Annotated in this window: 82 protein-coding genes, 4 tRNA genes and 3 pseudogenes; 49 read left to right on the top strand and 40 right to left on the bottom strand. The window is 69.6% G+C overall.

Annotation, left to right across the window (positions count from 1 at the left end):
• Positions 1 to 93: 93 nt before the first annotated feature.
• Both xerC and ACGFU7_RS23365 read left to right on the top strand, forming a co-directional pair.
• A pseudogene (gene xerC / locus ACGFU7_RS23370) lies at positions 94 to 897 on the top strand (tyrosine recombinase XerC); the annotation flags it as partial.
• A 454-nt stretch (positions 898 to 1,351) separates the two neighbouring features.
• Positions 1,352 to 1,903 carry a flavoprotein gene (locus ACGFU7_RS23365; protein WP_393697923.1) on the top strand — a complete coding sequence of 184 codons (552 nt, stop codon included), beginning with the start codon at positions 1,352 to 1,354 and terminating at the stop codon, positions 1,901 to 1,903.
• 118 nt (positions 1,904 to 2,021) lie between these two features.
• Here the strand turns inward: ACGFU7_RS23365 and ACGFU7_RS23360 are convergent, their stop codons facing one another.
• Positions 2,022 to 2,624 (bottom strand): hypothetical protein, encoded by a 603-nt coding sequence (locus ACGFU7_RS23360; RefSeq protein WP_393697922.1) that lies wholly within the window; start codon positions 2,622 to 2,624, stop codon positions 2,022 to 2,024.
• 284 nt (positions 2,625 to 2,908) lie between these two features.
• Here ACGFU7_RS23360 and ACGFU7_RS23355 point away from each other — a divergent pair, with 284 nt between their 5' ends.
• On the top strand, positions 2,909 to 4,351 hold the full coding sequence (locus ACGFU7_RS23355) for a hypothetical protein (RefSeq protein WP_393697921.1): 1,443 nt from the start codon (positions 2,909 to 2,911) through the stop codon (positions 4,349 to 4,351).
• Between the two features lie 483 nt (positions 4,352 to 4,834).
• The gene (locus tag ACGFU7_RS23350) at positions 4,835 to 5,626 is read left to right on the top strand and encodes an NUDIX domain-containing protein (RefSeq protein WP_393697920.1); all 792 of its coding nucleotides are present in this window, start codon (positions 4,835 to 4,837) and stop codon (positions 5,624 to 5,626) included.
• Here the strand turns inward: ACGFU7_RS23350 and ACGFU7_RS23345 are convergent.
• Positions 5,610 to 6,743 (bottom strand): XRE family transcriptional regulator, encoded by a 1,134-nt coding sequence (locus ACGFU7_RS23345; protein ID WP_393697933.1) that lies wholly within the window; start codon positions 6,741 to 6,743, stop codon positions 5,610 to 5,612. The genes ACGFU7_RS23350 and ACGFU7_RS23345 overlap by 17 nt on opposite strands.
• A 359-nt stretch (positions 6,744 to 7,102) precedes the next feature.
• On the opposite strand from ACGFU7_RS23345, the gene ACGFU7_RS23340 reads away from it, so the two are divergent.
• From ACGFU7_RS23340 to ACGFU7_RS23290, 11 genes are all read left to right on the top strand, one after another.
• A complete protein-coding gene (locus ACGFU7_RS23340; RefSeq protein ID WP_329541943.1) occupies positions 7,103 to 7,432 on the top strand; it encodes a hypothetical protein in 330 nt (109 codons plus the stop codon).
• Between the two features lie 5 nt (positions 7,433 to 7,437).
• Entirely contained in the window at positions 7,438 to 8,799 is a 1,362-nt protein-coding gene (locus ACGFU7_RS23335) for an FtsK/SpoIIIE domain-containing protein (RefSeq protein ID WP_393697919.1), read from the top strand.
• Positions 8,800 to 8,877: 78 nt separating this feature from the next.
• Positions 8,878 to 9,051 (top strand): hypothetical protein, encoded by a 174-nt coding sequence (locus ACGFU7_RS23330; protein WP_393697918.1) that lies wholly within the window; start codon positions 8,878 to 8,880, stop codon positions 9,049 to 9,051.
• Positions 9,052 to 9,130: 79 nt separating this feature from the next.
• Positions 9,131 to 9,793 carry a DUF2637 domain-containing protein gene (locus tag ACGFU7_RS23325; protein ID WP_393697917.1) on the top strand — a complete coding sequence of 221 codons (663 nt, stop codon included), beginning with the start codon at positions 9,131 to 9,133 and terminating at the stop codon, positions 9,791 to 9,793.
• A 14-nt stretch (positions 9,794 to 9,807) separates the two neighbouring features.
• Entirely contained in the window at positions 9,808 to 9,999 is a 192-nt protein-coding gene (locus tag ACGFU7_RS23320; RefSeq protein WP_393697916.1) for a mobile element transfer protein, read from the top strand.
• 18 nt (positions 10,000 to 10,017) lie between these two features.
• Positions 10,018 to 10,173, top strand: a complete 156-nt coding sequence (locus tag ACGFU7_RS23315) for a hypothetical protein (protein ID WP_393697915.1) — start codon at positions 10,018 to 10,020, stop codon at positions 10,171 to 10,173.
• Between the two features lie 22 nt (positions 10,174 to 10,195).
• A complete protein-coding gene (locus ACGFU7_RS23310) occupies positions 10,196 to 10,540 on the top strand; it encodes a SpdD-like protein (RefSeq protein ID WP_393697914.1) in 345 nt (114 codons plus the stop codon).
• 90 nt (positions 10,541 to 10,630) lie between these two features.
• On the top strand, positions 10,631 to 10,837 hold the full coding sequence (locus ACGFU7_RS23305) for a hypothetical protein (protein WP_393697913.1): 207 nt from the start codon (positions 10,631 to 10,633) through the stop codon (positions 10,835 to 10,837).
• 137 nt (positions 10,838 to 10,974) lie between these two features.
• Positions 10,975 to 12,258 (top strand): replication initiator, encoded by a 1,284-nt coding sequence (locus ACGFU7_RS23300; RefSeq protein ID WP_393697932.1) that lies wholly within the window; start codon positions 10,975 to 10,977, stop codon positions 12,256 to 12,258.
• The gene (locus ACGFU7_RS23295; RefSeq protein ID WP_393697912.1) at positions 12,255 to 12,467 is read left to right on the top strand and encodes an excisionase family DNA-binding protein; all 213 of its coding nucleotides are present in this window, start codon (positions 12,255 to 12,257) and stop codon (positions 12,465 to 12,467) included. The genes ACGFU7_RS23300 and ACGFU7_RS23295 overlap by 4 nt, the downstream gene beginning before the upstream one ends.
• Complete coding sequence (locus ACGFU7_RS23290) at positions 12,467 to 13,618, top strand: tyrosine-type recombinase/integrase (RefSeq protein WP_393697911.1); 1,152 nt, start codon at positions 12,467 to 12,469, stop codon at positions 13,616 to 13,618. Before ACGFU7_RS23295 ends, ACGFU7_RS23290 begins: the two co-directional genes overlap by 1 nt.
• 100 nt (positions 13,619 to 13,718) lie before the next feature.
• Here ACGFU7_RS23290 and ACGFU7_RS23285 read toward each other — a convergent pair.
• A tRNA-Val gene (locus tag ACGFU7_RS23285) sits at positions 13,719 to 13,793 on the bottom strand.
• A gap of 223 nt (positions 13,794 to 14,016) precedes the next feature.
• Here ACGFU7_RS23285 and ACGFU7_RS23280 point away from each other — a divergent pair.
• The 4 genes from ACGFU7_RS23280 (at position 14,017) to ACGFU7_RS23265 (ending at position 17,282) form a co-directional block, all read left to right on the top strand.
• The gene (locus tag ACGFU7_RS23280) at positions 14,017 to 14,781 is read left to right on the top strand and encodes a DUF4097 family beta strand repeat-containing protein (protein ID WP_393697910.1); all 765 of its coding nucleotides are present in this window, start codon (positions 14,017 to 14,019) and stop codon (positions 14,779 to 14,781) included.
• A 71-nt stretch (positions 14,782 to 14,852) separates the two neighbouring features.
• Positions 14,853 to 16,247, top strand: a complete 1,395-nt coding sequence (locus ACGFU7_RS23275) for a hypothetical protein (RefSeq protein ID WP_393697909.1) — start codon at positions 14,853 to 14,855, stop codon at positions 16,245 to 16,247.
• 126 nt (positions 16,248 to 16,373) lie between these two features.
• Complete coding sequence (locus ACGFU7_RS23270; protein ID WP_393697908.1) at positions 16,374 to 16,964, top strand: DUF4383 domain-containing protein; 591 nt, start codon at positions 16,374 to 16,376, stop codon at positions 16,962 to 16,964.
• A gap of 90 nt (positions 16,965 to 17,054) precedes the next feature.
• Positions 17,055 to 17,282, top strand: a complete 228-nt coding sequence (locus ACGFU7_RS23265; protein WP_114244342.1) for a zinc ribbon domain-containing protein — start codon at positions 17,055 to 17,057, stop codon at positions 17,280 to 17,282.
• Between the two features lie 32 nt (positions 17,283 to 17,314).
• On the opposite strand, the gene ACGFU7_RS23260 is transcribed toward ACGFU7_RS23265, so the two are convergent.
• From ACGFU7_RS23260 to ACGFU7_RS23245, 4 genes are read right to left on the bottom strand one after another with little or no spacing between them, the layout of a single operon-like run.
• Positions 17,315 to 17,974 (bottom strand): O-methyltransferase, encoded by a 660-nt coding sequence (locus ACGFU7_RS23260; RefSeq protein WP_393697907.1) that lies wholly within the window; start codon positions 17,972 to 17,974, stop codon positions 17,315 to 17,317.
• Positions 17,971 to 18,843 (bottom strand): HAD family hydrolase, encoded by an 873-nt coding sequence (locus ACGFU7_RS23255; protein WP_393697931.1) that lies wholly within the window; start codon positions 18,841 to 18,843, stop codon positions 17,971 to 17,973. The genes ACGFU7_RS23260 and ACGFU7_RS23255 overlap by 4 nt, the downstream gene beginning before the upstream one ends.
• Positions 18,844 to 18,854: 11 nt before the next feature.
• Entirely contained in the window at positions 18,855 to 21,401 is a 2,547-nt protein-coding gene (locus ACGFU7_RS23250; protein WP_393697906.1) for a phosphoribosyltransferase, read from the bottom strand.
• A gap of 46 nt (positions 21,402 to 21,447) precedes the next feature.
• Positions 21,448 to 22,611, bottom strand: coding sequence for an HpcH/HpaI aldolase/citrate lyase family protein (locus ACGFU7_RS23245; protein WP_393697905.1), 1,164 nt, complete (start codon positions 22,609 to 22,611; stop codon positions 21,448 to 21,450).
• A 220-nt stretch (positions 22,612 to 22,831) separates the two neighbouring features.
• Between ACGFU7_RS23245 and ACGFU7_RS23240 the strand changes: the two genes are divergently transcribed.
• Positions 22,832 to 23,698 (top strand): TerD family protein, encoded by an 867-nt coding sequence (locus ACGFU7_RS23240; RefSeq protein ID WP_393697904.1) that lies wholly within the window; start codon positions 22,832 to 22,834, stop codon positions 23,696 to 23,698.
• A 124-nt stretch (positions 23,699 to 23,822) separates the two neighbouring features.
• Here ACGFU7_RS23240 and ACGFU7_RS23235 read toward each other — a convergent pair whose 3' ends face one another.
• From ACGFU7_RS23235 to ACGFU7_RS23210, 6 genes are all read right to left on the bottom strand, one after another.
• Entirely contained in the window at positions 23,823 to 24,557 is a 735-nt protein-coding gene (locus ACGFU7_RS23235; RefSeq protein ID WP_393697903.1) for a Tellurium resistance, read from the bottom strand.
• A 141-nt stretch (positions 24,558 to 24,698) separates the two neighbouring features.
• Positions 24,699 to 25,844: a DUF475 domain-containing protein gene (locus tag ACGFU7_RS23230; protein ID WP_393697902.1), complete on the bottom strand. Its 1,146-nt coding sequence runs from the start codon at positions 25,842 to 25,844 to the stop codon at positions 24,699 to 24,701.
• Between the two features lie 71 nt (positions 25,845 to 25,915).
• A complete protein-coding gene (locus tag ACGFU7_RS23225; protein WP_093895496.1) occupies positions 25,916 to 26,491 on the bottom strand; it encodes a TerD family protein in 576 nt (191 codons plus the stop codon).
• A gap of 220 nt (positions 26,492 to 26,711) precedes the next feature.
• A complete protein-coding gene (locus tag ACGFU7_RS23220) occupies positions 26,712 to 27,287 on the bottom strand; it encodes a TerD family protein (RefSeq protein WP_203185949.1) in 576 nt (191 codons plus the stop codon).
• A gap of 147 nt (positions 27,288 to 27,434) precedes the next feature.
• Complete coding sequence (locus ACGFU7_RS23215; RefSeq protein ID WP_093895495.1) at positions 27,435 to 27,893, bottom strand: peroxiredoxin; 459 nt, start codon at positions 27,891 to 27,893, stop codon at positions 27,435 to 27,437.
• A 207-nt stretch (positions 27,894 to 28,100) separates the two neighbouring features.
• Positions 28,101 to 28,538 carry a DUF3052 domain-containing protein gene (locus ACGFU7_RS23210; protein WP_393697901.1) on the bottom strand — a complete coding sequence of 146 codons (438 nt, stop codon included), beginning with the start codon at positions 28,536 to 28,538 and terminating at the stop codon, positions 28,101 to 28,103.
• Positions 28,539 to 29,006: 468 nt separating this feature from the next.
• Between ACGFU7_RS23210 and aceE the strand changes: the two genes are divergently transcribed.
• Positions 29,007 to 31,748 (top strand): pyruvate dehydrogenase (acetyl-transferring), homodimeric type, encoded by a 2,742-nt coding sequence (gene aceE, locus ACGFU7_RS23205; RefSeq protein ID WP_393697900.1) that lies wholly within the window; start codon positions 29,007 to 29,009, stop codon positions 31,746 to 31,748.
• Positions 31,749 to 31,813: 65 nt separating this feature from the next.
• Here aceE and ACGFU7_RS23200 read toward each other — a convergent pair whose 3' ends face one another.
• Both ACGFU7_RS23200 and ACGFU7_RS23195 read right to left on the bottom strand, forming a co-directional pair.
• Entirely contained in the window at positions 31,814 to 32,191 is a 378-nt protein-coding gene (locus ACGFU7_RS23200; protein ID WP_393697899.1) for a peptidase inhibitor family I36 protein, read from the bottom strand.
• Positions 32,192 to 32,388: 197 nt separating this feature from the next.
• On the bottom strand, positions 32,389 to 33,999 hold the full coding sequence (locus ACGFU7_RS23195; protein WP_393697898.1) for an MFS transporter: 1,611 nt from the start codon (positions 33,997 to 33,999) through the stop codon (positions 32,389 to 32,391).
• A gap of 117 nt (positions 34,000 to 34,116) precedes the next feature.
• On the opposite strand from ACGFU7_RS23195, the gene ACGFU7_RS23190 reads away from it, so the two are divergent.
• From ACGFU7_RS23190 to ACGFU7_RS23170, 5 genes are all read left to right on the top strand, one after another.
• Positions 34,117 to 34,788 (top strand): TetR family transcriptional regulator, encoded by a 672-nt coding sequence (locus tag ACGFU7_RS23190; protein WP_393697897.1) that lies wholly within the window; start codon positions 34,117 to 34,119, stop codon positions 34,786 to 34,788.
• A 233-nt stretch (positions 34,789 to 35,021) separates the two neighbouring features.
• Positions 35,022 to 36,233, top strand: a complete 1,212-nt coding sequence (locus ACGFU7_RS23185) for an alpha/beta hydrolase (RefSeq protein WP_393697896.1) — start codon at positions 35,022 to 35,024, stop codon at positions 36,231 to 36,233.
• A gap of 85 nt (positions 36,234 to 36,318) precedes the next feature.
• On the top strand, positions 36,319 to 37,275 hold the full coding sequence (locus tag ACGFU7_RS23180; RefSeq protein WP_393697895.1) for a DUF4429 domain-containing protein: 957 nt from the start codon (positions 36,319 to 36,321) through the stop codon (positions 37,273 to 37,275).
• 118 nt (positions 37,276 to 37,393) lie between these two features.
• Positions 37,394 to 38,722 carry a sensor histidine kinase gene (locus tag ACGFU7_RS23175; RefSeq protein ID WP_393697894.1) on the top strand — a complete coding sequence of 443 codons (1,329 nt, stop codon included), beginning with the start codon at positions 37,394 to 37,396 and terminating at the stop codon, positions 38,720 to 38,722.
• Positions 38,719 to 39,402, top strand: coding sequence for a response regulator (locus tag ACGFU7_RS23170; RefSeq protein WP_393697893.1), 684 nt, complete (start codon positions 38,719 to 38,721; stop codon positions 39,400 to 39,402). The genes ACGFU7_RS23175 and ACGFU7_RS23170 overlap by 4 nt, the downstream gene beginning before the upstream one ends.
• A gap of 111 nt (positions 39,403 to 39,513) precedes the next feature.
• Here the strand turns inward: ACGFU7_RS23170 and ACGFU7_RS23165 are convergent, their stop codons facing one another.
• Both ACGFU7_RS23165 and ACGFU7_RS23160 read right to left on the bottom strand, forming a co-directional pair.
• Complete coding sequence (locus ACGFU7_RS23165; protein WP_393697892.1) at positions 39,514 to 40,002, bottom strand: hypothetical protein; 489 nt, start codon at positions 40,000 to 40,002, stop codon at positions 39,514 to 39,516.
• A 212-nt stretch (positions 40,003 to 40,214) separates the two neighbouring features.
• Positions 40,215 to 41,714 carry a helix-turn-helix domain-containing protein gene (locus tag ACGFU7_RS23160; RefSeq protein ID WP_393697891.1) on the bottom strand — a complete coding sequence of 500 codons (1,500 nt, stop codon included), beginning with the start codon at positions 41,712 to 41,714 and terminating at the stop codon, positions 40,215 to 40,217.
• Positions 41,715 to 41,959: 245 nt separating this feature from the next.
• Between ACGFU7_RS23160 and ACGFU7_RS23155 the strand changes: the two are divergent.
• Positions 41,960 to 42,449: pseudogene (locus ACGFU7_RS23155) on the top strand (hypothetical protein).
• A 60-nt stretch (positions 42,450 to 42,509) separates the two neighbouring features.
• Here ACGFU7_RS23155 and ACGFU7_RS23150 read toward each other — a convergent pair.
• Both ACGFU7_RS23150 and ACGFU7_RS23145 read right to left on the bottom strand, forming a co-directional pair.
• On the bottom strand, positions 42,510 to 43,523 hold the full coding sequence (locus ACGFU7_RS23150) for an aldo/keto reductase (RefSeq protein ID WP_393697890.1): 1,014 nt from the start codon (positions 43,521 to 43,523) through the stop codon (positions 42,510 to 42,512).
• A complete protein-coding gene (locus ACGFU7_RS23145) occupies positions 43,523 to 43,984 on the bottom strand; it encodes a MerR family transcriptional regulator (RefSeq protein WP_393697889.1) in 462 nt (153 codons plus the stop codon). The genes ACGFU7_RS23150 and ACGFU7_RS23145 overlap by 1 nt, the downstream gene beginning before the upstream one ends.
• Before the next feature lie 117 nt (positions 43,985 to 44,101).
• Between ACGFU7_RS23145 and ACGFU7_RS23140 the strand changes: the two genes are divergently transcribed.
• Complete coding sequence (locus ACGFU7_RS23140) at positions 44,102 to 44,917, top strand: serine hydrolase domain-containing protein (protein ID WP_393697888.1); 816 nt, start codon at positions 44,102 to 44,104, stop codon at positions 44,915 to 44,917.
• A gap of 22 nt (positions 44,918 to 44,939) precedes the next feature.
• Complete coding sequence (locus ACGFU7_RS23135) at positions 44,940 to 45,530, top strand: GNAT family N-acetyltransferase (RefSeq protein WP_393697887.1); 591 nt, start codon at positions 44,940 to 44,942, stop codon at positions 45,528 to 45,530.
• A 153-nt stretch (positions 45,531 to 45,683) separates the two neighbouring features.
• On the opposite strand, the gene ACGFU7_RS23130 is transcribed toward ACGFU7_RS23135, so the two are convergent.
• Together ACGFU7_RS23130 and ACGFU7_RS23125 are read right to left on the bottom strand one after the other, a co-directional pair.
• Positions 45,684 to 46,328 carry a dihydrofolate reductase family protein gene (locus tag ACGFU7_RS23130; protein WP_393697886.1) on the bottom strand — a complete coding sequence of 215 codons (645 nt, stop codon included), beginning with the start codon at positions 46,326 to 46,328 and terminating at the stop codon, positions 45,684 to 45,686.
• Positions 46,329 to 46,435: 107 nt separating this feature from the next.
• Positions 46,436 to 47,092 carry a pirin family protein gene (locus tag ACGFU7_RS23125; RefSeq protein ID WP_393697885.1) on the bottom strand — a complete coding sequence of 219 codons (657 nt, stop codon included), beginning with the start codon at positions 47,090 to 47,092 and terminating at the stop codon, positions 46,436 to 46,438.
• A 116-nt stretch (positions 47,093 to 47,208) separates the two neighbouring features.
• On the opposite strand from ACGFU7_RS23125, the gene ACGFU7_RS23120 reads away from it, so the two are divergent.
• The 5 genes from ACGFU7_RS23120 (at position 47,209) to fabF (ending at position 52,079) form a co-directional block, all read left to right on the top strand.
• Positions 47,209 to 48,408 carry a PucR family transcriptional regulator gene (locus ACGFU7_RS23120; RefSeq protein ID WP_393697884.1) on the top strand — a complete coding sequence of 400 codons (1,200 nt, stop codon included), beginning with the start codon at positions 47,209 to 47,211 and terminating at the stop codon, positions 48,406 to 48,408.
• A gap of 89 nt (positions 48,409 to 48,497) precedes the next feature.
• Complete coding sequence (locus ACGFU7_RS23115; protein ID WP_393697883.1) at positions 48,498 to 49,412, top strand: ACP S-malonyltransferase; 915 nt, start codon at positions 48,498 to 48,500, stop codon at positions 49,410 to 49,412.
• Positions 49,413 to 49,425: 13 nt separating this feature from the next.
• Positions 49,426 to 50,427 carry a ketoacyl-ACP synthase III gene (locus ACGFU7_RS23110; protein WP_393697882.1) on the top strand — a complete coding sequence of 334 codons (1,002 nt, stop codon included), beginning with the start codon at positions 49,426 to 49,428 and terminating at the stop codon, positions 50,425 to 50,427.
• Positions 50,428 to 50,490: 63 nt separating this feature from the next.
• Complete coding sequence (locus ACGFU7_RS23105; RefSeq protein ID WP_024490626.1) at positions 50,491 to 50,739, top strand: acyl carrier protein; 249 nt, start codon at positions 50,491 to 50,493, stop codon at positions 50,737 to 50,739.
• Positions 50,740 to 50,816: 77 nt separating this feature from the next.
• Complete coding sequence (fabF, locus tag ACGFU7_RS23100) at positions 50,817 to 52,079, top strand: beta-ketoacyl-ACP synthase II (protein ID WP_393697881.1); 1,263 nt, start codon at positions 50,817 to 50,819, stop codon at positions 52,077 to 52,079.
• Between the two features lie 168 nt (positions 52,080 to 52,247).
• Here fabF and ACGFU7_RS23095 read toward each other — a convergent pair whose 3' ends face one another.
• Positions 52,248 to 52,742 (bottom strand): DUF3145 domain-containing protein, encoded by a 495-nt coding sequence (locus ACGFU7_RS23095; RefSeq protein WP_114244370.1) that lies wholly within the window; start codon positions 52,740 to 52,742, stop codon positions 52,248 to 52,250.
• A 351-nt stretch (positions 52,743 to 53,093) separates the two neighbouring features.
• Between ACGFU7_RS23095 and ACGFU7_RS23090 the strand changes: the two genes are divergently transcribed.
• Both ACGFU7_RS23090 and ACGFU7_RS23085 read left to right on the top strand, forming a co-directional pair.
• Positions 53,094 to 54,011, top strand: coding sequence for an SGNH/GDSL hydrolase family protein (locus ACGFU7_RS23090; RefSeq protein WP_393697880.1), 918 nt, complete (start codon positions 53,094 to 53,096; stop codon positions 54,009 to 54,011).
• Between the two features lie 11 nt (positions 54,012 to 54,022).
• Entirely contained in the window at positions 54,023 to 55,021 is a 999-nt protein-coding gene (locus ACGFU7_RS23085; protein ID WP_393697879.1) for an aldose epimerase family protein, read from the top strand.
• Positions 55,022 to 55,137: 116 nt separating this feature from the next.
• On the opposite strand, the gene ACGFU7_RS23080 is transcribed toward ACGFU7_RS23085, so the two are convergent.
• Positions 55,138 to 57,609, bottom strand: a complete 2,472-nt coding sequence (locus tag ACGFU7_RS23080) for a beta-glucosidase (protein WP_393697878.1) — start codon at positions 57,607 to 57,609, stop codon at positions 55,138 to 55,140.
• Positions 57,610 to 57,762: 153 nt separating this feature from the next.
• On the opposite strand from ACGFU7_RS23080, the gene ACGFU7_RS23075 reads away from it, so the two are divergent.
• The gene (locus ACGFU7_RS23075; protein ID WP_393697877.1) at positions 57,763 to 58,359 is read left to right on the top strand and encodes a TetR/AcrR family transcriptional regulator; all 597 of its coding nucleotides are present in this window, start codon (positions 57,763 to 57,765) and stop codon (positions 58,357 to 58,359) included.
• A 119-nt stretch (positions 58,360 to 58,478) separates the two neighbouring features.
• Positions 58,479 to 60,437, top strand: a complete 1,959-nt coding sequence (locus tag ACGFU7_RS23070; RefSeq protein ID WP_393697876.1) for a flavin monoamine oxidase family protein — start codon at positions 58,479 to 58,481, stop codon at positions 60,435 to 60,437.
• A 21-nt stretch (positions 60,438 to 60,458) separates the two neighbouring features.
• Here ACGFU7_RS23070 and ACGFU7_RS23065 read toward each other — a convergent pair whose 3' ends face one another.
• The 4 genes from ACGFU7_RS23065 to ACGFU7_RS23050 all read right to left on the bottom strand — a co-directional run bounded on the left by ACGFU7_RS23065 (position 60,459) and on the right by ACGFU7_RS23050 (position 63,509).
• On the bottom strand, positions 60,459 to 61,070 hold the full coding sequence (locus tag ACGFU7_RS23065; RefSeq protein WP_393697875.1) for a LysE family transporter: 612 nt from the start codon (positions 61,068 to 61,070) through the stop codon (positions 60,459 to 60,461).
• Between the two features lie 15 nt (positions 61,071 to 61,085).
• Positions 61,086 to 61,865 (bottom strand): EI24 domain-containing protein, encoded by a 780-nt coding sequence (locus ACGFU7_RS23060; RefSeq protein ID WP_393697874.1) that lies wholly within the window; start codon positions 61,863 to 61,865, stop codon positions 61,086 to 61,088.
• Positions 61,866 to 61,971: 106 nt separating this feature from the next.
• Positions 61,972 to 62,400, bottom strand: coding sequence for an organic hydroperoxide resistance protein (locus ACGFU7_RS23055; RefSeq protein ID WP_393697873.1), 429 nt, complete (start codon positions 62,398 to 62,400; stop codon positions 61,972 to 61,974).
• An 89-nt stretch (positions 62,401 to 62,489) separates the two neighbouring features.
• The gene (locus ACGFU7_RS23050) at positions 62,490 to 63,509 is read right to left on the bottom strand and encodes an NADP-dependent oxidoreductase (RefSeq protein WP_393697872.1); all 1,020 of its coding nucleotides are present in this window, start codon (positions 63,507 to 63,509) and stop codon (positions 62,490 to 62,492) included.
• Positions 63,510 to 63,660: 151 nt separating this feature from the next.
• Between ACGFU7_RS23050 and ACGFU7_RS23045 the strand changes: the two genes are divergently transcribed.
• Entirely contained in the window at positions 63,661 to 64,104 is a 444-nt protein-coding gene (locus ACGFU7_RS23045) for a MarR family winged helix-turn-helix transcriptional regulator (RefSeq protein ID WP_393697871.1), read from the top strand.
• Positions 64,105 to 64,145: 41 nt separating this feature from the next.
• On the opposite strand, the gene ACGFU7_RS23040 is transcribed toward ACGFU7_RS23045, so the two are convergent.
• Entirely contained in the window at positions 64,146 to 64,916 is a 771-nt protein-coding gene (locus ACGFU7_RS23040; RefSeq protein ID WP_393697870.1) for a hypothetical protein, read from the bottom strand.
• A gap of 78 nt (positions 64,917 to 64,994) precedes the next feature.
• Between ACGFU7_RS23040 and ACGFU7_RS23035 the strand changes: the two genes are divergently transcribed.
• The 3 genes from ACGFU7_RS23035 to ACGFU7_RS23025 all read left to right on the top strand — a co-directional run bounded on the left by ACGFU7_RS23035 (position 64,995) and on the right by ACGFU7_RS23025 (position 68,391).
• Positions 64,995 to 65,561: a hypothetical protein gene (locus tag ACGFU7_RS23035; RefSeq protein WP_393697869.1), complete on the top strand. Its 567-nt coding sequence runs from the start codon at positions 64,995 to 64,997 to the stop codon at positions 65,559 to 65,561.
• A gap of 148 nt (positions 65,562 to 65,709) precedes the next feature.
• Positions 65,710 to 66,747 (top strand): rod shape-determining protein, encoded by a 1,038-nt coding sequence (locus tag ACGFU7_RS23030; RefSeq protein ID WP_393697868.1) that lies wholly within the window; start codon positions 65,710 to 65,712, stop codon positions 66,745 to 66,747.
• Positions 66,748 to 66,870: 123 nt separating this feature from the next.
• On the top strand, positions 66,871 to 68,391 hold the full coding sequence (locus ACGFU7_RS23025; protein WP_393697930.1) for a GAF domain-containing protein: 1,521 nt from the start codon (positions 66,871 to 66,873) through the stop codon (positions 68,389 to 68,391).
• Here ACGFU7_RS23025 and ACGFU7_RS23020 read toward each other — a convergent pair.
• Positions 68,369 to 68,800, bottom strand: a complete 432-nt coding sequence (locus ACGFU7_RS23020; protein ID WP_351788736.1) for an Lrp/AsnC family transcriptional regulator — start codon at positions 68,798 to 68,800, stop codon at positions 68,369 to 68,371. The two genes, ACGFU7_RS23025 and ACGFU7_RS23020, sit on opposite strands and share 23 nt — an antisense overlap.
• 220 nt (positions 68,801 to 69,020) lie before the next feature.
• On the opposite strand from ACGFU7_RS23020, the pseudogene ACGFU7_RS23015 reads away from it, so the two are divergent.
• The 3 genes and pseudogenes from ACGFU7_RS23015 to ACGFU7_RS23005 form a co-directional block, all read left to right on the top strand.
• Positions 69,021 to 69,418: pseudogene (locus tag ACGFU7_RS23015) on the top strand (MFS transporter); the annotation flags it as partial.
• 112 nt (positions 69,419 to 69,530) lie between these two features.
• A complete protein-coding gene (locus tag ACGFU7_RS23010) occupies positions 69,531 to 70,982 on the top strand; it encodes an acyl-CoA synthetase (RefSeq protein ID WP_393697867.1) in 1,452 nt (483 codons plus the stop codon).
• A complete protein-coding gene (locus ACGFU7_RS23005) occupies positions 70,975 to 72,336 on the top strand; it encodes a carboxyl transferase domain-containing protein (protein ID WP_393697866.1) in 1,362 nt (453 codons plus the stop codon). The genes ACGFU7_RS23010 and ACGFU7_RS23005 overlap by 8 nt, the downstream gene beginning before the upstream one ends.
• A gap of 4 nt (positions 72,337 to 72,340) precedes the next feature.
• Here the strand turns inward: ACGFU7_RS23005 and ACGFU7_RS23000 are convergent, their stop codons facing one another.
• The 6 genes from ACGFU7_RS23000 to ACGFU7_RS22975 all read right to left on the bottom strand — a co-directional run bounded on the left by ACGFU7_RS23000 (position 72,341) and on the right by ACGFU7_RS22975 (position 76,885).
• Positions 72,341 to 73,606, bottom strand: a complete 1,266-nt coding sequence (locus tag ACGFU7_RS23000) for an MFS transporter (protein WP_393697865.1) — start codon at positions 73,604 to 73,606, stop codon at positions 72,341 to 72,343.
• A gap of 111 nt (positions 73,607 to 73,717) precedes the next feature.
• Positions 73,718 to 75,604 (bottom strand): ABC transporter ATP-binding protein, encoded by a 1,887-nt coding sequence (locus ACGFU7_RS22995; protein WP_393697864.1) that lies wholly within the window; start codon positions 75,602 to 75,604, stop codon positions 73,718 to 73,720.
• A gap of 129 nt (positions 75,605 to 75,733) precedes the next feature.
• The gene (locus ACGFU7_RS22990; RefSeq protein ID WP_393697863.1) at positions 75,734 to 75,925 is read right to left on the bottom strand and encodes a hypothetical protein; all 192 of its coding nucleotides are present in this window, start codon (positions 75,923 to 75,925) and stop codon (positions 75,734 to 75,736) included.
• Positions 75,926 to 76,426: 501 nt separating this feature from the next.
• Positions 76,427 to 76,500: transfer RNA gene (locus ACGFU7_RS22985), tRNA-Ile, on the bottom strand.
• 234 nt (positions 76,501 to 76,734) lie between these two features.
• Positions 76,735 to 76,807, bottom strand: a tRNA-Asn gene (locus ACGFU7_RS22980).
• A gap of 5 nt (positions 76,808 to 76,812) precedes the next feature.
• Positions 76,813 to 76,885 (bottom strand) — tRNA-Asn (locus tag ACGFU7_RS22975).
• A 193-nt stretch (positions 76,886 to 77,078) separates the two neighbouring features.
• On the opposite strand from ACGFU7_RS22975, the gene ACGFU7_RS22970 reads away from it, so the two are divergent.
• The 4 genes from ACGFU7_RS22970 (at position 77,079) to ACGFU7_RS22955 (ending at position 82,726) form a co-directional block, all read left to right on the top strand.
• Positions 77,079 to 77,378: a YtxH domain-containing protein gene (locus ACGFU7_RS22970; protein ID WP_393697862.1), complete on the top strand. Its 300-nt coding sequence runs from the start codon at positions 77,079 to 77,081 to the stop codon at positions 77,376 to 77,378.
• 68 nt (positions 77,379 to 77,446) lie between these two features.
• Positions 77,447 to 78,892 (top strand): FGGY family carbohydrate kinase, encoded by a 1,446-nt coding sequence (locus tag ACGFU7_RS22965; protein WP_393697861.1) that lies wholly within the window; start codon positions 77,447 to 77,449, stop codon positions 78,890 to 78,892.
• Between the two features lie 169 nt (positions 78,893 to 79,061).
• Positions 79,062 to 80,795 (top strand): ABC transporter ATP-binding protein, encoded by a 1,734-nt coding sequence (locus ACGFU7_RS22960; protein ID WP_393697860.1) that lies wholly within the window; start codon positions 79,062 to 79,064, stop codon positions 80,793 to 80,795.
• Entirely contained in the window at positions 80,795 to 82,726 is a 1,932-nt protein-coding gene (locus tag ACGFU7_RS22955; protein ID WP_393697859.1) for an ABC transporter ATP-binding protein, read from the top strand. The genes ACGFU7_RS22960 and ACGFU7_RS22955 overlap by 1 nt, the downstream gene beginning before the upstream one ends.
• A 461-nt stretch (positions 82,727 to 83,187) precedes the next feature.
• Here the strand turns inward: ACGFU7_RS22955 and ACGFU7_RS22950 are convergent, their stop codons facing one another.
• From ACGFU7_RS22950 to ACGFU7_RS22930, 5 genes are all read right to left on the bottom strand, one after another.
• A complete protein-coding gene (locus ACGFU7_RS22950; protein ID WP_393697858.1) occupies positions 83,188 to 84,291 on the bottom strand; it encodes an RNA polymerase sigma factor in 1,104 nt (367 codons plus the stop codon).
• A 204-nt stretch (positions 84,292 to 84,495) separates the two neighbouring features.
• Entirely contained in the window at positions 84,496 to 86,400 is a 1,905-nt protein-coding gene (gene dnaG / locus ACGFU7_RS22945) for a DNA primase (protein ID WP_393697857.1), read from the bottom strand.
• Positions 86,401 to 86,593: 193 nt separating this feature from the next.
• Positions 86,594 to 87,853: an NAD(P)/FAD-dependent oxidoreductase gene (locus ACGFU7_RS22940; protein ID WP_393697856.1), complete on the bottom strand. Its 1,260-nt coding sequence runs from the start codon at positions 87,851 to 87,853 to the stop codon at positions 86,594 to 86,596.
• Positions 87,854 to 88,574: 721 nt separating this feature from the next.
• Positions 88,575 to 89,894: a deoxyguanosinetriphosphate triphosphohydrolase gene (locus tag ACGFU7_RS22935; RefSeq protein ID WP_393697929.1), complete on the bottom strand. Its 1,320-nt coding sequence runs from the start codon at positions 89,892 to 89,894 to the stop codon at positions 88,575 to 88,577.
• Between the two features lie 92 nt (positions 89,895 to 89,986).
• A complete protein-coding gene (locus tag ACGFU7_RS22930; protein WP_393697855.1) occupies positions 89,987 to 90,181 on the bottom strand; it encodes a hypothetical protein in 195 nt (64 codons plus the stop codon).
• Between the last annotated feature and the right edge of the window lie 164 nt (positions 90,182 to 90,345).

Below are 90,345 nucleotides of genomic sequence, written 5' to 3'. Positions count from 1 at the left end.
GCTCTCCCAGGCCCCTTACCGCACAACGGACATGACGCCACGTCACTCACGAGACCGGCGAACCGGACCAATCCCAATCACGCAATGCCCCTGGTTGCCGATGTGCGGCGCTTCCCCGTTCGCTTGGAGCAGCAGACCACCGCGGCGACCGCCAAGGAGTCACACCGCATCCTGCGTGCCGCCCTGACCGCCGCCTGCCGTGAGGAACTGGTCATGCGCAACGTGGCCACCCTCGTGGAGCCCCCGTCCGCCGCGCCTCGGGACCTCTCCCCCTGGTCGCTTGACGAGACGCTGTCTTTCCTCACGGCGGCCCGAAAGGACCCGCTGTACGCCGCCTTCGTCCTCGCCATCGCACTCGGCTTCCGTCGCGGTGAGATCGTCGGCCTGCGGTGGGAAAACGTCGACCTCGACAAGCGGGAGATCCGGGTCCGTACCCAGCGCCAGCGTGTCCGCGGTGAGGCATACGAGGACGATCCCAAGGGACGCCGTAGGAAGCAGACGCTTCCCCTGCCCGCACTCTGTGCCGCTCCGCTCCGCTGGGAACGGCTTCGGCAAGCTGCCATGCGCGAAGTTGCTGGTGATCAGTGGGAGGAGACCGGTTACGTCTTCACCACCTGCACCGGCCGGCCGATCGAACCGCGGAATCTGTACCGCTCGTTCACTCGCGTGGCCAAGACCGCCGGGCTCCGCGTGATCCGGCTGCACGACGCCCGGCACGGCTGCGCGACCCTGCTGACCGCTGCCGGTGTGGCCCCCCGCGTCGTCATGGAGATCCTTGAGCACAGCCAGATCGCCGTCACGATGAGCGTCTGCGCCCACGTCATTCAGGACGCCGCACAGCGCGAGGCGCTGAGCCACCTGGACCGCATGCTCAAGCGGCGACCCGACCGGCCGTGAGTGACCGCTCCCCGTTGATGTCAGAACTGAACGTCAAAGGCCCCCAACCATGATCGGTTGGGGGCCTTCCCACTGGTGGGCGCGGACGGTTTCGAACCGCCGACATCTGCTTTGTAAGCCTGGCGCCGATCTCCGATTGGTCGTTCCAGGTCAGCAGGCCTGTGGCGGTGCGGCCCCTGCCTACGGGCGCATGTCCCTTCACGGCCCTCGACTGACCGTGGCTGACCGCTCGTTCTGGCACGGTTCTGGCACGAGCTGGCCCTCTCGATGCGAACTATCGGCGGGGCGGTCGCTGAGGGCTGTGAGCCTGTCCACGCGGGGGCTGGGGACCGGCAGCGGTTGCTGATAGTCGCTGTGGTTTGCGGTACTTCTCTGCTGTACTGCTGGCCCTGGGGATAGACCAATACGGGGTGGTGGAACCGTGAGTGCAGGCAGCCGCGGAGTACTGGGCGTCGTGGGCACAGCAGCCGACGGGGTCGAGCAGCTACGCACCGGACTGGTGGAGCCAGCCATCGCCCTCGGCTGGCAGGTAGCCGTGACCCTGACGCCCACCGCCGGCCGATGGCTGAGGGCGAACGGCGAGCTGGAACGCCTGGAGGCACTGACCGGCCTGCCGGTGCGGGATACGCCTCGCCTGCCGACTGATCCTCGCCCACACCCTGTTGCCGACTGCTACGTCGTCGCACCCGCTAGCGCGAACTACGTGGCCAAGCTCGCGGCGGGCATCGCCGACAACCAAGCTCTGACGCAGGTAGGTGAGGCGCTCGGCACGATCGGCGTTCCGGTGGTGGTGTTCCCTCGGGTCAACGCAGCTCACGCAAGACATCCGGCATGGCAGGGGCACATCGAGGCACTGCTGAAGGCGGACGTGGACGTTGTCTACGGCCCTGACGTCTGGCCGTTGTATGAACCTCGCGAGGGACCAGAAGTTCGGGAGTTGCCCTGGCCCACAATCATGGAGTCCATCGGGCAAGCTGCGCCCCAGCCTGTCCGACATCCGCTTTAGGACCCGTACCGGCTCCACACTGCACGCACGCCCCCAATGCTCTCAACTTCACACTGCGGCTGGGAGTCGCCCGACGACTCTTCCACCTTGCTGCAAGAGAGAAGCGGTTTCACCCGACTCACCGCGTGGCTCTAGTCCCGCCCAGGCGCGACCGCCCCCCGAGCGTCTTCAGAAGGTCCTCCATATCCACCCGCGCAGCAGTATGAGCGACCTCATCCAGGGGGTTCTCCGCGAACGCATCCATGGTGCCCTCGAAGGTGAGGAGCTCCCTCGACTCCACCGAGCTCAACTGCTCCAGTGCCGACATCCACGTCTTGGAGTCCCGTGAAGAGTGGCCCTCCTGAAAAGGCGTCATCGCGAGTCGCTCGGCCAGCTGCACCGTCAACTCCCCATACGCAGAGACCAAGGCCGCTCGCACCCTCCGCTGCTGGGCCTGCGACAGCTTCCAAGCGGCCGTCACCATGTCACAGACAACGCGTGCCCGGTGAGTGACGGATAGAGGATCCCCCTGGTAGCTGCCTTGTGCCTTACTGCGTGCGTGATGATAGGCGTTGTAAGCCATCGTCTCCATCACCACCTGCCGTAGCTCCAGCAGTGCTGCCGCCCGCGCCTTGCCCACCTCCTGGCGATGGGCAACGCAGGGAGCAAGTGCCAGCACCACCACTGCGCCTCCCAAAGCGCCGGTAGCGATCTTGACCATGAGATCCAGTGCGGTATTCACGCCGGCAGTCTGCCGCACCATCATGCGGGAAGACCCCGTGCCGACAGCAGCGATTCGAGCACATCGTCTCGCTACGAGCTGGAGTGAACCGTGCTCGGTGAAGGCACGACTCGCCCATTGGTAGATCCGGCAGGCGAGGGGCTCTCGTCCCTTGGTCCGCCTGATTTGTTTACGGAGCGTCACAGCATGGGTATCCAGGCGCCGGGGCGGGCGTGCCGCCCACTTGAACTGGGGGGCCAGTGAGGGTTTCGGAGTACTACAACATCGGTCGCAGCCAAGGCACGTTGGACTTCGTTGACGTCGACACCGTCAACGACATTCGCGTGTACATCGACCCGAGCACAATTCGCCACTTGACAGATGACTGGGGGAAAGAATGCATAATCATGATTACCACCTTCTTCGATAGCGTTCTTGACGCAGTTAGGATGGGCGACAAAGAACGGACAACTTACCTACTGGGCAATCTTGGAGAGCCGAACGAAACCCACCTGGGGATCTCGCGTGGAAAAAGTGCAGGTCGCGGTTTCGGCAAGCAGATGAGCGTCGATTTCGCCGCCAAACTAGCTGCGAGCCAGGCAGCGCAAACAGGGCTCATCGAGGACCTCGAAGACACATCCTTCTTCCTCGACAGGGTCGATAAAGACATCGTCTCCGATATTACGACCAACATAATCCGCGGACCACTGATCTCCTACACGCAGCAAATGGCAGGCGTATTTGGAATTCCCCTTGAGGAAGGGATAGAAAGTGGGGCCGTCTGGAACCCGCGCCGACTTGAATGGGAGCAAGGGTACACAGAGTTGCCAGTGGCGGACGGAGAGAAACTACTCCTGGTGCCGAAAGTGATAGTGCGTCGCGATTTGCATCTTTCTCGCAGTGAGTATTATAGGAATCATCTGGCACCAACGCTTCAGTCGGAAGAGGCAGAGAACCCCGGAAGCAAGTTGGTTCGCGTACTAAAGGACGGCAGCCGAAAAGTATACAAAGGGGATATCGAGAAAGAGTACGGAAGCTCAAAGCCTGACGTGGTCAGGGAGACACTCAAGCGCCCCTCCGTCTACTCCAGCTATCGCGAAACCAAGAAGAGTGTCCCACCCACACCCATCTCACACACAGAACTAAGCGAAGTTGGGAACACACCACCGCCCGATTATGAAGCCCTGCTCGAAGCAGTGGTAAGCACGCCACCCGGCAAGGCGGAGGCAGGGAACTACCACTCTCGGGTCGAAGCCCTCCTGACAGCCCTGTTTTACCCCTCCCTCTCAATGCCCGAAATGGAGGAAGAGATCCACGAGGGGCGCAAGCGAATTGACATCTCCTACACAAATAATGCCGTGAGTGGATTCTTCCGGTTTCTGACTCGCCACAAAATTCCATCAAAGTACGTATTCATAGAATGCAAGAACTACGGAAAAGAGGTGACCAATCCAGAGCTCGATCAACTCTCCTCTCGATTCTCCCCCCTGCGAGGACAGTTTGGAATTTTGACCTGTAGGTCTTTTGATGACAAGGACAGATTCCTCAATCGCTGCCGCGACACAGCACTTGATCATCGCGGATTCGCAATCGCCCTAGATGACAGCGACCTTGCCCAGATAGTCTCGGATGTCATGAAGGCGATTAACTGGAAGCCTTCAGACCCTCCGCCTCGGGAACCGGAAATCCCTCCGCGCATTCACGACTACCCCCTGCTTCATAAGCGCCTAAAAGCGCTGGTCAGCTGAGCAAAAGGTCGGCGGAGCGGGTTTGGCCGGTGTCCTGCCCGGTTTGGGGTCGAGCATGATCAGGGGGCCGTACGCTGGCCGGCAACTCGGGCAGGCTGTGATCCTGCCCGGAATTTGAACGAGTGGCCCCCTGGTCTTGCTCGACGCGGGACCCGAACCGGGGAGGTGGCTAAAGCCGTGGAGCCGACCGCCCCAGCCACAGCGGGTTTCCCCACCCCCGTGCCGGCCGTTTCTCTCGGGCTGGTGTCGCGCTCGGTGCGCCGCCGCACGGCCGGGGGCAGCCGGGGCGGAGACAGAGGCAGCCCCCGGCCGGGGGCTGCGGCGCGCGCCGCGCTTGCGCGGCGCCTTGAACCCGTAGAGAAGGTTTCTACTCACTCCACGCCTGCCGGGGAGTTGGCGCGTGATCGTCACCTGTTGATGGTCAGTCCTGGCAGCTACGCTGGTGCGGGCCAGTTAGATGACAGCAGGGAGCGTGCTCAGGGGATGGGACCGAAGTCGGAGCGGGTCTACAACACGATTCGCCAGTGGATCGCCTCAGGGAAGCTGAAGCCCGGCGAGAAGCTGCCCTCTGAGCGAAGCTTGGAGAAGGACCTCGACATCGGCAGGACTCAGCTCCGCACGGTGCTGGCGAAACTCGTTGCCGAGAACGTCATCGAGTCCAACGCCCGCAGCTCCTACCGAGTGCCGTCGGCTGACGTAAGCATTGAGCGGCCCGCAGACCTGGAGCCGTGGCAGATCCATGGCGAGCGGACGGTCTACGACAACCGTTGGGTGAAACTGACGCTGGTCGACGTTGAGCCGCCGGGCGTTGCGCGCTTCGAGCATCACGTAGTGCGGCTCCATCACGTGGCGATCGCCGCTGTGGTCGACGACCAAGACCGCGTGCTCATGCTCTGGCGCTACCGCTTCGTGGCGGACAAGTGGGGCTGGGAGCTTCCCGGTGGCATCGTCGATCAGGGTGAAGACCCTCACGCGACCGCGCTTCGCGAGGTGGAAGAAGAGACGGGCTGGCGACCGACCGGCCTGGAACACGTGGTGACCTTTCAGCCCATGATCGGCATGGTCGACTCACCGCACGAGATCTACGTCGGCAAGGGGGCACAGCACGTAGGTGATCCCACCGACGTCGAGGAAGCCGGGCACGTCGCGTGGGTACCGCTCGCAGATATCCCGCGGCTGATGGCCAGGGATGAGCTGATGGGTTCAGGGACCTTGGTGGCCTTGCTGCATCTGCTGGCTTCTCGTGGCAAAGGCGCCCCTACAGCTTCTGCGTGAGCTGCTCGATGCGCCGACGGTGACGCACAGAGCCAGTCCGGTTGGCCAACAGGCGTGCTTGCTGTAGGTGCTCCTGGGCCTCCGCATGCTCCTCGCGCGCAAGGTGCGCTTGGGCGAGGTCACAGCGCAGACCTGAGGTAGCGCGGATGAACGTCGGGTCGGCCTGGCCAAGGGCCTCGTACAGGCTGCTGAGCGCGTCATCGTCTCCCAGCAGGGCCAGCGCGTTCCCGCGCCATCGAGCTAGGTGGCCACCATTCAAGAAGATGCTCAACATGTCTGAGTCGCGGGCCTCTTCGCCCCCGGGCAGGCAGGCAGCAGCTCGGTCGATTGCGCGTCGGCATTCATCGGCCAACCCGGCCTTGGCGCATAGCTCCGCCTCGGCTGCGTACAGCCACGCCCTCAGGCGCGGTGACATCTGCTGACCGCCCAAGCGCTGCGCCTCGCGGACAAGAGCGACGGCCATCTCAGGCCGCCCCGCGTCATTGAGTACGTATGCCTGCTCCGCCGTGGCGTGTGCGAGGTACATCGGTTCGCCAGCCTCCTGGGCTGCCCGCTTCCCTAACTCGTAGTTGCGCCAAGCCCTTTCGACCCCTCCAGCGTCGAGAGCTTGCCAGGCAGCAAGGGTGGCAGCTCCGGCCAAGGCCAGCGCGACGGGGCGCCGTGTCTCGGGGAGGACTGCAAAGGTGAGTGCATCCTCCAGGGTCGCAAGGTGGCCAGTCATCTGGTCGATGAGCGCTGCGGCACCCATCTGGCGATCCACGGTGCGGAGTAGCTCAGTCTGGTCCATGAACGTCTTCACCATGGTGAGGCTGACGCTGCGAGCGGAGTCGATCCGGTTGATCAGGTCGTCGTATCCATCAACCGCGGATGTCACCTCTACGGCAGCGTGCCGGCCGAATAGCTCCTCGTCCGTGACTCCCAGCACCGGACGCAGGATGCTCGCGTAGCGCTCGCTGATCGGGCGCTTGCCGTTCTCCCACTCCGAGACGTAGACCCGCAGGCTGGCAGTCGAGCCGACTTCAAGAGCATGCCTTCGCGCGTATAGCTCCAGCTCGTGGATGAGCCGCGCTTGCGACCACTTCCGCGCTCCTCGTGCTTCCTTCAGCCGATTGAGCACCTGCACCGCCGCCCCTGCGCCTGGTCCGCCAACCCTTCACAGCAGCATGCCTCACATCGGCGCAGGTAGGCAGGGGTTAACAGGGACGTTAACAAGATCGCGATGAACCTCTGTTGGCTACCGCCGAGTTGAGCAAGGCGCTTCTCTAGAAGAGTCACAGCAAGCCGAGTTGAGGAAACCGAACACCTCAAGCGCTTGACATCTGGTGCGCACCAGATGCAACCTGTTGGTGCGCACCAGATGGGAAAGCGAAGAGCCCCGCGGCTGCCGCCGTCAGGGCTCGAAGAACTCACATGCAGGAAGCGGCGCCCTACCGCCAAGCAAGTCGCCGCTTCCGCCCCTACAAGGGAGCTTCCATCATGTCATCGTTCAAGATTGATCTTTCGACCGCTGTTGTGTTCGTCGCAGTGGAGCCGAAGCTCAAGGTGATCAACAAGGAGACGGGTGAGATCGCGGTCGACCGCGAGACGAAGGCCAAGATGATGACGGTCGGCCTGACGATCGCGGATGAGGGTGAGGCGAACCTCTACACCGTCTCGATCCCGGAGACGGGCGTGCCCGCCGGTGTCATCCTCGGAATGCCGATCAAGGTCGTCGGTCTTAAGGCGCGTGACTGGGAGCGGGACAACCGGCACGGGATCGCGTTCCGTGCCGTCGCCCTGGTCACCCCGACGCCCGCCAAGGCCTGATCACCATGTCGGGAACCGTCCTGCTGATCGTGGGCGTGCTCCTGGTCGCCGCCGGGGTGGTTGTGCGGTGGCAGCGTCCGGCCTGGTACTGGATGAGCTTCGGTGTCGTGTTCGCAATGGTGCGAGTCTCGTTCCGGTTCGCGTCGGTCATGGATGCGTGCGGGCTGACGGTTCCGCCGTCCCGGCTGCGCCTCACGTGGGCCAGGATGACCAACCGCCCGGCCCCGGACTCCCGTCCGCCGCGGATTCTGCGGATGCGCCCGACCCGTACCGGGCTGGTCCTGCGGCTGAAGATGCGGCCCGGTCAGGATGCTTTCGACTTCATGGCGTCCACGGACCGGCTGCGGCACTCCTTCGCCATGCAGGGCACCAACGCCCGTGAGATCAAGTCCGGTGTCATTGAGTTACGGATGACCGGCTACGACGTCCTCAAGCGAGTCCGTATGCCGGCCGAATCGGCCCCGGGCGGTCTCCGGGTTCCGGTCGCCATGCGGGAGGACGGGGAGGTTCACTACCGCGACTACCAGGAGGTGCCGCACTCCCTGAATCTCGGGTCAACCAAGTCCGGGAAGTCCGTCTACCAACGCCAGCTGGTCAAGGAACTCGCACCGCTCCATGTCGCCCTGGTCGGCATCGACTGCAAGGAAGGAGTCGAACTCGCCCCACTCGCCCGCCGGTTCTCCGCCCTGGCCGACAACCCTGACGACGCGGCCGAACTCCTCGAAGCACTCGTGGCCCGGATGGCCGACACCTACCAAATCATCCGGAGCGAACAGCGCATCAGTGCAGACGTCCTGGACGGGGAGATCACCGCCGACATCTGGGGCCTCCCGGATCATCTGCGGCCGGTCCCGATCGTCCTTCTCGTCGACGAAGTCGCGGAACTTGCCCTGTTCTCGAACTCGGCGGAGAAGAAGCGGCGAGAGCGGATCATCACCGCCCTGGTCCGCCTGGTCCAGCTCGGCCGGGCCGCGGGGATCTACGTGGAGATCTGCGGGCAGCGCTTCGGCTCCGAACTCGGTGACGGCATCACCATGCTCCGTGCCCAGCTGACCGGCCGCGTCTCGCACCGGGTCAACGATGAAGCCTCCGCCAAGATGGCGTTCGGCGACATCTCCCCCGACGCGGTCTTGGCCACCACACAGATCCCGATCGAGCGCCCCGGCATGGCCGTGGCCGGTGACTCCTCCGGCGGCTGGGTCCGTATCCGCACCCCCTTCACGACGCTCCGCCAAGCCGTGAACGCCTGCAACAGCCACGCACACCGCACGCCGGTGCTCCGCGGATTCGCCGCCTTCCGGCCGGTCCTGCCGGATGTGTCCCTGGTCAAGACCCCGGCCCCGGCCAGCACCCCCGCCACGGCCTGACCACACCCCCGCCCCACGGTCGGCGCAACCGCCCATGCGCCAGGTCCCTACCCCCGCCATGCCTCAGGGAGGACAGCCATGCCCGCTACTAGGAAGCCCCGGGCCCCGCGGAAGAAGCCGTGTCCGGACTGCAAGAGGGCTGGCCAGGTCTCCGAGACCTTCCAGGTCGGCAGCCGCACCAAGCACGAGTCGGCCGACCGGCAGGAAGCGCTCTGCCTGACCTGCTTCGGCACCGGCCACGCCCCCGAGTAGCGCCCCGTAGCGGACGGGCGGCAGGACACAGATCCCCGCCCGTCCGTGGCCCCAACACCCCAGCGAAGGAGGTGAAGACATGACCCGCTCGATCCGCCCGGACGCCGTCCTCGTGCAAGCCGTGATCGCCGGTGCCCTGTCCTTCGCCCACCTGCACGACATCGCCGCAGCAGCCGGACAAGACGGCTGGAAGGCCTGGGCCTACCCCATCTCCGTCGACCTGCTGCTCGTCGCCGCCTGGCGCCGCCTACGCATCCTCCGCAGCACCGGGGAGCCGACCCGTGCGGCATGGACTTGGTTCGCCGTCGCACTGGCCGCTTCCCTCGGCGCGAACATCGCCACCGCCGGACTCCTCGACCTGACAGACGTACCCGCCTGGCTCCGCATCCTCGTCGCGGGATGGCCCGCCCTCGCGTTCCTGGGCGGCACCCTCCTCGTCCACACCCCAACCACCGAGGCAGACAGCCCCTCCGAACCGATGGCCGCGGTCGCTCCGGAATTCGTGCCGGCCGAATTCGCCGAATCTGAGCCGGTCCCGGATGCGGTCGAGGTTGCCGAGCCGATCCCCGCACTATCTGCCCCTGCCCCTGTGGATGTTCCGCCCGCGCTGGTGGACCACGCCCGCAAGCTCGCCGACGCCCACCGCTCCTCGACCGGCCACCCGATCGACTCGGCCACCCTGCGCGACCGCCTCGGACTGCCCGGCCCGATGGCTGACCAGCTCGCCACCCACCTCGCCTGACAAGGAGATCTCTGATGGCTGCTCGTGACTTCTTCCACTCCGTGATGCGGATCGGCCCGGTGCAGATCGGCACCCACCGCGACCGCCACGGCCGCACCAAGCACGCCGCCGTCTGCTCCAACGACAGCTGCGGCTGGTCCTCCGATTACTCCAGCCAGTCCGCCGCCCAGCTCGCCGCCCGCACCCACCGCTGCCGCACCCACTGACCGAAAGGACTGATCCCCGTGGACGTCCCTCTGTGGCTCGCCCTGATCGTCGTCGGCTGGCTCGGAATCAAGCTCTTCCGGCCCCCGGCCTGGCTCGTCGTCGTGATCCTCCTCGGCGGCTTCCTCCTCGCCGACAGCCTTCTCGCCCCCGTCATCGACACCGCCGTCAAGTAACCCGCCAGGAAGGAGAACAGCCATGATCCGCCCCCGTATCCCGGTCAACCCGCTCCCCACCGGCATCGTCACCCCTCTCACCACCACCGCCCACGCCGCCGCCATGGCCCCGGCCGAGCGGCACGCCGGTGCCTGCGGCTGCCAGCACACCGCCCCGGCACCCGTCGCCCCGGCCGCTGCTGCCCCTGCTGTTCGGCTGTCCCCGGCCGGTGTTCTCGCTGTCGTCGGCGGTGGCGCTGCTGTCGTCCTGGTCGTCGGCGCGGTCCTGGTCTCGCTGCTGCTCGCGGTCGCCGTCACCGGCGCTTCGGTCGCGGTCTGCGCGGTGGTCCTGCGCTCGCTGCTGAACAACCCGCCCCGCCACCGCTAGCGGGCTCTCCGGGTGGCCTCAACCGCCAAGTCTCCGCCGCCCGGAGAGCCCCACTCCTCACCGATCCAACAACCGGAAGGAAGCAACATCATGCCCCAGCACCGCCATGCCCCCGCCCGCATCTGCCCGGCCTGCGACGGCTTCGCCTCCGCCGCCGTCACCCTCGGCGGCCGCGACCGCAACGGCAACCGCCGCACCATCACCGCCCACTGCCGCACATGCCTCGGCACCGGCACCACCCCGCCCCTGCGCACCCTCCTCAACGCCGCGGCCACCGCCGCCTTCACCCACCGCTGACCCCGCCGCCGGGACACCGCCGCCCTCCTCAGGCCCGGTGTCCCGGCCTTCGCTTTCCGGAAGGAGGCATCACGTTGAGCACCACGACCGCACCGCCCCCGGTGGGCGAACTCGCCTTCCTCGCCAGCCTGGGCACCATGCCCGGCCTCATGGCCCAGCTCCGCGGCCTCGGCGGCTGCACCACCCCCATCCGCCTCGACGGCACCCGCACCGACATCCACCCCGCCACCGGCGAAGTCCTCGGGGAACTCCACTCCTCGGACCTGCCCGCCGGAAACCTCCTGGTCCGCTGCAACAACCGCCGCGCCACCCGCTGCCCGGCCTGCGCAGAGACCTACCGCCGCGACACCTACCAGCTCATCACCGCCGGACTCCGGGGCGGCAAAGGCACCCCCGAACAAGTCGCCACCCACCCCCGCGTCTTCGCCACCTTCACCGCCCCCAGCTTCGGCCCCGTCCACAACCAACCCACCCACGGCCGCTGCCGCTGCGGCACCCAGCACCCCGACACCGCACCCGAGCTCGGCACCCCGCTCAACCCGGCCACCTACGACTACGAAGCAGCCGTCCTCTGGAACGCGCACGCCTCAAAGATCTGGGCCCGCTTCTCCATCTACCTGCGCCGGGAAGTCGCCAAGCGCGCCGGACTCTCCCAACGCGCCTTCAAGGAGCACGCCCGCGTCTCCTTCGCCAAAGTCGCCGAGTACCAGCGCCGCGGGGCCATCCACTTCCACGCCGTGATCCGCCTCGACGGCCCCGAAGGCGGCGACACCCCTCCCCCGGCCTGGGCCACCCCAGACCTCCTCACCGACGCCATCCGCGCCGCATCCGGCGCCACGGACGTCCCCGGCCCTCTCCTCCACGGCCGTACCTACACCTTCGCCTTCGGCCGACAGCTCGACATCCGCCCCATCCGCTCCGCCGACTTCGACGGCAACACCGAACTGACCGAACGCGCCGTCGCCGCCTACATCGCCAAGTACGCCACCAAGGGAGCAGAGACCGCGACCGGCACCCTCGACCGCCCCATCAAGTTCCTCGCCGAACTCGCCCAGATGACCCTGACCGACCACGCCCGCCAGATGATCCGCACCGCCTGGACCCTCGGCGCACGCAAAGACCTCGCAGACCTCCGCCTACGTGCCTGGGCCCACATGCTCGGCTTCCGCGGCCACTTCTCCACCAAGACCCGCCGCTACTCCACCACCCTCGGCGCCCTCCGCACCGCCCGCGCCGAATGGCGACGCCTCCAAGCCGCCATCGCCCACGGTGACGAAACCCCCACGCCGGCCGATCCAGACAGTGACGACACCACGCTCGTCCTCGCCCACTGGAACTTCGCCGGAACCGGCCTCACCCGCGGCGAAGAATGGCTCGCCGCCTCCATCACACCCGACCCAGAAGGAGAGATTCCCGCATGACTGACCGACTGCTGACTGTGGAGGAGGCCGCCCAGCTCCTCGGCACAACGACCCGGTTCCCTCGCCGACTGATCGCCGAACGTCGGATCGTCTTCGTCAAGGTCGGGCGTCATGTGCGCATCCCTGAGCGTGCCTTGGCTGAATTCGTCGCCGCCAACACCGTGCAGCCGATCGTCGCGAGTCGTCGGCGCTTTGGGGCGGTGGCCTGATGGCGAACCAGAAGGGCAAGCGTCGTCGCTTCGGCTCGGTGCGCAAGCTGCCGTCCGGCCGCTTTCAGGCTCGGTATCCAGGCCCGGATGGCCTCCTGCGTTCGGCGCCAGAGACCTTCGCAACCCAGACCGACGCCGATCGCTGGCTGGTGCGGAAGGAGGCGGAGATCATTGAGGGGCGCTGGCAAGATCCGGACGAGAAGATCGTGTTCGGTGTCTACGCCGACGCCTGGTTCAAGGAGCGCGACTACGCCGCCACCACTCGGGAACGCAATGGCAGTGCCCTGCGCCTGCACGTCCTGCCCACCTTCGAACGCTCCGTGTTGAGTGAGATCACGACGCCGCAGATCCGGCGCTGGCGGGCCGTGCTCCTCGATGCTGGCGTGGGTGAGCCGACTGTGGCCAAGGCGTACCAGATCCTCAGGGCCATCATGAACACGGCCGTGGACGACGGAGTGATTCAGCGCAACCCGTGCCGCATCAAGGGCGCTGGCGCTGCGAAGACCGCCGAACGGCCGTTCCTCGAAGTCGCGGAAGTCTTCCAGCTCGCCGAGGTCGTGCCCGTCAGGTTCCGCGTCTTCATCCTCCTGGCTGCCTTCACCGGCCTGCGCTTCGGCGAGTTGGCAGCTCTCCAGCGACGCGACGTCGACCTTGAGCGGCGCACTGTCGCCGTACGCCGCGCGCTCGCCGAGACGCGGACAGACGGGCTGCTGATCAAGGCTCCCAAGAGTGCGGCCGGAGTCCGTACCGTCGCCTTCCCGACGTCCCTCGGGGCCGAGCTGGTCACGCATCTCGACAAGCACGCCGAGCCGAGCCGTACGGGTCTGGTCTTTACCGGAGCGCGAGGCGGACACCTTCGCCGGAACAACTTCCGTCGTATCTGGCTGAGGGCTGTCGAGGAAGCCGGGCTCGGAGACGTGCATTTTCACGACCTCCGGCACACGGGCAACACCCTCGCCGCGACCGGTGGTGCAACGACTCGTGAGCTGATGCAGAGGATGGGGCACTCGTCGGTTCGAGCCGCGCTGATCTATCAGCATCTGGTCAACGGACGCGACCATGCAATCGCCGCTCACGTCGACGAGCAGATCATGAAGGTCCGGCCGGCCGATCCTTCCGAGGAAGGCCCGGAGGAGGCATCTGGCACGTGAGTGGCACGACGCCACTCCCCCGCGCGAAATCGCGGTGAACGAACAAGGCCCAGGCTCTCGGCTTACCGCCGGTGACCTGGGCCTTTGCTGTATGTCCTGCTGGTGGGCGCGGACGGTTTCGAACCGCCGACATCTGCTTTGTAAGAGCAGCGCTCTACCCCTGAGCTACGCACCCGTGGATGAGGCAACAGCGTACATGGACTACGGCCCACGGTCACAAACGGTGCCGGGGCGGCAGTGGGCGGGGGCAGGGACCGCAGGGCGGCTGCGGTGCCGTCCGGGGGATATCCCCACCCCTCATACGGTAGCCGCCCGGATTCTGCCGGGAGGGGCGGCGTACCTACGGTGGGCGCACACGGTCGGGACCGCTCGCCGTACGAACTGGGGGAAAGATCATCGTGGCACTCCGTACCCGCACTCTCATCGCGTCCGGTGGGGCCCTGCTTCTCGGTCTTGCCCTCACCGGCTGCGGCAGTACGGATCCGGGCGACGCGCCCGCCGAGCACAAGTCGTTCGCGTTGAGCGGGAAGACGCTGACCATCTACTCCGGTCAGTCGTCTCTGGAGCTCGTACCGGCCGATGTGCGGAAGGTCGAGGTGACCCGTCGTGTCGACGGGTGGGTGGTTCTCGGGAACGGGCCCGATCCCCAGTGGAAGATGCAGGACGACACGCTCACGCTCCAGGTGAAGTGCAGGGCGGTGATCAGCGACTGTGCCTCGCAGCATCAGGTGAAGGTGCCGCGCGGGGTGGCGGTGGTCGTCAAGGGGGACAACGGAAAGGTCGTCGCGTCCGGCTTCGACACTCCCCTTACGCTCCACGCCGACAACGGCGCGGTGACCGTCCGGGACTCCAGTGGGCCGCTCAAGCTGGCGAGCGACAACGGTGGCATCGTCACCGAAGGGATCTCGGCCAAGTCCGTGTCGGCGCGGTCCGACAACGGCAGGATCCGGCTGGGGTTCGCCTCCGTGCCGGACCTCGTGGACACCGCGAGTGACAACGGAGGGATCACCATCGATCTGCCGGGCGGCTCCGTGAGGTATGCGGTGGACGCCAGCGCACACAACGGACGCGTCTCGGTGGACGCGCCGCGCAGCGACAACAGCAGCCACGTGGTGAAGGCCCGCAGCGACAACGGTCAAGTCACGGTCCGAAGCGTGAACTAACCGGCCCGTGTGTTCGTCCTTACCTGGTGGGAGAATGTACCGGGCAGGGCGAAACGGCACGGGAGAGGGATGTGACGGCGACACACGCGCGGCCGCAGGCGAGAGCGGGTGGGAGTTCCGCCGTCAAAGGTGTCAAGAGTGTCAGGGGTATCGGGGATGTCCTCGTGCTGATGTTGCTGCCTGTGCCGCTGCTCGCCGCCACGTTGCCTGCCGCGTTCGCCGGTGGCGGTACGAGGCGCTGGTTCGGCGGGCGCGGGGAGAGTCAGCGCGCCGATGCGCAGGCCGCGAAGGACGCCGCCGCTGCCGCCTTCTACGAGCTGGACACGGCCCAGCGCGATCTGCGGATCTCGATCGAGACGATCACCGCGGTGGACAGCTCGCCCGGTGCGCGCAAGGCCGTGGATGACTTCGCCGCTCTCGGGCGGCGGATCGACGAGGCCAGTCATACGTACATCACCGCGGTCGATGCGCACGATCTGGACCGGGACGATCTGGAGCCTGCGGTCGCGGCCCGGGCCAGGACCGAGCTGAACACGGCCAAGGACGAGCTGGTACGGGTCAAGGGCGAGCTGGACCGGTTCACGCAGGGCCTCGGGCCGTTGCTGGACAAGGCGGAGACGCAGCTCGCCCGGCTCGCGCCCGCCGTGGAGCGGGCCCGGCAGGCGCTCCTCGGTGCGAGCAATGCTCTCGATGCGGTGCGGGCGTCCGGACTGCGGGCGGACGATCTCGCCGCGCGGCTCGCGGCCCTCGCTCCCGAGCTGACCAAGCTCAACCAGGGCGCCGGCCGGCACGGCGTTCCGGAGACCCTGCAGCGTGCCGATCAGGTGCTGCGCGATGCCGAGGCGGTACGGGCCGAGGCGGCCCAGCTGCCCGAGCGGGCCGCCGAGATCGACCACCGGCTGGTGTCGCTGCGTACCCGTGCCCAGGCGTTGACGACCCGGGCGGGATCGGTGGAGCCGGTGCTGAGCGAGCTGCGGAGGAGGTTCTCGGCGGCGTGCTGGCAGGACCTTCAGCCGGTGCCGGAGCAGGCGGCGACCAACGTACGTCAGGCCGAGGAGAAGCTGAAGGAAGCCGCCAAGGCGCGTGACGAGCAGCGGTGGGCCGATGCGACCTCCCGGCTGAGTACGGTGCGCGCCCTGCTGAACACCACGGACGAGGCGGTGTCCGCGGCCGGCGACCGGCTGCACCGGCTCAACGATGTGGCCAAGGATCCGCAGCAGGAGATCCAGCGGACCCGGTTCGCGATCCGGGACGCCCAGCGCCTGGCCATGGCCGGGCGCAACACGCCAGAACCGCGCCACGCCCGTCCGCTGGACGATGCCGTGGCGCGGCTGGAGCGCGCCCTCGCCGGTCTGGAGGGGCGCCACCCCGACTACTGGCACTTTCTGACCGAGACCGAAGCAGTACGGCAGACGGCTGCGCGGGTGGTCTCCGAGATCCGTGAGGAGCGCGGGGCCGGCGGGTGATGGACCGGGGGTGCTGCGACGGCCCTTCTGCCTCCTGTACACGCCGGGTTCCGGCCCTCCGGGCCTTCTGATGTGCGGCAGCATCCCCGTGGGCGGATCCTGGTAGTACGCCCGAAGGAGGCCGACATGGCCACCCATGTACTGCACGCCACCGGACGACAGACCCGCCGCCGCCGAAAGGTCACCCAGCTCGACAAGCACCTGCCGGTCGACCACCGGCTCAGCCGCGTCTACCGGGTCGGGGCGGGGCTGATGGGGCTGGTGCTGCTCGCCTTCGGAATCCTGGGGCTGATCGACAAGATCGGCTTCTTCAACACGGGCGGTGCCACCGTTGCGGGCCTCAACACCAACGGCGCTCTCAGCGTCCTGTCCATCTGCGTCGGCCTGCTCTTGTTCATCGGGATGGTGATCGGCGGCAACTTCGCCTCGACGCTCAACATGATCCTGGGCATCGCCTTCATCCTCAGCGGATTCGTCAATCTCGCCCTGCTCGAAACCGACTACAACTTCCTCGCCTTCCGCCTCCAGAACGTGCTGTTCAGCTTTGTGGTCGGTCTGATGCTGATGGTGTTCGGGATGTACGGGCGGGTCAGCGGCGGCCTTCCGCACGACAATCCGTACTGGCGGGCCCGCCACCCCGAGGAGGCCGAGCGGGAGATGCGGATGGGCCGGAAGGCTACGACGACGACGCCGATGCCGGTCGTCCGCCGCCCCTAGCCGTCTGCGTACCTGCGTGCTCCCGTCTCCTTGCCGCCCGTGGCCCGTTGTGTCTGTCTCCCCTGGGCCGGTGCCGGATAGCCTGGGGCCATGCCTCGTTACGAGTACCGCTGCCGCTCCTGCGGAGACACGTTCGAACTCAGCCGCCCGATGGCTCAGTCCTCCGACCCGGCCTCCTGCCCCGCCGGGCACGCCGACACCGTGAAGCTTCTCTCCACCGTGGCCGTGGGCGGGTCGTCGGCCAAGTCCGCGCCCGCCGCCCCGTCGGCCGGCGGCGGGGGCGGTGGCGGCTGCTGCGGCGGGGGTTGCTGCGGCTGAGAGGGGACAACCGGAGTCGCGGCCCGCGGCTCCTACCGCTTGCGGGAGAGCGTCAGCCCGTCCGACACGGTGAGCAGCACGCTGTCCATCCGCGGGTCGGCGGTCACATGGTCATTGAATTCCTTGATCGCCGCCGCTCCGCCGGTCGCCTGCGGGTCGGTCACCCCGCCATGGAAGAGCACGTTGTCCGTGACGACGAGAGCGCCCTGTCGCATCCGGGGCACCAGCTCCTCCCAGTACGGGATGTAGTTGCCCTTGTCCGCGTCCAGGTAGGCGAGGTCGATGTGCGGCTCGGCCGGCATCGCCTGCAGGGTGTCGAGCGCGGGGGCGATCCGGAGCTCGATCCGGTCGGCGACGCCCGCCTTCTCCCACGCCTCCCGGCCGTAGGCGGTCCACTCCTCCGAGATGTCGCAGGCGATCAGCCGTCCTTCGGCGGGCAGCGCCTGTGCCATCGACAGGGCGGAGAAGCCGGTGAACGTCCCGACCTCCACGATGTGCCGGGCCCCGGTCAGCCGGACGAGGAAGGCGAGCAGCGGTCCCTGTTCCTCGGCGGACTGCATGCCGGCGTGCTTGGGCAGGCGTGCGTACGTGGTCTCGACGAGCTCGCGCTGCACCGCGTCGAGCGGTGGATTGTGCGCCAGCATGTACGCGTACAGCTCGTCCGTGATCTTGGTTTCGTTGCCCTTGGTCATCGCATGCTCCTCGTCGGTCCCACCGGGCCCGAGGCCCGGAGGAAGTGGCGCAGGATCTCCTCGCCCGCGGCCACACCGTATGCGTCCGTCACGTCGACGTGCGGGGCGCTCCAGCCGGTGTCGGCCAGTTCGCCATGGGCCGGGCGCCAGGCGTGGTCGGCGGCGAGGAGCAGGTCGGCGTCGAGGAGACTGTCACCGGCGGCGAGGGTGAGTGTGGCGCCGGTGCGCCGGGCGACCTCGTTCATGGCGGCGCTCTTGGTGAGCGGGCCCGGCACGGCGTAGATCTTGCGGCCCTGGAGGGAGACCGTCCAGCCGCGGGTCTGCGCCCACTCCCCCAGTTCCTTGACCCAGCCCTCGGGCAGCAGCGGGCGTTCGACGACGAGATAGGCGAAGAGGTCCTCGGCGACCCGTTCCTTGAGCAGCCAGGCGGGGTCGGCCGCGGCCAGGAGGTGGGCGCGGACCTCGGCGAGCGAGGCGCATTCGTCGGCGAGCCTGCGGGACACCTGCGTCTGCCAGTCGGGGTCGGATTCGCCGTCGACGAGAAGGTGTCCCCCGTTGGCGCAGATCGCGAACCGCGGCGCGGGACCGGGGAGATGGACGCGCCCGTACTGCTCGCGGGTGCGGGTGGTCGTCGGGACGAAGACCGTGGTCCGGGCGAGTTCGCCGAGCAGTGTCGCGGCCGTCTCGGTCAGGTAGGAGAGCGGCTTGTGGTCGTACACCTCTACACAGAGCAGCCGAGGGGCTTCGGCGTCCGGCATGGGGAGCTGGAGCGCCGCCGCCGAGTAGATCAGGGTGCGGTCGAGGTCGCTGGCGACCAGTGCCACGGGGGCGGTCGGGGCCGTCGCGGTGGTCGGAGCGGTGGCCGGGATGGTCGGGGTGGTCACTGCGACTCCACCGCCTTGCCGTCCGCGCCCGTCGCACCCCTGGTGTACTTCGGGTGGATCAACCCGACGCAGGTGTACGGAAGTTCGTCGACCTCCTCGACCGGTACGCCTCGCTGCTCGGCGAGCAGACGGATGTGTTCGAGGTCAGCGCCCGCGCCGCGGTTGGCGAGGATCTTCCACGGGACGCGGCGCAGCAGTACGCGGGTCGTCTCGCCGACGCCCGGCTTGACCAGGTTCACATCGTGGATGCCGTACTCCTCGCTGATGCGTTCCACCGCGGCCCAGCCTTCCCAGGTGGGCGCGCGGTCGGCCGCGAGCAGCTCCTTGACCTCGGCGTCCACCGCGTCGACGACCTCGTCGAAGCGGTCGGCGACGGTGTCGAGGAAGTGGCCGGACACATCGGCGTCCGCAAGCTCACGGTAGAACTTCGCGCCGTGGAAGTCGTCGGGGCCGACCAGATCGGAGCGCAGGACGGTCCGCGAAATCAGCCCGGACACGGTGGAGTTGAGGCAGGCGGACGGAATGAGGAAGTCCTCGCGGGTGCCGTAGGTGCGGACGCAGCCGCCCGGGTCGGCCAGGACCGCGATCTCGGGGTTGAAGCCGTCGAACTCGGCGAGCGCCGCGGACAGTTCACGGGTGATCGCCCCCTTGCCCGTCCAGCCGTCGACGAAGACGACATCTGCCGGATCGTGGTGGGCGGCCAGCCAGCGCAGGGCGTTGGCGTCGATGCCGCGGCCCCGCACGATGGAGACGGCGTAGTGCGGCAGATCGAGCCCGTGCCGGTGCCGGGCCCAGCGGCGCATGAGTACGCCTACGGGGGTGCCGGCCCTGGCGAGCGAGACCAGTACGGGGCGGGGGGCGCGTTCGGCGAGGACCGTCTCGGTGACGGTGCCGACGGCGCGGGCGACGCGGGCGGCCGACAGATCCAGCGCCGCCTTGAACAGGCTCTGGTACTGGGCGGACGGCTGGTACTCGACGGGGAGCGACTCGGCGTAGTGCGCGCCACCGCTCTGTATCGCCTCCTCCCGCTCCTCGGTGGGCGCCTCCAGTTCGGTGTCCGAGAGGTCCTGGAGCAGCCAGCCGACTTCGTCCGGCGCATAGGAGGAGAAGGCGGGGCCGCGAAGGGGCTCGGGCAGCATGGGGGGTTCCTGCCGTTCGGAGACGTACGAGGGGGGGCCCGACGGGGCGCGTGAGGCGGCGTACGACGGGACGTACGAGGGGACGACCGCGAGCAGGACGTGGTCGGTGTGCGCGGCGAGCTGCGCCAGCAGGCCTTCGGGGGCGTGGAGTTCGGGGGTGTCGGCGGTGGAGTCGACGATCACGACCACGGCGTCGAAGCCGGCGCCCGCGACGTTGTACGCATACCGGTCACCGGGCCCGTCGGCCGGGTTGTCGTGGGCCGGGAAGACCAGTCGGCTGCGTATCGCATAGCCGGGGTCGTCCACGGCGAGGACGGGGGAACGCGTGGTCGTCGAGTAGCGCACCTCGACGTCGGTGTGGTCCTCCAGGGCCGTGCCCAGGCGGAGGGGGGCGTACATCAGCTCCTCGAAGCCGAGGATCAGTACGCGGCGGGCGTCGCCGAGTGACGCGGCGATGCGGGCGGCCATGGCCGGGAGGGCCGGCTCGAGGGCGGCCCGGTGAGCGGGGGTGAAGCCGTGCCGTCCGCCGTCGGGCGCACCAGCAGGCCACTGGAGGTCCACCCGGGTGAAAGGCCGGCGCCCCGGCTCGACGGCCGCTTCCGCGGTGGCGGCCCCTTCATGCGCGGCGACCAGTGCCCGGCCCTTCTCCAGGACGCCCTCCGGGAGGGTGACCGTGCCCGAGCTCCTCGCCACCAGGTCGACGCGCGCGCCGATCTCCGCAGCGAACTCGGTCAGCCGTCCATGGTCGGCCGGCGACCGCATGTCCACCAGGGCGACGACGACGTACCGGCTCCGCGGGTACCGCTCGTGCAGCGCGCGGATGGTGTTGAGCACGGTGTTGCCCGTGGAGAATTCGTCGTCCACCAGCACCAGCGGCGCGTCGGCGTCCGCGTGTACGTCTGCGACCGTCGGGCCGCACTCGCCCACCAGCAGGTTCGGGTCCTCCGGGAGCAGCAGATGCGAGGTGGCGTGCGAGTGCGACTCCTCGAAGCCGCCCGCCCGCTCCACGCCCTCGACGGGGCGGCGCGTCGAGTGGAGGTACGGCGCCACGCCGAGCCCGTCGGCGACCGCATGGCCGAGACCGGTGGCCGTCTCCGCGTAACCGAGCACGACCGCCCGGCGCGCCTCGGCGTCACCCAGGAGTTCGTGCACCCGGCGGCCGAGCTCGAATCCGACGCCGTACACCACGGAAGGCTTCTGCGGCACATGCTTGCCGAGCACGTTCGACACGAGCAGATGGGCCCGCTTGGGGTTGCGGCGCAGGGCGAGGCCCAGCAGCTCCCTCAGCTCCCTGTCGCCGTCGGGCTTCCCGTCGCCGACGAGCTCGACGCCCAGTCGCTCCGCCACCCAGCTGCCCGACCACACCACGTTCGCCGTCTCTTTCCTTGCCGCGCGCTCGCTCATCGAGACACGCTCGTTCCACGAGGCAGGCTCGTCCCTCGGAGCCCGCTCATTCTGTGAGGCCCGCGGCCAGCAGCTCCACGAAGCCGACGTCTTCCTTCGCCACGCCGAAGACCTCGGCCCGCTGCAGGGTCCGCTCGGCCCAGGCGCGGTGCGGCTTCACTTCATTCATCTTGTTCGTGTACGCGGAGCGCATGACGCCACCGCCACCGCGCTCCGGCCGCAGGATGTCCTGTGCGTCGCAGAACTCCTCGTGGCTGACCACGGACAGTGCATGCACGGGCGCGACATGCGACGGGTGGATGCAGGTCTTGCCGAGCAGGCCGTTGGCCCGGTCCAGCTCGATCTCGCGCAGCAGGCCGTCCAGGTCGTGCTCGATCAGTGCCGTACGCAGTTCCTCGGCCCGGCCCTCCAGGAAGGGGCTGCGGCGCAGCTGTGGTTTGAACATGCGCTCCTGGAGCCGGAAGTACTCCCACACCGGGCCGGTGATCGTGAAGCCGGTGCCGTCCGCCCGGCCCAGCACATTGACCACGTCGGCTATGACGGCGCCGACGATCTGTACGTCGTACGCCGTCATGTCGGGCGCCCTGCGGAGCCCGTAGGCCGAGCAGAAGTCGGTGACGCCGAGCCGCAGCGCGAGCACCCGCTCGCGGTACTTGTTGACCGTGCGGGCGATTCCCTGAAGTGCTTCTCTGCGGGTCTCCAGATGCAGCAGCTCGGGCGATTCGAGAACGGGCATCGCGAACAGGCGCTGCCCACACGCCTTTTCGGCGTTGGCGAGCGCTTCCATGAAGGGCACGCCACGCTCTTCGGTGAACTTGGGAAGTACAAAACCGGACAACAATCGAACGGCCCGGCCGAGCCGGCTCACCAGGCCGACTATCTGGCCCGGTTCCCGGACCCGGATGAAGAGCAGAGGCAGCTCGGAGTCACGCGCGTCGAGGTCGGCGAACTGTCTGACCAGGTTCTCCTCGGCGCCCTCGACCTCGGAGTCATCGATCGAGTCCTCCAGGCACAGCACCATCGAGACGACACCGCGCCCGGCCTGCTTGATGACGTCGTCAGCAAGTCTCGGCCTGGTGGCAGGGCTGTACAGGGTCGCTCCCAGGGCGGCCGAAAGCATGCGGGCCGGCGAGTCCGCACCGAATTCGCGCGGCTCCTGGAAGAACAGACCCTCTCTCGCAGCGGGCGCAATATGCCCGAAATGACGCATGTGATTCCCCCGAACTGCCTGACCGGCCGGACAACGTATGGCCGGTAATAGTACGTACGGACGGGTGTCAACAGTTCCCTACGTGCATGAATTCCGGGTAACTCGTCCATTTCCCGACGGGTCCACGTACTGCGGACGACGTGGTTCCGACGCGCTGCCGAGACATCCGGTGCGACCCCCGCGTTGTCCGCGCAGGCAGCCAGCAGGCAGGATGACGGGCATGACGCACGCGATGGTGAAAGGCTCGAACGTCCCACTGGACACCATGGCCGTACGGGCCGTGCTGTGCTGGACCCCGGGTGCCGGGGTTCCGGATGTGGACGCCTCGGCACTGCTGCTCGGATCCGGTGGCCGCGTGCGCTCGGACGAGGACTTCGTCTTCTACAACCAGCCCCGCCACCCCTCCGGCCTGGTGCGACGGCTGCCGAAGCGCAGCGTCCCCGAGGGGCTGACGGACAGCATCGAGGCCGACCTCAACGCGCTCGACCCCTCGGTCGACCAGGTGGTCATCGCCGCATCCTCCGACGGAGCGGCATTCGCTCAGGTGCGCGATCTGCGCATCCTGCTGTACGACGCGGCATCGGCGGCCGGGGATCCGCTCGCCGTCTTCGATGTGCGGCCGGAGACCGGCGAGGAGACGGCGATCATCTGCGGCGAGCTCTACCGGCGCGGCGATGGCTGGAAATTCCGGGCCGTGGGACAGGGCTATCCGACCGGTCTGGTCGGTCTGGCGACCGCCTTCGGCATCTCGGTCGACGAGGCGGAGGCCGCGGCGGAGCCCGATCCGTCCCCCTCGCCGGTGACGGCGCCCGCTTTCCCGCCGCCCGCGCCCGCGTTTCCGCCCGCACCGGCCCCCGGCCCCGACTCGCAGGCCACGGTCCAGCACCAGCAGCCCGGCTACGGCTACCCGCAGCCCGCGGTGGCCCAGCCGGCTCCGCAGCCCGTTGCACAGCCCGCGTACGGGTATCCGCAGCCTGCCGCCGCCCAGCCCGCCTACGGCTATCCGCAGCCTGCCGCGGCCGCGGCGCCCGCCCCCGACCCGAATTTCGTGCTGCCACCGCAGGGGCCGCAGTTCGTACGGTCCTGACACGGCCATGAGACGGCCGTGGGACGGCCCTGAGCCGTTCGTGGGACGGCGGGCCCCGGGGACGGGGCCCCTTCGCCCCTCAGGTGGCCCTGAACCGCTCACGGTCCGAGCGCGGCCGCTCGGCTCAGGTCCGGGACTTGTAGCCCCGTCCCCACTGCATGCCCCAGCCGTACAGCCGGTCCAGCTCCGACTGAAATCCGTAGACGAACTTCACCTCGCGCCGCACGATCAGCTCGTCCTTGATGTTCTCCACCGTGAACACGGCGCAGGAGCGGGCCTGCGGGGCCCGCTCGTCGAGTTCGATCTCGATCCGCGGGCCGTTGCCCGGGTAGAGCGTCACCTTGGCGTGCGTACGGTCGAAGGCCGGCGTCTGGTCGTAGATGTAGACGAAGAACAGCAGCCGCTTGATCTGGTCGCGCTGGTCGAGATTGACGTAGACGGTCTCGCCCGACGGCGCCCCGAAGCGGTCGTCCCCGCTGAGCCGGATGTACGGCGGCCCGTTCAGGTCGCCGATGAGGTTGCCCAGCGGCTGGACGACGCCCTTGGTGCCGTCCTTCAGCTCGTACATGCAGCCCAGGTCCAGGTCGACGTTGACCACGCCCTGGGTGTGCGCCTGGACCACATCGGGTTTGAAGAGCTTCATGGGCCGCAGCAGCCGGCCGCTCTGCCGCGACCTGCCCTCGATGTCGGACGTACGCATCCGCCAGGAGAGGTTGACCCGCAGATTGCCGGTCAGCGCACCCTGTTTGGTCAGCGAGACCGTGGCGTGCCGCTTGGAGAGCACGATGGAGTTGGTCGACGCGTTGCCCGACTCGAACTGTGCCTCCCGCCTCGGCCACAGGCTGTCCCAGAACGCCATCCCCAACCCCCACACGTATCGGTAGTGCACCGGCCCCGCACACATCACTGCGGGGCGGCCGCCGGGCCGGGCCCGGGTGTTCCCGGAGAACCGTCGCCGTACGGACCGCCCCGCTGAGAGCGTTCCTCAATCCCTACCGGGTCACACCCCGGACGGGACTTCTGCCTTGGAACCCGCGTCGTCGCCCCCGCCTTCGGCCTCCAGCGCCTTGTTGCGCCGGACCGAGGACCAGAAGGACCAGGCGATCAGCACGACGCCGACGAGACCGGTGATGAGCTCGTTGATCTCGTGCTGGATGGTGACGAGGAGGATGACGGCCAGCGCGCCGATGGCGTAGTGGGCGCCGTGCTCCAGGTAGACGTAGTCGTCGAGGGTGCCCTGACGGACCAGGTAGACCGTGAGCGAACGGACGTACATGGCGCCGATACCGAGGCCGAGGGCCATCAGCACGATGTTGTTGGTGATGGCGAAGGCGCCGATGACACCGTCGAACGAGAAGGACGCGTCGAGCACTTCCAGGTAGAGGAACATGAAGAACGCGGCCTTGCCGGAGAGTACGACCGCGGAGACCTTCTTACCGCTCTTCCTGGCCTCCTCCTCGACCTCGTGCTCCCGCTCCTCCTCTTCCTCCAGCTTGTTCTCGAAGAAGCCGGAGAGACCGCCGACGATCAGGTACGTGATCAGACCCGCGACTCCGGCGAGCAGGACGGTCTCCGCCTTGTCCGCGTGGCCGCCGCCGTGCTGGTGCGCGTTCGTCGCGAAGGTCATGGCCGTGATCAGCAGCACGATCAGCGCGATGCAGGCCGACAGCATGTCGACCTTGCCGAGCTTGGCGAGCGGGCGCTCGATCCAGCGCAGCCACTGGATGTCGCGCTCCTCGAAAATGAAGTCGAGGAAGATCATCAGCAGGAACATGCCACCGAAGGCGGCAATCGCCGGGTGGGCGTCCGTGACCAGTTCCTGGTAACGATCGGGCTGGTTGAACGAAAGATCGACCGCTTCGATCGGGCCCAACTTGGCGGTGATGGCCACGATCACGACAGGGAACACCAGCCGCATACCGAAGACCGCGATGAGCACACCGACCGTGAGGAAGATCTTCTGCCAGAAGGCATTCATCTTCTTCAGGATTCCGGCGTTGACCACCGCATTGTCGAAGGACAGCGAGATCTCCAGGACGGAAAGAATCGCCACCACTCCGAAGGCTTCCCACCCCCCGTAGATCACAGCTGCGACCAGGCCGAGCGCGGTAATCGCGAACGACCAGCCGAAGGTTTTCAGAAGCACTGGCTACCCCATCGTGTATGTAACGGGTCTCCCCCGGGTGTGTACGGGGCTCCCCCGCGCCGTGCGCGGCTTTACGAAACGTTGACCCCGAAGTCTAGAGCGATGCCGCGCAGCCCCGACGCGTACCCCTGTCCCACTGCGCGGAACTTCCACTCGCCGTTGTACCGATAGAGCTCGCCGAAGATCATCGCGGTTTCCGTCGAGGCGTCCTCGCTGAGGTCGTAACGCGCGAGTTCCTGGCCGTCCGCCTGGTTCACCACGCGGATGAACGCGTTGCCGACCTGGCCGAAGGTCTGCCCTCGATTGTCCGCCTCATGGATCGAGACCGGGAAAATGATCTTGTCGCAGTGCGCCGGCACCTGGGTGAGGTTCACGATGACCGACTCGTCGTCGCCCTCGCCCTCACCCGTGAGGTTGTCGCCGGTGTGCTCCACGGAGCCGTCGGGGCTCGTGAGGTTGTTGTAGAACACGAACCATTCGTCGCCGAGCACCCGGCCCGACTGGCACAGCAGCGCGCTGGCGTCGAGGTCGAAGTCGGCGCCCGTGGTGGATCGTGCGTCCCAGCCGAGCCCGACCAGCACCTGGGTGAGGTTGGGTGCGGCCTTGGAGAGGGAGACATTGCCTCCCTTGGCGAGCGTGACGCCCATGGTGTGTCCTCCCCGAGTCGATGAACCGTCTGTTGAGCCGTTGAGCCTTGAGCTCTTGAACCGGCCGTTGAGCCGTTCAGCAGCCGGAGCTTGAGCCGTTGAACGGGCTGTCGAACCGGCTGTTGAGCGCGTCCGGCGCCGCACGGGGTGCGGCGCCGGACGGGGTACATGCCGGCGTGGCCCGGGCTGCGCCTCGACGGCTCGGCCCGGTCGCGCCTTCTCAGACGTTGACGCCGAAGTCCTGCGCGATGCCGCGCAGCCCCGAGGCATAGCCCTGACCGATGGCGCGGAACTTCCACTCCGCCCCGTTGCGGTACAGCTCGCCGAAGACCATGGCGGTCTCCGTCGAGGCGTCCTCGCTCAGGTCGTAGCGCGCCAGCTCGGTGTTGTCGGCCTGGTTGACCACGCGGATGTACGCGTTGCGCACCTGGCCGAAGCTCTGCTGGCGGCTCTCGGCCTCATAGATCGAGACCGGGAAGACGATCTTGTCGACATCGGCCGGAACGCCGGCCAGGTTCACCTTGATGACCTCGTCGTCGCCTTCGCCCTCACCGGTGAGGTTGTCACCGGTGTGCTCGACGGAGCCGTCGGGGCTCTTGAGGTTGTTGAAGAAGACGAAGTTGCCGTCGCTGCCGACCTTGCCCTCGGCGTTCGTCAGCAGGGCGCTGGCGTCGAGGTCGAAGTCACCACCGGTGGTGGTACGAGCGTCCCAGCCCAGACCGACGATGACCGCGGTCAGGTTGGGCGCGGCCTTGGTCAGCGAGACGTTGCCGCCCTTGCTGAGGCTGACTCCCACGAGTCCTCCCATTGGTTTCCTTGGGGGCCGGCGGGCGCCGGCGCCTCCATGTTGCGTTGGCATCCGATCAACGAGTGGATCCTAGTGACCGGTTCCCGGCCAAAGCAGGCTTTTGGCCGGGACGCCCACAGATCCACCGGCCGCGGATCAGAGCGTGTCGAGCGCCTTGATGTAGTCGTTGAGGTCGCGCGCGTCGGGCAGACCGTTGACGACGGTCCAGCGCACCACGCCCTCCTTGTCGATGATGAAGGTGCCGCGCACGGCGCAGCCCTTCTCCTCGTCGAAGACGCCGTACGCCCGCGAGGTCTCGCCGTGCGGCCAGAAGTCCGAGACCAGGGGGTACTCCAGCCCTTCCTGCTCGGCGAAGACGCGCAGGGTGTGGATGGAGTCGTTGGAGACGGCGAGCAGCTGCGTGTCGTCGTTCTCGAACTTCGGCAGCTCGTCGCGGAGCGCGCAGAGCTCACCCGTGCAGACGCCGGTGAAGGCGAACGGGTAGAACAGCAGCACGACGTTCTTCTCGCCGCGGAAGTCGGAGAGCTTCACGGTCCGGCCGTGGTTGTCCTTCAGCTCGAAATCCGGGGCCTGGGTGCCGACCTCGATCGCCATGAAACGCGTCCCTTCGCTACGTTCACCGGGCTGGGCTGTCCGGGTGACTCCCACCCTACGCAGCACCCGCAGCAGGCCACGCAGCGCCCGCACGGGGCACCCCGGCGCCCCAGCCGCACGAAGAAGGCGCCCGGCAGCCGTACGAAGAAGGCCCCCGGCGGCTCATGCCGTCGGGGGCCTTCGGGGCGAGTGCGTGGCGAATGCGGTTCAGCGCTTGGCTTTGGCCGCCTTCGGTGTGACCAGACGGCTGCCCGTCCAGTCCTTGCCCGCATTGATGCTCTTGGTCTGGGAGAGACCGGCCGTCTGTGCGGCCTCGTTGATGTCGCTCGGTTCGACGTATCCATCACGGCCGGTCTTCGGCGTCATCAGCCAGACCGCACCGCCGTCCTCGATCAGACCAATGGCATCCACCAGCGCGTCCGTAAGGTCGCCGTCCTCGTCGCGGAACCACAGCAGGACGACGTCTGCGACGTCGTCGTAGTCCTCATCGACGAGTTCCTGGCCGGTAGTGGCCTCAATGCCCTCACGGAGCTCCTGCTCGACGTCGTCGTCGTAGCCGATCTCCTGGACCACCTGTCCGGGCTCGAACCCCAGGCGTGATGCCGGGTTGGTCCGCTCCTCCGCGTGGTCCGCGGTCGCGCTCACGGGTTGCCTCCTGATCATGTTTCGGAAAATGCTTCAGCCACGCGCGTGCGCGGGGCGTTGGCCGTAGTCCACACGGGAGCGGCGGATCGCGCAAGTACCCAGCGTGCGAGACCGCCTAAACGGTGACGTTCCCTGACACGTCGCCGCACTGTCGGCAGGTCCCCGCGGGGGCCGACGCTACCGTCACACCCTTTACGTCCTTCCACAGCTTATGCCGTTTCGGTCCGTCATTCGGAGTCGCACATCCTTTGGGAACGCTTGGACGGGTTGGGCGTATGGTTGCGGTTTGGACCAGCCCATCCCCGCGCTACGGACGCGATGTCTCGCAACACGGCGGTTACCCCTCGGTAGAGATGACGTTTGCGCCCCCGCGGTACACGATGGTGATGGCGTACATGCATACATCCCGGGGGCATGTTCTCCCGTAACCAGGCCCCGTAGAGCAGCACCTAATAGCGAAGGAACAGCGTGGCTTCCGGATCCGATCGCAACCCGATCATCATTGGCGGCCTGCCGAGCCAGGTCCCGGACTTCGATCCCGAAGAGACCCAGGAATGGCTCGACTCGCTCGACGCCGCGGTCGACGAGCGAGGTCGTGAGCGGGCCCGTTACCTGATGCTCCGGCTGATCGAGCGTGCGCGCGAGAAGCGCGTCGCCGTGCCGGAGATGCGCAGTACGGACTACGTGAACACGATCGCCACGAAGGACGAGCCGTTCTTCCCCGGCGACGAGGAGATCGAGCGCAAGGTCCTCAACGCGACCCGCTGGAACGCGGCCGTGATGGTGTCGCGCGCCCAGCGTCCAGGAATCGGTGTCGGCGGCCACATCGCCACCTTCGCCTCCTCCGCCTCGCTGTACGACGTGGGCTTCAACCACTTCTTCCGGGGCAAGGACGACGGCCTGGGCGGCGACCAGATCTTCTTCCAGGGGCACGCGTCCCCGGGTATCTACGCCCGCGCCTTCCTGCTCGACCGGCTGAGCGAGGCGCAGCTCGACGCCTTCCGCCAGGAGAAGTCGAAGGCGCCGAACGGCCTGTCCAGCTACCCGCACCCGCGGCTGATGCCGGACTTCTGGGAGTTCCCGACCGTCTCGATGGGCCTCGGCCCGCTCGGCGCGATCTACCAGGCCCGGATGAACCGCTACATGGAGGCGCGCGGCATCGCCGACACCTCCCAGTCGCATGTGTGGGCGTACCTGGGCGACGGCGAGATGGACGAGCCCGAGTCGCTGGGCCAGCTCTCCATCGCCGCCCGTGAGGGCCTGGACAACCTGACGTTCGTGGTCAACTGCAACCTGCAGCGCCTCGACGGCCCGGTGCGCGGCAACGGCAAGATCATCCAGGAGCTGGAGTCGCAGTTCCGCGGCGCCGGATGGAATGTCATCAAGCTGGTCTGGGACCGCTCCTGGGACCCGCTGCTCGCGCAGGACCGCACGGGCATCCTGGTCAACAAGCTGAACACCACACCGGACGGCCAGTTCCAGACGTACGCCACCGAGTCCGGCGCGTACATCCGTGAGCACTTCTTCGGGGACGACCCGCGGCTGCGCGACATGGTCAAGGACATGACCGACGACCAGATCCTGCACCTGGGCCGCGGCGGTCACGACCACAAGAAGGTCTACGCGGCCTATGCGGCGGCCAAGGCTCACAAGGGCCAGCCGACGGTGATCCTGGCGCAGACGGTCAAGGGCTGGACGCTGGGGCCGAACTTCGAGGGCCGCAACGCGACCCACCAGATGAAGAAGCTCACGGTCGAGGACCTCAAGAGGTTCCGCGACCGGCTGCACATCCCGATCACGGACAAGCAGCTGGACGAGGGCTACCCGCCCTACTACCACCCGGGCCGCGACTCGGAGGAGATCCAGTACATGCACGACCGCCGCAAGGGGCTGGGCGGTTACGTCCCGACCCGTGTGGTGCGCGCGAAGCCGCTGGTCCTCCCCGAGGACAAGACGTACGCGACCGCGAAGAAGGGTTCGGGCCAGCAGTCGATCGCCACCACCATGGCGTTCGTCCGCATCCTGAAGGACCTCATGCGGGACAAGGAGATCGGCAGGCGCTTCGTGCTGATCGCGCCCGATGAGTACCGCACCTTCGGCATGGACGCTTTCTTCCCGAGCGCGAAGATCTACAACCCGCTGGGTCAGCAGTACGAGGCGGTGGACCGCGATCTGCTGCTCGCGTACAAGGAGTCGCCGACCGGACAGATGCTGCACGACGGCATCTCCGAGGCCGGCTGCACGGCCTCGCTGATCGCCGCCGGTTCGGCGTACGCCACGCACGGCGAGCCGCTGATCCCGGTGTACGTCTTCTACTCGATGTTCGGTTTCCAGCGCACCGGTGACCAGTTCTGGCAGATGGCCGACCAGCTCGCGCGCGGCTTCGTGCTGGGTGCGACCGCCGGTCGTACGACTCTGACCGGTGAGGGTCTCCAGCACGCGGACGGCCACTCGCAGCTGCTCGCCTCGACCAACCCGGGCTGTGTCGCGTACGACCCGGCCTTCAGCTACGAGATCGCGCACATCGTCAAGGACGGTCTGCGGCGGATGTACGGCGGGACCCCCGACGAGAACGAGGACGTCTTCTACTACCTCACCGTCTACAACGAGCCGATCCAGCACCCGGCCGAGCCCGAGAACGTGGATGTCGAAGGCATCCTCAAGGGCGTGTACCGCTACAAGAGCGCCGAGCGGGGCGAGATCCCGGCCCAGATCATGGCGTCCGGTGTGGCGGTCCCGTGGGCGGTGGAGGCGCAGCGCATCCTCGCCGACGAGTGGAACGTCCGGGCGGACGTCTGGTCGGCGACCTCCTGGAACGAGCTGCGCCGCGAGGCCGTGGACGTGGAGCGGTACAACCTGCTGCACCCGGAGGAGGAGCAGCGCGTCCCGTACGTCACGCGGAAGCTCTCCGGCTCCGAGGGCCCGTTCGTGGCGGTCTCGGACTGGATGCGTTCCGTACCGGACCAGATCGCGCGCTGGGTGCCCGGTGCGTACCAGTCGCTGGGTGCGGACGGCTTCGGCTTCGCCGACACCCGTGGTGCGGCCCGCCGGTTCTTCCACATCGACGCGCAGTCGATCGTCCTCGGGGTGCTCACCGAGCTCGCGAAGGAGGGCCGGATCGACCGTTCGCTGCTGAAGACGGCGATCGACCGGTACGAGCTGCTGGATGTGACCGCGGCCGCCCCGGGCGCGGCCGGCGGCGACGCGTAAGCACGACGAACCACGACCGAAGGGCGGCGGGACCTCCTGGTCCCGCCGCCCTTCGGTGTATCCGGTCAGTTCTCCCAGACCTTGAAGGCCCTGACCTGGTACGGGGACTGGGGCACCCAGGTGCCGCCGCCCGGATAGGTCTCGAACTCACCGGTCTCGGCGCACTCCGCGGACTGGTACGTGGTGACGGGGCGGCCGGTGCGGTTGACGAGCGCCTGGACCTTGCTGCCCGCCGGCAGCGGGACACAGCTCTCGATGGCGATCGTGGACAGCTCATGGATCTGCCGGGCGCCGGTGAAGTCCGGCTTCTCCCAGAGACAGAGCTGACCGCTTCCGCAGGCCCCGGGCCGGGCGGGTGCGGAGTGGGCCTCGGCCTGCGGAATCAGGGCGGTGGCGGCCAGGACAGTGGCAGCCAGGGCGGTGGCAAGAACGGTCGTACGCATGGAAATCGACCCCCGTGGTGGTGCGAATCAGTTGCACGCACCCTGACCTGCGGGGCAACTCCTGGGGAAGGGGCTGCGGGCCACGCCACCCGGATAGGTGTTTTGACGCCGTGCCCTCACACACAATCGCCGGACGCGCTTGAATTCAAGCCCGTCCGGCGATTGAGGACAGCACACGGCCAGGGGCCGGACAGGTCCTAGATGTGACCCGCGCCCGCGCCGGCCTCGGCGTTCGCACCGCGCTTGGTGAGCGTGGCGACCAGCGCGGCGACCACCGCGACGATGCCGGCCACCATGAACGCCGTGCTCATGCCCGACACGAACGTGTCATGGGCGACACCCGCGATCTGCGCCGCGACCTCCGGCGGAGTGTTGCCGTCCATCGGCGGTACGCCGACCTCGACGGCCGAGGACGCAGCATCCAGCTGCTCCGGCGTAAGGGACGGGAGCTTCGCGGCCGTCCAGTTGTCGGCCAGCTTCGAGTCGACCTGGGAGGCCATGACCGCGCCCAGCACCGCCGTGCCGAGGCTGCCGCCGACCTGCATGGCGGCCTGCTGCAGACCGCCCGCGACACCGGAGAGCTCCATCGGGGCGTTGCCGACGATGACCTCGGTGGCGCCGACCATCACCGGGGCGAGGCCGAGGCCGAGCAGACCGAACCAGATCGACATGGTCAGGGTGCCGGTGCCGATGGTCAGCTGGGACATGCCGAACATGGCGACCGCCGTGCACACCATGCCGCCGACCAGCGGAACCCGCGGGCCGAACTTGGTGATCATGAAGCCCGCGAGCGGCGAGGCGACGATCATCATCCCGGTCAGCGGCAGCAGGTGCAGACCACTGTCGACGGGGCTCAGACCGTGCACGTTCTGGAGGTAGAAGGTGACGAAGAACAGTCCGCCCATGAAGGCGAAGGCCATCAGCACCATCAGGACGGCGCCCGCGGACAGCGGCACGGACCGGAACATCGCCAGCGGGATCAGCGGCTCCCTGACGTTCTTCTGGGAGAAGGCGAAGACCACGAACAGGGCCACGGCGGCGCCCAGGAAGCCGAGCGTCTTGTAGTCGCCCCAGCCCCACTCGGAGCCCTTGATGAGCGCCCAGATCAGGCAGAACATCGCCTGCGACAGCAGCACGATGCCGCCGATGTCGAAGGAGCGAGGCGCGTTCTCGGCGCGGTGGTCCTTGAGGATCACCAGGCCCAGCAGGAGCGCGATCACACCGACCGGCACGTTGATGAAGAAGACGGACTGCCAGCTGACGTGCTCGACGAGCACACCGCCGAGGATCGGGCCGCCCGCGGTCGAGGCGCCGATCACCATGCCCCAGATGCCGATCGCCATGTTCAGCTTCTCGGCCGGGAAGGTGGCGCGCAGCAGGCCGAGCGCGGCGGGCATCAGCAGGGCGCCGAAGAGGCCCTGGAGCACCCGGAACACGATCACCAGGGCGACGCTGTCGGAGAGGCCGATGGCCCCCGATGCCGCGGCGAAGCCGACGACACCTATGAGGAAGGTCTGGCGGTGACCGAAACGGTCACCGAGCTTGCCCGCGGTGATCAGGGAGACCGCGAGGGCGAGCATGTAGCCGTTGGTGATCCACTGGACGTCGGCGAGCGAGGCGCCCAGGTCCTGCTGGATGGCGGGGTTGGCGATCGCGACGATCGTGCCGTCGAGCGCGACCATCATCACGCCGATGGCCACGGAGAAGAGCGTCAGCCAGGGGTGGCCGCGCAGCCCCTTGGCAGGTGCGGGCCCGGCGGTGTCCTGCGGCTCCCGCGACGCCTTTTCTACGGTGGTCTGACTAGTCATGTCCGCGAGATTAGTGTCAGTCACTGACAGTTGACAAACCATTTCACAAGTCGGTAACTGTCACGCAGCTCACAGGTACGCTGAGCTGGACAAAGCAGGAGAAAGAGGATCAGTTCAGTGACCGATGGGCAGCGAGCCGTGCATCCGACCGGACTGCGCGAACGGAAGAAGCGACGCACCCGGGACGCCCTGCTGCACGCCGCCCTCGATCTTTTCACCACCCAGGGGTACGAGGAGACCACCGTCGACGAGATCGTCGACGCCGTCGAGGTCTCCCAGCGCACCTTCTTCCGCTACTTCGCCAGCAAGGAGGAGGCCGCCTTCGCCATCCAGGAGATGGTGGAGTCGCGCTTCCTCTCGGAGCTGCGCCGGCGCCCCGCCGCGGAAGCGCCGTTCGAGGCGATGCGCAGCGCGGTCCTCTGCGCCTGGAACAGTATCGGGGAGGCGATCGAGGCGATCGTCACGGTCGAACTCCATATGCGTACCTATCAGATGATCGAGTCGACGCCGTCGCTGCTCGCCGTCCACCTGCGGCGCAGCATGGATCTGGAGAACCAGATCGCGCTGCTGATCGCCGAGCGCGAGGGGCTCGACGTGGAGACGGATCCGCGGCCGAGGGTCGCCGTGGCCGCGTTCTCCGGGGTGATGCGGGTGACCGGGCAGCTCTGGGGGCACGGGCGGGACACCAGCGTGGACTCGTTGCGCGCACTGACCGAGGTGTACCTGGACCAGCTCGGACCGGCACTGGCCGGGAACTGGCGGGCGGGGGCCGGCGCCGGGCTCGGGTAGCGCCATGGAAACTCCGTCCGATTGTGCCGCACGCCTCACTGCCGCGGCATGACCGACTTCACAACAGCCGTGCCCCGATGGCCATATGCGACGCTCCGGGGGCATCCTGCGCGCCCGAGTGTGCGCGTCGCACCAACACAGCGTGAAATGAATGCCCTTGAATTCCCGACAGCCGGGTGATGTGCGTCACCCTCTTCACGGCTGCCGTCGCGCGTCTCCTAATGTGGGTCGAAGTGACTTCCTTCGACTCCTCCCCCACGCTCACCGCATGGCGCGCGCTGCTCGCCGTCGCGGTTGTGTTCGTGATGCTGGCGACCACGGGCTGGACCGCCGTACGTCACCAGCACTCCGACGAGCCACGCACCCTCGCACTCGCCTCCTGGGCACGGGGCCACGTAGCGGGTCATGCGCTGCCGGACGCCGACGCACCGGCGCACCGGCTGGCGCAGTTCTTCGCCACGCTCACGGCCGCGCAGCGCACCGGTCTTGCCGACAAGTACCCCTTGGTCGTGGGCAATCTGAACGGCGCCCCGGTCACCCTGCGCTACCACGCCAACCGGCTGGCCCTGGTGCAGGCGCGGACGGTCGAGCGGCAGCGCATGCACGACTCCAGGCTCTCCCCCGACGGCCGCGCCGAGGCGCTCCGCCGGATGGAGCGCTTCCAGTCGATGCTTGCCAAGGGACGGCACATCCTCGCCTTCGACCCGTCCGGAAAGGGCCGCGCCGCAGAGGTGTTCGGTGATCTCGACCGGGCCGAACGGGTCTCCGTGATCGTCCCCGGCGTCGACACCAACCTGCTGACGCTGGAGCGGCCCGCCCCCAAGGTGAACGCCGCCCCGGTCGGTATGGCGAAGTCGCTGTACGCGGCGGAGCGGGCCGCGCACCCCGGCACCCGTACCGCCGTCATCGCCTGGGCCGACTACACCACGCCCGCCGGAATCGGCATGGACGCGGCCCTGGGGAACCTCGCCGAGCGCGGGGCGGTGCGGCTGAACGCCCTGGTGGGCGCGCTGCCCGGGAACGCCCCGGTCTCGCTGTTCTGCCACAGCTACGGTTCGGTGCTGTGCGGTGTCGCCGCCCATGAACTGCCCTCCAAGGTCGCCGACATCGCGGTCGCGGGCAGCCCCGGCATGCGGGTGGAGAACGCCGGGCAGCTGCACACCGGGGCCAGGGTGTGGGCGATGCGGGACCACGACGACTGGATCGAGGACGTACCGAACCTGGAGCTCGGCGGCCTCGGGCACGGGGCCGATCCGGTCGACCCGGGCTTCGGCGCACGCATCGTCTCGGCGGGCGGCGCGGTCGGACACAGTGGCTATTTCGAGCCGGGCACCGAGAGCCTCAGCAACTTCGCCGCGATCGGTGTGGGGGCCTACGGCTCGGTGAACTGTGCGAGCTCCGACAGCGCCTGCCACGACGGAGTCACCGGCAGCCAGGGGATCTGACGGGGGCGGCGGGCCGCAGCCGGCCGCATATCGGGACTTACGCCGAAGGGGGACGTGCGGGCAAGTGCCGCATACGATGAGGCACATGGGTGATGTGCTGGCCGGAATTCATGCCACCTGGGAGTTCGACACCGACTCCGTGCTCATCCGCTTCGAACGGGGAATACGCACGCCGAAGCTCTTCCAGAGCCTGCGTGAGCGCCGCGTCCCGCACGCGGCGCTGTCGTCGGTGACGCTGACCCCGGGCAAGCGGGGCACGGTGGTCCTGCATGCGGTGCCGAGACCCGGTGCCGACCCGCTGCTGGAGGCTGCGGCCGGGCAGCTGAAGGACGGCTGCGATCCGTACCGGCTGGTGCTCCCCGCCGAGCGCGAGACGCTCGCCGAGTACTACGCGGACGAACTGCGCGCCCTGCTCGGTCCCGACGCCGCGGAGCCCGCCGACCGGTTCCTGGTCGCGGCCCCCGAGGCGCCGATGCAGTTCAAGGCGTACGACGGCCGGGCCGGCTTCGACGGGGACCGGATCTCCTTCCGCTGGTTCTGGACGGGCGCCTCCACGGCGAAGTGGAAGGCCGGCGACCAGACGTTCCCGGTGACGGAGCTGAGCGGCGTCGAGTGGCGCTCGCCGGAGGCCTTCGACGGCTATCTACGGCTGGTGCCAAGGGGCCTGGAGGGTGCGGTTCCTGGGCCGGGCCCGGACACCGGCCCCGGCATGGTCACGAGGCTCGGTACGGGCGCGGTGCAGGGCGCGCCGCCGATGGCGCCTCGCCCCACCCGGGCCGATCAGGACCCGGCTGCGGTGGTCTTCGGCCTGGGCTACGGACCGGTGCACGAGTCGCTGCCGTTCGCCGCGGCCGTACTGGAATCCGTACGCAGGAAGCACTCGGCTCCCGCCGCGCCGGCCGCCGTACTGGCAGGCGCGGGGCGGCGCGATCCCGCGGACATCGCGGAGCGGATCCGGCACCTCGGGGAACTGCACCAGGCGGGTCTGGTGACGGACGACGAGTTCCGCGCGAAGAAGACCCAGCTGCTCGCCGAGCTGTAGGTGTGCGGCGGGCCGGTGTCCGGCCCGCCTGTAGTACTCCCGTACGAGAAGCACGGCAGCGAACCGAAACCCCGGTATGACGCCACCGGGCCGGTCCACTCCCTACGCTGATCAGGCCATGTCCACTTCCCCGCCGAACGGGCCGCCGCCCGCACCGCCCGCCGCCGACGGCCTGGTGAGCGCCGCCCGGCGCAATCTGCGCGAGATCGCTCACGGGCTCTCCCACCCGTCCCATCCCCCGGTGCCGCCGCTCGCGGACGCGCCCAAGCGGTGGCGGCGGCTGCTGCCGTACGCGGTCGTCCTGGCCCTCGCGGCGATCTTCCTCCCGGTCACGATCAATGCGCTGACCAACGAATACGGTGTGGTCGACGGGCTCGCGGGCTTGCTGGCCGTCGCCCAGACGGTGCCGCTGCTGATGCTGGCGCACCGCCCGTTGCAGGCGTGGTGGATCATCTTTCCCTCCGACATCCTGGGGGCGCTGGTACTGCTCGGGTACCCGTCCCAGCCGATGGGTGTCTGGCCGTGGCCGCCGCCCACGCTGCTCTGCTACCTCGTCCTGATGCTGGCGGTGGCCCTGCGCGAGACCCGGCGGACCGCGGTCTCCGTCTGGGCGCTGACGGCCGCCGCCAGCCTGGTCCTGCACCTGATCGCCACGGACCGCAGCACCGCGGGGCTGCTCCCGGCATTCGGCGCAGTGGTCATGGTGATCGGTGCGGTGATACGGGAACGGGGCGACGCACAGCGCCGGCTCGCCGAGCAGGAGACCATCAGCGAGGCCGAGCGGGCGCAGCGGACGCTGCTGGAGGAGCGCACCAGGATCGCCCGTGAGCTGCACGACGTGGTCGCGCACCACATGTCCGTGATCACGGTCCAGGCCGACTCCGCGCCCTACCGGATCAGCGGGCTTCCCGAGCAGGCGCGCGAGGAGTTCGGTGCGATCGCGGCGAGCGCGCGGGAGTCCCTCGCGGAGATGCGACGGCTGCTGACGGTGCTGCGCAGCGAGGGCACGGAGGGCGAACGGGCGCCGCAGCCGGGGCTCGACCGGGTGCAGCAGCTGGTGGAGGCGACGGTACGGACGGGGCTGCCTGCCGAACTGTCACTGACCGCCGGTCTGCCGGACGTACCGCAGGCGGTGGATCTGTCGGCGTACCGGATCGTGCAGGAGGCCCTGGCGAACGTGGTCCGGCACGCGCCCGGAGCGCGGACCCGGGTTTCGGTCACGTCCGACGGCGAGCACCTGACCGTGCTGGTGGTCAACGACCGGGCGGAGCAGCCCGGTTCACCGCTGGAGACGACCGGCACCGGGCACGGCCTGGTCGGTATGCGGGAACGCGTACGGTTGACCGGCGGCACGCTGGACACCGGTCCGCTGCCCGACGGCGGCTTCCGGGTGGCCGCGCGGCTGCCCCTCGCCCCCGTTCCGCCCCCGACCTCGGAGGACTCTTGACCATCCGCGTGATCATCGTCGACGACCAGGCCATGGTGCGGGCGGGGTTCGCGGCGCTGCTGGCGGCGCAGAGCGACATCGACGTGGTCGGTGAGGCACCGGACGGGCGCCAGGGCATCGACGTCAGCCGGAGTGTCCACCCTGACGTGGTCCTGATGGATGTCCGGATGCCCGAGATGGACGGTCTGGCGGCGGCCCGCGAGCTGCTGAACCCGCCGACGGGGGTGGCGCACCGGCCCAAGGTGCTGATGCTCACCACATTCGACGTGGACGACTACGTGTACGAGGCGCTGCGCGCCGGGGCGTCCGGCTTCCTGCTGAAGGACGCGCCGCCGGCGGATCTGATCTCGGCGGTACGGGTGGTCGCGGCGGGCGAGGCGCTGCTCGCGCCGTCCGTGACGCGCCGCCTGATCGCGGACTTCGCCCGGCAGGGCCCGACCGGGGCCACCCGGAGCGGCCAGTCGCTGCGGCTGAACGGGCTGACTCCGCGCGAGACGGAGGTGCTTGAGCTGATCGCGCGGGGCCTGTCCAACCAGGAGATCGCGGGGAAGCTGGTGCTGGCCGAGCAGACGGTGAAGACACACATAGGCCGGGTACTGGCCAAGCTGGACCTGCGGGACCGGGCACAGGCAGTGATCTTCGCGTACGAGGCGGGGGTGGTGGTGCCGGGCGAGGGGTGAGGTCGGCCCTTCCCCTGCCTGCCCCCCTCCCGGAGACCGAAGGGTCCGCCGCCACCGGGCAGCGGACCCGTTCACCCCGGACTACCGGGGCACTCCGCTACCGGAATGCGTCTACCCCTTGGGGTTGGTGTGCCACTTGCCCTCGACGCAGGTGTCGTCCCCGAACACGACGTCGTCCTTGCAGACCACTACGCGGGCCTTCTTCACATTGAATGTGTCCGTGTAGCCGGGGAACGTGAAGGTCTTGCCCTTACCGACGCAGTCCGAGTTGTAGTTCCAGGCCCGGCTTTTCCCGGTGGTGATCGAGTTGCCCCACATGCCCCCCTTGAACTGCATGAACGCGAACACGTCTTTACCGCTACACCTCTGGTCGTTGACGTAGACCTTGACCTTTCCGGTCTTGCCGGCGCCCGTCCACTTCCACGTGGCGTGTGCATAGCCGAAGTCCGCGTTGGCCTTCGACGAGCCGCTGGTGCTGAGGATCTGCGCGTTCGACGCGGCATCCGCATCCGCCTGAGCGGCCGTGGCCGTGACGCCGCCTGCGGCGAGCAGTGCGGCGGCCCCCATGGCGATGAGTGTGGTCTTCGTCCTGAACATCATTTCTCTCCGTTCTGCATCTGCCCCCGTGGGCCGATGCTGTGCAGTACGGGCTGTTCAGAACGAGTGGAGCACGCCTCCCAGGAGGCCAGAAGGCCCGATTTGTGTGCACGCTGCCCAATTTCCGCACGTGCGCTGTGCACGCTGCGCAACCCGGGGCCCAGGCAGGGCGCGATGCACACCCCGGGTCCCGGCCGACTGCGCACGGTGCACGGTCAGAGCGGGGTATCGCCCGAGAGATGGAGTGCGTAGACGAGGTCATGGACCCCCGAGCCCGAGCTCAGCAGATCCCGCGTCAGCCGGCGTTCGGCGGTGCGGAGATGTGCCGCAACAGTGGTCCGGCTGCACCCCAGGCGGCGTGCGGCCTGCTGGGCGTCGGCGTTGGTGTCGATCCAGGTACGCAGGGTGTGACGCACAGGGTCGTACCGGGAGTCCCGAAGAGGCTCCAGGAAGGTACTGCCCCACTCCGCCGCGGGGCGCGTGCGCAGCAGCTCTTCCAGAGCGGGTGGGTCCGCCTGTGCGGGAGTGAGCCAGACTTCCCGGTGGAGGCCCGCAACACCCAGGGCCAGGGCCAGAGTTGCCCGGCAGCGGACATCGCGGAGGTCGAGGCCGAGTGCCGACTGTGCACGGTCGAGGTGGGCGGCGACCGTATTGCGGCTGACGTTCAGCATGCGTGCCACACCCGTGCGGTGAAAGTGCAACGCGAAACGGGTGATCTCGGCGGTGAGCTCCGGTAAGCCGTTCAACGGTCCGAGGACGGAGCCGGCCCACTCGATGGCCTCCGTCCGGGGCAGCAGCCGCTCCAGGGGCTCCTGGCCATGGTAACCGGCCACCCGCCCGGTGGTGTTGGACGCCACGGCCAGAGCGTGCCGGGCCTGCCCGTATGCCTCGGCCGTCGCGGGGAGCGGGTGGGTGCCGCTGATGCCCAGCGTGTAACCGGGGTTGTCCGCGACGAGGTCACGGAGCACCGCGGCCAGGCCGTCGGCGGCTTCGGCGCCACCCCCCTCCCGGTCGGCGATCATGCAGACGAGGTGGTCGTCGTACACAGGACATCGCACCATCAGACCGTCGCCGTGGTATCCCGACGGATCCTGGTAGGCCTGGGCGATCCGCTCACGGTCGCCCTTCCCGCACCGCAGGATATGGACGCGCAGACGGTCGTGGTCCAGCAGCTCGGGGACGGCGCCGGTCGTCATGCGGCGGGCCAGAAGGGGATCCCCCGCCTGAAGGGCCATGATGACGCCCACCCGCAGCTGGTGTGCCTTCTGCTGGTAGCTGCGGATCACCCGGTCGGATTCCCGGGCGCGGCGCAGGACCGCGATGATGCCGCCCGTGTGGGAAGCCAGGGCTGCGGCCTGGCGTGTCAGCGGGATGGGGCTGACCAGCACGAGCACCCGGCGCGGCAGCTCCGCGCCGACCGCTTCGAGCCGTACGTGCGCCGTCCCGACGTCCATGGCCGCCGAGGCCACCCGCCCGGTGGCCAGCCGGGTGAGCATCGGTTCGAGGTGTCCCAGAACGCGCCCGGAGAATCCGGACGTCGACAACTCCACCGACTTCAGAGAGCCGTTGACGATCGCCATTTCCGCGCCGAGCTCACGGGGAAGCCATTCGGCGATCGCCTGGAGATCGGCATCCGGATTCCAGGCCGTCTGCCCGACCAGGGACAGGAACTCGTCGAGCCGCTCGGCGGGCCGAAGTGCCTTGGGGTCCGTCATGCTCGGATTCCTCCTGTGCCGCCCCAAGGGCTGAACTCGTAAGCGTTTCGGATCTCTTGGTACCCGTTCGTCGTGGGGCCAGTCATCACCGGGTTGGGGCGCGGGCAACGTCCTGGCCGATTCCCGTACACCCCCTACCCCGGTATCACCCCGTAGTTGGCCCCCGGTGCGACGCCCCCGCACTCGCCCTCTCCGTCGCGCCGGACGGCGCACGGGAGCCGGATCAACCGGAGAGGGAGGACGGGATGCGCCGTTACGCGAGGACTTTGGTCGCGTTCGCACTGGCCACCACCCTGGTGGCGGGGACGGCCGGATGGGCGTCCGGGAATGCGCAGCAGGCCCTCACCGGGCCGCCGTCGGGCACCGCGTCCTGGCGCGCGGATCACGTGCTGGGGCGGGAGCTACCCGATCCCGGGCGGAGCGCACCGGCCGAAGCGGCCGAATTCTTCCGGGGGTTGACCGCAGCACAGCAACAGGCCCTGGTCGTACGCCATCCACTCGTCGTCGGCAATCTGGACGGCGCCCCCGTCGAGTTGCGAGAACGCCACGGACTGGATCGACGACGTGCCGAACGTCGAGGTGGTGGGGATCGGCCACGGCCCCGATCCGGCCGCCCCGGAGTTCGGCGCACGCCGCGTCCCGGCCGACGACGCCCGCGGGCACACCGGCTACTTCGTCCCGGGCACGGACTCGCTCCGCGCCTTCGCCGCGATCACCGAGGGGAAAGCGCGGTGAGCTCCGGACGGAAGGCGCGGTGAGCCCGGGACGGAAGCGTGGTGAGCCCCGGGCGGCCGGTTACTCGCGCGCCGCGGAAGTCGAGCTCATGTCCGGGTACCGGTCACCCGCCACCTGCCCCGCGATCGGCTCCAGCAGTGCCAGTTCCTCCGCCGTCAGCGTGAGTCGGGTGGCGGCCACGTTCTCCAGCAGCCGGCTGCTCTTGCGGGTGCCCGGGATCGGCACCACGGTCAGGCCGTGCGCCTGGGCCCGCTGCTGCACCCAGGCGAGTGCCACCTGCGCGGCCGACGCCCCGTGCGCCGCCGCGATCTTGTGGACGGGCTCCAGCAGGGCTGCGTTCGTCTTCGCGTTGTCGCCCGTGAAGCGCGGCTGGTACTTGCGGAAGTCGCCCTCCGACAGGTCCTTGGCCGCGTCCGTGAACGCCCCGGTCAAAAAGCCCCGGCCGAGCGGCGAGTACGGCACGAAGGTCACCCCGAGCTCGACCGCGGCGGGCACGGCGCTGCGCTCGACGTCCCGGCTGAAGAGCGACCACTCGGACTGCAGGGCGGCGATCGGGTGCACGGCGTACGCCTCGCGCAGCTCCGCGCCGGTCACCTCGCTCAGCCCGAGCTGCTTGACCTTGCCCTGCTGCACCAGCTCGGCCATCGCGCCGACGGACTCGGCCAGCGGGACGGCCGGGTCGCGGCGGTGCATGTAGTAGAGGTCGATGACGTCGGTGTTCAGGCGACGAAGACTGTCCTCGACGGCCTGGCGGATGTACGCGGGGTCGTTGCGCACACCCCGGTACTGCGGGTCATCGGTCCGCTCTATGGCGAACTTCGTGGCGAGGGTGATCTCGCCCCGGTGCGCCCCGACGAACGGCGCCAGGAACTTCTCGTTGGCGCCGCGGCCGTACACATCTGCGGTGTCGAAGAGCGTGACGCCCGCCGCCAGCGCCGTCTCCAGCGTCTCGCGGGCGGAGGACTCATCGGTGTCCCCGTAGAACTCGCTGATGCCCATGCAGCCGAGTCCCTGCACGCCGACCTGCGGGCCGCCGTTTCCGAGCTCCACGGTGGTGATCTTGTCATCAGTCATCAGGCACAAGGCCTTTCCGGCGCCCGTCGGGCACTCGCATAGAAGTCGATCTTGTGGTCGAGGACGGCGAGGGTGTCCTGGAGCTCCGCGATCCGCGTCTTCACGTCGCGGCGGGTCGACTCCAGCAGCTCCTGCCGTTCCTCGAAGGTGTGCTCGCCCTCACGCAACAACTCCGCGTACCGGACCATGTCGGCGACCGGCATTCCGGTCAGCCGCAGCTTGCCGACGAAGGCCAGCCAGTCCAGGTCACGGTTGGTGAAGCGGCGCTGACCGGTGTGCGAACGGTCGACGTGCGGCATCAGCCCGATCCGCTCGTACCAGCGCAAGGTGTGCGCGGTGAGCCCGGTGAAGGCGGCGACCTCACTGATGGTGTAGCGGTCCTGGCCCTCGGGGCGCGGATGCGCCCGGGGCGCCGTGGCACAGGCGTCCACCTTCACGGAAGTGCTCTCCATCACCGTCATGCCCTCCACGCTAGAACCTTGGAGTGCACTCTAAGCAAGCGCAAACCGTGACGGGTTTCGGCGATGGCGCGGCCACCCCCTCCTTGCCGCGCCGGGCGGCCCTTTACGCTCGTACGCATGCAGAGCCTGGCGATGATCGACAACTGGCCCGTCCCCACCGCGGCGGCGGCCGTCGTACGAGCGGACGGCACCGTCGTCGGTACGCACGGCCCGACCGCGCACCGTTTCCCGCTCGCCTCCGTCACCAAGCCGATCGCGGCCTATGCGGCGCTCGTGGCGTACGAGGAGGGCGCGGTCGAGCTCGACGAGCCGGCCGGGCCCGAAGGCTCCACCGTCCGGCATCTGCTCGCGCACACCAGCGGGCTCGCCTTCGACGAGCACCGGGTGACGGCCGCGCCGGGCACCCGGCGGCTCTACTCCAACGCGGGCTTCGAGGTGCTCGGCGACCATATCGCCAAGGCCACCGACATCCCGTTCCCGGAGTATGTGCGCCAGGCGGTACTGGAACCGCTGGGCATGACGTCGACCACGGTGGACGGCTCGCCCGCCAAGGACGGTGTCTCGACCGTCGACGATCTCATGCGGTTCGTGGCCGAGGTGCAGGCGCCGCGGCTGCTCGACCCGCGTACGGTGCTGGCCGCGCAGACCGTCGTACACCCCGGTCTGAAGGGTGTGCTGCCGGGCTACGGCCACCAGAACCCCAACGACTGGGGGCTCGGCTTCGAGATCCGGGACTCCAAGTCGCCGCACTGGACGGGTGCTTCCTCGTCGCCTTCGACGTTCGGGCACTTCGGGCAGTCGGGGACGTTCCTGTGGATCGACCCGGCCGCGGGAGCGGCCTGCGTGGCGCTCACCGACCGGGCCTTCGGGCCGTGGGCGGCCGAGGTGTGGCCGCCGTTCACCGATGCGGTGCTCGCGGAGCTCACGGCCTGAGGAACCGCTACTCTCCTCGGCCATGGCCGACATAGTCCGCGCTGCCGCCTCCGACGTCCCGGCGCTCGCCTCCGTACTCGCCAGCGCCTACGCCGAGGACCCCGTCTGGTCCTGGCTGATGCCGCACGACCGGGACCGGCGGCTGCGGCTGCTTTTCACCGCACATCTGGCGCAGCAGGTCCCGGCGGGCCGGGTGTGGACGGATCCGGACCGCACGGTGGCGGCGGTGTGGGCGGAGCCCGGGAAGTGGAAGCTGCCGGTGAGCTATCTGCTGCGCAACGCGGGCACGCTCCTGCGGGCGGGGCGGGCCCAGCTGCCCAAAACCGGAATGCGGTTGCTCGCACTGGAGCACCGCCACCCGGCCGACCCCGCGCACTGGTACGTCGAGTACATCGGCACCCACGCGGACGCGCGCGGCACGGGGCGCGGATCGCAGGTGCTGGGCGGGCTGCTGGAGCAGGCGGACGCGGACGGGCGGCCGGTGTTCCTGGAGTCGAGCAACCGCCGCAACCTGACCTTCTACCAGCGGCACGACTTCACCGTGCGGGAGGAGATGACGTTCCGGGCAGGGCCGCCGATGTGGTCGATGTGGCGCCGGGACACGGACCAGTAGCTCTTCGCCGACGAGCGGGCCCGCCGCCCACGGCTGTGCGGCGGTCGCGGACGAGTACCGCGGCCCGTGCCGGCGTCCCGCCCGCAACCACGCGGTCATTTCACCGGAACGCCGGCGTCGGGCGCGCCCGGCGTCCCCGAGCGCGCCCTCGTGTCACCTCCGCCAGAACAGGTGGTGCGTCACGCCGCTCGGGCTGGGCACGACCTCCAGGTGGTACCGGTCGAGCAGCTCGTCGGGGGACTCCCAGAGCCGCACTCCGGATCCGAGCTTCACCGGCGAGACCGCCACATGCAGGGTGTCGACGAGGCCCGCGTCGAGGAACTGCCTGATGGTGGTGGCTCCGCCGCCGAGTCGGACGTCCTTGCCCTGCGCCGCCTCCCGCGCCTGTTGGAGGACCGTGGCCGGATCCCCGTCGACGAAGTGGAACGTGGTGTCGGACAGTGTGTACGAAGGACGTGTGTGGTGGGTCATGACGAACACCGGGGTGCGAAACGGGGGCTCGTCGCCCCACCAGCCGCGCCACTCGTGGTCGCTCCAGGGCCCGCGCTGGGGCCCGAACTTGTTGCGGCCCATGATTTCGGCCCCGATGTTGCGTGCGTAGTCCCGCGTGAAGTAGTCGTCGAGGCCCCGGCTCCCCCCGGGGTCGGTGCGCATGGGCCAGCTCGCCGTGGCACCGGCCCAGGCGAACAGCCTCTCGGGATCGACGTGACCGAACGGACTCTCGAAGCTCTGGTCTTCACCGGCCCCGATTCCGTCACTGGAAACATTGAAGTTCTGGACTCTCAATAACTGGGCCACGCGTTCCTCCTGCGTCGTCGGTAACAGTGATCAGACTCTTCGGGCCGGCAAAACTCATCGCCGCGCCGTGACCGACCTGAATTCGGGCTGCTCGTGGTCCTGCCGACTCAGGCCGACAGCTCCCAGATCAGCACCTCGGCCGCCTCGGCCGCCACCAGTTCCAGGCCCTGTTCCCCCGTGATCCGCGCCGCGTCGCCGGGTACCAGGTCCTCGTCGCCGATCCGCACGCCGCCCGCCACCACATGGACGTACGCCCGCGCCGCGTCCGGCACCGCCGTGCGCTCCCCGGGAGCCAGTCTGCGTACGTGCAGCATGGCGCCCGCTTCCGGGAGGGCGTACGGCGTGGAGTCGGCGATGCCGGGAACAATCGTGTACGAGGGTTCGCCGCCCGGTTCGAGCGGTGCCAGCCACATCTGAAGGAACGTCAGCGGGCCGTCACCGTCGTTGCGCTCGGCGTGACGCACCCCGGCCGCCGCGCTGAGGTGCTGGAGGTCCCCGGCCCGTACGACCGTGGCGTGACCGGTCGAATCGCGGTGGGTCAGCTCACCCTCGACGACCCAGGTGACGATCTCCGTGTGGCTGTGGGGGTGTTCGTCGAAGCCCGCGCCGGGCGCCAGCCGTTCCGCGTTGCACGCCAGGACCGCGCCGAAGCGCAGATTGTCCGGGTCGTAGAAGCTGCCGAAGGAGAAGGCGTGCCGGGACAGGATGCCGGCGGCCCGGTCCCCGCCCGTGAAGCGGTCTTCGGCGCGGTGTACGGAAATCACCCGCCCACGGTAGCCCTGCCGGGGCACGCCCGGACCCCCCGGCCGCTACCCGGCAGTACGACCCGCCACCGCCCCGGCCCACCGAGCACGTGGCCGGATAAGGCAGTCTTGTGTCCGTGCCCCGACCCGATCCTGAGCAGCCCGCTGCGAACGCCGCCCACCTGCATGCCGCGACCCTGAAACGGCTGGAGCAGTCCTCCGGCCGGCTGGCCGCCAATGCGATCGCCCGCATGGACGAGTCACTGCCGTGGTACCGGGCGATGCCACCGGAGAACCGGTCCTGGATCGGCCTGGTGGCCCAGGCCGGGATCGCGGCGTTCACCGAGTGGTTCCGGCATCCGGAGACACCGCAGGCCATCTCCACCGATGTGTTCGGTACGGCTCCGCGCGAGCTGACCCGGGCGATCACCCTGCGGCAGACCGTCGAGATGGTGCGTACGACGATCGAGGTCATGGAGGCCGCGATCGAGGAGGTCGCCGCGCCCGGCGACGAGTCGGTGCTGCGGGAGGCGCTGCTCGTCTACGCGCGGGAGATCGCCTTCGCGACCGCCCAGGTGTACGCGCAGGCCGCCGAGGCCCGCGGCGCCTGGGACGCCAGGCTGGAATCGCTCGTGGTGAACGCGGTGCTGTCCGGTGAGGCCGACGAGGGCGCCGTGTCACGCGCCGCGGCGCTCGGCTGGAACTCCCCCGAGCACGTCTGCGTGCTGCTCGGTACGGCCCCGGACGGCGACAGCGAACTGACGGTGGAAGCGATCCGGCGGGCCGCCCGGCACGCGAAGCTCCAGGTCCTGACCGGGGTGCTCGGCAACCGGCTGGTCGTCATCGCGGGCGGCAGCGACAACCCGCTGCACGTCGCGAAGGCGCTGATCGGCCCGTACGCGGCAGGTCCCGTCGTCGCCGGACCCGTGGTGCCCGACCTGCTGGCGGCCACCCGGTCCGCGCAGGCGGCGGCCGCCGGGCTCAAGGCGTGCAGCGCCTGGCAGGACGCCCCGCGACCGGTGCTGGCCGACGATCTGCTGCCGGAGCGCGCGATGGCGGGCGACCCTGCCGCACGGGACCAGTTGGTGGAGGAGATCTACAGACCGCTGGAAGAAGCGGGTTCTGCACTCCTGGAGACGCTGAGTGTGTATCTGGAGCAGGCGAGCAGCCTGGAAGGCGCGGCCAGGATGCTCTTCGTCCACCCCAACACCGTGCGCTACCGGCTCCGACGTGTGACTGACGTCACCGGATGGTCACCTTCCGATGTCCGCTCGGCGTTCACGCTCCGAATCGCCCTCATCCTGGGGCGCTTGGCCGCCAGAGATCCTCAGTCCTAGACTTTTGTCGGACATCAACAATTCCCCATACGGTTCTTCGTCCCTGTCCCCACGGGCGTTCCGGACCGTTCACAAGAGAGAGTGTGAGGGTGCTCGTACTCGTCGCTCCCGGCCAAGGCGCTCAGACGCCCGGCTTCCTGACTCCCTGGCTCGACCTCCCCGGTGCCACCGACCGCATCGCGGCCTGGTCGGACGCCATCGGCCTCGACCTCGCCCACTACGGCACCGAGGCCGACGCGGAGGCGATCCGTGACACCGCGGTGGCGCAGCCGCTGCTGGTCGCCGCCGGTCTGCTGTCTGCCGCCGCGCTCGACGCGTCGCCCGACATCGTCGCAGGTCACAGCGTGGGTGAGATCACCGCAGCCGCCCTCGCCGGAGTCATCGGCGACGAGGCCGCACTCCGTCTCGTACGTACCCGTGGGCTCGCCATGGCCGACGCCGCGGCGGTCACCGAGACCGGCATGGCGGCGCTGCTCGGCGGCGACCCCGAGGTGACGGTCCCGCACCTGGAGAAGCTCGGACTGACCCCGGCGAACGTCAACGGGGCCGGCCAGATCGTCGCCGCCGGCACCGCCGCGCAGATCGCCGCGCTGACCGAGGACAAGCCCGAGGGCGTACGCCGGGTGGTGCCCCTCAAGGTCGCCGGTGCCTTCCACACGCACCACATGGCACCCGCCGTCGACCGGCTGCGCGAGGCCGCCCTGGCGCTGAAGATCGCCGATCCGACCGTGACATATGTCTCGAACGCCGACGGAGAGACGGTCGCCATCGGCGACGAGGTCATCTCCCGGCTGGTCGGCCAGGTGGCCAACCCGGTCCGCTGGGACCTGTGCATGGAGACCTTCAAGAAGCTGGGCGTCACGGCTCTCATCGAGGCGTGCCCCGGCGGCACCCTCACGGGTCTCGCCAAGCGCGCGCTGCCCGGTGTGCAGACTCTCGCGCTCAAGACCCCCGACGACCTCGACGCGGCCCGCGTGCTCATCTCCGAGCACGCAGGCGCCTAAGGAGCCCGAGAGCATGTCGAAGATCAAGCCCAGCCAGGGCGCCCCGTACGCACGCATCATGGGTGTCGGCGGCTACCGCCCGACCCGTGTCGTGCCCAACGAGGTGATCCTCGAGACGATCGACTCGTCCGACGAGTGGATCCGTTCGCGCTCCGGCATCGCCACCCGCCACTGGGCCTCCGAGGAGGAGACCGTGGCCGCCATGTCCGTGGAGGCGTCCGGAAAGGCCATCGCCGATGCCGGGATCACGCCCGAGCAGATCGGCGCTGTGATCGTCTCCACCGTCTCGCACTTCAAGCAGACCCCGGCCATCGCGACCGAGATCGCCCACAAGGTCGGCGCCGGCAAGCCCGCCGCCTTCGACATCTCGGCCGGCTGCGCGGGCTTCGGCTACGGACTGACCCTCGCCAAGGGCATGATCGTCGAGGGTTCGGCGGAGTACGTGCTCGTCATCGGCGTGGAGCGGCTCAGCGACCTCACCGACAAGGAGGACCGCGCGACGGCCTTCCTGTTCGGCGACGGCGCCGGTGCGGTCATCGTCGGCCCCTCCAAGGTGCCGGCCATAGGCCCGACCGTCTGGGGCTCCGAGGGCGACAAGTCCGAGACGATCAAGCAGACCGTGGCGTGGGACGAGTTCCACGCCGAGCGCCCGGAGAAGTTCCCGGCCATCACGCAGGAGGGCCAGGCGGTCTTCCGCTGGGCCGTCTTCGAGATGGCGAAGGTCGCCCAGCAGGCGCTGGACGCGGCCGGGATCGCCCCGGAAGACCTGGACGTCTTCATTCCGCACCAGGCCAACATGCGGATCATCGACTCGATGGTGAAGACCCTGAAGCTGCCGGAGAACGTCACGGTCGCCCGTGACGTCGAGACCACCGGCAACACCTCCGCCGCCTCGATTCCGCTCGCTATGGAGCGGCTTCTGGCGACCGGTCAGGCGAAGAGCGGCGACACCGCGCTCGTCATCGGCTTCGGGGCGGGTCTCGTCTACGCCGCGACGGTCGTTACCCTCCCCTAGGCACACCAGGCCTTTTCGGCCCGGACGCCCGAACCCTGCAGATAAACACCGAAGGAGCGCCACATGGCCGCCACTCAGGAAGAGATCGTCACCGGTCTCGCCGAGATCGTCAACGAGATCGCCGGTATCCCGGTCGAGGACGTCCAGCTGGACAAGTCCTTCACCGACGACCTGGACGTCGACTCGCTGTCCATGGTCGAGGTCGTCGTCGCCGCCGAGGAGCGCTTCGACGTCAAGATCCCCGACGAGGACGTCAAGAACCTCAAGACGGTCGGCGACGCTGCCGACTACATCCTCAAGCACCAGGCCTGATCAGGCCGGCTCCTGTGTCGCCACCCGGCGGTGGCGCCGCTGATTCACGACCCTCTACACGTGGAGAAGATTTTCCAGTGAACTCGACCAATCGCACCGTGGTCGTCACCGGTATCGGCGCAACCACTCCGCTGGGTGGCGACTCGGCGTCGACCTGGGAAGGTCTGATGGCCGGTCGTTCCGGCGTCAAGCCTCTCGAGGGCGAACGTTTCGCCGAATTGCCCGTCCGGATCGCCGCACTCGCGGCCGTCGACCCGGGCGACGTACTGCCCCGCCCGCTCGCCCGCAAGCTGGACCGCTCGGCGCAGTTCGCGCTGATCGCGGCCCGCGAGGCGTGGGCGGACGCCGGCTTCACCGGCAAGGCCGGTGAGGACGACACGATCCGGCCCGAGCGGCTGGGCTCGGTCATCGCCTCCGGTATCGGCGGCGTGATCACCCTGCTCGACCAGTACGACGTGCTCAAGGAGAAGGGCGTACGCCGCGTCTCCCCGCACACCGTGCCCATGCTCATGCCCAACGGCCCGGCCGCCAACGTCGGCCTGGAGGTCAACGCCCAGGCCGGTGTGCACACTCCGGTCTCGGCCTGCGCCTCGGGCGCCGAGGCGATCGGGTACGCCGTCGAGATGATCCGCACCGGCCGTGCCGATGTGGTCCTCGCCGGTGGCACCGAGGCGGCGATCCACCCGCTGCCGATCGCCGCGTTCGCCAACATGATGGCGATGTCCAAGCACAACGACGAGCCCGAGAAGGCGTCGCGTCCGTACGACACGGGCCGTGACGGCTTCGTCCTCGGCGAGGGTGCCGGGGTCGTCGTCCTGGAGTCCGCGGAGCACGCCGCCGCGCGTGGCGCCAAGGTCTACTGCGAGGTGCTGGGCCAGGGTCTGTCCGCGGACGCCCACCACATCGCGCAGCCTGAGCCGACCGGTCGCGGCATCGCCGCCGCGATGCAGAACCTGCTGGACCAGACGGATCTCAAGCCGTCCGAGGTCGTGCACCTCAACGCGCATGCCACGTCGACGCCGCAGGGCGATGTCGCGGAGCTCAAGGCTCTGCGCAAGGTTCTGGGCGACGACCTCGACCATGTCGCGATCTCCGCGACGAAGTCGATGACCGGCCACCTGCTCGGTGGCGCGGGCGGCATCGAGACCGTCGCGACGGTCCTGGCGCTGCACCACCGGATGGCTCCGCCGACGATCAACGTGGAGCACCTCGACGAGGCGGTGGAGGCGGACATCGTGCGCGATGAGCCGCGGCCGCTGCCGGAGGGGTCGATCGCCGCGATCAACAACTCGTTCGGGTTCGGCGGGCACAACGTGGTCCTGGCGTTCCGCAGCGTCTGACCCACGGCCCACGGCCCGGTATCTGCGCCGAAGCCCGCTTCCCCCGAGTGGGGAGGCGGGCTTCGTCCGTGAAATCCCGCCTTGTCGGCGCTCGAGCCCCGGTTGCATCAAGCCCCTCCGGCGATTGAGGAGCGGGGGTCCGGGGGGGCAGCGCCCCCGGTCACGGGCTCACACCACCTGGTGCAGCCACCGCACCGGCGCGCCCTCTCCCGCGTGGCGGAAGGACTCCAGTTCGTCGTCCCACGGCTTGCCGAGCAGCTTGGCGATCTCGGCCTCCAGGTCCGTCTCGCCCCGCACGGACCGTGCCAGCGCCGCCCGCAGCCGGTCCTCGGGGACCAGGATGTCGCCGTGCATGCCGGTGACTGCGTGGAAGATTCCCAGCTCGGGCGTGGAGCTGTAGCGCTCGCCCTCCGACGTGGGACTCGGCTCCGCCGTCACCTCGAAGCGCAGCAGATCCCAGCCACGCAGCGCGGATGCCAGCTTCGACGCCGTGCCGGGCCGGGCCTGCCAGGAGAACTCGGAGCGCCAAGTGCCGGGCGCGGCCGGCTGTCTGATCCAGTCCAGCTGGACCCGCACACCGAGGACACCTGCCACCGCCCATTCGACATGGGGGCAGAGCGCGCGCGGTGCGGAGTGAACGTACAGAACTCCACGTGTCGTCACCGGGACCTCCAGTGTGGGACGAAGTTCGCCTTCCCCAGCGGCCTCGCGCCCGTACCGTCTCTTCTCGGCCGGTTCCCGAGGTTGTCATCAGTAAACAGCATCGGGGTGAATCTCCTGAAAAGGGACAGTATGTGACGTGATGTGATTTACGGAAAGCCACCCGAGTGGAGCCGGGTGAGGGGAAGCGCCGCTGGTTCGACGAGGAAAAGCTACCGCGCGGCGGCGTCCGAGGTGTGACGTACCGTCGGTCCTGGGCCCATCATTCGCTCAGCTTTCACCCTGCAGAGCGCCCGGGCCTTCCGACCGGTGCCACGAGGGGTTGCCGGGGGCATAACCGAGGGGAACCAAGGGATGCAGGATCGTTCCGCCCGCCACCGTTCGCGTGCCGCGGCCGCCGTCCTGACGGTCGTCTCGTTGCTCGGCACGGCCGCTCTGACCGGCTGCGACGCCGGCCGGGACGGGACGACGAAGGGGGCGGCGGCCGAAAAGCGGCGGCCGCCCGCCAGGCCCGGCCCGGTCTGGGACCGCAGCCCCGGGTCGGTGGCCGCCGTCGGTGACTCCATCACCCGCGGTTTCGACGCCTGTTCGGTGCTGGCGGACTGCCCGGAGGTGTCCTGGTCGACCGGCACGGACAGCGAGGTGCGCAGCCTCGCCGTGCGGCTGCTCGGTGCGTCGCGGGCCGCCGAACGCAGCTGGAACCATGCCGAGACGGGGGCCAGGATCGCGCAGTTGCCGGAGCAGATGGCACTGGCCGCGAAGGAGAAGCCGGATCTGGTGACGGTGATGATCGGCGCCAATGACGCCTGCCGGGACTCGGCGCGGTTCATGACGCCGGTGGCGGATTTCCGGGCGTCGTTCGAGGCTTCGATGCGTCAGTTGCGTGCCGGGGCACCGAAGGCACAGGTGTATGTGTCGAGCGTGCCGGACCTCAAGCGGCTCTGGTCGACGGGGCGCGGCAATGCGCTGGGCAAGCAGATCTGGAAGCTGGGGATCTGTCGGTCGATGCTGGGTGACGCGGACGACATGGGTGCGCGCGCCGTGGCCCGGCGCACCTCGGTGCAGGAGCGGGTCGTGGCGTACAACGATGTGCTGCGGAAGGTCTGTGCGAAGGATCTGCGCTGCCGTTACGACGGCGGGGCGGTCTTCGACTACCGGTTCACCGGCAAGCAGCTCAGCCAGTGGGACTGGTTCCATCCGGGGCGGAACGGGCAGGCGCGGCTGGCGGAGATCGCGTACCGCAATGTCATCTCGGCCCGGCCCCCGGCGTAGGGTTTGTGATCATGGACACAGGTTCGAGCACGGTGATGCATGCGGAAGAGTTCGGCACTCTCGCGGACGGCGCCGTCGTGCACCGCTGGACGCTGGAGCGGGACGGTACGCGGGTGCGTGTCCTGACGTACGGCGGCATCGTGCAGTCGGTCGAGGCGCCCGGCCGGGACGGGGTGCGGGCGGGTGTCGCGCTCGGGCTGCCGGATCTCGCCGGGTACGAGACGTATTCGGGTCCGTATTTCGGCGCGCTGGTCGGGCGGTACGCGAACCGGATCGGCGGTGCCTGCTTCGAACTGGACGGGCAGACGCACCGGGTGACGCGCAACGAGGGGCGCAACCATGTGCACGGCGGGGCCCGGGGCTTCGACAAGCGCGTGTGGCAGGCGCGGGAGGTGACGGACGGTGTCGAGCTGTCCCTGGTCTCCGAGGACGGCGAGGAGGGCTTCCCCGGGCGCCTGACAATATCGGCGGCGTACACCCTGGACGAGGGCGGGGCGCTGCGGATTGCGTACCGGGCGACGACGGACGCCCCGACGGTGCTGAACCTGACGAATCACACGTACTGGAATCTCGCGGGCGACGACAGCGGCAGCGCGCTCGGGCAGGTGCTGCGGATCGTGGCCGGGCGGATCACCCCGGCGGACGCCGAGTCGCTGCCGACGGGCGAGTTTCTCCCGGTGGACGGGACCAGGTTCGACTTCCGTGAGCCGAAGCCGGTCGGCGTGGGCTACGACCACAACTTCGTGCTGGACGGGGCCGGGCCGGGCCCGGCGGCCGAGCTGTACGACGCGGCGTCGGGACGCGTGCTGACCGTCACCACCACGGAACCGGGGATGCAGCTGTACACGGCGGATCACTTCGACGGACGGCCGTTCGGGCCGTGCGCCGGGATCGCGCTGGAGACCCAGCACTTCCCGGACTCCCCGAACCGGCCCGAGTTCCCGAGCACGGTGCTGCGGCCGGGCGAGGAGTACGTCTCGACGACGGTGTACGGATTCGCGGTGCGCTGAGGTGCGCTGAGGTGCGCTGATGTGCGCTGATGTGCGCCGACACCGGCATCACGGCATGAGGAGAGCCCCGGAGCGGGGTCAGGTACCGCGCCGGGGCTCTCCCGTACCGGGGGCCGCTACTCCTTGATGTCCACGGCCGTCGTCAGGCGTACGTCACCGAGCGAGCGGGCCGCCTGCACCTCGTACGTGCCGGGGACGAGGGTCCAGTCGTACGCCGTCTCGTCCCAGATCTCGTACGCGCGCCGCTCCAGCGCAATCACTGCCTCGGCACTCTCGCCGGGCGCCGCCTCGATCCGTGCGAAGCCGGCCAGCCAGCGGACCGGGCGTTCGGCGGTGTCGTCCCGGGGCGCGAGGTAGAGCTGGACGGTCTCGGCGCCGGGCCGGGTGCCGGTGTTGCGGAGCCGGACGGTGGCGGTGTCGGGGCCTGCCACCAGGCTCTCGTACTCCCAGGTGGTGTAGCCGAGGCCGTGGCCGAAGGGGTATGCGGGCGCGGTGCCGGCCTTCTCCCAGGCCCGGTAGCCGACGAAGACGCCCTCCTCGTAGTGGAGTTCGCCGCCGGTCGGGGTGGTGGAGGAGACCGGGACGTCGGCGAGCGCGACCGGCCAGGTGGTGGGGAGGCGGCCGCCCGGTTCCTCGGCGCCGAGCAGGACGTCGGCAAGCGCGTGGCCGGCCTCCTGGCCGGGGAACCAGCTGAGCAGGACCGCGGCGACCTCGTCGCGCCACACAAGCTCCACCGGGGAGCCGGAGTTGACGATCACGACGGTGTTCGGGTTGGCAGCGGCGACGGCCCTGACCAGGTCGTCCTGGTGGCCGGGGAGCTTCAGGTCGGTGCGGTCGAAGCCTTCGGACTCGACGCGTTCGGTGGTGCCGACGACGACGATCGCGGTGTCCGCGGCGCGGGCCGCCTCGACGGCCTCGGCGATCAGCTCCTGGGGGTCGCGGCGCGGGCCGAGGTGACAGAAGGAGAACGAGACGCCGGGGATCGGTGCGTCGTCGCCCAGGGTGTCGGGGACCTGCCGCAGGGAGACTTCGACGGGTTCACCCGCGGTGAGGGAGATCCGGCCGCGCTCCAGGGGGTTGCCGAAGAACGCCTCGCCGGGGTCGGTGGAGCCGGTGACCCGGTGGACCTCGTCGTACAGGGTCTCGCCGCCGACGGTGAGGGCGAGCGCTCCGGTGCCGCGGGTGCCGAAGATGTGCTCGCCGCCGTCGCGCGGGACGAAGGTGCCGGTGATCTCGACGCTGTGCAGCGTCTCGCGGGTCACGCCCTCGGGGAGGTCGGTGCCGATCCACTGGACGGTGCCGCTGTGCAGCGGGACCGACCCGATGACGGTGCCGGAGGCGTCGTAACAGACGGCCCTGAGCTCGAAGCCCTTCTCGGCGGGGGCGAGTTCGTTGTTCGGGTCGGCGCCGACGCGGTAGTCGAGGACGCCCTCGGGGAGGGCGGCGGTGAGGCCGTCCAGCGGCGAGACGATGTGGTGCGGGAAGACCTGGACGGAGCCGCCGCCGAGGACCCGGGCGTCCCGGGCGAGCGCCCCGCTGAGCGCGACCTTGCGGACGGCGGCCGGGTCGATGGGAAGCGCGGCGCGTTCATTGCGTACGAGGACGAAGGAGCGGCGGGCGATCTCGCGGGCCAGTGCGTCGCCGTCGACGGGCTCGGGGAGGGCGGCCTCGTCGACGACGGGCGGGGCGCCGTCCAGGATGCCGACGCGGGCGGCCAGCCGCAGCACATTGCGTACGGCCCCGTCGACGACGGACTCCTCGACCTCACCGGCCCGCACGGCGTCGGCGAGCGCCTTCCCGTACACGGTCTTCGGGCCCGGCATGGCGACGTCGAGGCCGCCGTTGACGGCGGCGACGGTGGAGCGGGCGGCCAGCCAGTCGGAGACGATGTAGCCGTCGAAGCCCCATTCGCCGCGCAGCACCGCGTTCTGCAGATAGCGGTGCTCGGTCATGGTGGAACCGTTGACCTGGTTGTACGCGGCCATGATGCCCCACGGGTGGGCGTTCTTGACGATCCGTTCGAACGGGGCGAGGTAGATCTCGCGCAGGGTGCGCGGGGCGACGATGTTGTCGACGGTGAAGCGGTCGGTCTCGGCGTCGTTGGCGACGAAATGCTTGACGGTCGTGCCGACCCCGCCGTCCTGCACACCCCGCACATAGCCGGTGCCGATCTCGCCGGTGAGGTACGGGTCCTCGCTGTACGTCTCGAAGTGGCGCCCGCCGAGCGGGGACCGGTGGAGGTTCACGGTCGGGGCGAGGAGGACGTGCACCCCCTTGCGGCGGGCCTCCTGGGCCAGCAGCCGGCCGGCCCGGCGGGCCAGGGCCGGGTCCCAGGTCGCGGCGAGCGCGGTGGGCGAGGGCAGGGCGACGGACGGGTCGTCGGCGGTCCAGGCGACCCCGCGGACACCGATCGGCCCGTCGGACATCACCAGGGAGCGCAGACCGACGGCGGGGAGTCCGGGCAGCGACCACATGTCCTGGCCGGCCAGCAGCCGCGCCTTGTCGTCGAGCCCCAGCGCGGCCAGCGCCGCATCGACCGCGGCCTCGCGGGCCGCATCGGGGTTGGTGGATGTGGACGCGTCTGCCACGGCCGTACCTCCTCGTCGGATTCCTGCACTGAATGTCTCCATAGTGACTCCATAGCCGGTAGAGCAGTAGGATTTGTTATCAGTCTGTAATTTACGAGGATGGCGTACGGTCCTCGGGTCGGGACCGATGAAGCGCCGAAAGGGGCCGGGGAGATGGTGCGGGCCAGAAGCGCGGAGCGGCGGGCGGAGATCCTCCGGGCCACTCTCGAAGTGATCGCCGAGCGCGGCTATCGCGGCGCTTCACTGAGTGCTGTCGCCGAACGCGTCGGCCTCAGCCAGCAGGGGCTCCTGCACTACTTCCCGACCAAGGAGGCGCTGCTCGTCGCCGTGCTCAAAGACCGCGACCAGTGGGACACCGGCGGCGGCACCCGGAGCGACGGCACCTGGCGGATCGATCTGCTGGCCTCGCTCGTCGAGTACAACGCGATGCGGCCCGGCATCGTCCAGACGTTCTCGGCGCTGCTCGGCGAGAGCGTGACGGAGGGTCATCCCGCGCGGGAGTTCTTCACCCGCCGCTACACCCAGGTCCGGTCGAGCATGGCGGCGATGCTGCGCGCGGAGTACGGCGAGCGGCTGCCGGGCGGTCTGACTCCGGAGCGCGCGGCGCCGCTGCTGGTGGCGATGATGGACGGGCTTCAGTACCAGTGGCTGCTGGATCCGGATTCGGTGGACATGCCCGCGGCGTTCCAGGATTTTCTGGCGCTGTTGCGGTCGCCGGAATCGGATGCTCCGGAGAACCCTCGATCATGACATGACCTGCGGCGTCGCCAGTACGACAAGACCGATAGGCCCCACCTGCGGGTGATTTCCGGGCGTTCTACGCGCGTCCGGGCACAGGGCACCGCCCCGGGCGCCCCAGGGTGGGCCGCATGACTTCCAAGCCCGCCGGACCTTCCTCCGGCCTGCCCTCCCGCCGCACCATGATCACGGGCGCCGCCGCCGGTGCCGCCGCCCTCGCCACGACCGCCGTAGGCTCCGCAAGTGCCGCCGCGCCGGGCGCCCTTGACGCACCCGCCGCATCCGGAACCGCGCTCGCGCCCACGGCCGCCCCCGGCTCGGACTGGGACGCCTGCCTGACCATCGCCCGCGCCATCCTCGTACGCGACGAACAGGACCAGCCGCTGGTCCCCCACTACCGCGACATCCTGCTGTCCAAGGGTCTGCCGCGCAGCCGCAAGGACCCCAAGAAGGTCCTGGTCGTCGGCGCGGGCCCGGCCGGGCTCACCGCCGCCCATCTGCTCCGCAACGCCGGGCACACCGTCACCGTGATCGAGGCCAACGGCAACCGCGTCGGCGGCCGGATCAAGACCTTCCGCAAGGGCGGCCACGAGAACGCGAAGGCGCCGTTCGCCGACCCGAAGCAGTACGCCGAGGCCGGCGCCATGCGGATCCCCGACAGCCACCCGCTCGTCACCGGGCTCATGGACGGCTTCGACCTGAAGCGCCGCCGCTTCTACCTGGTCGATGTCGACACCGAGGGCCGGCCGGCGAACCACACCTGGATCCACGTCAACGGCATCCGGATGCGCAAGGCCGACTACGCGCAGAAGCCGCAGGCGATCAACCGCTCGTTCGGGGTCCCCGCGGAGTTCGAGAACAAGACCGCCGCGACGATCGTGCGGGAGGCCTTCGCGCCCGTGCGCAAGGAGTTCGAGGGCAAGGAGGGCAGCGAGCTCGTCAAGGGCTGGGCGCGGGTCATCCAGCAGTACGGACACTGGTCGATGTTCCGCTTCCTGACCGAGGCTGCCAAGCTCGACGAGCGCACCGTCGACCTCATCGGCACGGTCGAGAACCTCACCTCGCGGCTCCATCTCGCCTTTGTGCACAGCTTCATCGGGGCCTCCCTGATCAGCCCGGACACCGCGTTCTTCGAGCTGCCGGACGGCACGGCCACCCTGGCCGACGCGATGTACAAGCGGGTCAAGGACATCGTGCGGCTGGACCGCCGGGCCACCAGGATCAGCTACGGCGAGGACCGCGTCCGGGTCGAGACGGTGTCCGAGGGCCGCGACGGCAAGCCGCTCGTGCGCGAGACGTTCACCGGCGACCGGGCGATCATCACCGTGCCGTTCTCCGGGCTGCGCCACATCCCGGTCGCTCCCGCGCTCTCATACGGCAAACGGCGCGCGATCACCGAGATCCACTACGACGCGGCGACCAAGGTGCTGCTCGAATTCAGCCTCCGCTGGTGGGAGTTCGAGGAGAAGGACTGGAAGACCGAGCTGGAGAAGATCAAGCCCGGTCTGTACGACGCCTACCGCCTGGGCAGGGCGCCGGCCGACGGTTCACTGCTGGGCGCCCACCCCTCCGTACCGCCCGGTCACATCCCGCCCAACCAGCGCGTGCACTATGCGGCGTACCGGGCCACCGCCCGCAACCAGCCCGAGGCGGCGCATGTCATCGGCGGCGGATCGGTCACCGACAACCCCAACCGCTTCATGTTCCAGCCGTCCCACCCGGTCGAGGGGAGCCCGGGCGGCGTCGTCCTCGCCTCGTACAGCTGGGCCGACGACGCGCTGAAGTGGGACTCGCTGGACGACAACGAGCGCTACCCGCACGCCCTGGGCGGGGTGCAGGACGTGTACGGACAGCGCGTCGAGGTCTTCTACACGGGCGTCGGCGCCACCCAGTCGTGGATGCGCGACCCGTACGCGTACGGCGAGGCCTCGGTGCTGCTGCCGGGCCAGCACACCGAGCTGTTCGCCGATGTGCGCTCGGTCGAGGGGCCGCTGCACTTCGCCGGCTGCCACACCTCGATCAAGCCGGCCTGGATCGAGGGGGCCCTGGAGTCGGCGGTCAGGTCCGCGCTGGAGGTGCACAGCAGCTGACCCGTGTCCGGCGGGCGTCGCTCAGTGCCCTCCCAGGCCCAGGGTGACGCCCAGTCCGACGAGCACCGATCCGATGCCCCGGTTGAGGACCTTCTGCCACCTCAGCATCGCGGTGCGCAGACGCGAGTTCGAGAAGAACAGCGCGACCAGGCCGAACCAGCCGAGATGGGCGACGGCCATGAACAACCCGTAACCGGCCTGCTGCCACAGGCCGGTTGTGGGCCCGACGACCTGGGTGAAGGTCGACACGACGAAGAGTGTGGTCTTGGGGTTCAGCGCATTGGTGAGGAAGCCGGTGCGCAGGGCCCCGAGCCGGGTCAGCTGCGGCTTCGAGTCCAGGTCGACGCCGAGATCGCTGCGGGCGAGGAAGGTCCGCACCCCGATGTAGACGAGATAGGCCGCGCCGACCAGTTTGATCGCGGTGAACAGGGCGGTCGAGGACGCGATCAGCAGCCCGACGCCGAGCATCGTGTAGGTGACATGGACGAGCACACCGGCGGCGACTCCGACGGCGGCCAGCAGCCCCGTCGTACGGCCGTGGAGACAGCTGTTGCGAACGACCATCGCGAAGTCCGCGCCCGGGCTGATCACGGCGAGGACGGTGATGACGGCGACAGCGATGATCTCGGTCATGGGTGCGGGACCTCCTCAGCCCTTGTGGAGGGTGTACGGGGTCGGGGCCACGTCCTCGTCGGGCGCCACCAGATCCCGCGCCAGCAGGGTGGCCCCGGCGACGGCTCCCGGCATCAGGAACACGGCGACGAACGGGACGAGGAAGGCGAGCCCCAGCGGTACGCCGAAGCCGAGGGTCAGCATGCGGCGGCCGCGCAGCAGGACGAGCCGGTCCTTCAGGGCCATGCCGCGGCGCTGGAGTGCGACGGCGGTGAGCTCCTCGGCGAGGAAGTAGCCGGTGACGCAGAAGCCGATCACGGGGACGACGGTCTGGCCGACGACCGGAATGAATCCGAGGGCGAAGAGCAGTACCGCGTACAGCCCCACCCGCAGCAGGATGCGGATGCTGTCACGGGCGGAGATCCACAGCTCCCGCCAGAGCGGCAGCCCGGACTCGGGGACCTCGCCGCCTTCCGTACGGTCGACCTGCTCGGAGAGCGACTCGTAGAAGGGCTGGCCGACCAGCAGGGTCACGGCGGTGAACGTGATCACGGCGAGGAAGAGCCCGAGGGCGAAGACCAGCACGGTCAGGGTGGTACGGAGCAGGCCGAGCCAGGGCGATGACCAGTCGTCGGCGAAGGGGGTCGCCCAGGTCACCAGGTTGTCGGCGCCGTAGCCGAGGCCGACGAGCGCCGCCGCGTACAGGACGAGGGTGATGAGTCCGGGCAGCAGCCCGAAGCCGAACCAGCGTCCGTGTCTGCCGACCCAACGCTGTCCCTTTATCAAGTAGCCGAAGCCCACCCCTAGATCACGCATGGCGTCAGCGTACTGGTGGGGACGGGCCGGTCCCGTCGCGGTGTGCCCGGTGTACGGCCGAGGGCCGCACCCCCGCGGGGTACGGCCCTCAGTCGGTTTCGAGCGGTCAGGCGACCGACAGCTCGACCTTGATGTTTCCGCGCGTGGCGTTCGAGTACGGGCACACCTGGTGGGCCTTCTCGATGAGCGACTGCGCGGTGGCGGTGTCGACGTTCGGAATGGTGGCGGTGATCGCGACCTCCAGACCGAAGCCGCCCTCGGCGGTCTTGCCGATGCCGACCGCGGCGGTCACCGTGGAGCCGGAGATGTCGGCCTTCTCCTGACGGGCCACGACGCCGAGGGCGCCCTGGAAGCAGGCGCTGTAGCCGGCCGCGAAGAGCTGCTCCGGGTTGGTGCCCGAGCCGCTTCCGCCCATGGCCTTGGGCGGGTTGACGATGACGTCGAGGTTGCCGTCGTCGGACGAGACGCGGCCGTCACGGCCGTTCTCGGCGGTGGCGACAGCGGTGTAGGCAACAGTGATGTCCTGAATGGCCATGCGGGAAATTCCTTCTGCTGTGCGCCGCGACTCGCGCCCACGATCGCGACGGCCTGCGGATGAGCCTAACGGGTGCACCGGGGCGCCTGTCAGGCGAGGGAGACGATCATCTTTCCGGTGTTCTCACCGCGCAGCAGACCCGTGAATGCGTCGAAGCCGTTCTCGATGCCTTCGACGAAGGTCTCCCCGTACTTCAGCTCGCCCGAGGCCAGCCAGCCGGCGACCTCCTGGACGAACTGCGGCTGGAGCGCGGCGTGATCGCCGACGAGCATGCCCTGGATGCGCAGCCGCTTGCCGATGACCAGGGCGAGGTTGCGCGGGCCGGGGGTCGGCTCGGTGGCGTTGTACTGGGCGATCATTCCGCAGACGGTGACGCGGCCGTGCAAGTTGAGCGAGGAGATCGCCGCTTCGAGGTGCTCGCCGCCGACGTTGTCGAAGTAGACGTCGATGCCGTCGGGGGCGGCTGCGCGCAGCTGCTCGCCGACCGGGCCGTTCTTGTAGTTGAAGGCTGCGTCGAAGCCGTACTCCTCGACGAGGAGCTTGACCTTCTCGTCGGAACCGGCCGAGCCGATGACCCGCGATGCGCCCTTGAGCTTCGCCATCTGGCCGACCTGGCTGCCGACCGCGCCGGCCGCGCCGGAGACGAAGACGGCGTCGCCCTCCTTGAACGAGGCGACCTCGAAGAGGCCCGCGTAGGCGGTGAGCCCGGTCATGCCGAGCACGCCGAGATAGGCGGAGAGCGGGGCGAGCGACGCGTCGACCTTCACGGCGTGCTTGGCCGGGACATCGGCGTACTCGCGCCAGCCGAGGCCGTGCAGGACGTGGTCGCCGACTGCGATGCCCTCCGCGTTCGAGGCGATGACCTCGCCGACCGCTCCGCCTTCCATGGGGTGGTCGAGCTTGAAGGGCGGGGCGTACGACTTCACGTCGTTCATCCGGCCCCGCATGTACGGGTCGACCGAGAAGTGCAGATTGCGGACGAGGACGCGGCCCTCGCCGGGAGCGGCGACCGGGGCCTCACGCAGCGCGAAATCCTCGGCCTTCGGCCAGCCGTGGGGGCGGGCGACGAGGTGCCATTCACGGCTGGACGTGGGAAGTGCTGCAGACATGGGCTCGGGGTCTCCTCAATGCCTTACGGGGTGGGGGAAGCTTCGCCCGGGCCGGCCTGGGCCGACGGGGGAAGCAGAAATGCTTCATGACGTGAAACAACCATGCTCCTGAATATTTCACCTTGTCAAGTAACCGGCTATCCTGGGCGTCATGGCCACCACCCGTACAGACCCTCTGACCCTCGAAGTCGTCGAGCTCATCGGTACCGTCGTGGCGCGCTACTACGAGGAGTACGACGAGGCCGCGGCAGCTCACTCCCTCACCGGCGCCCAGGCGCGCGTTCTCGGGCTGCTCTCCCTTGAGCCGATGCCCATGCGCAAGATCGCCCAGAAGCTGAAGTGCGAGCCGTCGAATGTCACCGGCATCGTCGACCGGCTGGAGACGCGCGGCCTGGTGGAGCGCAGGCCGGATCCGGCCGACCGGCGGGTGAAGCTGGCCGCCCCGACGGAGAAGGGTGCGCGGACGGCGGAGCAGCTGCGCGATGCGCTCACTTTCGCCCGGGAGCCGCTGGCCGAGCTGTCGGACGGGGACCGGGCGATGCTGCGGGACCTGCTGCGGCGGATGCTGGGCGAGTCAGGCCCGCGCCACGACTGAGAACACGGTGCGGCCGGGGGCCACGCGACCGGGCGAACCGCTCACCAACAGAGCCACAACCAGCACGTATCGGACGGAGTCGGCGTGGGTGTGGGGGCGGGGGCGGGCGAGGCCGGGGGCGCCGACTTCGTCGGGGTGTCGCTGGGCCGGGCGGAGCCCGACGGATCGCCGGGCGTCCCCTCGGTGGCGCCGGGGCCTGACGACGGGTCCGTGGAGGCGGGGGGCGGCGCGGAGGCCGGTACCGACGCGGCGCCGGAACTCTCGGGGCGGGCGCTGCCGGTCGCCCCGCCCGCACCTGTGGCATCGGCGGGATGGGAATCGGTGGCCGGGAGCACGGAGGGACCGTCCACCGGACCGGGCGGCTCGGCCGCGTCGCTCGCCGAGGGGTCCGGGGCCGGCTCGGTCGTGACCGAGGTCGATTCGCGTACGTAGTCCGAGGCGCCGTCGTCGCCCTTCGGCTCGATGGCCAGCTCGGCCAGGCTCAGCGCCCCGGCCGCGAGCACCACGCCGAGCACGACGAGCAGGGCCGTCCGGCCGCGACGGCGGTGCGCACGCCGGCCACGCCCCTGCGCCCCCGCCCTCCGGGCCGACCTGCGGGAACCCTGTGCGCCGCGCGCGGGCTGGGCAGCACCGCGTCCCCGGCGGCGTCGGCCCCCGGGCCGGGGCGGTGCAGGCGTCTCGGCCTCCGCATCCGGTTCGTGACCGGAGAACACAGGCGTGGCGTAGTGGCTCAGCGCCTCGGCGGGGGTTCCGCATCCGGCACAGGCCAGGGCACCGTTGAGATGCCGCTGACACGGGTGGCAGTAATCCATGGCGCCCGCAGATTAGATGCCTGTGGGACAACGTAGAAAGCCGCTCAGGTGAGGATTCTGTGTGGAACCGTTGAATCCATGACCGCTCCCACGCCTTTTGGCCCTCGTGAGTTCCAGCTTGTCCTGTTGCGCCGGATGGCCGACCACCAGCCCGCCCTCGTCGACGACGCCCGGCAGGAGCTGAGCGCCTCGCTCGCCGAGATGCGGGAGGCCAACCGCCGTTGGCAGGCCATGGTGCGGGCGCCGCGCGGGCGCGGCGCGCTGCGCCGCTACCGTTCGGTGCTCGGCGAGCCCGAGTCGTCCGCACACCGCACGATCGGCGACCTGGAGTGCGACGCGCTGCTGTGGCCGGTGCCTCTCTGGCCGGATCTGCGGTTCGAGGTGATGGTCGCGCCGGGCGGGGCCGTATGGAACGAATGGCTGGTCCGGGCGCCGGGAGCGCCGGGCCCCGAGCTGCGTACGGTCGAGGATCTGCGTCCCTGGTCGGGCACGGTGGACGAGGTCGCACGGGCCTTCGCGCCGGCCCGCCCCATGGAGGGCAGCGCGCCGACCCGGTGGGCGCTCGCAATCACCGCGCCCGGGACGGGTGAGCCGTATGTCGCCGAATTCACCTGGGGGCTGTTCCAGCGGCTGCTGCCCGGCTGACTTCCCCGTACCGCATTTTTCTGTCGGTTCGTCAGCTATGTACCTCCTACGGCCCATCCCGACGCGCGCAATGACTCCGAACGGCGCACGATGCGAAGAGAGCCGGCTGCCGCCGGTACCCCAATCAGCGCTCTCGGGAGAACCTGCCGTGACCGTCAGCCTTGAGCAGTTGCGCCGTTGCCATGTCGCCGTCGACCTCGGGGCCGCCCGGACCCGTGTGTACGTCAAGGGGCTCGGACTCGTCGTCGACGAGCCGAGTGCCGCCGCCATGAACGCCCGTACCGGCTCGCTCATCGCCGTCGGCACGCTCGCCGAACAGATGACGGGCCGCACCCCCGACTACATCCGGGTGGTCCACCCGGTCACCGGCGGAACCGTCATCGACATCGAGATGGCCCAACGCATGCTCCGCCAGTTGCTCGGCGACAAGCTCCGCCGCCAGCTGCGCCGCAAGCCACGGCTGCGGGCCGCCGCCTGCACCCCGCACGACAGCGATCCGCTCGCCCAGCGGGCCACCGTCGAGACACTGGTCGGGCTGGGCGCCCGGCGGGTCGAACTGGTCGACACCCTGATCGCGGCGGCCGTCGGCTGCGGGCTGCCCGTCGAGCAGCCGACCGCCTCCATGATCATGGTGTGCGGGGCGGCGACCACCCAGATCGCGGTGCTCTCGCTCGGTTCGATCGTGACCGCCGCGCGCATCCCGGTCGGCGGCGACGCCATCGATCACGCGGTGATCCAGCATCTGCGCCAGCACCACGAGCTGATGCTGCCGAGCCAGGCCGTACGCCCGCTCCAGGTGGCGCTCAGCGGCGGCGGCCTGAGCGCACACGGGCCGACCATGACCGAGATCCACGGCCGGGACGTGGCGACCGGCCTGGCCCGCTCGGTGCAGGTCGACACCGCCGCGATGCGTCAGGCGATCCACGCGCCGCTGACCGCGGTGCTCGACGGCCTCGGCAAGATCCTGCGCGCCTGTCCGCCCGACCTGGTGGCCGACATCGCCGACTGCGGGATCATGATGGTCGGCGGCAGCGCGCAGCTGCCCGGTCTCGAACAGATGCTGCGGAATGCCACAGGTGTGCCTGTGCACATCGCCGAGCGGCCCGACGTGTGTTCCGTACTGGGGCTCGGTGCGATGCTGGACGGGAAGATCGAGCCGTTGGTTCTCGACCCGCTCGCCTGCTGAGCGCCGCGGGGGTGGCGTATGACCGAAGAGACAGCGAACGCGGCGGCAGCGGACACGACCGCGGGGCCCCCGGACGAGGAGACGGCCGCCGCGGCCGGCACTCCGCAGGCGCCCCGGCTGCCGATGCTCCTGGAAGCGGTGCTGAGCGTCGGCACCGATCTCGAACTGCGGGCCACCCTCCAGCAGGTCGTGGACGCCGCCGCAGCACTGACCGGGGCCCGGTACGGCGCGCTCGGCGTGCTCGACCCCGAGCTCGGCACCATCAGCGAGCTGTTCACCTCGGGCCTCGACGACACCGAGCGGCAGCGCATCGGCCACTTCCCGGGCGGGCACTCGGGGATGCTCGGCGTCCTCATCGACGAACCGCAGCCGCTGCGCTCCGACGATCTGACCACCGACCCGCGCTCCTGCGGCGTGCCGCCCGGCCACCCGCCGATGCACTCCTTCCTCGGGGCGCCGATCCGGGTGCAGAACCAGGTGTTCGGCAATCTCTACCTCACCGAGAAACGCACCGGCCGCTTCACCGATACGGACATGGCGCTGCTGCGGGTGCTGGCCTCGCAGGCCGGAATCGCGATCGGCAATGCCCGGCTGTACGAGGCGGCCCGGCAGCGGGAGCGCTGGATCGAGGGGGCGGCCGCCGTCACCACCACCCTGCTGACCGGCAAGAACGCGGCCGACGCGCTGATGACCGTCGCCGAAGGGGCCAGGGCCCTCGCCGATGCCTGTGCCGGGGTGATCCTCCAGCCGAACGAGGAGGGCGGGATGGAGATCGTCACCGCGTCCACACTCGACGACCCGGCCGGGATCGTCGGTACGAGCATCGAGCCCGGCTCCGCCGTGCTGGCCCAACTGCTGGTCGGGGAACCGGTGTTCATCGAGGACTCGGCGACCGATCCACGGATGACGACGCATGTGCGGTCGCGGTTCGGCCCCAGCATGATGCTGCCGCTGCAGAGCGGCGGGCGGCTGATCGGCACCCTCGCCCTGCCCCGGCGGCGCGGCGACCGCCCGTACACGGCCGTGGACCGGCTGCTGGCCTCCCAGTTCGCCTCGCAGGCCGCGCTCGCCCTGGTCCTGGCGGACGCCCAGCACAACCGGGAGCAGCTCGCGGTGTACGAGGACCGGGACAGGATCGCCCGCGATCTGCACGACCTCGTCGTCCAGCGGCTGTTCGCGACCGAGATGATGCTGGAGTCGACCCGCCGCAGGGTCGCCGTCCCGGAGACGGACGAGCTGCTCGGCAAGGCCGTCGACGAGCTGGACTCCACCATTCAGGAGGTACGGACGGCGATCTTCGCCCTCCAGCAGCCACCCGCCGAGGCCCCCGCCACATTCCGCGGCCGGGTACTGCGGGAGACCGGGGGCGCCGCCGCCGTCCTGGGCTTCCAGCCGTCGGTGCACTTCAACGGGGCGGTCGACACATTGGTCCGGGACCCCGTGGACCAGCGGCTGCTCGCCGCGCTGCGGAGCGCCCTCGCGGCCGCGCACCGGCGGGCCGGGGTGTCGGCGATCGAGGTGGAGGTGGATGCGGCGGCCGTGCTGCCGGACGGGCGGGCCGCGGTCCGGCTGGCGGTCGCCGACGACGGCCGCGACGAGGACGGCTCGCGCTCGTCGACCGTCATCTGGCAGGCGCCGCTCTGAGCGCGACGCGAGTGTTGGAGTGGGCGACCCCGGCCTCCCGCTTGAGCCTGCGCAGCAGTCCGTCCAGGGCCGCGGTGTCGGCGACGGTGGCCCGTACGAGATAGTCGTGGCCGCCGGTCACATGCACCACTTCGGTGATGCCGGGCAGGGCGAGCACCGCCCGCTCGAACACCTCGTTCGTCGTGTCCATCCGCAGCGACACATCGATGAAGACGACGAGGCCGGTACGGGTGTCGGCGGCGGGGTCGATGATCACGGTGAAGCCGCGGATGACACCGTCGCGCCGCAGTCGGCGCACCCGGTCGGCCGCGGCGTTGGCGCTGAGTCCGACCCGTACGCCCAGATCGCGGTACGAGATCCGGGCATCCTCCTGCAGGATGCCGAGGATTTCCCTGTCCAGACGGTCCATACCGCGATTGTCGCAGCTTTGTCGGGTTTGCGACTTCGCAAGCCGCATCCGGGGCGTGGCCGGGGCATCCCCCGCTCCCGTGCGCGGTTCCCGGCCGCGTTGCCCCCCATGGCGCATCCCGACGGGCCCACGCTCCCCGCCCGCCCTTGACTGAAGGGGTGGATACAGCCGTGACTGAAGGGGTGGATACAGCCGTCAAGCAGCCTCCCGTCCCGGTCGGCGCACCGTCCGCGGCCGCCTCTCGGACCGCATCCACCCGGCCCTGGTCACGGCGGCGGCACTCGCTACCGGCCGCCCTGACGGCGATCGTCCAGGCCTTCGACCCGGAGCCGGCCCCCGGCGGCACGATCGCCCTGCTCTGTATGGCGGCCGGCCTGGGCACCGCGAGCGGCAGCATCTTCGCCCTGGTCTCCCGGGTGACACCACAGGCGAAGGTGGGCAGCGTGACCGGGATCGTCGGTGCGATGGGGGCCGGGGGGCTTCGTACCGCCGCTGGTGATGGGGGCGATCTACAGCGCGAAGGGGTCGTACTCGATCGGCTTCATGCTGCTGTCGGATCTGGCGCCGGCGGGGTGCGTGTACGCGTACGGGCGCATGCGGGGGCTTCAGCGGGAGTAGGGCCCGGCCACTTCAAGCCCGTCCGGCGATTGAGGACATCTTTTCAGCCCGCCCGGCGATTGAGGGCGAACCGGTCGGTGGACGGGCCTGGGCAGGCCCTAGGGTGCGGTGGGTGACTCCTCTTCTGTTTGTGCCGGATGACGGTTCCACCCGGGAAGCCACCCGGTTCGGCGAACACACCATGACGTACACCCAGTTGGCCACCGCCTCCACCGCACTCGCCGCGCGTCTCGCCGGCGCCGGACGGGTCGCCGTCTGGGCCACGCCCACGCCCGAGACCGTGGTCGCCGTCGTGGCCGCGCTGCGGGCCGGGGTGCCCGCGGTGCCGCTCAACCCGAAGACGGGGGCGCGCGAACTCGCGCACATCGTGGCCGACAGCGAACCGACCGCGGTGCTGGCCGGGGCGGGCGACGTACTCCCGTCGGCGCTGGACGCGCTGGGCCGTATCGATGTCGACACGGCCCCGGGCGGGGAAGACGGCGCCGCGCTCCCCGAACCCTCCCCCGAGTCGCCCGCGCTGATCGTCTACACCTCCGGCACCACGGGCCCGCCCAAGGGCGCGATCCTGCCGCGGCGGGCGATCGCCGCGTCGCTGGACGCGCTGGAGGACGCCTGGCAGTGGACCGGCGACGACGTGCTCGTCCACGCCCTGCCGCTGTTCCATGTGCACGGTCTGATCCTGGGCGTGCTCGGTCCGCTGCGCCGGGGCGGATCGGTGCGGCACCTGGGCAGGTTCTCCGCCGACGCGGTGGCCCGGGAGCTGTCGTCCGGCGGCACGATGCTCTTCGGCGTACCGACGATGTACCACCGGCTGGCCGAGGTCCTCGACGGCTCTGCCCCCGGTGCCGCCGAGCTGGCGAAGGCGCTGGCCGGGGCCCGGCTGCTGGTGTCCGGGTCGGCCGCGCTGCCGGTCCACGACCACGAGCGGATCGCGGCGGCGACCGGCCGCCGGGTCATCGAGCGGTACGGCATGACGGAGACGCTGATGAACACCGGCGTCCGGGCCGACGGCGAACCGCGCCCCGGCACGGTCGGCGCACCCCTGCGCGGCGTCGAGCTCCGCCTGGTCGAGGAGGACGGCACCGTGCTCACCGACCCCGAAGCCATCGGCGAGATCCAGGTGCGCGGCCCGAACCTCTTCACCGGCTATCTGAACCGCCCCGACGCCACGGCCGCCGCACTCACCGAGGACGGCTGGTTCCGCACGGGAGACATGGCCACCCGTGACACCGACGGCTATGTACGGATCGTCGGCCGCAAAGCCACCGATCTGATCAAGAGCGGCGGGTACAAGATCGGCGCCGGTGAGATCGAGAACGCGCTCCTCGACCACCCCGGCGTCCGCGAGGCCGCCGTCACCGGTGAACCGGACCCGGATCTGGGCGAGCGGATCGTCGCCTGGGTGGTGCCGGCCGACCCCGCCGCGCCTCCGACGCAGGACGAGCTGGCGGACCATGTGGCCGCCCAGCTGTCCCCGCACAAGCGCCCGCGCACGGTCCGCTACCTGGAGGCGCTGCCCCGCAACGACCTGGGCAAGATCATGAAGCGGTCGCTCCATGCCTGACCGGCTGACGGCGAGGGCGGCGATCGCGGCCGTCACCACCGAGTTCGAGGAGTTCACCGAATCCGGTGCGGCCGGCGGCGAGACCGACGGGGACGGGCCCCTTTCCTGGGCCGGGTACGCGGACTCCCGGGCCCGCGCCGCCGCCCTTACCGGCGAGGAGGAGTCCGTCGTCCACGGCCTCGCCTCCGTCGGCGGCCGGAGCTGTGTCCTGGTCTCGTTCGAGTTCGGATTTCTGGGCGGCTCGCTGGGGCAGCGCACCGGGGACCGGCTGGAGGCCGCGTACGAGGCCGCCCGGGCCCGGGGGCTTCCGCTGGTCTCGCTCATCGCGACGGGCGGCAGCCGGATGCAGGAGGGCATGGTCGCCCTGACCCAGCTGCAACGTGTCGCCCGCGCTTCGGCACGGCTGCGGGCGGCCGGCCCCGCACAGCTCGCGGTCCTGCGCGACCCGACGACGGGCGGCGGCTGGGCCACGCTGGGGGCGGGCGCCGATGTGATCCTGGCGCTGCCGGGCGCCCAGGTGGGGTTCGCCGGCTCCCGGGTGCGGCCCGTGGATGCGGACCCCCACGCGTACACCGCCGAGGGCCAGCTGGCCGCGGGCCAGATCGACGCCGTCGTCCCGCCGGACGAGCTCCCGGGCACAGTGGCCCGCTGGCTGCAGGCGCTCCATGCCCCCGGTTCCCCGGCCCCCGGCCCCGCCCCCGTGCCGGACTCCCTCTCCGCCACCGGCCTCCCCGTGACCGGCTGGGACGCGGTCCGGCAGGCCCGCTCCCCTTCCCGGCCGCGCGCCGAGGCGTATCTGGACGCGTATTTCGACCACCGGCTCCCGCTCAGCGGCGACCGCTGCGGTGGCACGGATCCGGGGCTGCGCTGCGGTTTCGGGCGGCGCGGCGGCCGGACGATCGCGTACGTCGCCCAGTGCGGCACCGCGACACTCCCGGCCGGCTACCGCACGGCGGCCCGGGTGATCCGGCTGGCCGGCCGGCTCGGTGTCCCCGTGCTCACCCTGATCGACACCCCGGGCGCGGCGAACGACGCCGAGGCGGAACGGGCGGGCGCGGGCGCGGCCATCGCCGACACCTTCGCGGCGATAGCCGGGGCCACGGTCCCCGTCACGACGCTGGTGATCGGCGAGGGCGGTTCGGGCGGCGCGCTGGCCCTGGCGGCACCGGGGAACACCTATGTCACCCAGGACAGCTATTTCTCGGTGATCGCACCGGAATCGGCGGCGGCGATCCTGAAGCGCGCCCCGGACGAGGTGCACGCCACGGCCGACCAGCTGCGGCTGCGCCCCCAGGACCTGGTGGAACTGGGCATCGCCCGCGCCGTGGTGCGCCCGGAGCCGCCCGAGGGCTGAGCCGTCACGGCTGCGGGTCCTTCGCGTCGTACCGCGCGAACTTGCGCCACCGCAGCGCCAGCAGCGATACGGCGACGACACAGGCGATCCCGCCGCCGGTCACCGCCAGGCCGGGCGAGGTCAGATCGCCGACCGATCCGGCCAGGAAGTCGCCGAGCCTCGGTCCGCCCGCCACGACGACGATGAACACGCCCTGCAGCCGTCCTCGCATCTCGTCCGGCACGGCCGCCTGGAGCATGGTGTTCCGGAAGACCATCGACGTGGTGTCCGCGCACCCGGCGAGCGCCAGGAAGATCAGCCCGAGCCAGAGCTGACGGGTCAGCCCGAAGAGTGCGATGGCGGTGCCCCAGGAGGCGACGGAGAGGAGCACGGCGAGGCCGTGGCGGCGGATGCGTCCCAGCCATCCGGAGAACACCCCGCCGAGCAGCGCCCCCAGCGCGGGAGCGGCGACCAGCAGCCCGGTGGTCTTCGCGTCACCTCCGTACCAGACCACGGCGACGACGGGGAACAGCGCCCGGGGATGGGCCAGCACCATGGCACACAGGTCGGTGAAGAAGGTCATCCGCAGATTGGGCCTGGTCCCGAGGAAACGCAGCCCGTCCGCGACGGATGCCCTTTTGTCGCCCGCGCCCTTCTCCCGCTCCGGCAGCATCGAGGGCAGCCGCCACATCGCGTACAGCGAGGCGGTGAAGGTGACGGCGTCGACGGTGTACGCGGCGCGGTACCCCCACCAGCCGACGAAGATCCCGCCGAGCATCGGTCCGACCAGCGTGCCGGTGGTGCCTGTCATGGAATTGAGCGCATTGGCGGCGGGCAGCTGCTCGGCCGGCAGCAGCCGGGCGATCATCGAGCTGCGGGCCGGTGAGTTGACCGCGAAGCAGGCCGCCTGCAGGGCGACGATCGCGTACAGCAGCCCCACCTGCTCCACCCCGGCGACGGTGGCGGCGACCAGCCCGACGGAGAGGACGAACGACCCCGCGGAGCTGGCAAGACCCAGCTTGCGCCGGTCGATGGTGTCCGCGACGGCCCCGCCGTACAGCCCGAAGACGACCAGCGGGAGGAACGAGCAGAAGCCGATGAGCCCGACCGAGAAGGCGGACCCGGTGATGTCGTAGACCTGGAGCGAGACGGCGAGCGCCGTCATTCCCTGCCCGATCCAGGAGACCGTGTTCCCGAACCAGAGCCGCCGGTAGTCGGGGGAGGTCCGCAGCGGCGTCAGGTCGGCGAGTATCCGTGTGCGGTGTACAGGTTCTTCGGCTGTTTCGGTCACAGCGGATGGTAACGACCGGTGTGGGTCCGGTGGTCCGGTCCCCATCGGGCACAGCATGTTCCCGGCCATGTCTCCGTGTCAGGAGGCACGACCGGCCACATCCCCGTGGCCCTACCGCCAGTGGATTCCTGACGGGCGGGCAGACGGGTACACAGTGCCGTTGTGCGGTTGGGCACGGCGCTCGAACAGGGTGGCGTACAGACCTCTCCGGCCCAGGAGTTGGGTATGCGTGCCCGACTCCACCAGACGTCCCTCGTCCAGAACCAGGATGCGGTCGGCGTCCGCGGCAAGGGCCAGGTCGTGCGTGATCACGATGGTGGTGCGTCCCTCGGCGAGGCGCCGCAGCGGCGCGATGATGCGCTGTGCGGCCAGTCTGTCCAGTCCACTGGTGGGCTCGTCGAGGAGGAGGACGGGCGCGTCGCGCAGCATGGCGCGGGCGATCGCGATGCGCTGCAGCTGGCCTCCGGAGAGCCGAGAAGTGCCAGTGGAAATGACGGTGGCATATCCCTCCGGCAGGGTGCGGATGAACCCGTGGGCGTCGGCCGCCTTCGCGGCTTCCACGACGTCACGGTGGCTCACATCCGTGCGCCCGCAGCCGATGTTCTCCTCGATGGTGTCGTGCAGGACGAGCGTGTCCTGGGGCAGCAGCGTGATGTTCCGGCGGAGGTGGGTCAGCGGCAGCTGGTCCACGGACACGCCGTCCAGCCGGATACTGCCGGCATCCGGGTCGTAGAACCTCAGCAGCAGAGCCGCCAGGGTCGACTTGCCCGCGCCACTGGGGCCGGTGATGACCAGCAGCTCCCCGGGGCTCGCGGTGAACGAGAGATCCCGGAGAACCGGCTCGCTGCTGCCGGGGTAGTGGAAGAGGACATGACTCGCCTCCACCTCGCCGAGCGCGCGGCTCCGGGGCGGGGCGGGCACGGAGGAGGCCGGGTCGGTGACGGCGGGCTCGGCATCGAGGATCTCCAGCAGCCGTTCGGCTCCCGCGGTCGCGGCGGTGGCCGTCAGGCCGAGCTGGCCCAGGGAACGGATCGGCGGGTAGAGGTAGCCGATGAAGGCGGCGAAGGCCAGCAGCTGTCCGAGCGTCATCCGCTGCCGGGAGATCTCCCACGCCCCCAGACCGATGATCGCCAGGACGCACAACGTTTCGAGGACCTCGACGAGTTGCTCGTAGAACTCGGTGAGGCGGACGGCCTTCACCGCTGTCCTCAGCCGGATACGTGCCTTGCTGAGGAGCCGCTCCTCCTCGTCGTGCTGCCTGTTGTACGCCTGGGTCATGACGACGTTGACCAACGTCTCCTCGACCACTGCCGTGATGGCACCGTCCGCCGCGCGGCCACGCCGGGACACGGCGCGCAGGGGCCTGGCGAAACGGGTGGTCGTGAACCAGAAGAGCGGCACCATGACAAAGGTGGCGAGGGCCAGATCCCAGCGCAGCCACAGGGCGGCGGCCGCGTAGAAGAGCGTACTGAACACGGCCGAGGCCGCCCCGACGATGCCGGAGACCACGAGCGCTTCGATGGCTTCCACGTCACCCGTCAGCCGCTCCACCAGGTCACCGCGGCGATTGCGTTGGTAAAAGTGCGGCGGGAGCGTCTGGAGATGACTGAAGACACGGGCCCGCAGCCGCATCACGAAGCGTTCGGCGACCCAGGCCGCGATCGAGTTGCCCAGATATCCCACCACCGCACCGGCGACAGCCACGGCGAGCCACTGACCGGCCGGCTTCCAGAAGGCACTGACGGAGCCGGTCTGCAGAGCGGTGTCGGTGAGTTTGGCGAAGAGCAGAACCGTGATGGTCTCGGCGATGGCGGCCAGGATGGCACACAGGAAGATGAGGATGAGCCAGCGCCGGTCGCCTCTGGTCAGTGGCCAGAAGCGCCGGAACGAAACCGCGATGCTGATGGGATCGGTGCGGATCGGTACATCATCCGTCACCGAGTCCTGAGGAGTCTCTTCGGAGGGCGCTGGGCGCCGGGGTGAGCTGCGGAGGCGCATGGGCGTCACGTCACAGAGGTGCTCGGACTATGGACCATCTCCATAGGCGTGGACCCCAAAACCGCGAGGCCGACCCGCGCCGGAGCGCGAGCCTGCCTCGATCTGGGGATGATGTCGGGGGATGTCGGGTCAGTAACCCCATCCGCCGCGTCCACGGCCGTAACCGCCGCGTCCACGGCCGTATCCGCCGCGTCCGTAACCGCCGCGTCCGTAGCCGCCGCGTCCGTAGCCGCCGCGTCCGTAACCGCCGCGTCCGTAGCCGCCGCGTCCGTAGCCGCCGTGGTCCCTGTCCCTGTGGTCGAAGATGCTGCGTACGTTCATCTTCGTCTCCTTTGGAGGGTAGCTGCGCCGCTCCTTGTTCTTGCTGCGGCACTACCGACACTACGACTACCCCCTACGACCAACAAGTCGTACAAGCCGCAATCCGGATAAAAGTTATGAAATACCGCAAACCTTCAGAGTGTTGTCCTATGTGACTCTCTGGCACACCCTCCAGGAGGCGAGGACACCGGCAGTCCTTACTGCGACTGGACACCTTTGCCCATGGCAACGCTCACGACCAGAACCTGAACAAGCCGATCGCACAGACGGCGCAGACGGCACGGACCTGACGGGCCCTTTGCGGCCGCACCGCGCCGCGCACAATGGAGCCTGCCCGTACGGCCCCTGACGGCACGAGAGGTCCGGAGGGCGACCCGCCGGGCCGTGGCACGGCCACCAGATCTTCATCCGGGGCTATGGTGAGGGCCCTCACGGAATCCATGAGGGCCCTGCCACCTGCATACACGCAGGTCATAACGTTTCTGCCGGGGACAGCAACAGTGGGGCGGGTGGGACTCGAACCCACGGCCGACGGATTATGAGTCCGCTGCTCTAACCGGCTGAGCTACCGCCCCTTTTCGGCGTGGCGCGTACAAGTGTGCGCGCCGTCTGCCGCAGCATAGCCGGTCATACGATCTCTCGCTTCGGATGGTCGGCTTCGCATGACCATGAAGACCGCGCTGCCTCCTGCCCGGTTCCGAACGGAGCGAAGTAGACGCGAAAGAGTCACGTGCACCCCACACGCACCACGGCGAAGGGCCGGCGACGGGCACACGAAAAAGGACCCCGCAGGGTCCTCTTCCGTTCCGCTCCCCCGACTGGACTCGAACCAGTAACCCTCCGGTTAACAGCCGAATGCTCTGCCAATTGAGCTACAGGGGATCGCGCTCCCCCGACTGGACTCGAACCAGTAACCTGCCGGTTAACAGCCGGCTGCTCTGCCAATTGAGCTACAGGGGATTGCTGCGTTTGCACCGAACCCTGCCTACCTGGCTCCTGCCGGGCGGCGCGCGTTCGCTGCGACACATACATTAGCGCAAGCAGGGGGGTGCTTTGCCAATCGGTATCGCCCGGGGTGATCTCGGGTGCCCGCGGGTAGGCGGGCAGAACACGTCGCACTGAGCGTCGCACTGAGCAAGGAAGGGTGGCAGCCATGCGGTACCGGCTCACGTTCATCGCCGGACTGGCCCTCGGATACGTGATCGGCACACGGGCCGGGCGCGAGCGTTACGAGCAGCTGAAGAAGTCCGCACGTCAGTTCGCCCAGAATCCGGCCGTGCGCAATACCGCCGAGTCCGCGGCGCAGAGCGGCCGCGATCTGGCCGGCAAGGCGTACCACGCGGTCAGCGACAAGGTCGGCGAGAAGGTGCCCGCCTCGGTGGCCGACCGGGTGCGCTCGCTGCGGGACCGCGGCCGGAACGGCGAGGACGACTGGGGCACCACCAACACATAGCGGGGCCGCCCGCCCGCTGCCGCGCCATCGGTACGGAAACGCTCCGGCGGTGCGGCAGAATCTTGGGCATGGGCATAGTCGCCGGCTTGGACAGTTCTTCCGCCTTCACACACATCGTCGTCTGCGATACGGACACGGGCGCCGTGCTGCGCCGGGGGTACGCCGCACACCCCGTCGAGGCCAAGGCCACCGAGGTCGATCCGCAGGCGTGGCTGCTCTCGCTCGGTGAGGCCGCCACCGGCGGGCTGCTCGAAGGCGTGCAGGCCATCGGTGTCTCCGCGCAGCAGCACGGTCTGGTGCCGCTGGACCACCAGGGCAATCTCGTACGCCCGGCACTGCTCGGCAATGACAAGCGGGCGCAGGTCGCCGCGGCCGATCTGATCGACGGGCTCGGCGGGCGGCAGCCCTGGGCCGAGGCAGTCGGGTCGGTGCCGCAGGCCGCCCAGCCGGTGTCGAAACTGCGCTGGCTGGCGCGGACCGAGCCGGAGGCGGCCCAGCGCGTGGCCTCGGTGCTGCAGCCGCACGACTGGCTGGTGTGGCAGCTGCTGGGGCGGCCGGCCCGGCGGACCACCGACCGGGGTGCGGCGTCCGGCACCGGTTACTGGTCGGCGGGCAGTGGTTCCTACCGGCCCGATCTGGTGGAGCTCGCGCTCGGGCACCAGGCCGCGCTGCCCGAGGTGCTCGGCCCCTCCGATGCGGCCGGGAAGACGCCCGAGGGGCTGCTGATCTCCGCGGGGACCGGCGAGACGATGGCGGCGGCTTTCGGGCTCGGGGTCGGGGTCGGCGATGCGGTGGTGTCGCTGGGCGCGTCGGGTTCGGTCATGGCGGTGCACCACGAGGCGCTGTCCGATCCGAACGGGATGATCACTTCGTTCGCGGACGCGACCGGGATGCATCTGCCGGTGGTGTACACATCGAATGCGGTACGTGCGCTGCGCGGGACCGTCGAGATGCTCGGGGTCGAGGGGCTGGAGGAGCTGTCCGCGCTGGCGCTGAAGTCGACGCCGGGCGCCTCCGGACTCGTACTCCTGCCGTATCTGGAGGGCGAGCGGACCCCGCATCTGCCACACACGGCGGGGACGCTGTGCGGGCTGCGGCGCGAGTCGATGAAGCCGGAGCATCTGGCACGGGCGGCGTTCGAGGGGATGCTGTGCTCGCTGGCCGACGCGCTCGATGTGCTGCGCGGCCGCGGTGTCGAGGTGCGGCGGGTGTTCCTGCTGGGGGCGGCGGCCGAGCTGCCCGCCGTGCAGGGGCTCGCCCCCGCACTGTTCGGTACGCAGGTGGTCGTGCCGCAGCCCGCCGAGTACGCGGCGCTGGGTGCGGCCCGGCAGGCGGCCTGGGCGCTGGGCGTCTCGCAGGGGACGGCCGATCCGCTCACTCCCCCGGCCTGGCAGGGTGCCGCGGCGCAGGTGCTGGAGCCGGGCGAGGAGCTGGCGGTCGGCCAGGCGGTGCGCCAGCAGTACGTGGCCACGCGCGACCAGATCCATCCGGGGGCGTTCGACTCCGCGCTCTGAGCCGCCCACCCTGCGTGACATGACCGGGTACACCTGACGGAGATCGATCTTCCGCATGTGTACTCGGTCTTTTTTTTGACCTGGTCTTGAATATAATCGTTCGCGGTCCCCGTCGGGGGTGCCGGAAGATGGGTCGACTCCCGACCTCTGCCGACTCCGAGAGACACGCGTGCTCATAAAACTACTGCGGGCCTATCTCGGTCCGTACAAGAAACCCATCCTGCTGCTGGTCCTCCTCCAACTCCTGCAGACCTGCGCCAGCCTCTATCTGCCCACCCTGAACGCCGACATCATCGACAACGGTGTCGTCAAAGGGGACACGGGCTACATCCTGGAGTTCGGCGGCATCATGATCGCCGTCAGCATCGCCCAGGTGGTCTGCAACATGGGGGCCGTCTACTACGGCGCCCGCACCGCGTCCGCGCTCGGCCGTGATGTCCGGGCGTCGATCTTCGACCGGGTGCAGTCGTTCTCGGCGCGTGAGGTCGGGCGGTTCGGCGCACCCTCGCTGATCACGCGTACGACCAATGACGTCCAGCAGGTCCAGATGCTGGTGCTGATGACGTTCACCCTGATGGTCTCGGCGCCGATCATGTGCGTCGGCGGCATCATCATGGCGCTCGGCCAGGACGTCCCGCTGTCGGCGGTGCTGCTCGCGGTCGTGCCGGTGCTCGGCATCGCGGTGAGCCTGATCGTCAAGCGTATGCGGCCGCTGTTCCGCACCATGCAGGAGCGGGTCGACACGGTGAACCGGGTGCTGCGCGAGCAGATCACCGGCAACCGCGTCATCCGGGCCTTCGTCCGCGACGGTTACGAGGAGGAGCGTTTCCGCGGCGCCAACAACGAGCTGACCGATGTGGCGCTGTCCACGGGCCGGCTGATGGCGCTGATGTTCCCGACCGTGATGACGGTCGTGAACGTGTCCTCGATCGCCGTGGTCTGGTTCGGTGCCCACCGCATCGACAGCGGCGGCATGGAGATCGGCGCGCTGACCGCGTTCCTCGCCTATCTGATGCAGATCGTCATGTCGGTGATGATGGCCACCTTCATGTTCATGATGGTGCCGCGCGCCGAGGTCTGTGCCGAGCGCATCCAGGAAGTCCTGGAGACCGAGTCGAGCGTGGTTCCGCCGGTCAAGCCGGTCCGCGAGCTGCGCGCCCACGGTCATCTGGAGGTCCGCGGCGCGGACTTCCGCTACCCGGGCGCCGAGGAGCCGGTGCTGCGGTCGGTGCATCTGGTGGCCCGTCCCGGCGAGACCACCGCGATCATCGGGTCGACGGGCAGCGGGAAGTCGACGCTGCTCGGACTCGTACCGCGGCTGTTCGACGTGACGGACGGCCAGGTGCTGGTCGACGGCACGGACGTACGGACGCTGGAGCCGACGCTGCTGGCGAAGACGGTGAGTCTCGTTCCGCAGAAGCCGTATCTGTTCTCCGGGACGGTCGCGACGAATCTACGGTACGGGAACCCGGACGCCACCGACGAGGAGCTGTGGCACGCGCTGGAGGTCGCGCAGGCCAAGGAGTTCGTCGAGGCGCTGGAGCACGGCCTGCACGCGCCGATCGCACAGGGCGGTACCAATGTCTCCGGCGGGCAGCGGCAGCGTCTGTCGATCGCCAGGACGCTGGTGCAGCGGCCGGAGATCTATCTCTTCGACGACTCGTTCTCCGCACTCGACTACGCGACCGACGCCGCGCTGCGCGGGGCACTCTCGCGGGAGACGGCCGAGGCGACCGTGGTGATCGTGGCGCAGCGGGTGTCCACCATCCGTGACGCCGACCGGATCCTGGTGCTGGACGAGGGCCGGGTCGTCGGCTCCGGCACCCATCACGAGCTGATGGACGGTAATGAAACGTACCGGGAGATCGTGCTCTCCCAGCTGACGGAAGCGGAGGCCGCGTAATGGCCGGGCCTGGCGGACGCATGATGGCGGCCGGGGCGCCGACCGAGCGGTCCATGGACTTCAAGGGGTCATCGAAGCGGCTGCTGAAGCGCTTCGCCACGGAGAAGACCTCGCTGTACGTGATGCTCGCGGCCGGTGTGCTGAGCGTCGGCCTCTCGGTGGTCGGGCCGAAGATCCTCGGCAAGGCGACCGACCTGGTGTTCGCCGGGGTCATCGGCCGGCGGATGCCGGAGGGAACGACCAAGGAACAGGCCATCGAGGGCCTGCGCAAAAGCAGCAGCGGCCTCGCCGACATGCTCTCCGGGGTGGACTTCGTCCCCGGTCACGGCATCGACTTCGGCGCGGTGGGCAACGTACTGCTGGCGGCGCTGGCGGTCTATGTCGGTGCCGGGCTGCTGATGCTGGTGTCGACACGGCTGTCGATCCGGATCATCAACCGGGTCGTGTTCCAGCTGCGTGAGGACATCCAGACCAAGCTGTCGCGGCTGCCGCTGTCGTACTTCGACCGGGCCAAGCGCGGCGAGGTCCTCAGTCGGGCGACGAACGACATCGACAACATCTCGCAGACGATGCAGCAGACGATGGGCCAGCTCATCAACTCCCTGCTCACCATCCTCGGCGTGCTGATCATGATGTTCTGGGTCTCGCCGCTGCTGGCGCTGGTCGCACTGGTGACGGTGCCGCTCTCGGTGGTCGTGGCCGCGAAGGTCGGCAAGCGGTCGCAGCCGCAGTTCGTGCAGCAGTGGAAGGTGACGGGCAAGCTCAACGCCCATATCGAGGAGATGTACACCGGGCACACCCTGGTGAAGGTCTTCGGCCGGCAGGAGGAGTCCGCGCGGGACTTCGCCGAACAGAACGAGGCGCTGTACGAGGCGGGCTTCAAGGCGCAGTTCAACAGCGGGATCATGCAGCCGCTGATGATGTTCGTCTCCAACCTGAACTACGTGCTGATCGCCGTCGTCGGTGGTCTGCGGGTCGCTTCGGGTTCGCTGTCGATCGGTGATGTGCAGGCGTTCATCCAGTACTCGCGGCAGTTCTCGATTCCGCTGACCCAGGTCGCCTCGATGGCGAACCTGGTGCAGTCGGGTGTCGCGTCGGCCGAGCGGATCTTCGAGCTGCTGGACGCCGAGGAGCAGGGCGCCGACCCCGCGCCGGGTACGGGCGAGCACCCCGAGGAGCTGCGGGGCAGCGTCTCGCTGGAGAAGGTGTCGTTCCGTTACGACCCGGAGAAGCCGCTCATCGAGGATCTGTCGCTGAACGTCGAGCCGGGTCACACGGTCGCGATCGTAGGCCCGACCGGCGCCGGCAAGACCACGCTCGTCAATCTGCTGATGCGGTTCTACGAGGTGACGGGCGGTCGGATCACCCTCGACGGGGTCGACGTGGCGAAGATGTCGCGCGACGACCTGCGGTCGGGGATCGGCATGGTCCTCCAGGACACCTGGCTGTTCGGCGGGTCGATAGCGGAGAACATCGCGTACGGCGCTTCGCGCGAGGTCACCCGGGAGGAGATCGAGGAGGCGGCGAAGGCGGCCCACGCCGACCGCTTCATCCGTACCCTGCCGGACGGCTACGACACGGTGATCGACGACGAGGGCTCCGGCGTCAGCGCGGGCGAGAAGCAGCTGATCACCATCGCGCGGGCCTTCCTGTCCGACCCGGTGATCCTGGTGCTCGACGAGGCGACGAGCTCCGTCGACACCCGTACCGAAGTACTGATCCAGAAGGCGATGGCGCGCCTGGCGCACGGTCGTACGAGCTTTGTGATCGCGCACCGGCTCTCCACCATCCGGGATGCCGACATCATCCTGGTGATGGAGAACGGCTCGATCGTCGAACAGGGCACGCACGACGAGCTGCTGGATGCCGAGGGCGCGTACGCCCGGCTGTATTCGGCGCAGTTCGCGCAGGCGGTCGCCGAGGTCGACTAGAAGAAGCAGTCAGCGCATGATGGGGGCCCGTCCGCCGGCCGGCGGACGGGCCCTCCTTGTCCGGGCGTGACCAGGCCGCCCGTGGGCCGGCGCGGCGCCCTTGGTCGCGGGCGGCGGCGGGCCGTCTCCAGCCTCACCCATCGCGCGTACGGCCCTCAGGCCTTTGCACCACGGACGCAACGGTTGTCCGGAAGCAGGTGAGAGCCCGGCAATGCCACAGGAGTTGTACAACCGCCGACGGCTACCGCGAGAGTTTCGCCGGATCTCGAACTGCCCTGGGACGACCGCCGGACGGCTGTTGCCCGGCGGTCGTTGCCCATTGCCGCGGGCGCGGCTCCGGCCGTCGGCCGTCTGCTCTTCGCGCCTGGCACATCGGCCGAACAGATCTCCACCGACTCGGACGTGAGCCGACCCGGCCCGTCCCGCCGGCGGTGCCCGTACCGCCCGGCGTCCCTGCGGGGTCAGTCGAGGTAGCCGCGGAGCTGGTCGGCGAAGGCGTGGTCCCGCAGCTTGTTGAGGGTCTTGGACTCGATCTGGCGGATACGTTCGCGTGTCACACCGAAGATCCTGCCTATCTCCTCAAGTGTGCGGGGCCGCCCGTCGGCCAGCCCGTAGCGCAGCTGGACCACCTTCCGCTCGCGCTCGTTGAGCGTGGAGAGCACCGCTTCCAGATGCTCGCGCAGCAGCAGGAACGCGGCGGACTCGACCGGGGACGCGGCGTCACCGTCCTCGATCAGGTCACCGAGGGCGACGTCCTCCTCCTCGCCGACCGGGGCGTGCAGCGAGACGGGTTCCTGAGCGAGCCGCAGGACTTCGCCGACCCGCTCCGGGGTGAGGTCGAGCTGGTCGGCGACCTCCTCGGCCGTCGGCTCGTAGCCGCGCTCCTGGAGCATCCGGCGCTGGACCCGCACGACGCGGTTGATCAGCTCGACGACATGGACCGGGACCCGTATGGTCCGCGCCTGGTCGGCGAGGGCGCGGGACATGGCCTGCCGGATCCACCAGGTCGCGTACGTCGAGAACTTGTAGCCCCGGGCGTAGTCGAACTTCTCGACCGCCCTGATCAGTCCGAGGTTTCCCTCCTGGACCAGATCGAGCATGGTCAGCCCGCGGCCGACATAGCGTTTGGCGACGGAGACGACGAGGCGGAGGTTGGCCTCGATGAGGCGCCGCTTCGCCATCCGCCCCATGACCACCAACCGGTCGAGATCGACGGCCAGTTGCGTGTCCGGGTCCGGGGTGCTCGCGAGCCGTTCCTCGGCGAAGAGACCGGCCTCGACGCGGCGGGCGAGCTCCACCTCGTCGGCGGCGGTGAGCAGCGGAATCCGGCCGATCTCCCGCAGATACTGGCGGAAGAGATCGGAGGACGGGCCCGCGGTCTCCGGACGGCCCCGCGGCTCCGGCGGTTCGGGCGCCTGGGGCAGCTCCTCCATGAGTGCCTCGGGTGGGTCGGGTGGGTCGGATGATGTCGGCGGCTCCGTCGCGGCCTCCGGATGATGCACGGCCCGGTTCTGCGCGGGGATTGCCGAGACATGCTCGGTTTCGGTCAGGGTCCGGGTCTGCACGGGGGCGACCTCCAGGTGATCGCTGCCGGATCGCGGGGATGGAGGACCACCGTTCGGTGGACCGGCCGCGCTCCGATGACTCAGGCACCGCCCCCCAGTGTGGGGGAAGACACATCACTGCCACGAGGGGCGTGCGGGGACTTTCTGAGTCCGGTCCGTGACCGAGCGGTTACGGGGAAACCCTCACGGTGCCGAAACTTCGCGTCAGAGCGCGTCGGCGCCGTTGTTGCGCAGGGCCTGGGCGTACTGCTGGAGGACCCAGACCTCGTTCTGCGCGGCCGCGAGATGGTCCGGGGCAACATTGCTGCCGAGGCGGGTGAGGCTGCCCTGTACGTCGTTGATCCGGCGGTCGACGGCTCGCAGGCGGACCTTGACCAGATGCTCGCCCGCGTACGCCTCGTCGATGGACTTGCCGTGGAAGACCTCGACCGCCAGCTCGGTGACCAGCTTGCGCACCGTGTCGTTGGGGGTCGCGTCGAGCACCTGGACCAGGTACTCGCGGGTCTCCGGGACACCCATTTCGGCGCCGCCCGCCGCCGCGATGCACTGCCGGACCGCGGCGTACGGCGGGGCGGTGAACTCGTCGGCTCCGTAGGCGTCGAAGGCCGGTGAGACGAGGGCGGGTTTCTGCAGGGCGAGCTTGAGCAGCTCGCGCTCGGTGCGGTGGGCGGGGCTGCGGAGGTTGAGGGCGGGGCCGGAAGGGGCGGCGGGTGCCTGGACCTCCTGGTGCCGGGAGCCGCCGCGGGCGGAGGCCGGTGCGGGTCCCCGGTCGCCCCGCCCGCGGGCCCACTGGGCGAGCTGGTTGACCCGGTGCACGACGTACTCCTGGTCCAGGATGCCGACGAAGCCGGCCAGCTGGACGGCGACCTCGCGCTGCACGCTGCCCGTCTTGATCTTGGCGACGACCGGTGCCGCCTCGTCGAGCGCGGCGCCGCGGCCCGCCGGGGTCTCCAGGTCGTACCGGCCGACAATCTGGCGGAGCGCGAACTCGAAGAGCGGGGTGCGGGGTTCGACCAGGTCGCGGACGGCCTCGTCGCCCTTGGCCAGGCGCAGATCGCACGGGTCCATGTTGTCCGGGGCGATCGCGATGTACGTCTCGGCGGCAAACTTCTGGTCGTCCTCGAAGGCGCGCAGGGCGGCCTTCTGCCCGGCCGCGTCACCGTCGAAGGTGAAGATCACCCGGGCGCTGCCGTTGTCCATCAGGAGGCGGCGCAGGATCTTGATGTGGTCGCCGCCGAAGGCCGTACCGCAGGTGGCGATGGCGGTGGTGATCCCGGCGAGATGACAGGCCATGACGTCGGTGTAGCCCTCGACGACCACGGCCCGGCTGGCCTTCGCGATGTCCTTCTTCGCCAGGTCGATGCCGTACAGCACCTGGGACTTCTTGTAGATCGGGGTCTCGGGGGTGTTGAGGTACTTCGGTCCGTTGTCGTCGTCGCGCAGCTTGCGGGCGCCGAAGCCGACGACATCGCCGGAGGTATCGCTGATCGGCCACATCAGCCGGCCGCGGAAGCGGTCGATGGGGCCGCGCCTGCCGTCCTGGGAGAGGCCGGAGGTGATCAGCTCCTTGTCACTGAAGCCCTTGCCGCGCAGATAGCGGGTGAGGTGGTCCCAGCCCGCCGGGCTGTAGCCGACGCCGAAATGGGCGGCCGCCGCCTGGTCGAAGCCGCGCTCGGCGAGGAACTTCCGGCCGATCTCGGCCTCGGGGCCGTCCAGCTGCTCGACATAGAACTGGGCGGCCACCTTGTGCGCCTCGACCAGCCGGATGCGCTCACCGCGCTGGTGGGAGGGGTTGTACCCGCCCTCCTCGTACCGCAGGGTGATGCCCGCCTTGGCGGCGAGCCGCTCGACCGTCTCGGAGAACGAGAGATGGTCGATCTTCATCACGAAGGCGATCGTGTCGCCGCCCTCCTGGCAGCCGAAGCAGTGGAAGAGACCCTTGCTCGGGCTGACCTGGAAGGAGGGGGACTTCTCGTCGTGGAACGGGCAGAGGCCCTTGAGGTTGCCACCGCCGGCATTGCGCAGCTGGAGGTACTCGGAAACGACGGCGTCGATCGGGACCGCGTCCCGTACCGCCTTCACATCGTCGTCATTGATCCTGCCTGCCACGGGTGAAGTCTACGGGTGGGGTACGACAGCTGTGCCGCGCGCCGATGTGATCCGTGGAACCCGGGGGGTGCGACGGCGCCTGCCGGGTGCCGTACGACTGAGCCGTCCCGTCCGGGGCCACCGGGCGGAACGGCCGGCCCGGGTCGTCTCGGCTCGGGTCGGGTCGTCTCGGCTCGGCTCGGGTCGTCTCGGCTCAGTTCAGGGAGTCCAGCGGTACCGACGGGTCCGCCAGCGCGTCCGGGTCGACCTGCTTGCCGGACCGGATCAGCTCCTGCACGGGCTCGGTGACGTCCCACACGTTGACGTTCATCCCGGCCAGCACCCGGCGGTCCTTCAGCCAGAAGGCGATGAACTCGCGCTTCCCCGCATCGCCGCGGATGACCACCTGGTCGTAGCTGCCGGGCGGCGCCCAGCCCGAGTATTCGAGGCCGAGGTCGTACTGGTCGGAGAAGAAGTACGGCACCCGGTCGTAGCTGACGTCCTTGCCGAGCATGGCGCGGGCCGCGGCCGGGCCGCTGTTCAGCGCGTTCGCCCAGTGCTCCACGCGCAGCCGGGCGCCGAGCAGCGGATGGGCCATGTTGGCGACGTCACCGGCCGCGAAGATGTGCGGGTCGGACGTGCGCAGGGAGGCGTCGACGGCGATGCCGCCGCCGTCCTCGCGCGCGGCGATGTCGAGCCCTGCGGCTTCGGCGAGGCCGGTGCGGGGGGCGGCACCGATCGCGGCGAGCACGTCGTGGGCGGGGTGCTCCTCGCCGTCGTCGGTGCGGACCGCGAGGACCAGGCCGTCCTGGCCGATGATCTCGGTGAGGCGGACGCCGAAGTGGAAGCGGACACCGTGGTCGCTGTGCAGATCGGTGAAGATCTGGCCGAGTTCGGGGCCGACGACCTGATGCAGTGGGGTCGGCTCCGGTTCGACGACGGTGACCTCGGCGCCGTACCCGCGCGCCGCCGCCGCGACCTCCAGGCCGATCCAGCCGGCCCCGGCGATCACCAGATGACCGTTGTCGCGGCCGAGGGCGGCCAGTACGTTGCGCAGCCGGTCGGCGTGGGCCAGGCGGCGCAGATGGTGGACGCCGGCCAGGTCCGTCCCCGGAATGGGGAGGCGGCGCGGCTCGGCCCCGGTGGCGAGCAGCAGCTTGTCGTAGTGGACGACGGTGCCGTCGCCGAGCTGTACGGAGCGGGCCTCCCGGTCGAGGGCGGTGACGGGCTGGCCCAGGTGGAGCTCGATGTCGGCACCCGCGTACCAGGCGGTCTCGTGGACGAAGACGCTGTCCCGCTCCTCCTTGCCGGACAGATAGCCCTTGGAGAGCGGAGGCCGTTCGTACGGATGGTCGCGTTCGTCGCCGAGAAGGATCACCCGGCCGCTGAAACCCTCCGCCCGGAGTGTCTCGGCTGCCTTCGCTCCTGCCAGTCCTCCGCCGACGATGACGAACGTCCGATGTGCGTCGACCACTTGATGCCTCCTCGGTGCTTGCTGCGCGGGGCCCGACTGCGAGCGTCCCGCACGCAGCGTGATGGCGAAAGAGGGTGTACACCGATCAGGTCACACCCAGTGGTCACAGGCCAGTCTGGCGCGGCTCGCCCGATACCGCGCCGCGCGGCTCCACAGGCAGGCCTGCGGCCAAGCACGCGGCCGTGGCAGAAACGGGGCGGATCCCCGTTGCCCGGTCCGGGTAACGGTCACTGTGGGAATTCAGCTCCGACAGGGCCGGTCGGATGGGCCCGGTGGGGCGGTGCGGTAGACGGAACGCGCAGGAACGCATGGTACGTACCCACTTCACCAGCAACGATCTGAACCGATTACGGATCGCATCGGGGCCGGATCCGATGGGGGAGAGCGCCTGCCGTCGACCGGCTCATCGGTCACTCCACGGCGGCCGCGCCGGAAGTGCTGGAACTCCCGATGACGACGACACCGCTGGGCGCGGTGCTGCGGCCGGCCCTGTCGACGGCGAGCCGGCATGCGGCGGCTTTGCGGGAGGCGGGACTGATCAGCTCGGAGCGGCGGGGGCCCGCGGTGGCCCATCGGCGGACGCGGCTGGGCGACGCGCCGGTGGACGGGCGTTTCCGGGGCGGTGGCGGCGGTGTGAGGTACCGGCCGGGGTGGGGTACCGGCCGGGGTGGGGTACCGGCCGGGGTGGGGTACCGGCCGGGGTGGAATGACGGGGCTCCGGTCAGCGGCGGCGGTCGGTGAGCGATGCGTGCAGGGAGCGTGCGGAGGCGTCGGTGAGGGCGGCGATCTGGTCGACCAGGACCCGCTTGCGGGCCCTGTCGTCGTGGGCGGCGTAGAACAGCGCCCGGAACTGCGGCTCCAGCCCCTCCGGGGCACGCGCGGTCAGCGCGGCGGCCAGTTCCGCGATGACGATCCGCTGGTCGGCGCGGATCGCCTCCTGCTCGGCGCGCTGCATGACGTACCGGTCGGCGACCGCCTTGAGCACGGCGCATTCGTTGCGTGCCTCGCGGGGGACGACGAGCTCGGCGGCGTACCGGCCGAGGCGGCCCGTCCCGTACGCCAGCCGGGTGCTGCTTTCGGCGGCGAGACAGAACCGGCCGATCAGCTGGCTCGTCGCGTCCTTCAGCCGGGCCTGGGCGACAGCGGATCCGTCGTAGCCGTGTGGCCACCAGTCCTGGCCGATGAGCCGGTCCAGGGCGTCGGCCAGCTCCTCGGGATCGGTGTCCGCCGGGACGTAACGGCCGATGGCGACCGCCCAGATCTCGTTCCGCTCGGGCTCGGCGTAGAGGCAGTTGGGGTCGATGTGCCCGGCGTGCAGCCCGTCCTCGAAGTCGTGCACCGAGTACGCGACGTCGTCGGACCAGTCCATGACCTGGGCCTCGAAGCATTTACGGTCCTTCGGGGCGCCGTGGCGGGCCCACTCGAAGACCGGCAGGTCGTCCTCGTACACCCCGAATTTCGGCGAGCCGGGGTCGAAGGGGTGCCCACCGCGCGGCCACGGGTACTTGGTGGCCGCGTCCAGTGAGGCACGGGTCAGGTTGAGACCTACGCTGACCAGCTCGCCGGTCCGGGTGTCGGGCACGAACCGCTTCGGCTCGAGCCTGGTCAGCAGGCGCAGCGACTGGGCGTTGCCCTCGAAGCCCCCGCAGTCCGACGCGAAGTCGTTCAGCGCCTGCTCCCCGTTGTGTCCGAACGGCGGGTGGCCCAGGTCATGGGCGAGGCAGGCCGTCTCGACCAGATCGGGGTCGCAGCCGAGCGCCGCCCCGAGTTCGCGGCCGACCTGGGCGCATTCCAGGGAGTGGGTGAGCCGGGTCCGCGGGCTGGCGTCCCAGGCGTGGCTGCGGGTGCCTGGGGTGACGACCTGGGTCTTCCCTGCGAGCCGGCGCAGCGCGGCGGAGTGCAGCACTCGGGCGCGGTCACGCTGGAACGCGGTACGACCGGGCCGTTTGTCCGGCTCGGTGTCCCAGCGCTCGGCGTCGGTCGCGCCGTAGGGGGCCGTGCCGTGGTCCTGCGTTCCCTGTGTGCCGTGCGTACCGTCCATGCCGTCCATGGTTCCGACAGTAAACGGCCGGGCCGACAAGAGGGCTCATGCGGCTGCGCGGCGGGCGGCTCGGGGCAAGGGGCCACAAGACGCTATTCGGCCGTCGCGACCCCGGCCACGAACCGTCGCACAGGCCCTGGGGCGGGGGCCCGCGCGGGCCGTCGGGTTCCGTTCAGGGAGATGAGGCTGAGCTGGGTGCCGAGCTGTGCGGTGATGCGGGTCAACAGTTGCGCCGTGCTGTCGAGGGGCAGGGACTCATCGGGATGTGCCGGTGCCGACTCCGTCATGGACCGATGGTGCAGGGCCGAGGTTGCCGCACCGTTGCGTGAGAGTGACGGGTGCTTTCCGCGGGCGCGTCGAGCGGTCTGGGCCGGATCGGGCGGAGCATCGGTTCAGGCGGGGTCTCGGCGCGAGGCCAGGTCTCGGCGCGAGGCCAGGTCTCGGCGCCGGG

The organism is Streptomyces sp. NPDC048473 (assembly GCF_043200155.1).
Taxonomy (GTDB): Bacteria; Actinomycetota; Actinomycetes; order Streptomycetales; family Streptomycetaceae; genus Streptomyces.
Note: the sequence above shows the minus strand (reverse complement) of the source record. Positions and strands in the feature narration are given on the sequence as shown.

Bases quoted from the DNA above. Each gene is read 5' to 3' on its own strand.
- ACGFU7_RS23145 (WP_393697889.1), bottom strand. From the start codon at position 43,984: ATGACGGTGATGGAGAGCACTTCCGTGAAGGTGGACGCCTGTGCCACG.
- ACGFU7_RS23340 (WP_329541943.1), top strand. From the start codon at position 7,103: ATGTCATCGTTCAAGATTGATCTTTCGACCGCTGTTGTGTTCGTCGCA.
- ACGFU7_RS22935 (WP_393697929.1), bottom strand. From the start codon at position 89,894: ATGGACGGTACGCACGGCACACAGGGAACGCAGGACCACGGCACGGCC.
- ACGFU7_RS23070 (WP_393697876.1), top strand. From the start codon at position 58,479: ATGACTTCCAAGCCCGCCGGACCTTCCTCCGGCCTGCCCTCCCGCCGC.
- ACGFU7_RS23330 (WP_393697918.1), top strand. From the start codon at position 8,878: ATGCCCGCTACTAGGAAGCCCCGGGCCCCGCGGAAGAAGCCGTGTCCG.
- ACGFU7_RS22990 (WP_393697863.1), bottom strand. From the start codon at position 75,925: ATGAACGTACGCAGCATCTTCGACCACAGGGACAGGGACCACGGCGGC.
- ACGFU7_RS23175 (WP_393697894.1), top strand. From the start codon at position 37,394: ATGTCCACTTCCCCGCCGAACGGGCCGCCGCCCGCACCGCCCGCCGCC.
- ACGFU7_RS23305 (WP_393697913.1), top strand. From the start codon at position 10,631: ATGCCCCAGCACCGCCATGCCCCCGCCCGCATCTGCCCGGCCTGCGAC.
- ACGFU7_RS23300 (WP_393697932.1), top strand. From the start codon at position 10,975: ATGCCCGGCCTCATGGCCCAGCTCCGCGGCCTCGGCGGCTGCACCACC.
- ACGFU7_RS23180 (WP_393697895.1), top strand. From the start codon at position 36,319: ATGGGTGATGTGCTGGCCGGAATTCATGCCACCTGGGAGTTCGACACC.
- ACGFU7_RS23090 (WP_393697880.1), top strand. From the start codon at position 53,094: ATGCAGGATCGTTCCGCCCGCCACCGTTCGCGTGCCGCGGCCGCCGTC.
- ACGFU7_RS22970 (WP_393697862.1), top strand. From the start codon at position 77,079: ATGCGGTACCGGCTCACGTTCATCGCCGGACTGGCCCTCGGATACGTG.
- ACGFU7_RS23270 (WP_393697908.1), top strand. From the start codon at position 16,374: ATGGCCACCCATGTACTGCACGCCACCGGACGACAGACCCGCCGCCGC.
- ACGFU7_RS23245 (WP_393697905.1), bottom strand. From the start codon at position 22,611: ATGCGTCATTTCGGGCATATTGCGCCCGCTGCGAGAGAGGGTCTGTTC.
- ACGFU7_RS23135 (WP_393697887.1), top strand. From the start codon at position 44,940: ATGGCCGACATAGTCCGCGCTGCCGCCTCCGACGTCCCGGCGCTCGCC.
- ACGFU7_RS23240 (WP_393697904.1), top strand. From the start codon at position 22,832: ATGACGCACGCGATGGTGAAAGGCTCGAACGTCCCACTGGACACCATG.
- ACGFU7_RS23105 (WP_024490626.1), top strand. From the start codon at position 50,491: ATGGCCGCCACTCAGGAAGAGATCGTCACCGGTCTCGCCGAGATCGTC.
- ACGFU7_RS23005 (WP_393697866.1), top strand. From the start codon at position 70,975: ATGCCTGACCGGCTGACGGCGAGGGCGGCGATCGCGGCCGTCACCACC.
- ACGFU7_RS22965 (WP_393697861.1), top strand. From the start codon at position 77,447: ATGGGCATAGTCGCCGGCTTGGACAGTTCTTCCGCCTTCACACACATC.
- ACGFU7_RS22995 (WP_393697864.1), bottom strand. From the start codon at position 75,604: ATGCGCCTCCGCAGCTCACCCCGGCGCCCAGCGCCCTCCGAAGAGACT.
- ACGFU7_RS23150 (WP_393697890.1), bottom strand. From the start codon at position 43,523: ATGACTGATGACAAGATCACCACCGTGGAGCTCGGAAACGGCGGCCCG.
- ACGFU7_RS23040 (WP_393697870.1), bottom strand. From the start codon at position 64,916: ATGGATTACTGCCACCCGTGTCAGCGGCATCTCAACGGTGCCCTGGCC.
- ACGFU7_RS23335 (WP_393697919.1), top strand. From the start codon at position 7,438: ATGTCGGGAACCGTCCTGCTGATCGTGGGCGTGCTCCTGGTCGCCGCC.
- ACGFU7_RS23160 (WP_393697891.1), bottom strand. From the start codon at position 41,714: ATGACGGACCCCAAGGCACTTCGGCCCGCCGAGCGGCTCGACGAGTTC.
- ACGFU7_RS23310 (WP_393697914.1), top strand. From the start codon at position 10,196: ATGATCCGCCCCCGTATCCCGGTCAACCCGCTCCCCACCGGCATCGTC.
- ACGFU7_RS23250 (WP_393697906.1), bottom strand. From the start codon at position 21,401: ATGAGCGAGCGCGCGGCAAGGAAAGAGACGGCGAACGTGGTGTGGTCG.
- ACGFU7_RS22930 (WP_393697855.1), bottom strand. From the start codon at position 90,181: ATGACGGAGTCGGCACCGGCACATCCCGATGAGTCCCTGCCCCTCGAC.
- ACGFU7_RS23265 (WP_114244342.1), top strand. From the start codon at position 17,055: ATGCCTCGTTACGAGTACCGCTGCCGCTCCTGCGGAGACACGTTCGAA.
- ACGFU7_RS23200 (WP_393697899.1), bottom strand. From the start codon at position 32,191: ATGCGTACGACCGTTCTTGCCACCGCCCTGGCTGCCACTGTCCTGGCC.
- ACGFU7_RS23290 (WP_393697911.1), top strand. From the start codon at position 12,467: ATGGCGAACCAGAAGGGCAAGCGTCGTCGCTTCGGCTCGGTGCGCAAG.
- ACGFU7_RS23055 (WP_393697873.1), bottom strand. From the start codon at position 62,400: ATGGCCATTCAGGACATCACTGTTGCCTACACCGCTGTCGCCACCGCC.
- ACGFU7_RS23350 (WP_393697920.1), top strand. From the start codon at position 4,835: ATGGGACCGAAGTCGGAGCGGGTCTACAACACGATTCGCCAGTGGATC.
- ACGFU7_RS23140 (WP_393697888.1), top strand. From the start codon at position 44,102: ATGCAGAGCCTGGCGATGATCGACAACTGGCCCGTCCCCACCGCGGCG.
- ACGFU7_RS23050 (WP_393697872.1), bottom strand. From the start codon at position 63,509: ATGTCTGCAGCACTTCCCACGTCCAGCCGTGAATGGCACCTCGTCGCC.
- ACGFU7_RS23065 (WP_393697875.1), bottom strand. From the start codon at position 61,070: ATGACCGAGATCATCGCTGTCGCCGTCATCACCGTCCTCGCCGTGATC.
- ACGFU7_RS23045 (WP_393697871.1), top strand. From the start codon at position 63,661: ATGGCCACCACCCGTACAGACCCTCTGACCCTCGAAGTCGTCGAGCTC.
- ACGFU7_RS23325 (WP_393697917.1), top strand. From the start codon at position 9,131: ATGACCCGCTCGATCCGCCCGGACGCCGTCCTCGTGCAAGCCGTGATC.
- ACGFU7_RS23215 (WP_093895495.1), bottom strand. From the start codon at position 27,893: ATGGCGATCGAGGTCGGCACCCAGGCCCCGGATTTCGAGCTGAAGGAC.
- ACGFU7_RS23025 (WP_393697930.1), top strand. From the start codon at position 66,871: ATGCTCCTGGAAGCGGTGCTGAGCGTCGGCACCGATCTCGAACTGCGG.
- ACGFU7_RS23035 (WP_393697869.1), top strand. From the start codon at position 64,995: ATGACCGCTCCCACGCCTTTTGGCCCTCGTGAGTTCCAGCTTGTCCTG.
- ACGFU7_RS23085 (WP_393697879.1), top strand. From the start codon at position 54,023: ATGGACACAGGTTCGAGCACGGTGATGCATGCGGAAGAGTTCGGCACT.
- ACGFU7_RS23075 (WP_393697877.1), top strand. From the start codon at position 57,763: ATGGTGCGGGCCAGAAGCGCGGAGCGGCGGGCGGAGATCCTCCGGGCC.
- ACGFU7_RS23060 (WP_393697874.1), bottom strand. From the start codon at position 61,865: ATGCGTGATCTAGGGGTGGGCTTCGGCTACTTGATAAAGGGACAGCGT.
- ACGFU7_RS22955 (WP_393697859.1), top strand. From the start codon at position 80,795: ATGGCCGGGCCTGGCGGACGCATGATGGCGGCCGGGGCGCCGACCGAG.
- ACGFU7_RS23110 (WP_393697882.1), top strand. From the start codon at position 49,426: ATGTCGAAGATCAAGCCCAGCCAGGGCGCCCCGTACGCACGCATCATG.
- ACGFU7_RS23320 (WP_393697916.1), top strand. From the start codon at position 9,808: ATGGCTGCTCGTGACTTCTTCCACTCCGTGATGCGGATCGGCCCGGTG.
- ACGFU7_RS23295 (WP_393697912.1), top strand. From the start codon at position 12,255: ATGACTGACCGACTGCTGACTGTGGAGGAGGCCGCCCAGCTCCTCGGC.
- ACGFU7_RS23260 (WP_393697907.1), bottom strand. From the start codon at position 17,974: ATGACCAAGGGCAACGAAACCAAGATCACGGACGAGCTGTACGCGTAC.
- ACGFU7_RS23235 (WP_393697903.1), bottom strand. From the start codon at position 24,557: ATGGCGTTCTGGGACAGCCTGTGGCCGAGGCGGGAGGCACAGTTCGAG.
- ACGFU7_RS23225 (WP_093895496.1), bottom strand. From the start codon at position 26,491: ATGGGCGTCACGCTCGCCAAGGGAGGCAATGTCTCCCTCTCCAAGGCC.
- ACGFU7_RS23165 (WP_393697892.1), bottom strand. From the start codon at position 40,002: ATGATGTTCAGGACGAAGACCACACTCATCGCCATGGGGGCCGCCGCA.
- ACGFU7_RS23020 (WP_351788736.1), bottom strand. From the start codon at position 68,800: ATGGACCGTCTGGACAGGGAAATCCTCGGCATCCTGCAGGAGGATGCC.
- ACGFU7_RS23195 (WP_393697898.1), bottom strand. From the start codon at position 33,999: ATGACTAGTCAGACCACCGTAGAAAAGGCGTCGCGGGAGCCGCAGGAC.